At 36.0% G+C, this 115,343-nt stretch carries 120 protein-coding genes, 2 tRNA genes and 1 pseudogene (2 of these 123 cut by a window edge); 49 read left to right on the forward strand and 74 right to left on the reverse strand.

Annotated features, from left to right (window positions below; genetic code table 11):
• Window positions 1-1,262, reverse strand: partial view of a TonB-dependent receptor gene (locus tag A1704_RS09390; protein WP_062672750.1) — the beginning only. The gene continues 1,450 nt to the left of window position 1, outside the view; only the first 1,262 of its 2,712 coding nucleotides appear in the window; its start codon is at window positions 1,260-1,262; its stop codon lies beyond the left edge, outside the window.
• A gap of 448 nt (window positions 1,263-1,710) precedes the next feature.
• Here A1704_RS09390 and A1704_RS09395 point away from each other — a divergent pair, with 448 nt between their 5' ends.
• Entirely contained in the window at window positions 1,711-2,592 is an 882-nt protein-coding gene (locus tag A1704_RS09395) for a cupin-like domain-containing protein (protein WP_062672752.1), read from the forward strand.
• Window positions 2,593-2,639: 47 nt separating this feature from the next.
• On the opposite strand, the gene A1704_RS09400 is transcribed toward A1704_RS09395, so the two are convergent.
• The 18 genes and pseudogenes from A1704_RS09400 to A1704_RS09485 all read right to left on the reverse strand — a co-directional run bounded on the left by A1704_RS09400 (window position 2,640) and on the right by A1704_RS09485 (window position 16,500).
• Entirely contained in the window at window positions 2,640-3,428 is a 789-nt protein-coding gene (locus tag A1704_RS09400) for a T9SS-dependent choice-of-anchor J family protein (RefSeq protein ID WP_082798752.1), read from the reverse strand.
• 101 nt (window positions 3,429-3,529) lie between these two features.
• Window positions 3,530-5,254 carry a M14 family metallopeptidase gene (locus tag A1704_RS09405; protein WP_062672756.1) on the reverse strand — a complete coding sequence of 575 codons (1,725 nt, stop codon included), beginning with the start codon at window positions 5,252-5,254 and terminating at the stop codon, window positions 3,530-3,532.
• Between the two features lie 155 nt (window positions 5,255-5,409).
• Window positions 5,410-6,138 (reverse strand): annotated as a pseudogene (locus A1704_RS09410) (metallophosphoesterase family protein).
• Window position 6,139: 1 nt separating this feature from the next.
• The gene (locus A1704_RS09415) at window positions 6,140-6,682 is read right to left on the reverse strand and encodes an RNA 2'-phosphotransferase (RefSeq protein ID WP_062672758.1); all 543 of its coding nucleotides are present in this window, start codon (window positions 6,680-6,682) and stop codon (window positions 6,140-6,142) included.
• Between the two features lie 10 nt (window positions 6,683-6,692).
• Window positions 6,693-7,658 (reverse strand): ADP-ribosylglycohydrolase family protein, encoded by a 966-nt coding sequence (locus A1704_RS09420; protein ID WP_062672760.1) that lies wholly within the window; start codon window positions 7,656-7,658, stop codon window positions 6,693-6,695.
• Window positions 7,658-8,344, reverse strand: a complete 687-nt coding sequence (locus A1704_RS09425; RefSeq protein ID WP_062672763.1) for an SIR2 family NAD-dependent protein deacylase — start codon at window positions 8,342-8,344, stop codon at window positions 7,658-7,660. The genes A1704_RS09420 and A1704_RS09425 overlap by 1 nt, the downstream gene beginning before the upstream one ends.
• Window positions 8,341-8,925, reverse strand: a complete 585-nt coding sequence (locus A1704_RS09430; RefSeq protein WP_062672765.1) for a hypothetical protein — start codon at window positions 8,923-8,925, stop codon at window positions 8,341-8,343. Before A1704_RS09430 ends, A1704_RS09425 begins: the two co-directional genes overlap by 4 nt.
• On the reverse strand, window positions 8,922-9,431 hold the full coding sequence (locus tag A1704_RS09435) for an O-acetyl-ADP-ribose deacetylase (RefSeq protein WP_062672767.1): 510 nt from the start codon (window positions 9,429-9,431) through the stop codon (window positions 8,922-8,924). Before A1704_RS09435 ends, A1704_RS09430 begins: the two co-directional genes overlap by 4 nt.
• On the reverse strand, window positions 9,428-10,660 hold the full coding sequence (locus A1704_RS09440) for a TIGR02452 family protein (RefSeq protein ID WP_238590595.1): 1,233 nt from the start codon (window positions 10,658-10,660) through the stop codon (window positions 9,428-9,430). The genes A1704_RS09435 and A1704_RS09440 overlap by 4 nt, the downstream gene beginning before the upstream one ends.
• Window positions 10,661-10,677: 17 nt before the next feature.
• A complete protein-coding gene (locus A1704_RS09450; RefSeq protein WP_062672769.1) occupies window positions 10,678-11,271 on the reverse strand; it encodes a DUF4291 domain-containing protein in 594 nt (197 codons plus the stop codon).
• A 14-nt stretch (window positions 11,272-11,285) separates the two neighbouring features.
• Window positions 11,286-11,759, reverse strand: a complete 474-nt coding sequence (locus A1704_RS09455; protein ID WP_062672771.1) for a macro domain-containing protein — start codon at window positions 11,757-11,759, stop codon at window positions 11,286-11,288.
• A 68-nt stretch (window positions 11,760-11,827) separates the two neighbouring features.
• The gene (locus A1704_RS09460) at window positions 11,828-12,898 is read right to left on the reverse strand and encodes an adenylosuccinate synthetase (RefSeq protein WP_062672773.1); all 1,071 of its coding nucleotides are present in this window, start codon (window positions 12,896-12,898) and stop codon (window positions 11,828-11,830) included.
• A gap of 63 nt (window positions 12,899-12,961) precedes the next feature.
• Window positions 12,962-13,816 carry a hypothetical protein gene (locus A1704_RS09465; protein ID WP_062672775.1) on the reverse strand — a complete coding sequence of 285 codons (855 nt, stop codon included), beginning with the start codon at window positions 13,814-13,816 and terminating at the stop codon, window positions 12,962-12,964.
• Between the two features lie 2 nt (window positions 13,817-13,818).
• Window positions 13,819-14,154, reverse strand: a complete 336-nt coding sequence (locus A1704_RS09470) for a hypothetical protein (protein ID WP_062672777.1) — start codon at window positions 14,152-14,154, stop codon at window positions 13,819-13,821.
• A gap of 77 nt (window positions 14,155-14,231) precedes the next feature.
• A complete protein-coding gene (locus tag A1704_RS24895; RefSeq protein ID WP_238590596.1) occupies window positions 14,232-14,510 on the reverse strand; it encodes a 2OG-Fe(II) oxygenase in 279 nt (92 codons plus the stop codon).
• Between the two features lie 50 nt (window positions 14,511-14,560).
• Complete coding sequence (locus A1704_RS24900; RefSeq protein ID WP_238590597.1) at window positions 14,561-14,779, reverse strand: hypothetical protein; 219 nt, start codon at window positions 14,777-14,779, stop codon at window positions 14,561-14,563.
• A 28-nt stretch (window positions 14,780-14,807) separates the two neighbouring features.
• Window positions 14,808-15,353 (reverse strand): NADAR family protein, encoded by a 546-nt coding sequence (locus A1704_RS09480; RefSeq protein WP_238590598.1) that lies wholly within the window; start codon window positions 15,351-15,353, stop codon window positions 14,808-14,810.
• 451 nt (window positions 15,354-15,804) lie between these two features.
• Window positions 15,805-16,500 carry an NUDIX hydrolase gene (locus A1704_RS09485; protein WP_062672779.1) on the reverse strand — a complete coding sequence of 232 codons (696 nt, stop codon included), beginning with the start codon at window positions 16,498-16,500 and terminating at the stop codon, window positions 15,805-15,807.
• Window positions 16,501-16,623: 123 nt separating this feature from the next.
• Here A1704_RS09485 and A1704_RS09490 point away from each other — a divergent pair, with 123 nt between their 5' ends.
• Entirely contained in the window at window positions 16,624-17,265 is a 642-nt protein-coding gene (locus tag A1704_RS09490; RefSeq protein WP_062672781.1) for a DUF1579 domain-containing protein, read from the forward strand.
• A gap of 55 nt (window positions 17,266-17,320) precedes the next feature.
• Here A1704_RS09490 and lepA read toward each other — a convergent pair whose 3' ends face one another.
• The 5 genes from lepA to A1704_RS09515 form a co-directional block, all read right to left on the reverse strand.
• On the reverse strand, window positions 17,321-19,117 hold the full coding sequence (lepA, locus tag A1704_RS09495; protein WP_062672783.1) for a translation elongation factor 4: 1,797 nt from the start codon (window positions 19,115-19,117) through the stop codon (window positions 17,321-17,323).
• A 124-nt stretch (window positions 19,118-19,241) separates the two neighbouring features.
• Window positions 19,242-20,261: a hypothetical protein gene (locus A1704_RS09500; protein WP_062672785.1), complete on the reverse strand. Its 1,020-nt coding sequence runs from the start codon at window positions 20,259-20,261 to the stop codon at window positions 19,242-19,244.
• Window positions 20,262-20,360: 99 nt separating this feature from the next.
• Window positions 20,361-20,870, reverse strand: a complete 510-nt coding sequence (locus tag A1704_RS09505) for a hypothetical protein (protein WP_062672787.1) — start codon at window positions 20,868-20,870, stop codon at window positions 20,361-20,363.
• Window positions 20,871-20,876: 6 nt separating this feature from the next.
• Window positions 20,877-21,419 (reverse strand): hypothetical protein, encoded by a 543-nt coding sequence (locus A1704_RS09510; RefSeq protein WP_062672789.1) that lies wholly within the window; start codon window positions 21,417-21,419, stop codon window positions 20,877-20,879.
• Between the two features lie 16 nt (window positions 21,420-21,435).
• Window positions 21,436-21,987 (reverse strand): RNA polymerase sigma factor, encoded by a 552-nt coding sequence (locus tag A1704_RS09515; protein WP_062672791.1) that lies wholly within the window; start codon window positions 21,985-21,987, stop codon window positions 21,436-21,438.
• A gap of 181 nt (window positions 21,988-22,168) precedes the next feature.
• On the opposite strand from A1704_RS09515, the gene A1704_RS09520 reads away from it, so the two are divergent.
• From A1704_RS09520 to porW, 4 genes are all read left to right on the forward strand, one after another.
• Window positions 22,169-22,918 carry a Rossmann-like and DUF2520 domain-containing protein gene (locus A1704_RS09520; RefSeq protein WP_062672793.1) on the forward strand — a complete coding sequence of 250 codons (750 nt, stop codon included), beginning with the start codon at window positions 22,169-22,171 and terminating at the stop codon, window positions 22,916-22,918.
• Window positions 22,908-23,426: a KdsC family phosphatase gene (locus tag A1704_RS09525; protein ID WP_062672795.1), complete on the forward strand. Its 519-nt coding sequence runs from the start codon at window positions 22,908-22,910 to the stop codon at window positions 23,424-23,426. The genes A1704_RS09520 and A1704_RS09525 overlap by 11 nt, the downstream gene beginning before the upstream one ends.
• A gap of 8 nt (window positions 23,427-23,434) precedes the next feature.
• Entirely contained in the window at window positions 23,435-23,998 is a 564-nt protein-coding gene (locus A1704_RS09530) for a Maf family protein (RefSeq protein WP_062672798.1), read from the forward strand.
• A gap of 148 nt (window positions 23,999-24,146) precedes the next feature.
• Window positions 24,147-26,705 (forward strand): type IX secretion system periplasmic lipoprotein PorW/SprE, encoded by a 2,559-nt coding sequence (gene porW, locus A1704_RS09535; protein ID WP_062672800.1) that lies wholly within the window; start codon window positions 24,147-24,149, stop codon window positions 26,703-26,705.
• A 16-nt stretch (window positions 26,706-26,721) separates the two neighbouring features.
• Here porW and tsaB read toward each other — a convergent pair whose 3' ends face one another.
• The 7 genes from tsaB to rpiB form a co-directional block, all read right to left on the reverse strand.
• On the reverse strand, window positions 26,722-27,402 hold the full coding sequence (gene tsaB / locus A1704_RS09540; protein WP_062672803.1) for a tRNA (adenosine(37)-N6)-threonylcarbamoyltransferase complex dimerization subunit type 1 TsaB: 681 nt from the start codon (window positions 27,400-27,402) through the stop codon (window positions 26,722-26,724).
• A 67-nt stretch (window positions 27,403-27,469) separates the two neighbouring features.
• Complete coding sequence (locus tag A1704_RS09545) at window positions 27,470-28,219, reverse strand: SDR family NAD(P)-dependent oxidoreductase (protein ID WP_062672804.1); 750 nt, start codon at window positions 28,217-28,219, stop codon at window positions 27,470-27,472.
• An 82-nt stretch (window positions 28,220-28,301) separates the two neighbouring features.
• Window positions 28,302-28,673: a YraN family protein gene (locus A1704_RS09550; RefSeq protein ID WP_062672806.1), complete on the reverse strand. Its 372-nt coding sequence runs from the start codon at window positions 28,671-28,673 to the stop codon at window positions 28,302-28,304.
• A 42-nt stretch (window positions 28,674-28,715) separates the two neighbouring features.
• Window positions 28,716-29,645 carry a S66 peptidase family protein gene (locus tag A1704_RS09555; protein ID WP_062672808.1) on the reverse strand — a complete coding sequence of 310 codons (930 nt, stop codon included), beginning with the start codon at window positions 29,643-29,645 and terminating at the stop codon, window positions 28,716-28,718.
• A complete protein-coding gene (locus A1704_RS09560; RefSeq protein ID WP_062672810.1) occupies window positions 29,642-30,328 on the reverse strand; it encodes a LysE family translocator in 687 nt (228 codons plus the stop codon). The genes A1704_RS09555 and A1704_RS09560 overlap by 4 nt, the downstream gene beginning before the upstream one ends.
• Before the next feature lie 254 nt (window positions 30,329-30,582).
• Window positions 30,583-32,736 (reverse strand): ribonuclease R, encoded by a 2,154-nt coding sequence (gene rnr, locus A1704_RS09565; protein WP_062672812.1) that lies wholly within the window; start codon window positions 32,734-32,736, stop codon window positions 30,583-30,585.
• 337 nt (window positions 32,737-33,073) lie between these two features.
• The gene (gene rpiB, locus A1704_RS09570) at window positions 33,074-33,508 is read right to left on the reverse strand and encodes a ribose 5-phosphate isomerase B (RefSeq protein WP_034694035.1); all 435 of its coding nucleotides are present in this window, start codon (window positions 33,506-33,508) and stop codon (window positions 33,074-33,076) included.
• Between the two features lie 644 nt (window positions 33,509-34,152).
• Here rpiB and A1704_RS09575 point away from each other — a divergent pair.
• Entirely contained in the window at window positions 34,153-35,343 is a 1,191-nt protein-coding gene (locus tag A1704_RS09575) for a phosphoglycerate kinase (protein ID WP_062672814.1), read from the forward strand.
• A gap of 1,514 nt (window positions 35,344-36,857) precedes the next feature.
• Here the strand turns inward: A1704_RS09575 and A1704_RS09580 are convergent.
• From A1704_RS09580 to A1704_RS09605, 6 genes are all read right to left on the reverse strand, one after another.
• Complete coding sequence (locus A1704_RS09580; RefSeq protein WP_062672816.1) at window positions 36,858-37,679, reverse strand: class I SAM-dependent methyltransferase; 822 nt, start codon at window positions 37,677-37,679, stop codon at window positions 36,858-36,860.
• Between the two features lie 113 nt (window positions 37,680-37,792).
• Window positions 37,793-39,655 carry a tRNA uridine-5-carboxymethylaminomethyl(34) synthesis enzyme MnmG gene (gene mnmG, locus A1704_RS09585; protein ID WP_062672818.1) on the reverse strand — a complete coding sequence of 621 codons (1,863 nt, stop codon included), beginning with the start codon at window positions 39,653-39,655 and terminating at the stop codon, window positions 37,793-37,795.
• Between the two features lie 147 nt (window positions 39,656-39,802).
• On the reverse strand, window positions 39,803-40,222 hold the full coding sequence (gene ybeY / locus A1704_RS09590) for an rRNA maturation RNase YbeY (protein WP_034694045.1): 420 nt from the start codon (window positions 40,220-40,222) through the stop codon (window positions 39,803-39,805).
• Between the two features lie 4 nt (window positions 40,223-40,226).
• Window positions 40,227-42,386, reverse strand: a complete 2,160-nt coding sequence (locus A1704_RS09595; RefSeq protein ID WP_062672820.1) for a patatin-like phospholipase family protein — start codon at window positions 42,384-42,386, stop codon at window positions 40,227-40,229.
• A gap of 2 nt (window positions 42,387-42,388) precedes the next feature.
• Window positions 42,389-44,836, reverse strand: coding sequence for a bifunctional UDP-N-acetylmuramoyl-tripeptide:D-alanyl-D-alanine ligase/alanine racemase (locus A1704_RS09600; protein ID WP_062672822.1), 2,448 nt, complete (start codon window positions 44,834-44,836; stop codon window positions 42,389-42,391).
• Between the two features lie 205 nt (window positions 44,837-45,041).
• A complete protein-coding gene (locus A1704_RS09605; RefSeq protein WP_062672824.1) occupies window positions 45,042-45,629 on the reverse strand; it encodes a thymidine kinase in 588 nt (195 codons plus the stop codon).
• A 61-nt stretch (window positions 45,630-45,690) separates the two neighbouring features.
• On the opposite strand from A1704_RS09605, the gene A1704_RS09610 reads away from it, so the two are divergent.
• The 5 genes from A1704_RS09610 (at window position 45,691) to A1704_RS09630 (ending at window position 51,609) form a co-directional block, all read left to right on the forward strand.
• On the forward strand, window positions 45,691-47,172 hold the full coding sequence (locus A1704_RS09610) for a ring-infected erythrocyte surface antigen domain-containing protein (RefSeq protein ID WP_062672826.1): 1,482 nt from the start codon (window positions 45,691-45,693) through the stop codon (window positions 47,170-47,172).
• Window positions 47,173-47,174: 2 nt separating this feature from the next.
• A complete protein-coding gene (gene rsmI / locus A1704_RS09615) occupies window positions 47,175-47,849 on the forward strand; it encodes a 16S rRNA (cytidine(1402)-2'-O)-methyltransferase (protein ID WP_062672827.1) in 675 nt (224 codons plus the stop codon).
• A gap of 6 nt (window positions 47,850-47,855) precedes the next feature.
• Complete coding sequence (locus A1704_RS09620; protein WP_131797499.1) at window positions 47,856-49,367, forward strand: WG repeat-containing protein; 1,512 nt, start codon at window positions 47,856-47,858, stop codon at window positions 49,365-49,367.
• A 175-nt stretch (window positions 49,368-49,542) separates the two neighbouring features.
• Window positions 49,543-50,286 (forward strand): 3-oxoacyl-[acyl-carrier-protein] reductase, encoded by a 744-nt coding sequence (gene fabG / locus A1704_RS09625; RefSeq protein ID WP_041461954.1) that lies wholly within the window; start codon window positions 49,543-49,545, stop codon window positions 50,284-50,286.
• Window positions 50,287-50,289: 3 nt separating this feature from the next.
• Window positions 50,290-51,609, forward strand: coding sequence for a DUF6056 family protein (locus A1704_RS09630; protein WP_131797500.1), 1,320 nt, complete (start codon window positions 50,290-50,292; stop codon window positions 51,607-51,609).
• Between the two features lie 43 nt (window positions 51,610-51,652).
• Here the strand turns inward: A1704_RS09630 and A1704_RS09635 are convergent, their stop codons facing one another.
• Window positions 51,653-52,693, reverse strand: a complete 1,041-nt coding sequence (locus A1704_RS09635; RefSeq protein ID WP_062672835.1) for a GMP reductase — start codon at window positions 52,691-52,693, stop codon at window positions 51,653-51,655.
• Between the two features lie 61 nt (window positions 52,694-52,754).
• Here A1704_RS09635 and A1704_RS09640 point away from each other — a divergent pair, with 61 nt between their 5' ends.
• Genes A1704_RS09640 through A1704_RS09650 form a run of 3 tightly spaced genes read left to right on the forward strand, consistent with a single transcriptional unit; the run spans window position 52,755 to window position 55,157 of the window.
• Complete coding sequence (locus A1704_RS09640) at window positions 52,755-53,510, forward strand: prolipoprotein diacylglyceryl transferase (RefSeq protein ID WP_062672837.1); 756 nt, start codon at window positions 52,755-52,757, stop codon at window positions 53,508-53,510.
• Window positions 53,507-53,743, forward strand: a complete 237-nt coding sequence (locus tag A1704_RS09645; protein WP_062672838.1) for a hypothetical protein — start codon at window positions 53,507-53,509, stop codon at window positions 53,741-53,743. Before A1704_RS09640 ends, A1704_RS09645 begins: the two co-directional genes overlap by 4 nt.
• A 10-nt stretch (window positions 53,744-53,753) precedes the next feature.
• Window positions 53,754-55,157, forward strand: coding sequence for a radical SAM protein (locus A1704_RS09650; protein WP_062672840.1), 1,404 nt, complete (start codon window positions 53,754-53,756; stop codon window positions 55,155-55,157).
• Between the two features lie 53 nt (window positions 55,158-55,210).
• Here A1704_RS09650 and surE read toward each other — a convergent pair whose 3' ends face one another.
• Together surE and A1704_RS24185 are read right to left on the reverse strand one after the other, a co-directional pair.
• Window positions 55,211-55,999, reverse strand: coding sequence for a 5'/3'-nucleotidase SurE (gene surE / locus A1704_RS09655; RefSeq protein ID WP_062672842.1), 789 nt, complete (start codon window positions 55,997-55,999; stop codon window positions 55,211-55,213).
• 366 nt (window positions 56,000-56,365) lie between these two features.
• The gene (locus A1704_RS24185) at window positions 56,366-56,536 is read right to left on the reverse strand and encodes a lmo0937 family membrane protein (protein WP_110008970.1); all 171 of its coding nucleotides are present in this window, start codon (window positions 56,534-56,536) and stop codon (window positions 56,366-56,368) included.
• Window positions 56,537-56,880: 344 nt separating this feature from the next.
• On the opposite strand from A1704_RS24185, the gene A1704_RS09660 reads away from it, so the two are divergent.
• Entirely contained in the window at window positions 56,881-59,010 is a 2,130-nt protein-coding gene (locus A1704_RS09660) for a carboxy terminal-processing peptidase (protein ID WP_062672844.1), read from the forward strand.
• 56 nt (window positions 59,011-59,066) lie between these two features.
• Here the strand turns inward: A1704_RS09660 and A1704_RS09665 are convergent, their stop codons facing one another.
• Window positions 59,067-59,570, reverse strand: coding sequence for a superoxide dismutase family protein (locus tag A1704_RS09665; protein ID WP_062672846.1), 504 nt, complete (start codon window positions 59,568-59,570; stop codon window positions 59,067-59,069).
• Between the two features lie 232 nt (window positions 59,571-59,802).
• Here A1704_RS09665 and A1704_RS09670 point away from each other — a divergent pair, with 232 nt between their 5' ends.
• From A1704_RS09670 to A1704_RS09715, 10 genes are all read left to right on the forward strand, one after another.
• Window positions 59,803-60,447 (forward strand): 4'-phosphopantetheinyl transferase family protein, encoded by a 645-nt coding sequence (locus A1704_RS09670; RefSeq protein ID WP_062672849.1) that lies wholly within the window; start codon window positions 59,803-59,805, stop codon window positions 60,445-60,447.
• Between the two features lie 91 nt (window positions 60,448-60,538).
• Window positions 60,539-61,441, forward strand: coding sequence for an AraC family transcriptional regulator (locus A1704_RS09675; protein WP_062672851.1), 903 nt, complete (start codon window positions 60,539-60,541; stop codon window positions 61,439-61,441).
• A gap of 93 nt (window positions 61,442-61,534) precedes the next feature.
• Window positions 61,535-63,781: a TonB-dependent receptor gene (locus tag A1704_RS09680; protein WP_062672853.1), complete on the forward strand. Its 2,247-nt coding sequence runs from the start codon at window positions 61,535-61,537 to the stop codon at window positions 63,779-63,781.
• Between the two features lie 48 nt (window positions 63,782-63,829).
• Window positions 63,830-64,489: a hypothetical protein gene (locus tag A1704_RS09685; RefSeq protein ID WP_062672855.1), complete on the forward strand. Its 660-nt coding sequence runs from the start codon at window positions 63,830-63,832 to the stop codon at window positions 64,487-64,489.
• A 139-nt stretch (window positions 64,490-64,628) separates the two neighbouring features.
• On the forward strand, window positions 64,629-65,942 hold the full coding sequence (locus A1704_RS09690; RefSeq protein WP_062672857.1) for a 2TM domain-containing protein: 1,314 nt from the start codon (window positions 64,629-64,631) through the stop codon (window positions 65,940-65,942).
• Between the two features lie 4 nt (window positions 65,943-65,946).
• Window positions 65,947-66,252, forward strand: a complete 306-nt coding sequence (locus tag A1704_RS09695; RefSeq protein WP_062672859.1) for a 2TM domain-containing protein — start codon at window positions 65,947-65,949, stop codon at window positions 66,250-66,252.
• Between the two features lie 46 nt (window positions 66,253-66,298).
• Window positions 66,299-66,868: a methyltransferase family protein gene (locus tag A1704_RS09700; protein WP_062672861.1), complete on the forward strand. Its 570-nt coding sequence runs from the start codon at window positions 66,299-66,301 to the stop codon at window positions 66,866-66,868.
• A gap of 122 nt (window positions 66,869-66,990) precedes the next feature.
• Window positions 66,991-67,287, forward strand: a complete 297-nt coding sequence (locus A1704_RS09705; protein ID WP_062672863.1) for a 2TM domain-containing protein — start codon at window positions 66,991-66,993, stop codon at window positions 67,285-67,287.
• 26 nt (window positions 67,288-67,313) lie between these two features.
• Complete coding sequence (locus A1704_RS09710; protein ID WP_062672865.1) at window positions 67,314-67,589, forward strand: 2TM domain-containing protein; 276 nt, start codon at window positions 67,314-67,316, stop codon at window positions 67,587-67,589.
• 60 nt (window positions 67,590-67,649) lie between these two features.
• Window positions 67,650-68,393, forward strand: coding sequence for a LytR/AlgR family response regulator transcription factor (locus A1704_RS09715; protein WP_082798753.1), 744 nt, complete (start codon window positions 67,650-67,652; stop codon window positions 68,391-68,393).
• A 91-nt stretch (window positions 68,394-68,484) separates the two neighbouring features.
• Here the strand turns inward: A1704_RS09715 and A1704_RS09720 are convergent, their stop codons facing one another.
• Entirely contained in the window at window positions 68,485-69,711 is a 1,227-nt protein-coding gene (locus A1704_RS09720) for a DUF6051 family protein (RefSeq protein ID WP_062672868.1), read from the reverse strand.
• A gap of 209 nt (window positions 69,712-69,920) precedes the next feature.
• Window positions 69,921-70,817, reverse strand: a complete 897-nt coding sequence (locus A1704_RS09725) for a hypothetical protein (RefSeq protein ID WP_062672870.1) — start codon at window positions 70,815-70,817, stop codon at window positions 69,921-69,923.
• A 114-nt stretch (window positions 70,818-70,931) separates the two neighbouring features.
• Here A1704_RS09725 and A1704_RS24305 point away from each other — a divergent pair, with 114 nt between their 5' ends.
• Both A1704_RS24305 and A1704_RS09735 read left to right on the forward strand, forming a co-directional pair.
• Window positions 70,932-71,669 carry a glycine-rich domain-containing protein gene (locus A1704_RS24305; RefSeq protein ID WP_062672871.1) on the forward strand — a complete coding sequence of 246 codons (738 nt, stop codon included), beginning with the start codon at window positions 70,932-70,934 and terminating at the stop codon, window positions 71,667-71,669.
• A 14-nt stretch (window positions 71,670-71,683) separates the two neighbouring features.
• Window positions 71,684-72,034, forward strand: a complete 351-nt coding sequence (locus A1704_RS09735; RefSeq protein WP_062672873.1) for a hypothetical protein — start codon at window positions 71,684-71,686, stop codon at window positions 72,032-72,034.
• A 63-nt stretch (window positions 72,035-72,097) separates the two neighbouring features.
• Here the strand turns inward: A1704_RS09735 and A1704_RS09740 are convergent, their stop codons facing one another.
• Complete coding sequence (locus A1704_RS09740) at window positions 72,098-72,307, reverse strand: hypothetical protein (protein WP_062672875.1); 210 nt, start codon at window positions 72,305-72,307, stop codon at window positions 72,098-72,100.
• A gap of 125 nt (window positions 72,308-72,432) precedes the next feature.
• Window positions 72,433-73,620, reverse strand: coding sequence for a tRNA 2-thiouridine(34) synthase MnmA (gene mnmA / locus A1704_RS09745; RefSeq protein WP_062672877.1), 1,188 nt, complete (start codon window positions 73,618-73,620; stop codon window positions 72,433-72,435).
• 189 nt (window positions 73,621-73,809) lie between these two features.
• Between mnmA and A1704_RS09750 the strand changes: the two genes are divergently transcribed.
• A complete protein-coding gene (locus A1704_RS09750) occupies window positions 73,810-74,337 on the forward strand; it encodes a hypothetical protein (protein WP_062672879.1) in 528 nt (175 codons plus the stop codon).
• A gap of 126 nt (window positions 74,338-74,463) precedes the next feature.
• Here A1704_RS09750 and A1704_RS09755 read toward each other — a convergent pair whose 3' ends face one another.
• Window positions 74,464-76,998, reverse strand: a complete 2,535-nt coding sequence (locus tag A1704_RS09755) for an ATP-dependent Clp protease ATP-binding subunit (RefSeq protein WP_062673756.1) — start codon at window positions 76,996-76,998, stop codon at window positions 74,464-74,466.
• 150 nt (window positions 76,999-77,148) lie between these two features.
• Between A1704_RS09755 and A1704_RS24905 the strand changes: the two genes are divergently transcribed.
• Genes A1704_RS24905 through A1704_RS09775 form a run of 4 tightly spaced genes read left to right on the forward strand, consistent with a single transcriptional unit; the run spans window position 77,149 to window position 79,908 of the window.
• Window positions 77,149-77,373, forward strand: coding sequence for a hypothetical protein (locus A1704_RS24905; protein WP_062672881.1), 225 nt, complete (start codon window positions 77,149-77,151; stop codon window positions 77,371-77,373).
• Window positions 77,373-78,470, forward strand: coding sequence for a glycosyltransferase (locus tag A1704_RS09765; RefSeq protein WP_062672883.1), 1,098 nt, complete (start codon window positions 77,373-77,375; stop codon window positions 78,468-78,470). The genes A1704_RS24905 and A1704_RS09765 overlap by 1 nt, the downstream gene beginning before the upstream one ends.
• Before the next feature lie 44 nt (window positions 78,471-78,514).
• On the forward strand, window positions 78,515-78,934 hold the full coding sequence (locus A1704_RS09770; protein ID WP_062672886.1) for a SufE family protein: 420 nt from the start codon (window positions 78,515-78,517) through the stop codon (window positions 78,932-78,934).
• 50 nt (window positions 78,935-78,984) lie between these two features.
• Window positions 78,985-79,908, forward strand: coding sequence for a glycosyltransferase family 9 protein (locus tag A1704_RS09775; protein ID WP_062673758.1), 924 nt, complete (start codon window positions 78,985-78,987; stop codon window positions 79,906-79,908).
• On the opposite strand, the gene A1704_RS09780 is transcribed toward A1704_RS09775, so the two are convergent.
• The 4 genes from A1704_RS09780 to A1704_RS09795 all read right to left on the reverse strand — a co-directional run bounded on the left by A1704_RS09780 (window position 79,898) and on the right by A1704_RS09795 (window position 82,603).
• The gene (locus A1704_RS09780) at window positions 79,898-81,019 is read right to left on the reverse strand and encodes a hypothetical protein (RefSeq protein ID WP_062672888.1); all 1,122 of its coding nucleotides are present in this window, start codon (window positions 81,017-81,019) and stop codon (window positions 79,898-79,900) included. The genes A1704_RS09775 and A1704_RS09780 overlap by 11 nt on opposite strands.
• Before the next feature lie 114 nt (window positions 81,020-81,133).
• Window positions 81,134-81,208 (reverse strand) — tRNA-Val (locus tag A1704_RS09785).
• A 33-nt stretch (window positions 81,209-81,241) separates the two neighbouring features.
• Window positions 81,242-81,316: transfer RNA gene (locus A1704_RS09790), tRNA-Val, on the reverse strand.
• A 42-nt stretch (window positions 81,317-81,358) separates the two neighbouring features.
• Window positions 81,359-82,603 carry a bifunctional folylpolyglutamate synthase/dihydrofolate synthase gene (locus A1704_RS09795; protein WP_062672890.1) on the reverse strand — a complete coding sequence of 415 codons (1,245 nt, stop codon included), beginning with the start codon at window positions 82,601-82,603 and terminating at the stop codon, window positions 81,359-81,361.
• Window positions 82,604-82,786: 183 nt separating this feature from the next.
• Between A1704_RS09795 and A1704_RS09800 the strand changes: the two genes are divergently transcribed.
• The 5 genes from A1704_RS09800 to A1704_RS09820 are packed head-to-tail and all read left to right on the forward strand — an operon-like array spanning window position 82,787 to window position 86,982.
• Entirely contained in the window at window positions 82,787-84,109 is a 1,323-nt protein-coding gene (locus tag A1704_RS09800) for a TolC family protein (RefSeq protein WP_062672892.1), read from the forward strand.
• A gap of 1 nt (window position 84,110) precedes the next feature.
• Window positions 84,111-84,701 carry a SprT-like domain-containing protein gene (locus tag A1704_RS09805; RefSeq protein ID WP_062672894.1) on the forward strand — a complete coding sequence of 197 codons (591 nt, stop codon included), beginning with the start codon at window positions 84,111-84,113 and terminating at the stop codon, window positions 84,699-84,701.
• A 2-nt stretch (window positions 84,702-84,703) separates the two neighbouring features.
• A complete protein-coding gene (locus A1704_RS09810; protein WP_228432360.1) occupies window positions 84,704-85,786 on the forward strand; it encodes a mannose-1-phosphate guanylyltransferase in 1,083 nt (360 codons plus the stop codon).
• 31 nt (window positions 85,787-85,817) lie between these two features.
• The gene (locus tag A1704_RS09815) at window positions 85,818-86,480 is read left to right on the forward strand and encodes a hypothetical protein (RefSeq protein ID WP_062672896.1); all 663 of its coding nucleotides are present in this window, start codon (window positions 85,818-85,820) and stop codon (window positions 86,478-86,480) included.
• On the forward strand, window positions 86,449-86,982 hold the full coding sequence (locus tag A1704_RS09820; RefSeq protein WP_062672897.1) for a GNAT family N-acetyltransferase: 534 nt from the start codon (window positions 86,449-86,451) through the stop codon (window positions 86,980-86,982). Before A1704_RS09815 ends, A1704_RS09820 begins: the two co-directional genes overlap by 32 nt.
• Before the next feature lie 90 nt (window positions 86,983-87,072).
• Here A1704_RS09820 and bcp read toward each other — a convergent pair whose 3' ends face one another.
• Window positions 87,073-87,522 carry a thioredoxin-dependent thiol peroxidase gene (gene bcp, locus A1704_RS09825; protein WP_062672898.1) on the reverse strand — a complete coding sequence of 150 codons (450 nt, stop codon included), beginning with the start codon at window positions 87,520-87,522 and terminating at the stop codon, window positions 87,073-87,075.
• Window positions 87,523-87,555: 33 nt separating this feature from the next.
• On the opposite strand from bcp, the gene nth reads away from it, so the two are divergent.
• A complete protein-coding gene (gene nth / locus A1704_RS09830; protein ID WP_062672899.1) occupies window positions 87,556-88,176 on the forward strand; it encodes an endonuclease III in 621 nt (206 codons plus the stop codon).
• A gap of 224 nt (window positions 88,177-88,400) precedes the next feature.
• Here the strand turns inward: nth and A1704_RS09835 are convergent, their stop codons facing one another.
• Genes A1704_RS09835 through A1704_RS09845 form a run of 3 tightly spaced genes read right to left on the reverse strand, consistent with a single transcriptional unit; the run spans window position 88,401 to window position 91,218 of the window.
• Window positions 88,401-88,847, reverse strand: coding sequence for a DinB family protein (locus tag A1704_RS09835; RefSeq protein ID WP_174525194.1), 447 nt, complete (start codon window positions 88,845-88,847; stop codon window positions 88,401-88,403).
• Between the two features lie 8 nt (window positions 88,848-88,855).
• Window positions 88,856-89,413: a hypothetical protein gene (locus A1704_RS09840; RefSeq protein WP_062672900.1), complete on the reverse strand. Its 558-nt coding sequence runs from the start codon at window positions 89,411-89,413 to the stop codon at window positions 88,856-88,858.
• Between the two features lie 8 nt (window positions 89,414-89,421).
• Window positions 89,422-91,218, reverse strand: a complete 1,797-nt coding sequence (locus tag A1704_RS09845; RefSeq protein WP_062672901.1) for a DUF885 domain-containing protein — start codon at window positions 91,216-91,218, stop codon at window positions 89,422-89,424.
• A 169-nt stretch (window positions 91,219-91,387) separates the two neighbouring features.
• On the opposite strand from A1704_RS09845, the gene A1704_RS09850 reads away from it, so the two are divergent.
• The 4 genes from A1704_RS09850 (at window position 91,388) to A1704_RS09865 (ending at window position 94,064) form a co-directional block, all read left to right on the forward strand.
• Window positions 91,388-91,849 carry a hypothetical protein gene (locus tag A1704_RS09850; RefSeq protein ID WP_062672903.1) on the forward strand — a complete coding sequence of 154 codons (462 nt, stop codon included), beginning with the start codon at window positions 91,388-91,390 and terminating at the stop codon, window positions 91,847-91,849.
• A gap of 173 nt (window positions 91,850-92,022) precedes the next feature.
• Entirely contained in the window at window positions 92,023-92,727 is a 705-nt protein-coding gene (locus A1704_RS09855; RefSeq protein ID WP_047426580.1) for a MotA/TolQ/ExbB proton channel family protein, read from the forward strand.
• A 12-nt stretch (window positions 92,728-92,739) separates the two neighbouring features.
• Entirely contained in the window at window positions 92,740-93,138 is a 399-nt protein-coding gene (locus tag A1704_RS09860; RefSeq protein ID WP_062672905.1) for an ExbD/TolR family protein, read from the forward strand.
• Window positions 93,139-93,173: 35 nt separating this feature from the next.
• Complete coding sequence (locus tag A1704_RS09865) at window positions 93,174-94,064, forward strand: hypothetical protein (protein ID WP_062672907.1); 891 nt, start codon at window positions 93,174-93,176, stop codon at window positions 94,062-94,064.
• 15 nt (window positions 94,065-94,079) lie between these two features.
• Here the strand turns inward: A1704_RS09865 and A1704_RS09870 are convergent, their stop codons facing one another.
• The 9 genes from A1704_RS09870 to A1704_RS09910 form a co-directional block, all read right to left on the reverse strand.
• Complete coding sequence (locus A1704_RS09870) at window positions 94,080-94,472, reverse strand: hypothetical protein (protein WP_062672909.1); 393 nt, start codon at window positions 94,470-94,472, stop codon at window positions 94,080-94,082.
• Between the two features lie 65 nt (window positions 94,473-94,537).
• Entirely contained in the window at window positions 94,538-95,941 is a 1,404-nt protein-coding gene (locus A1704_RS09875; RefSeq protein ID WP_062672911.1) for a nucleoside recognition domain-containing protein, read from the reverse strand.
• Window positions 95,942-96,250: 309 nt separating this feature from the next.
• Window positions 96,251-96,760, reverse strand: a complete 510-nt coding sequence (locus A1704_RS09880) for a DUF6973 domain-containing protein (protein WP_062672912.1) — start codon at window positions 96,758-96,760, stop codon at window positions 96,251-96,253.
• Between the two features lie 54 nt (window positions 96,761-96,814).
• Complete coding sequence (accD, locus tag A1704_RS09885; protein ID WP_002982142.1) at window positions 96,815-97,669, reverse strand: acetyl-CoA carboxylase, carboxyltransferase subunit beta; 855 nt, start codon at window positions 97,667-97,669, stop codon at window positions 96,815-96,817.
• 89 nt (window positions 97,670-97,758) lie between these two features.
• Window positions 97,759-98,829 carry a class II fructose-bisphosphate aldolase gene (gene fbaA / locus A1704_RS09890; RefSeq protein ID WP_062672913.1) on the reverse strand — a complete coding sequence of 357 codons (1,071 nt, stop codon included), beginning with the start codon at window positions 98,827-98,829 and terminating at the stop codon, window positions 97,759-97,761.
• Between the two features lie 70 nt (window positions 98,830-98,899).
• On the reverse strand, window positions 98,900-99,766 hold the full coding sequence (locus A1704_RS09895) for an NAD kinase (RefSeq protein ID WP_062672914.1): 867 nt from the start codon (window positions 99,764-99,766) through the stop codon (window positions 98,900-98,902).
• Between the two features lies 1 nt (window position 99,767).
• Window positions 99,768-100,421 (reverse strand): CBS domain-containing protein, encoded by a 654-nt coding sequence (locus tag A1704_RS09900; protein ID WP_062672917.1) that lies wholly within the window; start codon window positions 100,419-100,421, stop codon window positions 99,768-99,770.
• A 187-nt stretch (window positions 100,422-100,608) separates the two neighbouring features.
• Window positions 100,609-101,139 carry an RNA methyltransferase gene (locus A1704_RS09905; protein WP_062672919.1) on the reverse strand — a complete coding sequence of 177 codons (531 nt, stop codon included), beginning with the start codon at window positions 101,137-101,139 and terminating at the stop codon, window positions 100,609-100,611.
• A gap of 5 nt (window positions 101,140-101,144) precedes the next feature.
• On the reverse strand, window positions 101,145-101,765 hold the full coding sequence (locus tag A1704_RS09910; RefSeq protein ID WP_062672921.1) for a toxin-antitoxin system YwqK family antitoxin: 621 nt from the start codon (window positions 101,763-101,765) through the stop codon (window positions 101,145-101,147).
• A 55-nt stretch (window positions 101,766-101,820) separates the two neighbouring features.
• Between A1704_RS09910 and A1704_RS09915 the strand changes: the two genes are divergently transcribed.
• Entirely contained in the window at window positions 101,821-102,420 is a 600-nt protein-coding gene (locus tag A1704_RS09915; protein ID WP_238590600.1) for a hypothetical protein, read from the forward strand.
• Between the two features lie 12 nt (window positions 102,421-102,432).
• On the opposite strand, the gene A1704_RS09920 is transcribed toward A1704_RS09915, so the two are convergent.
• Window positions 102,433-103,311, reverse strand: coding sequence for a bestrophin family protein (locus A1704_RS09920; RefSeq protein WP_062672924.1), 879 nt, complete (start codon window positions 103,309-103,311; stop codon window positions 102,433-102,435).
• Window positions 103,312-103,575: 264 nt separating this feature from the next.
• On the opposite strand from A1704_RS09920, the gene A1704_RS09925 reads away from it, so the two are divergent.
• Window positions 103,576-104,448, forward strand: a complete 873-nt coding sequence (locus A1704_RS09925) for a cupin-like domain-containing protein (RefSeq protein WP_062672926.1) — start codon at window positions 103,576-103,578, stop codon at window positions 104,446-104,448.
• Between the two features lie 188 nt (window positions 104,449-104,636).
• Here the strand turns inward: A1704_RS09925 and A1704_RS09930 are convergent, their stop codons facing one another.
• Window positions 104,637-105,167 carry a GNAT family N-acetyltransferase gene (locus A1704_RS09930; RefSeq protein WP_062672929.1) on the reverse strand — a complete coding sequence of 177 codons (531 nt, stop codon included), beginning with the start codon at window positions 105,165-105,167 and terminating at the stop codon, window positions 104,637-104,639.
• Between the two features lie 126 nt (window positions 105,168-105,293).
• Between A1704_RS09930 and mutS the strand changes: the two genes are divergently transcribed.
• A complete protein-coding gene (gene mutS, locus A1704_RS09935; RefSeq protein ID WP_062672931.1) occupies window positions 105,294-107,885 on the forward strand; it encodes a DNA mismatch repair protein MutS in 2,592 nt (863 codons plus the stop codon).
• 29 nt (window positions 107,886-107,914) lie between these two features.
• On the opposite strand, the gene A1704_RS24455 is transcribed toward mutS, so the two are convergent.
• The 4 genes from A1704_RS24455 to A1704_RS09945 all read right to left on the reverse strand — a co-directional run bounded on the left by A1704_RS24455 (window position 107,915) and on the right by A1704_RS09945 (window position 109,553).
• Window positions 107,915-108,082: a hypothetical protein gene (locus A1704_RS24455; protein ID WP_157885766.1), complete on the reverse strand. Its 168-nt coding sequence runs from the start codon at window positions 108,080-108,082 to the stop codon at window positions 107,915-107,917.
• A gap of 157 nt (window positions 108,083-108,239) precedes the next feature.
• A complete protein-coding gene (locus tag A1704_RS24460) occupies window positions 108,240-108,395 on the reverse strand; it encodes a hypothetical protein (protein WP_156106405.1) in 156 nt (51 codons plus the stop codon).
• Between the two features lie 38 nt (window positions 108,396-108,433).
• A complete protein-coding gene (locus A1704_RS24195) occupies window positions 108,434-108,595 on the reverse strand; it encodes a bacteriocin (RefSeq protein WP_117753098.1) in 162 nt (53 codons plus the stop codon).
• Window positions 108,596-108,707: 112 nt separating this feature from the next.
• Window positions 108,708-109,553, reverse strand: a complete 846-nt coding sequence (locus A1704_RS09945; RefSeq protein ID WP_062672933.1) for a hypothetical protein — start codon at window positions 109,551-109,553, stop codon at window positions 108,708-108,710.
• Window positions 109,554-109,689: 136 nt separating this feature from the next.
• Here A1704_RS09945 and A1704_RS09950 point away from each other — a divergent pair, with 136 nt between their 5' ends.
• From A1704_RS09950 to A1704_RS09960, 3 genes are all read left to right on the forward strand, one after another.
• Window positions 109,690-110,178 (forward strand): TlpA family protein disulfide reductase, encoded by a 489-nt coding sequence (locus tag A1704_RS09950; RefSeq protein WP_062672935.1) that lies wholly within the window; start codon window positions 109,690-109,692, stop codon window positions 110,176-110,178.
• 11 nt (window positions 110,179-110,189) lie between these two features.
• A complete protein-coding gene (locus A1704_RS09955) occupies window positions 110,190-110,846 on the forward strand; it encodes a thioredoxin family protein (protein WP_062672937.1) in 657 nt (218 codons plus the stop codon).
• A gap of 75 nt (window positions 110,847-110,921) precedes the next feature.
• Window positions 110,922-111,317, forward strand: coding sequence for a ribosomal maturation YjgA family protein (locus tag A1704_RS09960; RefSeq protein ID WP_062672939.1), 396 nt, complete (start codon window positions 110,922-110,924; stop codon window positions 111,315-111,317).
• A 25-nt stretch (window positions 111,318-111,342) separates the two neighbouring features.
• On the opposite strand, the gene A1704_RS09965 is transcribed toward A1704_RS09960, so the two are convergent.
• The 5 genes in view from A1704_RS09965 to A1704_RS09985 are tightly spaced (at most 31 nt apart) and all read right to left on the reverse strand, a layout consistent with a single transcriptional unit that may run on beyond the window.
• Window positions 111,343-112,263, reverse strand: a complete 921-nt coding sequence (locus tag A1704_RS09965; RefSeq protein ID WP_062672941.1) for a YARHG domain-containing protein — start codon at window positions 112,261-112,263, stop codon at window positions 111,343-111,345.
• Window positions 112,260-112,898 (reverse strand): DUF2306 domain-containing protein, encoded by a 639-nt coding sequence (locus A1704_RS09970; RefSeq protein ID WP_062672943.1) that lies wholly within the window; start codon window positions 112,896-112,898, stop codon window positions 112,260-112,262. The genes A1704_RS09965 and A1704_RS09970 overlap by 4 nt, the downstream gene beginning before the upstream one ends.
• A gap of 1 nt (window position 112,899) precedes the next feature.
• The gene (locus A1704_RS09975; RefSeq protein ID WP_062672945.1) at window positions 112,900-113,304 is read right to left on the reverse strand and encodes an energy transducer TonB; all 405 of its coding nucleotides are present in this window, start codon (window positions 113,302-113,304) and stop codon (window positions 112,900-112,902) included.
• 19 nt (window positions 113,305-113,323) lie between these two features.
• On the reverse strand, window positions 113,324-114,622 hold the full coding sequence (locus tag A1704_RS09980; protein ID WP_062672947.1) for an alpha/beta fold hydrolase: 1,299 nt from the start codon (window positions 114,620-114,622) through the stop codon (window positions 113,324-113,326).
• A 31-nt stretch (window positions 114,623-114,653) separates the two neighbouring features.
• Window positions 114,654-115,343: the 3' portion of a BaiN/RdsA family NAD(P)/FAD-dependent oxidoreductase gene (locus tag A1704_RS09985; protein WP_062672950.1), read on the reverse strand. The gene runs 513 nt beyond the window's last position; only the last 690 of its 1,203 coding nucleotides appear in the window; its start codon lies off the right edge, out of view; its stop codon occupies window positions 114,654-114,656.

A 115,343-nucleotide genomic window follows, 5' to 3' on the forward strand; every position in this document is an offset into this window, starting at 1 on the left:
TTTCCTATCCTGTAACCCTGCTTATCATTTCTTTCTGCAAAAGCCCTATCTGCATTCCAGAATTGAGAGAATGTTGTTGTATTTTTAAAGAATCCTTTTTTTGCATTTTTTGTAAAAATCAGTTCTCCTTTTAATTTGTCTGTATAGAAATTGTTCAGGAACCTTGTTGTATATTGTGTACCCTGCTGGATATCTCTAGTAACACTATTAGACTCTCTTTCCACCGCATTATTGGTATAGTTGGCATTGGCTTTAAGCTCCCATTCTTTCTTTTTATCAATATTGGTAAGATAATTTGCTGACAGATAATGAACACTGTTCATCAAATATCTTTTTACAGGAAGATCAGGTACGGATGCATTCTCTACACTTAGCCAATTATTTTGCGAGATGTTACTTCTTCTTCCTTCCCATGAGCTTCCAAAAGCCAGAATATTTCCTTCATTTTCCACCTGCTCACCCATGTTATTGGTTTTATAATTGACAACCCATTGGCTTTTCTGCCCGAAAAACATAGGCGTCAGTTTTACATTCCAAAGCCACGGATCTCCAAATCCGGTTCCTACTTCTCCTCTTCCAGTCATGGTGACAGAGTTTTTCAGTTTGATATTGATGGCTGCCTGATCTGAAGGGACTTTATCCTGAAGGATTTTTACCGGCTGGTGGTTCTCCAGAACTTCTACTTTCTGTACAGCATCTTTAGGAAGGGAATTGTTGATGGTTCCATAACCTCCTTCCATAAGGTCTTTTCCGTTGACGTAGAATTTATTGATGGCATTTCCCTGATAAAGAATTGTTCCGTCCTTGTTTACTTCAATTCCCGGAATCTTTTTCATTACATCAGCAAGGGTTCTGTCGTTTTTACTATTGAAAGCCTTAAGATCGTAAGAGATGGTGTCGCCTCTTGCGGTGATCATTTTGGTTTTCAGCTGTACTTCTTTAATTTCTGTAGCTTCAGACTGCATTTTAAAGTTCAGAGTCTGATCGCTGTTATTAATTTGCTTCGTAAGAGGTTTCTGATTGAATGCTTTCACTTTTAAATCCACATTGGATTCAGCGGATGTAAAAGTTACTTTATATTCTCCTTTGGAATTCGTAATGGCATAAGCAAGAATAGCATCTTTACCGGGCTCTTCTATCGTTACACTGGCGCTTGGTATTGCTACCCCGTCATCATCCGTGATCTTTCCTGAGATCGTTTTCTGTGCGAAAGTAAGCACCGTAAAGAAAAGCATCAGAAATAAGGAAATATTTTTTTTCATACTTATTATTTGCTCAATTAGTTAATGGATATTGTTTTTTGTTACACTTTTTATAAAGATGAATTTTATAGATAAAAGTTAAACCATTATCACTACAAACATAGTGATAATTTTTAAGCTTTTGATTTTCTTTGAAAAAAGAAATCTTTTTAAGCAGATTCACAATCTGTTTATCCGCTTTTGCGAATATTTAATTTATCATAAAATGATGTTTGGCATAAAAAATTTGCAAAAGAAGTGGATGATTTATTTTTTGATTTATGTAACATAATCTGAATAGATTTTGTCTTATTGATTAGATAAAAGAACAATTTTAAGCAGAAGCTAAGAAATCAATAATCTTACTTATTCTAAATAGGAAAATCTGATTTGAATCATAGATTAAAAAAAAATTAAACACTGGTACATCAATATATATTTAATAATTTTGTAACATAAAATTTATAAAATGGGAATTATTTTAAAGCCTATAGATGTTGTAGATGACATTTCGAAAGAAGAATTCTACGAAAAATATCTGAAGCCAAGAAGGCCCGTTGTCATCAAAAATATGGCAAAAAAATGGCCTGCTTACCAAAAATGGACGATGGAATATATGAAGGAGGTTGTAGGAGATGTGGAGGTCCCGCTATATGACAGCTCAAAGGCAGACCCTTCTGCTCCCATCAATGCGTCAGCAGCAAAAATGAAGTTTGGAGATTACATAGATCTTATTCAGCGAGAACCTACTGATCTTAGAATTTTCCTATTCGACCCCATAAAATATGCTCCTAAACTTTTGGAAGATTATATTTCTCCTAAAGAATTAATGGGAGGCTTTCTTGATAAATATCCGAATATGTTCTTTGGAGGAAAAGGTTCTGTAACCTTCCTTCACTTCGATATCGATATGGCCCATATTTTCCATACCCATTTCAATGGAAGAAAACATATCCTTCTTTTCGATTATAAATGGAAAGAACGCCTTTATCAGATACCCTATGCTACGTATGCACTTGAGGATTATGATATCGAAAATCCGGATTTCACAAAATTCCCGGCACTGGATGGTGTAGAAGGTATTGAATGCTATCTTGAGCATGGTGATACTTTATTTATGCCTACAGGATGGTGGCACTGGATGAAATATCTGGACGGAAGTTTCTCAATTTCCTTAAGAGCATGGGACAAATCATGGGCAGTAAAAGCACATTCTCTATGGAATCTTACCGTACAGCGTAAATTTGACGACATTATGAAGTCGAACTTTAAAAAGAGCTATATGGACTGGAAAGAGAAAATGGCAATTAAAAGAGCAGAAATGGCCTTGAAGAGAGGCTTACCAAAATAAAAAAAGACGTTTCAATTGAAACGTCTTTTTTTATTTTATTATAAATGTTATTTCTTAATCATTTTATAGCCTTTTTCAGTCTCTTTATCTTTGACCTTCACTATATAATTCCCTGCTGCAAGTTCACTTACATTTACAGTTCCGTTTTCTGTATCCATCGTTTCTTTTTTCACTAGCTTTCCGTTAAGATCATAGATGCTAATTTCAGAGATCTTAGTTTTATTTTTGATGTGTAAAACATCTTGTGCCGGGTTTGGGTAGATGGATGCACGGCTCTTATCCGCTTTTGCATCAGAAACCGATAAACTGTTTGTTGAAATCTGGAAATCGTCTATCCCTATAAACCAAACATCTTCTGTAGTGGAATGAAAAGCAATATAAATTGTTTGTCCTACAAAAGGAGTCAGGTCGTACGTATACTGATTCCACGAAGTAGGAGGTTTTACTGCTGCTGCGAGCGTGTTGGTAAGGCCTGCAATAGTAGGAGTTGTGGTTGATACTTTTATATCCACCGTCTCAGCAAGTCCTGCCCCTCTGTTTCTTGCCCAGAAAGTAAGCTTATCAGATACTCCTGCAGTGACCACTATAGCAGGGCTTATGGCATAATCATCATGGGAAGTACTGCCGTATTCCAATCCAAGGAAGTGGGTCCCAGAATGAGGAGCGTTGAATGAAGAGTCATAAGAACTAAAGGTTTCCCAGGTTCCAGGATCTCCACCATTAATTATTGTCCAGTCAGCAGGCATTGTTGCCGAATCAAAACTTTGAGAATATTGCGCCAGTAAACCTATTGGTATAAAGCACAGCAATGTTACGAATTGATAAATTTGTTTCATAGTGTTTGTTTTTGATACTAATTTAATAAAAATCTAAAACATTGATTAACAAATTACTATAAAAAAACAAAAAAATCATCAGAATTTTTGTGAAAAAATATTTACAACACTCTGTAAACGGGATACTGTCTGAATGTTTTTTCTTCAAAATAAGGAGAATGTCTGTACACCCAATCTAATTGTGCATCTCCATCTTCTGACAGCTTTTTATCCGATGCTTTGGCAGCTTCAAACGCTTCTTTCAATTTTTTATCCTTTTTCAAAAGTTCAGCAGCTGTATCTTCGAAAATATAAGCGGAATAGTATTCTTTCTGTGCCAGAATTCCGTCAAAGAAATTCCAATTGAAAAATGAGTCTAATGCTTCAGGTTCAAGGGTTTCTATAATATATTTTACACCAGGCTGATTGGTTGAAACCAGATAATCTCCGGCTGTAAATACCCTATTTTTCTGTGTAGCATCAACCGTAGTTTCAAAATGCAGGTAGTGCCCTTCATAAGGATTTTTAACGGTTTTAAAATCTTTAATTTTATAGGACTCAACCGTTAAAGTACTGTCTTTCTGTATCGGTTTCATCTGAATATTATTTCTTTTAAATTCTTCAATCACCCGGTACTGCGACTGCGGAATTACATAATATTTTGGAATGGTAATATATCCCGTTGGAACAGCCGTCGTAAAGAGTTTTATATTCTTCGTAAAAGGCTTATTTCTGTCATAATACAGTCTTGGTTTGCCTGAAACTTCACTGGGCTTATATTTTCCTTCATAACCTTTAAAATCCATGGTGGAGAACTTCGTAGAATCTATTTTCCAACGGATTCCGTATTGTTTTCCAGCCTGATATTGTTTTAGATTTTCTATTCGAAGCTGCTTTATTTTATGATAATCTTTATCTAAATTCCGTAGATTCACCAGCATATATTTGTAAGTGGCATCTACCCTTTTATCATAAGGCTTCAGCATATGGGTTTCAGGAACTGTTCCCAGAGAGTTGAAAAGGGAAGTATATCCTGTAGAATATCTCGGAGAATCTTCAAATGAGGCAAATCCTACTTCCGGAACATCTCCGTGGATATTGACATAGGGAGTACTATCATACCCCAGTTTTTTCATATCCTCAATATTTTTAGCCTGATAATCATTGTAGAAATAATTTCCAAGGGTATTTCCCAAACGTTCTTTAAATGTAGAAATATAGGTGAACGTATATTGATAATCTGCTCCGTTGCTGACATGGTTATCGATAAAAATATCCGGTTTCAACCATTGATAGATTTCCTGAAAGCTTCTGGCATTTTTAGAATCTGCTTTGATAAAATCTCTGTTCAGGTCATAATTCCTTGCATTTCCTCTGAAACCGTACTGCTCCGGTCCATTCTGATTGGCTCTCGAGTAGGATCCTCTGTTCAACATTCCACTGACATTGTAAGCGGAAATCGCAGCAATAATAAAATTCTGCGGAGTTTTAATTTTTTTAGCCGCAAGATCTCTCATCAACATCATGGTAGCATCTATTCCATCCGGCTCTCCCGGGTGAATTCCATTGTTGACAAAAAGAATGGCTTTGTCTTTTCTTAATTTTTCAAGGTCTTTTTCAGGAAAGGGATTATAAACCACTACATAAATTGGCTTTCCGTTGTCATCTTCTCCTTTTTTAAGGTACTGAATAGTATTGAAATTTTTCGCCAGATCCTGATAATAGCTGTTCATTTCGTCGTAGGTAACTGTCTGATTTCCGTTCCCTTTTTCAAAAGGGGTCTGAAATGATTTTTGAGCCAAAAACAAGGTAGAACTTAAGGTGAATAAAAGATATTTCAGTTTCATTGAAGTCATATTTTCAGACTTTAAAATTAATCATCTTTTGTGAGAAACGGTGATGTGCTGGCAGTCAAAATTGCAAAAGATTGAAAAGTTAAAGTTGTTTTGCAGATAAAAACCTAACAGGTTTTGAAAACCTGTTAGGTTTGTTCTCAACAGTATTAATTTCGCCCTTTTTCTTTTGGATATAAGGAAGGAAGCGGATCACTTTGCCAGAATTGCTTGGAGTCAATATCCATGATGGATAAAGATCCGGTATAGGCTGCTCCGGTATCCATATTCCAGATATTAGCTTTATTGGCTGGTATTTTGATCCCAATATCAAGAGTAGGCGTATGTCCGATGAATATTTCTTTATACAATAGCAGTCTTTTAGGATATAATTCAGAATTTTTCGACAGTTTTTTATCCATTGCCACGGCAGTTTCCCAAAGCGTTCTGTCCCAACGGTAATTGCTTGAGTACACTTCTTTTTCAGGACCGTGCATGGAAGCGTATCCGGCATGAATAAACAACCGGTTCTGATCATCAATATGATAATTTTTCATCCTTTGAAAGAATTCGAGATGAATATCCAGATCTTCAAGAGAATAATCAGCATAACTTTCTACTGTACTTTTTCCTCCATTGAAAAGCCACAAATCAGGTTTTTGTCCTAAATTCAACCAATCTTCACATCATGCATCATGATTCCCTTTGATAAAAATACATTCCTGTATTTCAGAAAGCTCCAGTAAGAACTGTACGACTTGTGAAGATTCGCTCCAACCATCTACATAATCTCCGAGGAAAATCAGTTGATCATTTTTCATCACTCCTGCTCTTTCAAGAACTTGTTGTAAGGCTTTAAACCCTCCGTGGATATCTCCTATGACTAATGTTCTGCTCATTTTACTTCGAAATATATTTTGCATCTACGAAATCTGTTAACCAAACCCCGTTTGCAGACTGAAAGAAAGATAATCCTTCCTGATGCATTGTTCCGGTTCTGATCGTAAGAATCACAGGTTTGCCGTGTCTCATTCCGACCTTTGCAGCAGTCTCTTTATCAGCACTTAAGTGTACATGCTGACGGCTTCTTTTTTCAATTCCTTTTTCTAAAATAGAAGAAATATTGGCTTCTGCTGTTCCATGGTACAGAAATTCCGGAGGCTGTCTGGCTTCCAAAGCCAGGTCAATATCAATAGAGTGTCCCTGACTTGCTCTGATCATTGTTTTATCTTCATTAAAAGCAAAACGCTTTTTGTTGTTTGTTTCTACCACCTCATCTAATTCTTCGGGAGTAAAATATATTCTCTTTTGGGCTGATTTTGCTCTCAGCTCTTCCACATCTGCCCAACCATTTTCATCCAGGGTAAGACCTATACTATCCGGCTGATGACGTAAGATCAGGCTTAAAAATTTACTTATCTTTTTCTTTTCTATTTCGTTCATGGGTTGTGTTTTAGTTCATTAATTTTTGGTGTAATTTCTCACATAATGCTTCAATATCATCCTTTCTCACCAGCTCAGAAATCCATTCTTGTGGAATATTTTCATATCCGTAATAAATTCCGGCAATACCTCCGGTGATTGCTCCTGTAGTATCGGTATCTTCCCCCAGATTAACAGCTTTTAAAACTGCTTCAGAATAACTTTCTGAGTTGAGAAAACACCATAGTGAAGCTTCCAGGCTGTGAAGAACGTATCCTCCAGAGCTTATTTCCTTCTCCTGTAATGTATGCAAAGGAGCTAAGTCATATTCACCTACTTTTAATTCTAAAATCCGGTGAAATTTATCCATTTCATTTTGTGAACAAATAAGATTATAATCTAAAAACTCCCGAATGGTCTTCTGCATTGTTTGATATGCCTCCCATTTATCTTTTCCTTTTAGAATTTCCAAAGTAAATTCCAAATAAATAAAACAGGCCAAAACAGAACGGATATGTCTGTGTGTAATAGAGGAAACTTCTTTTACAATATCAAACCGTTTTTCAATAGTGAAATCTTTAATGTAAAATAATAATGGCATAATCCTCATTAAAGAGCCGTTTCCATTATCAAACTCAGAATTCCCTCCGCATAAAGTAGGAGAAATACCTTTTCCTATTCTATAAATAGCTTGTGAAGTCGCAATACCTATATCAAAAACTTTTCCATGAGGAGTCCATATTTCTGCATTATACCATTGTAAAAATTTCAAAGCTATATTTTCAAGATCATATCCATTGCACAAACTATCTGCAAGACACAACGTTAAAGAACCATCATCACTCCATGTCCCTGTAGGTTGACGATGGGTTCCCAAAGCACGCATTTTGGTAACAGGAGAACGTTTAAGCTCTTCCCTACTTCTGAATTCCACCGGAACTCCAAGTGCATCTCCAATACAAACACCCATAATTCCAGCTTTTACCTTATTTTCCATCAGGCTAAATTGACTAATTTATCAAATAATATTTTCATTCCCTGAGTGGCTGTTTCCTTCATTACTACAGCTCTCTGTCCGTATCCGAATCCCGTTTCATTAGGATTGATGACAATTAAAAGACAATCGTCTTTGATATCATGAATTAGTCCTGCTGCGGGATATACCTGCAGAGAAGTTCCGATAACCAGCAGAATATCCGATTCTTTTACGATTTCTCTTGCCGTTTGATACAAAGGGACATCTTCTCCAAACCAAACGATAAATGGTCTTAATTGTGCCCCATCTTCTGCTTTATCTCCAATTTTAATATCCTCTTTTTGTTCATAAATCAGGTTTTTATTGTTGCATGAGCATGATTTGAACAGTTCTCCATGAATATGAAGAATCTTTGTAGATCCTGCTCTTTCGTGAAGGTCATCAATATTCTGGGTAATAATCTGAACATCAAAATATTTTTCCAGCTCTGCCAGTAAGCGATGAGCTTCGTTGGGCTGTACTTCATGCAGCTGACGTCTTCTCTGGTTGTAAAATTCCAGAACCAAAGCTCTGTCCTTTTTCCATCCTTCCGGACTTGCCACATCCGTTACATTATGATTTTCCCAGAGACCATCTCCGTCTCTGAAGGTTTTTATTCCGCTTTCGGCACTGATTCCTGCACCGCTTAATATGGTTAGTTTTTTCATTGGTTTTTAATTTTTTCTATTAAAACCTGGCCAGCAACAATAATCAGCACGATTATAATAAAAGGAGCTAGCAGAGTCCCTAAAAGGGTATTTCCTATTCTTTTAAGTCGCTTTGGTCCAAATTTATCTTTCGTTTTATGATTGATAAAATCTACAAAATTTTCTTTATTTGTAAGCTCTTTATCATATCCTCGCCAATCAAAATTGGTGATAAAGTCTCCAAAAATATACAGATCGGGAGATTCAGGATGTGATAAATTGAAAAAATAAAAGGTTTCAAAATCCTGTCCCACCAGAGGTTCATACTCTATATTATACTGAAAACAAAAAAGACTTTCGGTGCTCAGTAAGCCTCTTTGCTTCAAAGCATCTTTCAATTGATTTTGGTATTTTTTCAGCTTTACAATATCATTTTCCACAGGGAAAACATTTGATTCTTTTCCAGCATGTTGAAGATAATAAATATAAATTTCAGGAAACTGCAGATTCAATTCTTTCTGAAGAAAAGCAATTTCTTCATTTGCCAATCCCACGTTAGGATCTTCAGGTTTATCTACGAATCTGAAATTATTTTTTTTCACAGTTGTAAAAGGTCTTTATAAATATTTTCATTTTCATCATCAAAACAGACAAAAATAACTTTCTCAATATTATATGAATGAAATTTTCTGACTTCATCTACCGCAATTTTTCCTGCCAGTTCTTTTGGAAATCTATAGACTCCTGTACTAATATTAGGAAAAGCAATCGTCTTCACACCAAGGCTTTCTGCCAAATTCAAAGAATTATGATAACAGTTTGCCAGAAGAATGGATTCCTTTTCTTCGTGACCGTTCCAAACTGGTCCTACTGTATGAATAACATATTTTGCAGGGAGATTTCCTGCATTTGTTACTACCGCTTCTCCCGTTTTGCATTTTCCTTGTCTATTTCTGATCGCAACACATTCTTCCAATATCTGAGATCCTCCCACTCTGTGAATAGCTCCATCTACACCGCCTCCCCCAAGTAAGGATGAATTGGCAGCGTTAACTATTGCATCAGCTTGGATTTTTGTGATGTCTCCTTTTATTAGTTCTATTTTCATTGTATTTCTTCAAATGGTTTCAGCATTTCTTCTTTCTTGGTAAGCACTGCGAAAACCACTCTTTTAAATTTATTTTTATATTTTCCCTGAAGATATTTCCCGAATAATCCTGCAATTTCTTTTGGATCATTTTTGAAGACACCGCATCCCCAGGCTCCTAAAATCAGAACTTCATTTCCTTGTTGTAAAGCCAGTGAAAGCATTTTATCCATTCTAAGATCCATTGCATCAAGAATTTCATGTGCTCTTTCCGGTTCCTGACGTTTTACCACCCCTGTATTGACTGCCGGAGACGTGATGAAATTACACAGAACAGGCTTAGGAAGCAACTCTCCCTTATCTTTCCTGAAAACAGGAACTTTAGGACTGTAAATCATTGTATCGGTATAAAAACAGGATTCCATTGCACGATGAATTGTGTAATAATCAAATGCCTGAAGTAAGCTTTCATACAGTCCGGAAGTTCTTGCCAGACTTTCTTCCTGTGCTTCTGCTCCATTGATAAATCCTCCACCCGGATTTTTTGCTGATGCAAAATTGAGACACATGATCTTCTCCTGATTTTCTTCTTCGGATAATTGTAAAATTGCTTTTAAAGAACTGCACTTCCAGGTTTCAATTTTTGTTTCAAAACTGATTTCCGGCAACGGAGATTCTTTCATTTCAGAAAGCTGTTCCGGAGTGAAAAGAGAGGTTTCTTTTTTACTGATTTCCAGCTCGTTTTCTATATTTATTTTTTCGTTATGTTCGTTAATATAATATTTTTTAGCTAAGATATCCAAAGTATCTTTTGCCATTCCTTTATTAGTCATTGTTAGTTTTTTTATGTTGATCATCAAATCTTCCAACTCAGCACTTGCAGCCTTCTTAAAGTCATCTCCTATAAAGACTTTGATTACTTTGATATCTCCTACAATTGCCTTATTAAAGCTGTTAAGATCCTCAGAAGGAACCCATAATTCATTGTGATTTCTAGCCCCGACATTCTGTGCAGGATATTGATCCGTCACTTTTTCCAACACCTCAAACCGGGTTACAAAACCAAGATAGTTTCCAGCTTCGTCTCTGGTGTTCCATTTTTCTGCAATCTCTGAAGCATATTCTTCATTAAGAACGGGGTAAAAAATAGGCTGCCATTCCAGTCTTGGAGGAAATTTTTTAAATCCGCTTTCCATAATCAAGATCATTTCTTTTTCTCCTACTGGTCTATATAATGTTGTTGTTTTCATGACGTTCGTTTATTTGGTTATACTGTGGCTCCAATTCTGTAAGCCAGTTCTTTTGACAGAGGATAGTTTTTTTCTACCGGCAGCAGTTTTTTTGCCTTATCAAATTCTCCCGACCTGGTAAGATTCAGAATCTTCTTAACCAAAGGAGAATAATCCTCTATTTTTACAATCCATTCTTCATTGAACTCCTCAATCAATGCGCGGCTGATTCCTACCTGAATGGAACGGTAATTCAGTTTTGCTCCTTTAATATTCCTTTCAGGATCCCACTGCACATATATTCCGGCATTTTCAAAATCTTTTTCCCATTTCCGGGGATCGGGATAGACCCTTTTTTCAGGTGAAGTAAGAATTGCTTTGCCTAAAGCTTTCTCCCAGGCTTCTCTTTTAATATGTAAGGCCAGGGTACATTCCTGATTGGATTTCTGTCCATAATTGCTGCGCTCCATCATCCAGAGAAAAGAAGGCTTTATCCAGGTCATCCTGTTGAATGAAAAAGGAGCTGTAAATTTCTGATTCTCTACGGCTGATTTTGCAATTGCTTTATTATAGGCTTGGTAGACAATCAGCGTGTCATTTTTATAATCTGCTCTTATTTCAAATTCTCTCATTGTTGGTTAATTTATTAAAAATCATACACATATACCTCCACATTCTTTACAAGCAATGTTCTTTCGATAATAGGTTCAATTTCTTCCCATTTTCCTCCTGCCAGTCCACATCCGATTCTTGGCATATGAACGCTTGCGTTCAGCAGCAAAGCTTCGTTGGAAAGTTTTTCCAGAGCTTTTTCAATGGCATCATACCGAACAGGGACACCATTACTTCCGGTTTTTATTCCTTTTTGCCCGATTATATTGGCTACAAAAATGTATTTTTCAACCTGAACCAATTGAATTTCTCCTAAAGCAAAATTATTTTTACTTCTGAAACGGTGCCAGTTTCTATATTCTTTTTCCGGCTCTTCCCATCTTTTGGAAACTGCCAGTACAAAACCTTTTCCCCAACCTCCGATATCATTGCAGATGTGGGCGATGATCTTTATTCCTTTGGCCTGTGGGACCGTAGCATCCCCTTTTAAATATTGTATAGTTTTCATGGTTATTTTCTTTTATTCTCTATCATTTCCTCCTCTCCAAATAAAATTAACATTTTTAACTGCTGAATTTAAAAAATCCGTTTAAAATCTTTAGAATAAGGAGAATAGGATCCATAGACAACATCAAATTCCTCATCAAGATTTTCTACTTTAAATTCCTCATCAATCTGATCCAGACAAGTAATGACAAGATTTTTTTTAACCGGAAATGCATAAGCTCCATCCAGTTTTAAGGCATAATTCAGCAGTTTGTAATCTATTTCTCCGGTTCTTAGCTCCTTTTGATATTCATTGAATATACAGGTTTCTTCTTCATTGTTTTTCAGATTCATTTCTTTTTCATTGCTCATCCAGCCGTTTCCATGACGGGTTGCATAACTTCTGGTCACATAATACATTTCAATATCTTCAATCTTTAAAAGCTTACAAATCTCACAGGCATTTTTTGAAGTCGTATGTGCATAAGTCACATTGGGGAAAACGCCGTGGTCCATATCGAGTAAAATACCCTGACTTCCTTCGAAAATGAGGTGATCAAACGAAGCCAGGTATTTATAATCATTTATCTTCCAATCAATAGCTTCAATAGCATTTAAGAAAGGTTCTAAAAGTTCACTGATCTCGCCTTCTTCTACAAAACCATAGTAATAGGCAATTCCTTTCAGTTTTTCTATCAGCATTTCTCTGGGTGCTATGAGGTCTATAGCAAATAGTTTATAAGGACTTTCGTTTCTTTTCATCGTGGCTCCCACTCCTTTTCCGCAGGTTCCGTGTTCCAGATTACGGGCATTTGTTCTGTTCTGCCATACATCGAAAGGAGTTGTCAGCTTTGCCAATGGATGGATATGCAGCTCAATGTTTCCGTTCTTTGCTTTTAACTCTTCTCTTTCATTCAGAAGAAAAACCGGATGAATCGTACAATGCTCGGTAAAGTAAGAAGGCAGACCACGAAGTGCACCACTGGAAAAACTGGAATGCACATGCTTTCTTTCATCCATCATTACGGTATGGGCAGCCTGCTGTCCTCCTGAAAATCTGATCACAACAGCCTCCGGATTCTGAGAAGCCAGAAAATCTGTGGTAATTCCTTTTCCTTCATCACCAAAACCAAGTCCTATTACTATTTGCGCCTTTTTCATGTCTTTTAATTTTTGAGGTTTCTAGTATTATCATTCCTATTTTATGACGACATTGACAGGTTTCTAAAGCATCTGAAACTGATCCAATCCTCCTGTTCCTGTTGTTCCCATGCTTTTGTTTTTAAACTTATCACAGATAATGTTTTTAATAATATTCGGAATGTCCCTGTGATCTGCTATGGAAATACAGTTTTGTCCTAATAATTCTTTCCAGCCTCTGTCTGCTCTCAGTGCCTGATCGGAATGTAAAACACTGATGTGGTATACTTCATATTTTTTTTTTGCTTCTTCCAGCAGTTCAAAATGAGTATAGGTTTGCTGTCCTTTTCCCATGATTTCCCTGATTGCAGATGCAGAAAGTATTTTTAAACAAGGTTCATCACCTACGGTAAACAATAATCCTTTTTGTCCTCTTTTTTCAAACGCATCTGTTCTGGTGTGAAATGCTGCAAAATACCACGCTAAAAGATAGCTTTCTCCAGCATTTCCACCACCTCCGGACTCAATATAAGTTCTTGTGAGCCACATATCCAGTTCTTCATCTCCTGATTCGAACTGTCCCACCTGAAGCGGATAACCATCACATTCATGATCTCCGATTCCAAGGAATAATAAGGCCGGATCAGGAACGCCTCCCTGGATAATTCCGCCCATGAGTTTCGGTAATCCATCTCTGATCAACTCATGAGGAATATGTCCCATACTTCCGGTAACATCCAGTCCTAAAATGATCGGAACTGAATGAGGGTGAACTTCTGAATCTCTGGATTCCCTGAAAGAAACTCCATGAGGATTCATCGATTCGTGAGCCATTCTTTTGGCATTCTGGGTGAAAATTTCTCCCGCGGATTTTGTTCCGTAACCTGCTTTTCTAGCTCTGTCATAACGAGCGTCTAAATCATATCTTGTACTTCCCATGACTACAGTATTTTTCCAAATAAATATTCAAATCTCTTTTGGGTTACTTCGAGCTGAATATTCAGATTTCTGATTGTTAATGATAATTCCATGTCTTTCTGAACGAATGCTTCAGGATTGAAATCCGCAAAAGTCAGACTGTTTCTGTCTAAAGGACTGATATCAATAAGCCCTTCCTGTTCGCGCTCGAGTCTTTTAATTTTTAATTCGATATCTTCCACTCTGCGCCTGTAAATCAGTTCGGAATCTGCTCCGATGATTTTTGCACGGTCTTCTCTGATCTGATCATTATTTCTTTGTAATGATTCGATAAATCTGGGTTTTAATTCATCTTCCATGATCAAATATTTTTATTTGTGTTAAAATTACGCTAATCAAACAAGACATAGCAATGCCTTTCTACGATCCGGTTGAATTATACTATTGAATACATTATATCTGTTCTCAAAACATATTTCAAGCCACTGATCAGTGTTTTTCCTTCGTGTCTTAAAGGGTGGTGAAAAACAAGAGCGGTTCCTTTCTTCGGAGCTACTGTAAACAGGTTTTCAAATTCTGTTTCTCCGCCTTCAAAATCATCATTCAGATAGATCATAAAAGTGTAGAAACTTTTCTCCTTTTCATTTCGGATATAACTTCCATCTCTGTGCATTTTGAACTGCTGTCCGGGAGCATATTTATAAACCCTGAGCATTTCATTAAAGTTAAAAAGTTGATATCCACCACATTCCTGAGGCAGAAACTCTACAGCCTTATTAAAAGCTCTTCAGCAATTGCAGTATCAAAAATCATCAGTCGGTCATTATTTCTGATTCCTTTATTCATCTGCTGGCGTCCGAATACATTGATTTTTGCTTCTTCAAAGACTTTTTCCTGCGAAAGACTGATATAATGATCACATTCAGTCTCAGTAAGAAAATTTTCAATCAGAAATATTTGTGGGTGTAATTCTATTTTTTCCATAATTAATATTTTGTGTCTGGTTTGTGTTTTATCTTCTTAATTCATCTCTTACTTCCATTAAGGCAAATCCTAAAAGGTTTTCTCCGTTCCATAATAAAGGGTTTTCTGCTCTGCTATCCGTTTCCAGCATCCCGATTCCCCAGATTCTATCATAAGGGCTTGCCTCCACCAAAACTTTATCTCCGGTTGACAAAAGAAAATCTTTAAATTTCTGATTTTGCGAGAATTTTAAAAGATTTCCCTGAGTTACAATCTGATATTTATGTTCATCCCAAAGCTTCGGGTCAAAGTTTTTTACTTTTCTACCCAGAGCTTTTGCCTGATTCGGAGTAGCGGCTTTTAAAATTTCCTTTTCCATTTCAGCATCATTAAATAATCTTGCTTTTGCAGCCATCATATAATGTTCTGCTGTTCTATAGGTATTTCCGTTTTCTTCAAAACTTCCTGGAAACCATTGGCTTAAACATGATTTGGTAACAATATCTTTTGCCGTGTGTCCCCAGAAAAAGAGATATTTTATCTTTTCCTTTTTTTGAAAGCGTTCTATAATATTTTGTAAGGTATATTTCATCATTGCGTTATTTTGACACAAATTTAAAAGAATATCAGTCTTTGCACCAAATTTATTTGTGTTAATTTTACGCTAATAAATATAATTGATTGATTTTCAGCAACAATAATTTAATCTTAACAAACACGAATAACACAAATTTTAATCACAAATGACACAAATTTGATAGGTTTCAGCTAAAACTGGTGGAATTTGATCTTAAAAATTGTTATTACATCAATGTCATTCTAAACACAGACTGAAGGTCTGCGAACGTAGTTCAACAGTGTAGTGAAGAATCTAACCAATTACGAGATTCTTCCTCCGTCAGAATGACTGAAGACCGATAATACAATCCGGAGTTAGATATTTCCTATTGAATGTCTTAATACTGTGTAACGTGCATTCCGAAAATGCCTGTAAATATTAATTAATATTTGTGCAAGACATTTGTGAAATCTGTGTTTAAAACAATCTATTTAATCTCAAAGTAAAAGCCCTGCTCTTCAAGCTCCCTATATTTTTCTTTATTGAAAGTAAAAAGTTTTCCGGGTCTCCCGCTGCCTTCTTTTTTAACGTTGTTGGTTTCGTTAAGCAATCCGTAACTCATGATTTTTTTGCGGAAATTTCTTCTGTCAATTTCTTGTCCGACAATAGTTTTATAAAGATTTTCAAGATCTGAAAAAGGGAATTCTTCATTGAGAAGATTGAAGCCGATTGGCTGGTATTGAATTTTTGTACGAAGTCTTTTTAGAGCAGTTTCAATAATTGTTTTATGATCAAAAGCAACTGAAGGAAGTTTATTGATACTAAACCATTGTGCATCTTCAGCATCCGAATCAGCAAACAATTCATGGTAAGACGGGTTCACTAGCCCCAGATAAGCCACAGAAACCACTCGGTTTCTTGGATCACGGCCCAGATTACCAAAAGTATACAGTTGTTCCAAAAAATCGGGCTTTATACCGGCTTCTTCATACAATTCTCTTTTTACCGCATCATCTACACTTTCATCATCAAGAACAAGCCCTCCCGGAAGTGCCCAGCCTCCTTTAAAAGGTTCAATATTTCTTTTAATCAGAAGGATCTGAAGATCTTTTTTATCAAAATATCCGAAAATAACGGCATCTACAGCCACTTTTATATCCTGTAATTTTTTTGGAGACTCCATAAATTGATTTGCGTTACGAATACACAAAGTTACAATTTATGGTTGTATTAAAAAATAATTTCCGTTATAATAAAAGTTCTTATCTTTAATTTATCTTTCTAACCATCTTAAAACTAAATCATTATGAAAAATTTATTAACAATTCTTTCCGTTGCTATTCTGTTAATAGCTTGTGAGAAAGGAAAAACGACAGCTTCCACTGGTTCTGATAAAACAGATTCAGCTTCTACATCTGAATGGAAACCTGTAGATTCCGCAACCGCCATGAAAGACTGGATGGCGTACTCAACTCCGGGAGAAATGCAAAAAATGCTTGCAAAATCTGATGGAACCTGGACAGGAGAAACGACAATGTGGATGGAAAACGGAGCCAAACCTATGATGAGTAAATCTGAAGCAACCAATAAAATGATGCTTGGCGGACGTTATCAGATCACAAATCACAAAGGAGACTTTATGGGAATGCCTTTTGAAGGAATGAGCATTGTGGGATATGATAACGCAAAGAAAAAGTTTGTCAGTACGTGGATCGATAATATGGGAACCGGAATCATGCATAGCGAAGGCGACTGGAACCCTTCCACAAAATCAGTTGAATTCAAAGGGAAAATGACAGATCCTTCAAGACCTGGAAAAGACTGTGATTTCAGAGAAGTATTCACCTTTGTGGATGATAATACTCAAAAGCTTGAAATGTATGGCCCTGATTCCAAGACCGGAAAGGAATACAAAACAATGGAAATAAAATATACGCGTAAAAAATAAATGCATTAAAAAACCGCTTCTGATGAAGCGGTTTTACTTTATAATAGATTAATAATTAATCATTTAATTTTAGTACAGCCATGAACGCTGATTGTGGTACTTCTACTCTACCAATCTGCTTCATTTTCTTCTTACCTTCTTTCTGCTTTTCCAATAACTTACGTTTTCTGGAAATATCCCCTCCGTAACATTTTGCGGTAACGTCTTTTCTCAAGGCCTTAATCGTTTCTCTTGCGATTACTTTCGTCCCTAATGCAGCCTGAACAGCAATATCAAACTGTTGTCTCGGGATCAGCTCACGAAGCTTTTCACACATTCTTTTACCGATATAATAAGCATTAGAATCGTGAATCAATGAAGATAAAGCATCTACCATGTCACCATTGATCAGGATATCCATTTTTACAAGCTTGGAAGCTCTGAATCCGATTGGATGATAATCGAATGAAGCATATCCTTTAGAGATAGATTTTAATCTGTCATAGAAGTCGAATACCACCTCAGCAAGAGGCATATTGAAAATTAACTCTACTCTTTCTGATGTCAGATAACTCTGGTTAACAATTTCTCCTCTCTTTTCAATACATAAAGTCATTACTGCTCCTACGAAATCGGATTTTGTAATGATAGACGCCTTGATGAATGGTTCTTCTACTCTGTCCATCGTTGAAGGATCCATCATTTCAGACGGGTTATTGATCAGAATGGGAACTTCAGGTTCTTTTTTAGTATATCCAAAATAAGATACGTTCGGTACCGTAGTGATCACATTCATATTGAACTCTCTGTCAAGACGTTCCTGAACAATTTCCATGTGTAGCATTCCCAAGAATCCGCAACGGAAACCAAAACCAAGAGCGGCGGAACTTTCCGGTTCGAAAACCAGAGAAGCATCATTCAGTCTTAATTTTTCAAGAGAGAATCTTAATTCTTCGAAATCCTCAGAATCAATTGGATAAATCCCGGCAAATACCATTGGCTTTACTTCCTCAAATCCATCAATCGGAGCATCCGCAGGTTTTTCAAATGAAGTGATGGTGTCTCCTACTTTTACCTCACGGGCATCTTTAATACCGGATACAAGATATCCCACGTCTCCGCAATGGATCGTTTTCTTGGGAACCTGCTTCAGTTTTAATGTACCTACCTCATCAGCTCCATATTCCTTTCCTGTAGCGAAGAATTTGATCTTTTCATTTTTAGTGATGCTTCCATTCACTACTTTAAAATAAGCTTCAATACCTCTGAACGGGTTGTATACAGAGTCAAAGATCAAAGCCTGCAATGGGCCGTCAGGATCTCCTACCGGTGCAGGAATTCTTTCAACAATCTGCTCTAAAAGGTTATGAACACCTTCTCCTGTTTTACCGGAAACTCTCAATACATCTTCATATTCGCATCCGATAAGGTTCATGATCTCATCGGTTACTTCTTCAGGATTTGCAGACGGAAGGTCAATTTTATTCAAAATCGGAATGATCGTTAAATCATTTTCCAATGCAAGATACAGGTTGCTAATAGTCTGTGCCTGAATACTTTGCGCAGCATCTACAATAAGAAGTGCACCTTCACAGGCAGCAATAGAACGGGAAACTTCATAAGAGAAGTCAACGTGTCCCGGGGTATCAATAAGGTTTAAAATATATTTTTCTCCTTTATACTCATAATCCATCTGGATAGCATGTGATTTGATTGTAATCCCACGTTCTTTCTCCAGATCCATATCATCCAGCGTCTGAGACTGTAATTCTCTTTGGGTAACGGTATTCGTGTACTCCAATAGACGGTCTGCCAGGGTACTTTTACCATGGTCGATATGAGCGATTATGCAAAAATTTCGTATGTTTTTCATTTAAGAATCTTGTAGTTTGCAAAGATAAGAAAATGCAGGAGAATTTTTCATTCTTAATTCTTTCTTTTAACTGAAACACAGATAACAATAAGAAGAGAGGTAAAATTTTCCCTCTTTTTAAATATTATTTTGTTTTGCCAAAGTCTTCCGGTAACACATAATTTCCGGTAAAAGGATCAAGATAAACTTTAGGTCCTACAGTATTCTTTCTTTTGCCTGATAAACTGACATCTATCACTGCACCAATAACGCCACCAATCAGACCTCCTGCTTCTGCACCAATTGTAACCCCGGTTGTAGCAGTTTCAGGAAATAATTCTGCTTTTGTTACCTCAATAAAAACACCCTTATCATCTTTAAAAATCTCAGTGTAACCCACAGGGATATTTTTGTAGGCAATGCCCTTATACACAAAAGCATAAAAATGTCTTATTGCCGTTTTTTCCTCTCCTTTTATGGCCTTAGTAACGACTCCTTTATCATTAGTCTGCAAAGTAAATCCGGGTTCAGGATTGTGAGTAAAAAAGCTGTAATAGTCTTTATAAACTCCTTCTTTTAATTCATCTGCTTTTAGAATACTAAGTTTTTCTTTCAATACAGAAGTATAATCAGGAAAATCATTTTCTGAAATACTAAGTTCCCAAGGTGTTGCTTTATAAGATTCTTTAAAAAGGTCAGTAAGAATTAAAGTTACTTTTCTTGCCAGACTTTGTGCCAGATAAGGAGTTGTTCGTGATGAGACTGTTGCTACAGTATCTATTCTATCAATAAAATGATATCCGTCTTCTTTCTTAATAAATGTACTTGCCTTTAATTCAAGCTTTCCGATAGAATACTTTTCCTTTTTATCTTCTGAAACATTCAAATTTTCAAGCAAAAAAATCATCTCATCATTTCCCCTTACCGTATTGTATTTATAAAACCAATCCTGTATGTCTTTGCTGGCATTATTTTCGAAAATAACTTTCACCTCATCCTTATGGTACATCACCATTCCGATTTCCTGATTACCTCTTTGATCTATCACTGTAAGACTTTTGATAGAGTTTTTGTTATCTTTAATAGATTTTGAAAGATCAATGGTTTCTGTTTTCTGACCCAATAATACTAACGAAAATAATAAAAAGAAAAGTGCTTTTTTCATAGATAGAATTTGTGGTAAAAATAATTTTTTTATTGTAAAAATTAAACGGCTCTCACAGAAAGATCTGTAAGAGCCGTCCAACATTAAAAAAATAAACTATTATGGGTTCTGTCTGGATCCAGAAGCGTCATGATTTCCGTGAGGTTTTCTTTCATCCATTTTATCTTTCATCATCTTTTCGGATTGAAACAGCTTCAGAACTTTTTGGCAGGGAATTACCTGCTGCATTTTATCTGCATATTTTTTTCTGTTATCCAATAACTTCTGTCCCACTTCAAAACTTTGCTGCAGCTTAGCTTTAGCTTCTTCATCTGATAAAGTTTCGGGATCAAAATTGGAATTAAACTGACTTTTTATCTGCTTCTGGCTATCCAGATATTCGTTATACAATTGTGTAAATTCGGCTTTATCATCCGGATCAACATTCAGATTATCCATGATCATATTGTTCCTGAATTTCTTTAGGAGGTCTTTTCTCTCTTCCGGAGAAAGATTATTGATGACTTCTTTCCTTTGTTTAGGATCCATCTTTTTCCAATCATAGTCTGTCCTTTGGGCATTTAATCCAAAGCCATAAATAATCAAAAACGTCAATAATATCTTTTTCATTTTCTTTTAATTATAAATATCCAAATAAACGTCCTGAGTCGAATTACTTGCTAACTCTGCAATTTCAGAATTAGAAAACGAGTCCAGATATTCATTCATTCGTGTTTCTTCTTTTTTCTTTACAGTTTTCACCGGTGTAGGGCTCTCTGTTGTTTTTTTTGTTTCGCTTACACTTTTAGAAGCGTAAACATTGTTATTTTTTTGATTTTCAACTGTTTGATTATTATTTTCAACAGAAGTTAAATCAGATTTTAAAGTTTCATAAGCCAGCTCGCTTTCTGTTTTGGGCTCTCCGTTATTGGCAACATAGGTTGTTTTAGAATTCAAAATTTGTTCCGTGGAATTGTTATCTGAATTAAAAACATAAGTTGCTCCAAAAATCAAAGCCAGCGATGCTGCTGCAGCATACATCCAGTTCAGCTTAAAGACAGGTGCTTTTTTACTTGCCTTTATATCATTCATAACGTTCTCCTGAATATTTTGAAACAAGTTATCAGGAACTGTGTAAATGTTTTTACGCTCTAATTTTTCTATGTCGAACTCTTTCATCTTTGTTGGTCAAAAATTATTTTTCGTAATTTTCTTTAATAAAATCTTCTATTTTCTGTTTGGCATAATGATAATTCGTTTTTAGCGTCCCTACAGACATATCTACAATTTTTGATATTTCTTCGTAAGGTAGATCATCATAATACCGCATCATAAATACCAGTTTCTGCTTTTCGGGCAGGCTCTGTATAGCGTTCTGCAGTAAAATCTGTATTTCTTCAGCATCACCTTCTGTATTATCTGCCACAAGATTCTGCATATGATACTCCGGATCCTCATCAGTTTTCTGCATTTTCTTCATTTTGTTAACCTGCTGTAACGCTTCGTTGGTAGCGATTCGGTACAACCAGGTATACAACTGGCTATCATTTTTGAACTGATGAAAATTCTGATATGCTTTAATAAAAGTTTCCTGCAAAGTATCCTGTGCAAGATCTCCGTCCACAATAATTCTTCTTATGTGCCAATACAATCTGCTTTGATAGGCGTCCATCAAGGCACGAACCCCTTTATCCTGGGTCCGTGGATTCTGCATCAACGAAATAATTTCCGCGTCCTTAATCTTCATAAGATGCCTTCATTGTTTTGGATTACAAAAATAGCTGAAAGTTAAATTAAAAATTCAATTTTCAATGTAAATATTAAAAATAATATGAGACACTTACGCAATAAACGTGCCTATATTGAAGTACAGAATTTCTGAAGTGTTCTTCTTTTCCCGGCTCAGCTTAAAATCTTATATTTGTTATATGCAAATTGTAATCATCGGTTCCGGAAATGTAGCCTATCATATGGCAAAAGCTTTCACTTTGAAAAGTATTCCTGTAGCCCAGATTTTTGGGAGGAACGAAAAAGAATTAGGTAAAATTTCTGAAGAATTAAATATTCCTTATTCCACAGATCATCTGGAAGAAGCAGATCTTTATATTCTTTGTGTAAGTGATCATTCTGTAGAAGAAGTCTCAAAAATTATTACAAGAAAAGATTGTCTGGTTGCCCATACCTCAGGATCTCTTCCAAAAGAAGTGCTGGCTGGTGTGTATAGAAAATCCAGCTTCTACCCTTTACAGACTTTTTCAAAATCCAAAGAACTTGAATATGAAAAAATTCCATTTTTTATAGAGGCGGAAAATGAAAAAGATCAAAAAATATTGTTTGATCTTGCTTCAAAGATTTCAGAAAGAGTGATGGAAAGCAATCACGAAAAAAGAAAATATATTCACCTGACTGCTGTATTTGCCTGCAATTTTGTGAATCATCTTTTTTCAAGAGCTAAAGAAATTTCAGATTCCCAGGATATTCCGTTTGATTATTTCTTACCCCTCATTGATGAAACGGTTCAGAAAATTCATGAAATTGAACCCAAACTGGCACAAACCGGTCCGGCAGTAAGAAATGATGTAAGGATTTTACAGCTGCATGAACAGTTATTAAAAGACGAGAGTCTTGAAATTTATAAAACAATGAATCATTCTATTCAGAAAATGTATGAGCTATAAAGAGAAATTAAAAGATATTAAGGCATTTGTATTTGATGTTGACGGAGTTTTCACTGACGGAAGCGTATATCTGCTTCCCGGAGGAAACATGTGCAGGGTAATGAATGTCCTTGACGGTTATGCAGTAGTAAAAGCTTTAAAAAACAATTATTTAATTGGGGTTATTACGGGAGGAAATGATGAGATGGTAAAGCACAGAATCAATTACCTGGGTATTCAGGATTACTATCCGAAGTCTCACAATAAAATGAATGATTTTGAAGATTTTAAGAAGAAATACAATCTTAAAAACGAAGAAATTCTGACCATGGGTGATGATCTTCCGGATATTCACATCATGGAAAGCTCAGCCATTGCGGCATGTCCTGAAAATGCGGTTCCTGAAGTAAAAGGAATTTCCGATTATATTTCTCCTAAAAAAGGAGGAACCGGTGCAGTTCGTGATGTCATTGAACAGGTAATGAAAGTTCAGGGGAACTGGCATGACGATAATACTCAATCTGTATAAGTATCTGTATGAAATTACTTTTAGCATCACAATCCCCAAGAAGAAAAGAACTTCTTTCTAGTTTAGGCTTTGAATTTGAAGTTGTAAAAATAGACTGTGAAGAAATTATTCCGGAAAACATCAAAATAGAAGATGCTGCGGCTTATCTTTCTGATTTAAAAGCTTCAGCCTTTAGAAAACTTGAAGCGGGCGAAGTACTTCTGACTGCTGATACGGTAGTCGCTATCGATAATCAGATCCTGGGAAAACCAAAAGATGAAGATGACGCCTTTACTATGCTTCAAAGTCTTTCGGGAAGAACGCATCAGGTCTATACGGGCATTACCATCAAAACCGTCAATACATCCATTACCGAAACAGATGTAGCCGATGTTACTCTGGACACTCTTTCTGATGAAGAAATAAACTATTATATTCAGAATTATAAGCCTTTTGATAAAGCAGGCAGTTATGGTATTCAGGAATGGCTGGGAATGGCAAAGATCACAAGCCTTACAGGAAGCTATTATACCATTATGGGACTTCCTACCCATCTTGTTTATAAAATCCTGAAAGAATCTTCTCTGATTTAAAAGATTATCAGGTTTAAAACTTCCATTAAAGAAGAAATAAAATACTTCCTGAAGAAATATAAATATTATTCATTATAAAATTTTATTATTTTTACAAAATCATCAAACTGCTGATAATAAAAAGCAGATTAGCGAGTTATATTGAATAATGAAAAAGAATATATTATTCCTTTTAGTCATATGTCTTGTTGCTTCATGTGCTACCAAAACGAAAAAGCCGGAGCAGCGATCAAGAGTATTGAAAGGATTTTCCACATATTATAACACATTATTTAATGCAAAAGATGCATTAAACAGTGAGTTTACCACCAGAGACAAAGGGCATAAGGACAACTTTTATGCTCCCTACATTCCTATTCTGACTTATGAAGAACAGCCTTTAGGAAGTGATCTTGGACAGACTGAGGCTTTTGCCGAAAATTCGATGAAGATGGCTGAAGTAGCCAACAGACCTTCTGGAAGAGGTAATTCAGGAATTCCCAATATTCCCGGCGGACCTCAGGGAAATGGCCCTTCAAGACCTGACGGGGAACAGACCAAAGGAGCCACTACTCTCGAAATTGCAGAAGCAAAGGCTTTAAAAGCAATCAATAAATACTCCGTAACCAGAAATGGTGAGGAGAAAAATAAACAGATTTTTGATGCCTACATGATCCTTGCCCAGGCAAGAATTTATCGGGGTAAATCTCTGGAAGCACTTGATGCTCTGAATTATGTTTTCACCCGTATGAAAGATGACAAAAGGATTCCACTCGCGAGAATCTATCAGGGGCTTGCTTATGATCAGATCAAAGATTATCACAGAGCGCATGAAACATTTGCCAAACTGAAAAGTGAAGATATCAGTAAAAGCTATGCAAAACTGCTGAGCATTTACTATTCCGAATCTTTGCTTGATGCCGGGAAAAAAGAAGAGGCCGCCAAAGAACTTGATAATGCTTTTGAACTGAACAGCAACAGAAAACTGAAAAGCAGAATCGCTTATCTGAGAGGTCAGGTGCTGGAAAATCTGAATCAGAATGATAAAGCAAGAGAAAGCTATGCTGCAGCGTATAAATATGCCAGTGATTTCGAATTTGAAGTAAAATCTCAGGTTGCCATCGCCAAAACTTTTAACGGTAAAGGTGATTATGCAGGAGCAAAAAATTACCTGGAAGGAATCAGTAAAAAAGGGATGTATGGCTCCAGAAAGAACGAATTTTATTATGCCTTAGGTTTAATGGCTAATAAAGCAGGCAAAAAGGATGAAGCACAGCAATTCTTCAGAAAATCACTGTTTGAAAAGGTTTCTGATCCTCAGATCCGTGGATTGGCTTATTATGAAATAGGAAAAAGCTATCTTGATAAGAATGATTATATCGGAGCCGGAAGTTATTATGATTCTGCGCTTGCCGTAATGACTTATGAACCATCAAAAATCCTGTTAAAAGATCAGTCTGAGTATATTAAAAAGATTTCCAAAAACTACTATCTGATCAAAAAGAATGACAGTATTCTTTCTCTGGCAAAAATGAATGATGCTCAGAAAACAGACTATTTCACAAAATATATTGCCAAATTAAAGATTAAAGAAGAGAAAGAGGAACAGGAAAGAAGACGTGCAGAAAGAAGTAAAGGCTTTGATACCGGGGATTACAGTGCCAATTCTATTTTTGCCAATAGTGGCAATTCTTTTGAAGACTTTGGAGTCACTACAAAAGGTTTTTATTTCAGCAATTCAGGAACGGTAAGCAAAGGAACCTCTTCATTTAAGCAGATCTGGGGAGACCGTGCCCTGGCCGATAACTGGCGTTCTTCCAAGAAAATGGCGTCTATTGAAGATATGAAAAATGAAGCGTTGGGAGTAAACTCAGCACCTAATCCAAGACGTTTTGAGCCTGCGTACTATATTGAACAGATTCCTACAGATCAGGGAAAATTATCTCAGTTAAAAAAGGACAGAGATACCGCCTCATTAGGTCTGGGAATTATGTATCAGAATTATTTTACCAATACTCCACTGGCCACGAAAACACTTTATGATCTTGTTGATGTAAAGCCGGAAGAAAAAGTGATGTTACAGGCATTGTATGAGATTTTTGCCATGAATTATGAGAAAAATCCACAGGCTTCTGAAAGAGCAAAACAAATTCTCTTAGCTGATTATCCTTATACTTCTTACGCTGAATTTGCCAGAAATCCTAAAAATAAATCATTTGTAAAATCAACTGAAGAAGTTGAAAACGAATACAAAAAGGCATATGCACTATTTGAATCAGAAAAATTTGTGGAAAGTAAAGATATTATAGATCAGACGATTCAGAAGTTTCCGAAAGATGCTCTGGTTCCTAAGCTGTATTTATTAAATGCTTTCAATGCAGGAAAATCAAGTGGAAAAGAAGTTATGATTCTGCAGCTGGAACAGATTGCCCTGAATTATTCCAAAACACCTGAAGGGATAAGAGCTAAAGAAATGCTGAATTATCTGAAAAGTGACCTCAGCTTCCAGGCAACGGACAACAAAGGAAATAATATTCCTCAACAACCATCAGGAGCACCTGTACAACCTAACACCCAAAATACGGGAGTTCCACAAATGAATAGTGGAAAAGTACAGAAGCTGGATAATATAAGTACAGCTCCACAAGCAAGCCCGGGGCAACCACAAAATCCTAAAAAACCTACTGAGACAAAATCAGGATCGAAGATCCCGCCAAGACCTCAATAAAATAAAAAGCGAAGATTTATTCTTCGCTTTTCTTTTTCTTTACTCCATGGAAATCTTTGAGATAAAAAGGCTCAAAATAAGCCATATCTTCAAATTCTTTGTTTTGTATTTTCTCCAGAGTCTTTCTGATGAGATATTGTGCAGAAGGATAAACATCTTCTTTAAAAACAGCATCAGGGAGATTCAGAATTTCTTTTGCTTTTTTAGCGCCATCCCCTATAAACAGAATTTTTTTATCTTTAAATTCTTCAAAAGATGTTTCATCCAGAATCTTGGCTTCGGTCTTGGATAACTCCTCCCCTGTTTTACCGTCATAAACGGCCGTATAAACCTCCATTCTCCTTGCATCGGTCAAAGGTATTATAAAATCGTAGTTATCGCCTAAAAAAGGCTCTATCATGCTTTCAAGAGAATTCACTGCTATCAAAGGAACTCTGAGTCCATAACAAAACCCTTTAGCTGAGGCAGCTCCGATTCTTAGGCCGGTATAAGATCCGGGACCTTTTCCTAAAGAAACGGCTTCGATATCTTTAAGCGTAATCCCCGCTCCTTCCAATGCCCACTCTACATAAGTGTGAAGACTTTCAGACTGTTTATAGTTTTCAGAAACTTCTTCACAAAGGCACAATAACTTCTCATTATCTGATATGGCTACTGAACAGTTTTTCGATGATGTTTCCAGATATAGAATTTTCATTTTTTTGTTTTAAGCTAAACAGCAAAATTGCATTTAATTTTCTGCAAATTTACTTCATTATTTTGGACTATTTTCTATAAATCGTTCTTGGCTCAGCCTGAGCACTTGGATAGATAGTCATATCTGAAATAGTAACGTGTTTCGGAGCATTTACACAGTAAGCAATGGCATCAGCAATATCTTCTGCTTTCAGGGCATCATAGCCTGCATACACCGTTGAAGCCTTTTCACTATCGCCTTTGAACCTTACCAGAGAGAAATCGGTTTCTACAGCTCCCGGCTGGATATTGGTTACTTTGATTCCAAATTCGGTAAGTTCCAGTCTCATACCTTCCGAAATAACGTCTACTGCTTTCTTTGTTGCACAGTACACTACTCCATTCGCATAGGTTTGTCTTGCTGCTACAGAACTGATATTTACAACATGACCTAAATTTTTAGTTTTCATAGTTGGAATGATCATTTTGGAAACATACAGTAATCCCTTCACATTTCCGTCAATCATAGAATCCCAGTCGTCCGTCTTACCAGCAGAGAGAGGATCTAACCCATGAGCATTGCCAGCATTATTAATCAGAACATCAATATCTTTCCAGTTCTCAGGAAGAGAATTAATAGCTGCTTCCACTTCTTCAAGATTCCTTACATCAAATATTAAACTAAATATTTCGGTGTATTGGGAAAGTTCTGTTTTTACAGACTCCAGCACCTCACTTCTCCTTCCACAAATAATAATTCTGTTTCCTTGCTTTGCAAGAAGCTCTGCAGTGGCTTTACCTATACCGGAAGTTGCACCGGTGATTAATATTGTCTTCATAAAATTGGTTGTTAAATGTCCGAATGCACTCCTCTATCAATGTCATGATTCTGTTACATTCAAACATTGTTGTATTGATTTATTAATTTGCATCAAAGGCCTGAAAAGCATCTTTGATATGGTCAATAACTAAGTTTTTGTTATCATCGGGAAGAACGGAAATAATATCAAATCTGGCTTCCTGGTCTTTATGACATTCCTCAAGATAATGATTAGCTGCAGAAATAATGGATTTTATCTTTGTTTTGGTTACAGCTTCCTGAGGGAGCATAAAGGCATCCGTGGATCTTGCTTTCACTTCCACGATAATAATCAGATTATCTTTTTCAGCAATGATATCAATTTCGTTTTGCTTAAAACGAAAGTTTCTGGCCTTAATGGTATAGCCGTTTTTCTGAAGATAATCAGCAGCGAGATTCTCTGCTATTTTTCCAAAATCATTATGATGAGCCATAGTGTATAGTTAAGAGTTTGGAGACAGGAGAGTAGTGCTACTTTAAAAATCTATTTTTACTTTAGCATCCACTTTCATTTTCACATTGGCACCAATTAAAAGTGGTCTGTTGTCTTTAATATGCCCATTCGGGAAGGCAAATACTACCGGGAAATTATACTTTGAAATTCTGTCTGAGATCAGTTTGTAAACGAACTCATCAAAGCTATCTTCATAGTTTTTATTTTCCTTTTCATCTCCCATATTGGTCATTCCACCAACAATCAATCCTTTGATTTTGTTGAAAACACCTGCCAGCTCCAGACTCATAATCATACGGTCCAGTGCATAGAAGTTTTCTCCTATATCTTCAATAAACAGAATCTTGTCTTTAAAATCGAATGAATATTTCGTTCCCAGAAGAGCGTAGATAAGGGCTAAATTCCCTCCGACCAGTTCTCCCTGAATATTCCCCTTTTTATTGAATGGGTGAGATTTTAGGACGTATTTAGGCTTTTTGCCTTTAAGGATATCAAAGATCAGATCATAGCTTTCATTTGTCACTCCAAAACTTGATGTCTTAATGGTCTGTCCATGAATGGAAACAAAACCTTTTTTTAACAGATAACTTTGTATGACTGTATTGTCTGAATATCCGATATACCATTTCGGGTTTTCTGTAAAGTTTTTCAACTTCAGGTGCTGAATAAGATGCTGGCATCCGTAACCGCCTCTTGAAGCCCATACAGCTCTTATTTCCGTATCGTTTAAGGCCCAGTTGATATCTTTTGTTCTTTCCTTTTCTGTTCCGGCGTAATTATATCCGTTTGAAAATTTAGTGTAGAGATGTTCTCCGAGAACGGGTTCAAAACCTCTGCTTTTAATCATTTCTATTCCCTTTTCCAGTTGAGTAGTATCTACTGCACCTGCAGGGGAAATAACAGCTATTTTGTCTCCTTTTTTAAGAGACTTTGGAAAGATCATTTTTTTCATTTTGCTTTTTGATATTTTACTTCTTTCTTTTCTGCTTCCTCCAGTTGTTTTTCAAATTGGTTGAACTTTTTAAAACTCTGCAGGAAAATAAAGAAACTGAATATAATAAGAATACAGCCAACAACTCTTCTGATCTGGTTGGCCAGTTTTTGTGTTAATTTATCGTGAAACTGTTTGGCAAGAAATATCTTGGCAAGATCTATAGACAGGTAAGTGGCCAGTACTATACTGATGTATAAAATAAAACTGCTGGTGTCCGGATATTGATTCCTTACGGAAATTACCGTTACCAGCCAGAAAAGGATGACTCCTACATTCAGAAGATTAAAGAAAAAACCGTTGAAAAAGGTCTTAATATAATTTTGACCAATGATCTTTTCTTCTCCGGGCAGGTGCATTTTGGTTTTGGTCACCAGCATTACAATTCCGTAGATGAAAATAAGAATAGAAGTGATCCTGTAAAAACCTGGATGTTTATCAATTAAAGAAACAATATCCGTACTGGCATAGTACGCCGCTACAATGCATAATAAATCTGCCGTAATCACACCAAGATCCAGTGACAGGGCATGTCTGGGGCCTCTGGAAAAGCTGGTTTCAATAAGCAGGAAAAAAATAGGTCCTATGAAAACCAGGCTTAGCATAAATCCTAATATGACGGCAGATAGTACAAGTTCTAGCATTAAGTAGTGTTTTAAAATGAATAAAAATTCATTTCGTTTAATACAAAGTTAGACTTTATGATTTAATTATTCAATAAAGTTATGATATATCAAGTGGATTTTAATAACACTTTAATGTAATTTTTTATTAAGGAATAGGAGAGGAGTGGAGAGTACATTTCATACTTTTTATATTTAGAAAATAAAAGGCTGACGGTTCGGTAACACATCAGCCTTTATAATTTTATCAACAGTCTTCTTAAAGACTTAATTCTTTACTTCACAATCTGGAAGTCAAGCTGCTTCTGAATCAGATTGGCTTTCACCACCTTAATCTGAACTTCATCTCCAAGCTGATATTTATTTCCATGTCTTATTCCGTATACAGCATGGGTTTTCGCATCATACATATAGGAATCATCCACAAGGTCTCTTAACTTGATCAAACCTTCAGCACCATTCTCAGGAATTTCAACCCAGAAACCAAACTCAGCTACTCCGGAAATCACTCCTCTGAATGTTTCTCCCAGATGTTTTTCCATGAATTTTACCTGCATGTACTTGATGGAATCTCTTTCCGCATCTGCTGCCAGTCTTTCCATCGCACTGCAGTGTTTTGCCTTTTCTTCAAGCTCACCTCTGTTTGGAGATTTTCCTCCATCCAGATAATGCTGAAGAAGACGGTGTGCCAGCAAATCGGGATAACGACGGATAGGAGAGGTGAAGTGGCTGTAATACTCAAAACCTAAACCATAGTGGCCGATTGGTTCCGTAGAGTATACCGCCTTACTCATACTTCTCATCGCAAGAGTTTCAATCATATTTTCTTCCCCTTTTCCTTTTACATCATGAAGAAGTTTATTCAAAGACGCAGCCACTTTTTTGGTATTGGCCAAATCCATTTTATATCCGAAAGTAGCAACGAAGTCTCTCAAAGATTCCAGTTTTGCAGGATCCGGATCATCGTGAACCCTGTAAATAAATGTATTGTTGGTGATCTCACCTTTTCTTGAAAGTGATACAAATTCTGATACTTTTTTATTGGCTAAAAGCATGAATTCCTCGATCAGGTGATTGGAGTCTTTACTGATTTTAAAGTACACACCAACCGGTTCATTATTTTCATCAAGATTGAATCTTACTTCACTTCTGTCAAAAGTAATGGCTCCTTTTCTTATACGTTCATGACGCATTATTTTCGCCAGCTTATCAAGTGTATTGATTTCTTCCGCCAGATCTCCCTGTCCGGTTTCGATACGCTCCTGAGCTTCTTCGTATGTGAATCTCCTATCTGAGTGGATTACTGTTCTTCCGAACCACTGCTTTTGAATTTCAGCATTATCATTCAGTTCAAAAACAGCTGAAAAGGTATATTTATCCTCGTGTGGACGAAGGGAGCATACATCATTACTCAAAACTTCCGGCAGCATCGGCACAACCCTGTCAACAAGATATACTGAAGTAGCTCTCTGATAGGCTTCATCATCCAGAATAGTTCCCGGAACTACGTAATGAGATACGTCTGCAATATGAACTCCGATTTCCCAGTTTCCATTTTCCAGTTTTCTAATGGATAGAGCATCGTCAAAATCCTTCGCATCCTTAGGGTCAATGGTAAACGTACAGATATTACGCATATCCCAACGTTTTGCCACCTCGTCATCTGTGATGCTTCTGTCGATTTTATCTGCATCAGCTTCTACTTCTGATGGAAATTCGTAAGGAAGACCATATTCTGCAAGAATAGAGTGGATTTCCGTTTCATGTTCTCCCGGAGCACCCAGCACCTGAATGATTTCACCTTCCGGGTTTTTGTCACCCGGTCTCCATTCCGTCATTTTTACGATCACCTTATCTCCATCTTCAGCATTGTTGAATTTTCCTTTCGGAATAAAGATATCTGTGTTGATTGTCTTTTTATCACAAACCACAAACCCAAATTCCTTATGGGCAACCTTCTGAAATGTTCCTACAAATTCCGTTCTGGTACGTTCCAAAACTTCCAAAACAGAGCCCTCTAATTTCTTTCCTTTATAATGATAAGTTATAATAAGAACCTTATCTCCCTGCAATGCATCCTTTACATTTTTGGAATGAACGAAGACATCATCTTCCAAACCTTCCACACTTACATAAGCATTTCCACTTTGGTTAAAGTCAATAGTTCCCGTAAGCGTTCCTGCGATTTTTAGGTTCACAATGTATTTTCCTTTTTCAACTTCTTTAATCTTTTCAGATCCCTGAAGTTTATGCAGCGCCTGGATCACAAGTTCTCTTTGTCTTGGATTTTTGTAATCTATCCCATCAGCGATCTGCTTATAGTTATAAATTTTGGATGAATTTGCATTCATAAAACGGAGGATCATTCTTCCGATCTCCATCATCTTTAAATCATTTTTATGACTTATATATTTTCTTTTTTTTGGCATTTTAATTTTTCTTTTAATTGTTTTGGTCTTATCTCAATTAAGACCTTTTTCTAAATCTTCCTTATTAGTTCCTTAGTATAAGGTTATTCAATTTCATCATTAGAATCTTTCCGTAAATCATCAGAAATTATCTTTCAGTTTGCTTACAACGGGAGCTTTAGTTTTGTATAAATTTAATACAATTCTGGAGAAGAAAAGAGAAAAACCTTTTATTAAATATATTTCAAATATAAGAAAGGCTTTGGAGAATAATAGAGTGTAATTTCTATTGGACACTGCAAATGTACGAATAAAAAATAAATAAGGCTTGTAAAGTGATTTACAAGCCTTATTATAATTAGCAAACTGCAATTTTGTCAACTCTGTTCTGGTGTCTTCCACCTTCAAAGTCTGTTGAAAGAAATTTATCTACAATTTCAAGTGCCAGTTCTTTAGATATAAATCTTGCCGGCATTGAAATCATGTTGGCATCATTATGCTGTCTTGCCAGTGTTGCAATCTCCGGCATCCAGCATAAAGCGCATCTTATCTTCTGATGTTTGTTAGCAGTGATCTGAACTCCGTTTCCGCTTCCACAGATCAGAATTCCCAGCTCATTTTCTCCGTTTTCCACAGAGGTTGCCGCAGGGTGTACAAAGTCTGGATAATCCACACTGTTTGTGGAAAACGTTCCAAAATCCTGAACTTCAAAACGTTCTGAAAGGTAGTTCTTAACAATCTCCTTATATTCATAGCCTGCATGGTCAGCTGCGATAGCAATTTTTCTTTTCATAATACTCTTATTAAGCTTTATTAGATTCTATTTCCTTACAAAGGTAAGAATAATAACAATTCGTGTTAGTAAACCCTGAGTTAATTGTGAAAAGGTATGTGAATAACTGTGGAAAACTTTTCTCAACTTTCTATTTTTAAAGATCAATTTATTTCGTAATAGAAAATCTTTTCTCAAACTTTTACCACAACTTTCCAGATGTTTTCTTCAGCTATCCCCAGATTTTTCCATAATAAAATAACTAATAATGGTTTCATCTCAAAGTTATCAACATTTGTTAATAAGTATGTGAAATAGCGGGTTTACAGAGATTTATATTGTGAGTTAAATATGAGTTGAGTAAAAGTTGAATGTTATCAATTTTTAGCATAAAACTTATCCCCGAAATTCACAACACTCAACAACAACTACATTATTCTTTTTTTTAAAAGAGATAAAATTGTTGATTAATGGGTGATTGGGTTCGGGGAAACTTTTTGAAAACTTTTATTTTAATCAAACTGTTGAAAAAGTTTAAAACCTTACATTTGTGAAACAAAAATTCAATGAGATTTATGAAATTGTTCTTGCGAGATTTTTCCGAAAGCTAAAACGGATTTTGAGCACGACGGTTTCATAGGGCTTAGCAAAAAATAAATCTACTTATGAAAACAATCAATGATCTTAATTTTAAAGATAAGAAGGCTCTGGTAAGAGTGGACTTTAATGTTCCACAGGACGATCAACTGAAAGTGACTGACAACACAAGAATTGTTGCTGTGAAACCAACAGTGGAAAAGATCCTTAATGATGGTGGTTCTGTCATCTTAATTACACACCTTGGAAGACCTAAGGGAGAGGTTAAAGATGAATTTTCTCTTAAACATATTGTTGGCGAAGTTTCTGCTGTTTTAGGACAAGAAGTTAAATTTGTTGATGAGTGTATTGGAGAGAAGGCAGAGCAAGCAGCTGCAGATTTAAAACCAGGAGAGATCTTACTATTGGAAAATGTACGTTTTCATAACGAGGAGGAAAAAGGAGATGCTGGATTCGCAGAGAAGCTTTCAAAGTTAGGAGACGCTTATGTAAATGATGCATTTGGTACTGCTCACAGGGCTCATGCTTCCACAGCAGTAATCGCTCAATACTTTCCGTCAACTAAATATTTCGGTTTGCTGATGGCTAAAGAGCTGCAGGCAATCGATAAAGTATTAAAAAGTGGTGAGAAACCAGTTACAGCTATTTTGGGTGGATCTAAAGTTTCAACTAAAATTACCATTATAGAGAATATCCTTCCTGCAGTAGATAATCTGATCATTGGTGGAGGTATGGCATTTACTTTTATTAAGGCTCTTGGAGGGAAAATCGGTAATTCTCTTGTAGAAGAAGATAAACTTCCTTTGGCCCTTGAGATTTTAGGAAAAGCTAAAGAGCACAAAGTAAAAGTATATCTTCCGTCTGATGCCATCATCGCTGAAAGCTTTAGTAATGATGTGGAGAGAAAAGAAGCTGATATCTATGCAATCCCTGAAGGATGGATGGGACTTGATGCGGGTCACAAATCGAGAGATCAGTTTAATGATGTATTGTTGAATTCAAGAACTATCCTTTGGAACGGTCCTATCGGAGTTTTTGAAATGTCAAACTTTGCTGGTGGCACAGTTGCTTTAGGAGAGAGTATTGCTGAAGCAACAAGACTTGGTGCTTTCTCTTTAGTTGGAGGAGGTGACAGTGTTGCTTTTGTTAAGCAATTCGGATATGCTGATCAGGTAAGCTATGTTTCTACCGGAGGTGGAGCAATGCTTGAAAGTCTTGAAGGACTTGAATTGCCAGGGGTAGCTGCAATCAATAATTAATAGAAAATAAAAGATATTTCAAAGCCTGCTAATTATATTAGCAGGCTTTTTTTATTTCCTAAACTTAAAGAAAATCCTTTATTGATCGTAGTTTTAATGCTATTTTAGATATAACTTCTAGTTATATAGAGATGGGTTGAATTATCTTTCAGAGACTTATGTTTTTAATGAAATTTATGATCAGAATATTCTTAGAAAATTTACGAGTTTATGTGATTTTATTTATGGTTTTATTCTCATTTTACTTTGATAAATGACCATTATTTTTGCAAAACAATTGATATAAAAAGCGGTATTTTTTCTGTGAATTATACTTTGTATTTCGAAAAATATAGAAGGAGTAGTTGATATGATCTTATGAAGATTAGTAGAGGATTTGAAGGAAGGTTTATGATTTTTTCTTCCCATTGAAAAGTGATTCTATTTATTTTTTTAAAATTATTCTGGAGAGATAGGTTTCACTTTATCTTTTTAGGAAATAGTATTCTAGATTGTTTTTGTATTTAAATTTCTACTAGAAAATGGAGATATAAATTTTTGAAAATTTTAAATTCAATCATTTATTTATTTCACGTTATAGTGATAGCTTTGTATATTATTGATTATTAATCATTAAACTTATTTTTTAACTATTTTTCCTTATTATTTTCATGTGATATTCTTACTAAAACAATAGAAATCCATAGGTAACTATAATAAAATGAATAAGTTAATTTTTTTTTGAATTTTTAAGATCCGTTTACTTGATAAATTTAAGTAAGTTTTAATTTTTTATTCTTTAGACTTAAAAATTTGCCATGAAGTTTTAACATTGTTTAGGTGCTTCCAAGTTTTAAATTTTTGTTCAAGTATTGATTTTTGAAACTCTCTGTATTTTTATCTTTTCCTTTTTTCGTAAAAAAAATACAACCTTTCAATTTTATTCAATTTTATTTTTTGAAGTAGGGAAAAATTATTTTTATTAAAAATGGTAGAGTGGAGTAGGGGAGCTTTTTTTTTATCGTGGAATAATTACCTTAAGAAGAAATTAGATTTTCTTTTTTTGTCGTCAGAATTATATTTACCAAATCAGCTTTAATTTTTTCTTTTAATAAAAATGTCGAAAAATGAACTTCATAAATAGCTTAAAAATCAATTTTTTCTCTTTTTTAGAGTGTTTGTATCTTATTTTATTTTGAAGCTGAATTGAAGCTATTTCTGTAATAATTTATCTTGTTGAAACTAAATTTCTTCTTTTCTTGCTGTTTTTTATGCTTTTGTTGAAAACTGAATGAGAAGGTTTAGTAAAATCTTAAGTACATAAAATGCTGTGTAGGTGATGGACATTTTTCTCAACTTTAAAAAATAGAGTAGGGTACATATTTTTATTTTTTTTGATTTGATAAAATTGAGGAAGAATTATTATTAGGACATGATATTTAAAAAGAAAACTCAGGAGAAAAATCCTGAGTTTTTATTTTTTAAGCTAAAAACGTCGAAAATCGACCTTCATAAATAGGGTAAAAATCGATTTTCTATCTTTTTTCGATAATATATATCAAACTTGAAAATTCGTTCGAAAATAATGCCTTTACGTTGGAAATTGTTCCAAAGATCACTGCTTTTAACCAAAATAGAGGTGATTTTTTGTATTTTTCGCTCAACATAGAGATGTAATACGAATCAAGAACTAAAGGTTTGATCTTTCTCATTTTCCAGTCAGGATTTTTGGAAATCAAATTTTCCATACCATTTTTTGAAAAATGATAGATATGTCTTGGAACATCATAAGCGGCCCAATATTCTTTATAATGTTTCGCATCATAGGAAGTAGGGTTGGGAACTGCAATCACAAGAATTCCTTTTTCTTTTAATTTTTCATGAAAAACAGCAAGCATTTCATCCTGATTCTCGATGTGCTCAAATACATGCCATAGTGTAATAGCATCTAAGGTATTTTCCTCAATTTTGTTAATATCATCTAAAATAGAAGCCTTGGTTATTTTTCCTTGTGCTGCTTTTCTGGCATCAGAATCCGGTTCAAATCCATAGGTTTCAAAATCATTTTCAATGTATTTTACAAATTCTCCTGCGCCGCATCCATAGTCCAAAACTTTAGAACCTTTTTTTATTCTGTCTATCAGGATATTTTTTTTGTACTGAAGATTGAATGATTGAAGAAACTTATAAAGCTTTTCTTTCAAACTTCCGGAATCCTGGTGATGAGAAATATAATCTTCACTTTCATAATATCTGGAAATATTGGATGGAATAGGAGTGGTTTTAAAAACTCCTTTTGTTTCAGTCTCTTTGATCTCAAATATTTCCTGTGAAAGAAAATGATCTTTTATTTTCATTGAAGTAAATATCTTTTATATGATAAAAAAATTAAGATATTCAGAAGTGTTTTACGCTTATAAATACCTTAATTTTTGTTTTTATTTTCTAATGTTTCACGTGAAACATTTTTTTAACGCCCTAGGTAAACCAATAAAACATTAATATCAGCAGGGGAAACTCCGCTTATTCTTCCAGCTTGTGCAATAGTCTTCGGACGTACATTAGACATCTTTTGTTTTGCTTCTGCAGATAGGCTGCTTAGCTTTGTATAATCAAAATCTTCCGGTATTTTGATATTTTCCAGACGATTCAGCTTAGCTACATTTTCCTTTTCTTTTTCAATATAACCTTTATATTTGATATTGATTTCAGCCTGCTCTCTTACTTCATCGTTATATTGGGTAGAAACTTCTTTAATAAAATCGATTTCATCCAGTTTTTCTAACGTCATATTAGGCCTGGTAAGGATTTGTGCTGCTCTGTACGCCTGATCAACAGGGCTGCTTTCAATAGACTCCAGGACAGGGTTAATAATACCTGGTTTTAAAGAAGTTTCTCGAAGGAAATCTTCAAGTGATTGACTTTCAGATATTTTTGTTTCAACGCGTCTTAATCTGTCTTCTTTTGCCAGTCCTAGCTGATATGCTTTCTCTGTTAATCTGATGTCAGCATTATCCTGTCTTAAAAGAAGTCTGTATTCTGCACGTGAAGTAAACATTCTGTAAGGTTCTTCAGTTCCTTTTGTAATTAGGTCATCAATCAATACTCCAATATAAGCTTCATCTCTGTTTAAGATAAAATCTCCCTTTTCATGAACTTTATTGTGTGCATTGATTCCGGCAATTAATCCTTGACCAGCTGCTTCTTCATATCCGGTTGTTCCATTGATCTGTCCGGCGAAATATAAATTATCAATTAATTTAGTTTCGAGGGTATGCTTTAATTGGGTAGGAGGGAAGTAGTCATATTCAATTGCATAACCCGGACGGAAAACTTTTACATTTTCAAATCCTGGTATATGTTTCATCGCTTTGATCTGTACATCTTCCGGGAGAGAAGAACTGAATCCGTTGACATAGATTTCCACAGTTTTCCATCCTTCCGGTTCTACGAAAAGCTGGTGTCTGTTTCTTTCTGCGAAACGGTTAATTTTATCTTCAATGCTTGGACAGTATCTTGGGCCTAAACTTTGAATCGTTCCATTAAACATTGGACTTCTGTCAAAGCCTTCTCTTAAAATATCGTGTACCGTTTCATTAGTATATACGATATGACAGCTTAGTTGTTTGGTGAGTTTTGGTGTATCAAGATAGCTGAACTTTTGAGGATTTTCATCTCCTTTCTGTTCTTCCATTTTTGAATAATCCAAACTTCTTCCGTCTACTCTCGGTGGAGTACCGGTTTTCATTCTTCCTGCCTCGAAACCTAAAGTGACCAGTTGTTCTGTAATTCCAAAAGCTCTCGGTTCGCCCATTCTTCCTCCTCCTAATTGTTTATCTCCAACATGGATTAATCCGTTAAGAAAAGTTCCGTTTGTAAGAACTACGGATTTTGCTTTAATCTCAATTCCTAAAGAAGTAACCACTCCGGCTACTTTATTATTTTCAACAATCAGTTGTTTCACCATATCCTGAAAGAAATCAAGATTGGGAGTATTCTCCAATGCTAAACGCCATTCTTCGGCAAAAAGCATTCTATCATTTTGGGTTCTCGGAGACCACATCGCAGGACCTTTTGAAAGATTCAGCATTTTGAATTGGATCGCAGATTTGTCTGCCACAATTCCGGAATATCCTCCCATTGCATCAATCTCTCTTACGATCTGTCCTTTTGCGATTCCGCCCATTGCCGGGTTGCAACTCATCTGTCCGATGGTCTGCATATTCATTGTAATAAGCAGTGTTTTTGAACCCAGGTTAGCTGCTGCTGCTGCTGCCTCACAACCTGCGTGTCCTGCACCTACTACTATTACATCATATATTTCTGAAATCATTTTTATATCGCTCGTTTTAAGCTTTAAACCTTATCTTTATAACCAATGTTTCACGTGAAACATTTTTGGAGAATGCACTCTAGATAAACTTATATTGTTGCTAGAATAGAGTACTTTAGATATGGGACTTTAAGTGATTCTTCAATTTTAAAACTTTAAATCCCTGTATTTATCCAGGTACAGATCTTCCATTCTCCGCATCTCTTTTTCTTCCTCTTCCGTCTTGTCTTTATAGCCTGCAAGATGTAAAATACCGTGGGCTAAAACCCTTCTTAATTCTTCTTCATAATCTCGGGAAAGGGTAGAGGCGTTATCAGAAATGCGCTGCAAAGATACGAAAATCTCAGCGCTTATTGTCTTACCTTTTACATAATCAAAAGTGATGATATCTGTATAGTAATCATGCTGCAAATAATCCTGATTGATCTTAAGAAGATATTCGTCATCACAGAAAATGTAGTTGATTTCTCCTAATTTTTTTCCTTCTGAAAGAATAAGATCTTCCAGCCATTTTTTGTAATCTGTACTTACCGATTCTGGTAAGTTTTCGTAAAAGAACTGTATCATTTTTTTAAAACCAGTGTCCTAATATAACACTGAATATACCTTTTTGGTTATTTTTTAGGGAGTGGCTGAAGTTTACTTTTATCTGCCCGAAAGGAGATTTGTAACCTGCCGTAATTCCCAGTGAGCTATAATTTACTTTAACTGCATCTTCAAACTTAATATCGTTTGATAAGTTGGCAAAGGTAAAGTTTCCGCTGATAAAATAGTTTTTATTAAACTTAAACTGAACATCATTTGATGCCAGTATGACATTGTTTGTATACAACTGGGCGAAATAGAATCCACCAAAGCTTTTAAAATTGATGATATTCTGCTCAAAAATTCCGCCTAATCTGTATTGGTAATAGCCTGGAAGGTTTTCACCGATAGTAACTCCTCCAAACAGATTGAGACGATAGCTGAATTGTTTGCTTAGCGGAATATTAAGCTTAAGGTCCGCTTTGATCTGAATGATTCTTTTATCAACTTCAGACTTTAAAAGATCTACAACCTTTCCTTCTGCTGCAAAATAAACCCCTTTTGTAGGGAATTCCTTATCATCCTGAGTGTCGGTCTTAATAAAAACATAAGGGTTCAGAAAACGGCTGTATCGCCTGTTATCTCCATTGCTGTTTTCTGCTTTAAAATAATCGTGGCTAATACCGCCGCCAATGGCAAATTTATCCTTCCAGGTCGACTGTATATAAGCTTCATTTCTGATCCATTCCCAGCGGTCTACTACATAGTTATCTACATTCTTTATATCAAAGCTCATTCCTGATGAATAGAGCCCAACTCCCGGAATATATCCGTTATCTACAAAATAATTAAGGTAATATCTGAGACGATCTCCTACAACGAGATCCACCGAAAGGTTTGAATTTTTGAATAAAAGCCTTTTTGCAGAATAATTCAAAAGAAGTCCCGTTTTAAAAACTTCGTCATAATGCAATCCGAATTTTAAAAAATGACGGGCATCATCTTCAGTGACGTAAAGCTTCAGGTAATTGGCGTCATTCTCCTGAACGATATCATAATTGATAAATTTGTAGTTGTTGGTAGCAACCAGTTTATCTATCATTTTATTAATGCTTCCATAGGTCTGCAAAGAGGGGAGGCGTAGTCCCATTTTTCCCAGCGTGTAGTTTTTACCATAAATTTTGCTTCCTTCAATAGAAATACTGTCTATTTTATAAACATTCGAATATATAGGGTTCACCTGTTGTCTGAGACGGTCAAATGATCTCTTTGGAAGTTGGTCTAATACCTGGGAATATTTCATACCTTCCACATATCCGCTGTCCAGAATTTTCTTTTTATCATCGTAGCTTGTAGCGGACATCCCTTTCAGATTGGGTTTAATATTGATATCTGTATATCTGTATTGTCTTCGGGTATCTCTTTTGATACCGAAATCTATGACCTGGTTCAGAATGGCTATAATATTGTTTAAATCTTCTCTTTTAGAAAGATCCTGATTAAGGTCCACACCTATGACGATGTCAATTCCTTTGTCCTTTAAAGGCTTTGAGGGGTAGTTTACCGTCATCGCTCCGTCAATATAAATGCTGTCCCCAATTTTTACCGGATCCATTAAAGAAGGGAACGCAGAACTCGCCATAATAGACTGTACGAGATCTCCCTTTTCAAAAATCTGCATATTGCCGCTTTCAAGATTGGTAGCGACACAAAGGAAAGGAATAGGCATTTTGGAAAAGTCCTCAATATTGGAAACGTTTTTAAAAAGTTCTTTCAGAAGATAAACATTTCTTTGTCCGGTACTGATAGAGGAAGGAAGTGTGATTTTACCGTTTTTGAGCGGAATGGATAAAAGATATTTGTCTACAGATTTATTGAAAAAGCTGGCTTCCTGCCGGGACTTTGGATCCATAATAAGAGAATAGAAATCTGTATCCATGACTATTTTTTCTATTTCTTTTCCGGAGTATCCGGCGGCATACAATCCGCCTACGATAGCTCCCATGCTTGTTCCGGAAATATAGTCTACTTTCACTCCCAAAGAATCCAGTACTTTAAGAACTCCGACATGTGAAAAACCCTTGGCACCACCACCGGCCAGAGACAGCCCTATTTTTGGATTCTTCGGAATTACCAGATTTTTTTTTACCTGAGAATGGATCAATAACAGTGGGAATATGAAAAGCAGAATCAGGAGTTTTCTCATAGTTAATCTTTTATATAAATCCGTTTCACCCGCGGGGAAATGGAGGTTAATACTTCATAGGTTATCGTTTTGCAGTATCCTGCGAATTCTTTTAAGCTTGGTTTGGCGTTGAAAACAGTTACGGTATCACCTTCTTTTACGTTGGGAATATGGTCTACATTAATCATCATCATATCCATGCAGATATTTCCGACGATAGGTGCAAGAGTTTTATTTACACCTACATTTCCTACCTGATTTCCGATCAATCTTGGAATTCCGTCTGCATATCCCACAGGAATCGTTGCAATTCTTGTAGGATGATCTGCTTTATATCTTCTGCTGTAGCCTACAGATTCACCATTTTCAACGGTTGATATCTGTGAAATTACGGTTTTAAAGCTTACCACAGATCGTAATTGTTTCTGAATTTCAGGATCTGCAGATTCTCCCAGCATACCAATACCGATTCTCACCATGTCATGCTGATGATCTTTATAGCTGGTAATTCCTGCCGAATTCAGAATATGACGGATAGGAGTGTAGCCTAGTTTTTCAATAAGGTAACCGGAATTTTTTTCGAATATCTCCAGTTGTTTCAAAGTGAATTCTTTTTCTTCAGGCATATCAGAAGATGATAAATGACTGAACATACTCTGAACCTTTACATTTTTGTGGCTTAAAGTTTCGCTTAACTGATCCAGCTCATAATCTTTAAAACCAAGACGGTGCATTCCCGTTTCCAGCTTGATATGGATCGGGTATTTTTTATCATATCCGGATTTCTGAACGGCTTCATAAAATAATTCCAAAACTCTGAAACTGTAAATTTCCGGCTCCAGGTTATATTCTATAATCGCCTGATAACTGTGCTGCTCGGGATTCATCACAATAATAGGAGTCGTGATCCCTTTTTTACGAAGCTCTACCCCTTCATCTGCATAGGCTACCCCAAGATAATCTATGTGATGGTGCTGAAGAAATTCTGATACTTCAAAGCTTCCCAGCCCGTAAGCGTTGGCTTTCACCATTGCCATCATTTTAGTTCCCGGTTTCAGCAATGATTTATGATAGTTGATATTGTGAAGAATTGCATTAAGGTTTACTTCCAATACCGTATCATGCTTTCTGAGTTCAAGAATATCTTTCAGTTTTTCGATCTCAAATTTTCTGGCTCCTTTGAGCAGAATAATCTGATTTTCTATTTCAGTAAGATGTTTGCTTTCAATGAGCTCTTTAGTATCAATAAAAGTATATGTTTTAGTTTTAAATAATTCACTAAAGTTTGATATTTCATCGCCAATTAAGAAGACAGAGTCAAAATTTTGCTCATTCACCAGTTCAGAAACTTCTTCATATAATTCTTTGGCGTTGGAGTTTACTCCTACAATATCTGTTAAGACCAGTGATTTTTTAGATTTGTTGTATTCATTCAAAAACTGCAGGGCAGTCTTCAAAGAGTCGAGGTCCAGATTAAAAGAATCGTTGATGACAATATTGCCCTTAACTCCTTCAATTGCTTCAAGCCTCATTTCAACGGCTTTTAAAAGGTTGATTTTTTCAACGATCTTTTTATTTTCGATATTCAGTTCCTTGAGTACCGAGATAAGCGCCATAGCATTGGTTAATGTCGCTTCGTCTCTCTGATGAACCGGAAAACTGATTTCTTCACCCAAATATTCAACGATGATGTTTTCATCTTTGGAAATATTGTTTTTGATGAAAACCTGATTCTCTTTTTTAAAACCGTAAGAAATTAATTTTTTATCAGAATAGGATTTTTTAATTTTTTGATCAACCAAAAAATTATCTCCATTATAAATGATCACTTCAGAATTTTTGAAAAGAATAATTTTTTCATTAATCAATTCTTCCTCGGAAGAAAAGTTGGCCGCGTGAGCAGTTCCGATATGCGTGAGCAGTCCGATCTGAGGGTGGAAAATATTTTCAAGTTTTTCCATTTCATGCGGTTTTGAAATTCCTACCTCAAAAATCCCAAGCTGATGGGAACTGTTGATCTGAAGAAGAGACAAAGGAAGACCAATCTGGGAATTAAAACTTTTAGGGCTTTTTACCGTAGGAAACTCGTTCCATAAGCACTGATATAACCATTCTTTTAAAATAGTCTTACCATTACTTCCTGTAATTCCTATCGATTGTAAATGAGAATTTTCGAAATGATACTTTGCTAATTTTTGAAGAAACTCTACGGAATTTTCAACAATGATCCAGGTTATATTGTCAAACTCCGGATAGTAATGTTCAGAAATAATGACATTGATACCCCTGTCCATTGCAGATTCAATAAATTTTTCACCGGAATTTTTGTGAGTATTGATCGCAATGAAAGCTGAATTCTTGATAGAATAAATAATCCTGCTATCGTATGCTATATTTTTGATCAATAAACTTCCGTCACCAATGACCTGTGAACTGGTGATCTCTGCAATGTGTTGTACTGTATAATTCATTGGTACCCTTTCTGCTTTTTTTTTAGCGAACCGGCAAAAAGGTAAAATAGTAAAAGGGCTGAGATTTATGACATCATCCGGTTTTTCCTTTTTAAATATTTTACAGTGTAGCTTTTTCGCTTTTCATTTTATATTATTGAATATATTTTACGGTTTATAGCAAACAGTTTTACAATTTAGTGATTTCGTCGTCTGCTTTATCCGATTATTTTCTTTTTGAAAGTACTTCGTCAATAAAAACACGGCGGCTTACTGCTTCATAACTTTCTGTTTCTCCCAGTTCCACCAGATTATCTCCCTGTGAAGTTCTCATCGAGTAGTTGGCAAGATTACCGGTTCTCTTACAAATAGCATGCACTTTTGTAACATACTCTGCAGTCGCCATCAAATTGGGCATTGGCCCGAACGGACGGCCTAAAAAGTCCATATCCAATCCTGCAATAACTACTCTGATACCACTATTGGCAAGCTGGTTGGCAACATCAACAATGCTTTCATCAAAAAACTGAGCTTCATCAATGGCTACTACATCACAATTCGAAGCCAGCAGAAGGATTTCATTAGGGTTTTCTACTGCTGTACTGCGGATTTTATTCTGATTATGAGATACTACATCCTCTTCAGAATACCGTACATCCATTTTTGGTTTAAAAATTTCCACATTCTGTCCTGCCATTTCCGCTCTTCGCAATCTGCGGATAAGTTCCTCGGTTTTACCGGAAAACATAGAGCCACAAATCACTTCCATCCAACCACTTTGTTTGGAATGATTAATTGTATTTTCTAAAAACATTTGTTAAATTAGCCGTATATTTTTAACATCAAAAGTAAGCAATTTTAATAAGAATCTTATTATGCAGAATATCCAAGATTTAAAGGAAAAGATTTTTTTTGAATCCATGAATATCATTGATAATCTGGACAAAATAAGCAATATAGACGAATTACTTTCCAAGCAAGATCTTGTAGATGAGCTTGCTAACAGGATTTCTTTTTTGAAACTGCTGGAAAAAAATATTGAATACTTCGTAACAGACAATCCGATGCAGAATCCAGACCATCAGTATGTCTCTTTTGTTTCAGGAGAAACAGATCATCATGATACCGGAAACGAAGTGACGGAGGAGGAAGCAATTTTCAATAATGAACTGAACGAAATTGATGAAAATGAAGTTTTTTCAGACGAACCTGATGAAGAAGCTGTTTTCAACAATCAGCTGAATGAAATTGTTGAAAATGAATTCCATGAAAATATTGTAAGCTTTGTAGAAGAAAACAAGGAAGAAAAATTACCGGAAAATATTCAGGAAGAGACTCCAGAATATGAACCCCTTGAAGAAGAGGCTGTTTTTAATAATCAGCTGAATGAAATTGATGAAAATGAAATTTCAGAAGAACAGAGAGCAGTTTTGAGCTTTGTAGATGAAGATAAAATTCTTGCAGATTCTACACCGGATTCGGATGAAGATCTTAACGAAGATCTGTTTTATAATGAAGTCACAGAGGAAGAAGCTGTTTTCACTAATCAGCTCAATGAAATAGAAGAACAGGAAGATGAAATTATTGTGACGAAATCTGAAAAAGAAACGGATTCTGTTGTAGTAAATGATGTAAAATCTTCTGTAACGGAAACAATTCCGAGCATTTTTGATACAGAAACGCTGGATGATGAAATACTGATTGAAGAAAACGAAGAACAATTTGTGGTTTCAAATGTTTCCATAGAGCAGGGGGAAATGGCTACAGAAACTTCCAATGTGGAAAATATTCTGAGTGAGATCAAAAATGACCACTCTGAAGAACCTGCAAAAGAAGAAAGTATTCTGGCTGAAGTATTTGACCGAAGAAAAATTGTCGAAATCGACAAGCCTGTTACTGAAAAAACAGATAAACATCGTTCCGATGAAAGCTTCGAAAATTTAGAAGAATATCATCGGGAGAAAAAAATAAAATTAGCCAATATCAAAGGAATGAAGGCTGTTCAGTCACTTTTTGATGACGACCATCTGGAGCTTCACAAAGAAGAGAAAACTTCTCCGGTTGTAACAGAAGACCAAGGAAGTATTCTGAAATCCAATATTCCGACCAATTTCATGGAAGCAGACAAGCTGAAACCTGAATTTAAACTGGATCTGAATGACAGACTTGCCTTTACAAAGATGCTTTTTGAGGGAAGCCAGGCAGATCTGAACGATACTGTTTATCAGTTGAATCAATTCAGAACACTGGAAGAAGCCAAAGAATATCTTAGTGATCTGTACTATGACAGAAAATGGAATAAGGTGGATGAATATGCACAGAGACTTTGGATATTGGTGGAAAATAAATTCTTATAATTTTGAGCGGAATCCTATATTTTGTTCCCACACCTGTTGGGAACCTGGAAGATATGACATTCAGGGCGGTAAATGTCCTGAAAGAAGTAGATTATATTTTATGTGAAGACACCAGAACTTCCGGAATACTTTTAAAACATTTTGAGATCTCCAAGCCTTTAAAGTCCTATCATTTACACAATGAGCATCAGGCAACGGAGAAAGTGATTACAGATCTTAAAAATGGTGAGAATATCGCTATTATTACCGATGCGGGAACACCTGGTATTTCAGATCCCGGATATTTGCTGGCCAAAGCAGGAGCAGATAATAATATTGACATGATTTGCCTTCCCGGAGCTACGGCGCTCATTCCGGCACTTGTGGTTTCAGGGCTTCCTAATAATGAATTTCTATTCGCAGGATTTCTGCCGCAGAAAAAAGGAAGACAAACCAAACTGAAGCAGCTTGCAGAAGAAAAAAAGACCATCGTTTTGTACGAGAGCCCTCATAAGATTAATACCACTCTGGAACAGATCAGAGAATTCTTCGGAGAAGAAACCAAGGTAAGCTTAAGCCGTGAGATTTCTAAGAAATTTGAAGAAACTAAAAGAGGGACAATCAATGAATTAATTGAATTCTCCAAGAGTAAAACTTTAAAAGGAGAGATCGTTCTTATTGTCAATAATTCTATTTAATTTTCTTTGAAAAAATTAGTTTTTGTATTGTGTTCTGTAGTCTGTACAGCACAGACTAACCAATATATGAAGGTAATCCTGTCGAAAAAAACAGGGAAGGAGATCAGTTCTTATTCGGAAGGATATGGAACATCCTATGATACTGGTTACAAGAAACAGGGAATTGTAGATTCTTTAGGAACGGTTACATTTGAATCCCCTTACAAAGGAGGAATTCTGCATGTCTTTAAAAACCGGTTTATTCTATATTCTGAGGAAGGAAATAGCAGAAAATCAGCTGTTATTGACGAAAAAGGAACAGAACTTATTCCTCTCAACGATCAGGAATTTAATACCCCTTGGTGGAGTGAAGATTGTATCATCTCATCAAAACAGAATTCAGAAGCTGTTTATGATTTTAACGGAAAGGAAATCATTCCTTATGCTGAAAAGATTCGTTTTTCAGGGAAGAACAGACTCTTGGTTTTAAAAGATAAAAAATGGTTTCTGTACGACCTTAAAGGAAAGCAACTCAGCAATCGCGAATTTAAAGAAGACTATAGCTTGTATGAGGGTAGAGCATTGATCATCAATGAAGACAATGAAAAAGAAATCATTGGAAATAACGGAGAGACTCTGCATAAATTTTCAAAACAAGTGGTAAATATCAATGCCTATCCTTATCTGGTTACCCAAAATAAGGCTACAGGAAAATATGGTTTGATTGATGCTGATGGAAAAACAATTGCTGAAGAAATCTATAATGATATCACCCCGGAATACTTTGGTAAAAAAGAGTATATCTACCTTACAAAAAACGGAAAGACAACAGTTTTCAGCAAAAAAGACAAGAAGCTGTATGTGCAGACTTTTAAATATCTAAATCCTTTATTGAATAATTATTTTGGTGTCTACAATGATAAGGTAAAGAAATCAGGAATTATAGATCTGGAAGGAAATGTTATTCTTCCACTGGAATATGATTTCATCAGAAGTTTTACCATTTCTGGGAAAGACTTTATTTACCTTAAAAAAGGAAATGAAGAGAAGTTTCTCGATAAAGATCTTAAAAATATTGTGGGTGACGGTGTCCGGATCTTAGGTTTTTATCCTGATAATCTTATTGTTGGAAAAGATAATCGTTACTACAGGTTTTCAGTGAAAGATCAGTCATTATCTGAGTTGAAAAATATCAGCCAGATAAAAAATGAAGATGTTGACTATTTTAATCCTCTCAATCAATATTCAAAACCTTTGGTCTGCAGAAACACAGACAACTTTTATGGAGTCCTGGATGGGAAGGGAACAGAAATTGTACCGTTTGTATACGAAGATATTATAACATTCGGAAATGCTGAAAACGAAATTGTCGTTAAAAAAGAAGGAAAATTTGGAGTTTCCAATTTTCAGAATGAGCCTTTGAAAGACATTATTTATGATAAATACTTTTGGCAGAAAGAGGTATTAAGACTGGATAAGAGTAAAAAAACAGACTTTATTTATTTCACCAGATTCAGAAATAATTTTGGTCAACTTTAATGAAAATCCTGATAATCATCAAAAAAATAGTAGTATTTTGACAATTTAAATGGGTTGAATAACATTTTATAATATCTTTGCAAACCGTTTAATTCCGGAAAAGAATTGTAGAAACATGAAGAGGCAGCTGTCACAAGCTGAACGAGTTATAAAAAGAAAATAATTGTCAATAGATATGAAAATATTAGAAGGAAAGGTAGCACTAATTACCGGAGCTACAAGAGGAATCGGTAAAGGTATCGCTGAAATGTTTGCTCAGCAAGGGGCAAAAGTAGCATTTACCTACGCCGGCTCTGTAGACAAAGCAAAAGAATTAGAAGCAGCTTTAAGTTCTGTAACCCAAATCAAGGGATATCAGTCTGACGCATCAGATTATGATGCAGCTCAGAAATTGGTGGAGGAAGTAATGGCAGAGTTCGGGCAGATTGATATTTTGGTAAACAATGCAGGGATTACAAAAGATAACCTGTTATTGAGAATGTCCAAAGAAGATTGGGATAAAGTAATCAAAGTAAATTTAGATTCAGTTTTCAACCTTACAAAAGCGGTAATCAAGCCGATGATGAAGGCAAGATCAGGATCTATCATCAATATGACTTCTGTCGTAGGTGTGAAGGGTAATGCCGGACAAGCCAACTATGCAGCTTCTAAAGCCGGGGTGATCGGATTTACAAAATCTGTAGCACTGGAGTTAGGATCAAGAAATATCAGATGTAATGCAATTGCACCTGGATTTATCGAAACGGAAATGACTGCTGTTCTGGATGAAAAAACAGTTCAGGGATGGAGAGAAGAAATTCCAATGAAGAGAGGAGGACAGCCTGCAGATATCGCCAATGCATGTGTATTCTTAGGCAGCGAAATGTCGGCATACATTACCGGACAGACATTAAACGTTGACGGCGGAATGTTAACATAAAAAATGAAAAGACCACAGAATATAGTATTATTCTTGTCCGTTTTACTAATCATCGGTCTGGCATACATTAGTCTCTTTAATGTATACCAGACCGATGATTATTTTTGTTCCTATGCCACCAGAAAACTTGGGCTGTTACAATGTTTTACGGATACCTATACAACATGGGGCGGAAGGTATTTTGGATATTCTATAAATATGTTTAATCCTGTCTTTTATGACAGTAAAAATATTGTTCCGAAAATCTATCCTTTTTTTTTAATGCTCTCCTTTATTGGAGTTTCCGCAGTAAACTTGAAAGAATATTTCAATTATTCTTTCAAAGAGTCTATTAAGAAAGGCTTCCTTTTGTTTTTCTTTTATACCATGCTTCTGGTAAGTCTGCCTGAGCATTATTTCTGGATTACAGGTTCCAATATCTATTTCGTTCCTGTCATTTTGGCGGGTATTTTACTCTATTTTATTAAAAAAAATAAAGATACAGGAGAGGATATCTGGTTTTCTCTTTCTCTACTACTTATTATATTGCTGATGGGTTCCAATGAAATTCTAGCATTGATTGTATGGGGAATTCTGTTGGTGACTTATTATCAGAAACGCAATAAGAAAAATCTGACGTTGATATTGACTGCAAGCGTCTTTTTATTGGTAAGTTTTCTTGCACCTGGGAACTTCAACAGAATGGGGGAAAGCGAACAAGGAATTATAAAATGGGTAAAAAGAATAGGCCTTTTTGGAGCTAATACACTCTATGTTGCTGCCAAAGTTCTATTATTACTCCCATTATTTATGATGGTTTTTGAAGAAGAACTCAAAAAGATAATGAGTCAGATAACCTTTAAAAAAGCTGTTTTATTCTGGGTGGTTTCATTGGTTCCTTTACTATTTACAGGGTATATTCTAACCTCCATTGCAAGGCAATTTGAAAGTATTATCTTCTATTTTCTAATCACTTTATCTCTGATCGTCTTTTTTAAATTTGAAAAAATTAAAAAGTTCTGGTGGGTTTCTCTTTTCATTGTTTTTCTACCTGAATTGAAAATTTTCCCCGAAAAGTATTCTTATTTTAACATGGATTTTAATGGTGGAAATATAGTTATGGAGCTTCTGACTACAGATCTTAAGGAATATGAAAGAGAGATGAATGAAAGAGTTGATATAATTAAAAACTCTTCTCAGGATTCTGTGGTGGTAGATAAAATAAAAGAAATTCCAAGAATTTTACATATGGATGAAATGGCTTCTGTAAAAGAGGAAAAAACCTATGTAAATGATCAGCTTGAAAAATATTTCAATAAAAAATACATCAGAACAAAAGAATAAATAAAGGCTTTAGATAATCAATCTAAAGCCTTTTGTTGTATTTTTAGTCCTTAAAAACCTGGTTTTCCTGTTCCTGAACCCTGATAAAAGTAGTTCTTTTGGAAAGTTCTTTAAGTTTTGAGGCACCTACGTAAGTACAAGTAGATCGTACACCTCCCAAAATATCCTTTACCGTTTCTGAAACAGGCCCCTTATAAGCCACTTTTACTGTTTTTCCTTCAGAAGCACGATATTCTGCCACACCTCCGGAATGTTTATCCATGGCTGTTTTAGAACTCATTCCATAAAAAAGGCGGTATTTTTTACCGTTTTCTTCAATCATTTCGCCACCACTTTCATCATGCCCGGCAAACATTCCGCCCAGCATTACGAAATCTGCACCGCCACCGAAAGCTTTTGCTACATCACCGGGAACTTTGCATCCGCCGTCAGCAATGATATGCCCTCCCAAACCGTGAGCAGCATCTGCACACTCAATAATCGCAGAAAGTTGAGGATATCCCACTCCTGTTTTTACTCTGGTCGTACACACAGATCCAGGTCCAATACCTACTTTTATGATATCTGCACCTACCAGAAGAAGTTCTTCTACCATTTCTCCGGTAACCACATTTCCTGCTATAATAATTTTATCCGGGAAATTGGCTCTTGCTTTCTTCACAAATTCAACGAAATGCTCAGAATAACCATTGGCTACATCTATACAGAGAAACTCAATTTTTGGGTGCTTATCGAGGATCTGTTTTATTTTCTCTTCATCAGCTTTTCCGGTTCCGGTACTCAGTGCAATATACTGATGAATACTTTCAGGCTGGCTGTTGAGAAACTTGCTCCATTCCTCAGGAGTATAATGCTTATGAACCGCGGTAATAATTTTCTCCTTGGCCAGTTCCACTGCCATTTCAAAAGTTCCTACCGTATCCATATTGGCTGCAATTACAGGGACTCCTGTCCATCTTTTCCTGGTATGTTTAAAGGTAAATTCTCTCAGTAAATCAACTTCCGAACGGGATTTCAAAGTAGAACGCTTAGGGCGGAACATTACATCCTTGAACCCCAGTTTTATGTCATATTCTATACGCATTTTGTAATTATTTGTCAGAATAAAGGTAGTGAATAATATGAAATAGTGTATTTTTGAAACAATGGATTTTCCTGTAACATTTCATATTTTCGGCAAAACAATCCTTGCGCATCCGCTTTTTGAGGCTGCCGGAATGTTTTTGGGCATGAGATATTATTTTTATCTGAAACGTAAGTCTAAGGAAAAACTTTCCTTCAATACTTCTGCGGCAGTTTTAATTGGTGCTACTGCCGGAGCTTTGATAGGTTCCAAGCTGATCGGTAATCTTGAAAATCCTTATGCATTATTTGAAAATTTTTCCTTCAGAAAGGTCTGGTCAAACAATACTATTGTAGGAGGACTGGCTTTTGGTTTATTGGGAGTAGAGCTGGCAAAAAAGATTGTACATCATAAAGAAAGTACGGGAGATCTTATTGTTTTTCCCCTGATATTGGCCATGATTATAGGCAGAATAGGATGTTTTCTTACAGGGGTTTATGAAGAAACGTATGGTATTCCTACTGATTCTGTTTTTGGAATGTATTTGGGGGACCAATATCTCAGACATCCTGTTGCCTTGTATGAAATAGCCTTTTTACTTCTTCTGTGGATGGGATTAAAGTATATTCAGAATCGTAAAAAATACCCTTCCGGTTTTATTTTTCAGCTGTTTATGCTCAGCTATTTTACATTCAGATTCCTTTTGGATTTTATAAAACCAAGAATAGAAATCATTGGAAATATAGGTACAATTCAAATGGTGTGTATCTGTGTAATTATTTACTACATTTATAAAATCAAAAATACCGGATCTTTATATTTAAAATATTCAAGATGAAAACATTAACTATTTTAGAAGGCAATCTCAATCTGGCTGGGGTAGTGATAATGATTATTGGTGCAATTATTTTGGCTGCACTGGTTTTTTCCCTCATCGTCGCTTTTATTACAAAACTTATTTATGAAAGGAAAGGAGACCAAAAGTTCACCAGAAAACAATTTATACAGACCATGCTGATCTCTCTTCTGATCTGTGGATTAATCAGCGGTTATATTTGCGGAGGACTTTAAAAAAATTGCTATGCCAGTAAGAAATTATACCTATTACGATTATACAATCAGCCTTTGCCCGGAATGTCTTAAAAGGGTAGGAGCCAAAATCATTATTGAGGACGAAACTGTTTTTATGACTAAAAGATGTCCGGATCATGGATTTTTTAAAACAAAAATAGCTTCTGACGTACAGTATTATAAAAATATAAGAAACTATAATAAAGCCTCTGAAATGCCCTTTCATTTCGGAACCGATGTGGAATATGGATGTCCTTATGATTGTGGATTATGTGTAGACCATGAACAGCACAGCTGTCTTTCTATCGTAGAAGTTACAGACCGTTGTAATCTTACCTGTCCAACCTGCTATGCAATGTCCTCACCCCACTATGGAAGTCACAGAAGCCTGGAAGAAATTGAGGCTATGTTTGATGTTATTGTAAAAAATGAAGGGGAACCGGACGTGGTGCAGATCAGTGGAGGAGAACCTACAATCCATCCGGAATTTTTCAAAATTATGGATATTGCCAAATCAAAACCGATCAAACATCTGATGCTGAACACCAACGGAATCAGAATAGCTAATGATCCGGGATTTGCTGAACAGCTGGCGACCTATGCTCCCGAGTTTGAAATTTACCTTCAGTTTGATTCATTTAAACCTGAAGTCCTGGAAGATTTCAGAGGGAAGGATCTTACCGCGGTCAGAATGAAAGCGTTGGAAAAACTCAATGAGCTTAACCTTTCTACGACACTGGTTATTGTTCTTCAAAAAGATAAAAATATTGATGAAATTGGAAAAATTATAGAATTTGCCCTAAAACAGAAGTGCGTAAGAGGAATTACCTTTCAGCCGGTTGAAATTGCCGGAAGAAACCGGGAAGATTCTGCTCATGAAAAAATTACCTTAACTGAAGTAAGACAGGAAATTATCAATCAGTTTCCGTTATTAAATTCTGATGATATTATTCCCGTTCCATGTAATCCGGATGCTCTTGCTATGGGATATATCTTGAAACTGCAGGGCGAAACAATTCCTTTAACCCGGTATATCAATCCTGCAGATCTTCTGAATAATGAGTCAAAGAATACCATTGTTTATGAACAGGATAAAGGATTGCATATGCAGCTGCTGGATATTTTCAGTACCGGAATTTCCGTAGATAAAGTTCAGCCTAAGGTCAATCAGTTACTGTGCTGCCTGCCGGATGTTTGTGCTCCGGATCTCGATTATGATAACCTTTTCAGAATAATTATCATGAACTTTATGGATGCTCATGATTTTGATGTAAGAGCGGTGAAGAAGTCGTGCGTACATATTGTCAATAAAGACCTGAAGCTAATACCTTTTGAAACCATGAACCTCTTTTACAGAGATGAAAAAAAGGCTTATCTGGAAGAACTCAGGAAAGAAGATAAAGTTTTATTTTAGCCATATAAAAAGCAAAGCGTGAAATGAAATTTCACGCTTTTATTATTTTCTTGTTATTTTACTTCTTTTACATCTTCAAAAGTCATCACTTCTTCCAATGTTTTCATGTATTCATAAGCTGTAAGGTCAAACTTTACCGGAACAATAGAAATATATCCATTGGCCAATGCTGTTTCATCAGCATCTTCAGAATCATCCATATTGTTGAAATAACCTGTCAGCCAGTAATATTTTTTACCATGAGGATTTACTCTCTCATCAAAGCTTTCTTCCCATTTGGCATTGGCCTGTTTACAGACTTTTACTCCTTTAATCTCTTCCGCCGGAAGTTTAGGAATATTTACGTTCAGTACAACTCCTTTTGGCATTGGGTTTTCCAATGTTCTTCTTACAATATTCTGAATAAATTCTTTAGCCTGAGTGAAATCTGCTTCCCAGCTGAAATCCAGTAATGAGAATCCAATGGCAGGAATTCCTTCTACACCTGCTTCTACTGCAGCCGACATGGTCCCTGAATAGATTACATTGATAGAAGAATTTGCCCCGTGATTGATTCCTGAAACCACAATATCGGGTCTTCTGGTCAGGATTTTATCAAGAGCCATTTTTACACAGTCAACAGGAGTTCCGCTACAGGAAAAATCTGTCTGCGGGCCATCCAGAGTAACTTCTTCGTAGCTTAGGGTAGAATTAATGGTAATAGCGTGGCCTTTTCCACTTTGAGGAGAATTGGGGGCAACAACCACTACTTCTCCGATTTCATTCATAAAATTTACAAGATTTCTGATACCAGGAGCTGTAATTCCGTCGTCATTAGTCACCAGAATAAGTGGTCTTTCCATAAATTATCTTTAATTTTTTATTTAAACAGAGTGAGTTTGTTCATTTTCAGAATTGAACAAATAGATTTTCAACACATCAAATGTAGGTAAAAATCAGACGCCATAAAATACCAGATTGGGATTGGCTGTTGTGAAATAGAAATAAAATCCTTCTGCTTTTGCTTCAGAGAGTGAAGATCAATGCACCGATAAAGAAAAATGCCAGAAGCAGAATATCTGACTAAAATGAAGGAATTTTAATATGAATTTTAGTTCATCAAACTCAGAATTTTACAGGTGCCTCCCATGAAAATCTCTTGTTATCCTGTGAAGAACACCTGTAAAGCCTGATAATTTTAATGTTAAGTGGTCGTACAAAATAATAAACTAGTCGAGAGGTTTTCTACCGGAAATGATATTATAAAGAATAACAATAATAGCAATAACCAGTAAAACGTGAATTAAATAACCTGTGCTCATTCCGGGAACGACTCCTAGCATTCCCAATAGCCAAACAACGATGCAGATGACTGCTACTAACCATAATAAACTTTTCATGACTTAATATTTTGAATTTGTATGGTTAATTCTCTGCATATTTTATGCCTTTATGACTAAAAATTGATTTTTGTGGTATGTGTTTTCTGTTTTTAGATTAAAAATTAAAAATTTAGGTGTGTTTGAAAAAAAGGATTGATCTGTATCACTTTATAACGAAACTGTCTGATAATAGGAAATGGCTCATACTGTCCTGATTATTTGTAAATCTCTTTAAATAAAAATGATCAAAACTGTCGATATTTGTAAATAAGGTATTAAATTTGATCATTTGTAACAGTACCAAACTTACTGCTACTAATTACTATACTTATTTTAAAAAAATTAATAAATAAAGACAGTTTATGTGGAAAAATTTCAAACTGAATAAATTTTTACTCCTTATTCCATTAACCAGTCTAATGTTTTGTTTCAACTCGCCACAGAATGACGATGAAAAGATGCAGACAATAATGGTGAGCGTAAAAAACACACTTTCTTATCTGCATTATAGCCCGAAATCTATCAATGATGCCTATTCGAAGGACGTTTATAAGCATTATTTCGAATTGGTAGATCCAGCGAAAAGATATTTTCTGCAATCTGATATGGATGAATTCAGCAAGCATGAAACAAAGCTTGATGACTATATCGGACAAGGTGATCTTACATTCTATAAGCTTACCATTGACAGACTTTACCAGAGAGTGGATGAGATTGATAAAATCACACAGGATATCTTCAGCAAGCCCATCAATCTTCAGGAAGATGAAACGCTTACTCTTGAACCCAAACTAAAAAAAGTACCTGCCAACAAACAGGAACAGTATAATGAGTGGAAAAAATTCATCAAATACAACATCCTCCAGGAAGTTGAGTCGATGAACAGCAAGGAAGAAGCTCAGAAAGAAAAGAAAGACTCTGTTCAGAAATACAAACTGAAAGATACGATCAAGTTTAAGCCACTTACTCAGGACGAGAAGATCAAAAAAGCGACTGATGAGGTAAAAGACCTTGTAAAAGATACTTTCACGAGATTCAAAAAGAGAAAGAAAATGGATTGGTTTACCGTGTATATGAATGCGTATACTGAAGTATTTGATCCGCACACCAACTATTATTCTCCAAAAGATAAAGAAGATTTTGATACCCAGTTCACCGGAAAAGTAATTGGTATCGGAGCCCTGATCCAGGAGAAAAAAGGAAACCTTTACTTAGGAGCGCTTACCATTGGTGCACCCGCATGGAAATCCAAGCAGCTTTCAGAAGGAGATAAAATCCTGAAAGTAAGATCAAAGCCGAAAGAAGATGCTGTAAATGTAGTAGGAATGCTTTCTGATGAAGCGGTAAGATTAATCAGAGGTGAAAAAGGAACTCCCGTAACCTTAACGGTTCAGAAAAAAGATGGTACCATTAAAGATGTAACCATGATCCGTGAAGAGGTTGCTATCGAAGATACATTTGCAAGAAGTATTGTAGTGAACACTCCAAATGGGAAGAAATACGGCTTTATCAACCTTCCAAGCTTTAATGCTGACTTTGAAAATGCCAAAGGAAGAAATGCTTCTGATGATATCAAAAATGAAATCATTAAGCTTAAAGAACAGAACATTCAAGGAATCATTCTTGACCTTAGAAATAATGGTGGAGGTTCTTTAACTGAAGTAGGCGATATTATGGGACTTTTCATGGAAGCTGGTCCTTATGTTCAGGTAAAAGACGGAAACGGAAAAATACAGACACTTAAGAACAAAAATGAAACTCCAATCTGGACAGGTCCGTTGGTTATCATGCAAAACGAACTTTCGGCTTCAGCTTCAGAAATTCTTGCAGGAGTAATGCAGGATTATGGAAGAGCGATGATTATCGGATCTCCACAATCTTTCGGAAAAGGAACTGTTCAAACTTTTGTGGATCTGAACAGATTCCTGAATACAGAAGATGATTTCGGATCTCTAAAACTGACAATCCAGAAATTCTACAGAATTACAGGAGAATCTACACAGAGAAAAGGAATTGTTTCTGATATCCAGATGAAAGACTTCTTTACGTATGCTGAAGTAGGAGAGCGATATGATGATTATGCATTGGCCTGGGATAAAATTCCACCTACAAAATTCCAGAAACTGAACTATTTCAATATCCAGGCGCTGGAGAAGGCAAGTGCAGACAGAATGGCTAAAAACAGCAATTACCAGTTGTTATTAGAATCTGCTCAGTGGAGAGAAAAACTGGATAAGGAAGAAAATATCACTTTGAATATTACAAAATTCAATGAGCTGATGAAGAACAGAAAATCTCAGATTGAAAAGTTCAAAGCTTTGACGAAATTTGAAAACGGTCTTCAGTTTATCATGTATCCAAGTGAAATTGAAAGAGAGAAAAAAGACGAAGCTTTCAAGAAAAAATCTGAAATGTGGATCAAGAATCTGAAAAAAGATCTTTACCTGCAGGAAGCAATGAATATTGTATCAGACATGGGAGCTAAATCCTAAACATAAAAAAACCGCTAATTATAAAGATTAGCGGTTTTTTTATTGAATAAAGTAGATTACTTAATTTCTACACATCCTACTCTTCCTCCTGCATTTCCGGTAGGCTGAGTATGGAAATCATCTGCAGCAGCGTGTACAATAAGACCTTTTCCGATAATGTTCTTAGACTCGTCTGTACAGCCCAGACACCATTTGTCTGTCTTGAAAGTCAATGTTGCCGTTCCGTTCTGATCAGCAACCAGGTTTCCTATATCTCCCATATGGAAATGTTCAGCACCCCATTTACCATGATCATTCTTCGAAGGATTCCAGTGGCCGCCAGTAGAAGTTCCGTCTGCAGCTGAGCAGTCTCCTTTTTCATGAATGTGTACGGCATGGATTCCAGGAGTAAGGTTGGTGATGTCAAGCTTCATTGTTACTTCATTTCCATTTTGAGTAAACTTCGCTGTTCCCCCTGTCTGTGTTCCGCTTTTGGCATTTACAGAATAGGTTTTTGTGGTTCCGCATGAAACGGCAAAAACTGCAAATCCCGCCAATAATGCTAATGTTTGTACTTTCATTTGTTAAATGATTTATAGTGATTTTACGATAAATTTAAAAAAGATTTTCCAAAAGGCTTTATGATCTCACTCTTTTTTGAAAAACTTAGTTTAAATGATTGCTTAATAAAGGCTGTTGTGACCTTAAATTCCGAAACATAGCTCTGAGGCTTACTGATTTAAAACGAGGTAAAAAAAAGCTTATTTTAGTAGCTGGGAAGCAGTATATAATCTGATCCTTAGAGAAAGAAAAATGATTATTCTGTATACATTCATTAGCGAAGAAAAACATCAGTCACGTTTAGACCGATACCTGCCTGCTTTTTCTCAGGAGGTTAATCAGAATATCCTGCGATACAGAAGATGGCAGGATGTGCAGCTTTCTTTACTGGGAAAGGTGCTTTTACAATATGGATTAAAGACTTATTATAACATTTCTAAGCCAGAAATAGGAACTCTTCCAAACAAAAAACCTTATTTGAAAGGATGTCAGCTTCATTTTAATATATCGCACTCTAAGGACCTTGTTGTTTGTGCTTTTGCAGAATATCCTTTGGGAATAGATGTGGAATTTAATGATCCTAAGACAAATTATCAGGATTTTGAATTTCAGATGACTGTTAATGAGTTTCAGGAAATTGAGAACTTTGGTGATAAAATGAAAGCCTTTTTTACCTTTTGGACGAGAAAAGAAGCGGTAATAAAAGCCCATGGAGCAGGAATGATGTTACCTTTGGATTCTTTTGAAATCTTGCATAATGAGTGTATTATTGAAGAGGAAAAATTTTTTACCAAAGAGATTTTTATCCATGAAGATTATCACGGTTATATCGCCTCTTCAGATCAAAAAATTAAGGATGTGAACCCTCTTATTAAATACTTTCAAGAGGAAGTTTGAACGTGAAAATAAAAGGATTTTCTGATAATAGCAATAAAAGACAACAGACTTTCATTCCGGACAAATATCTTTGTAAACTAATAATTTTGAAGTGGAAGAATATAAAAAACGGATTGTAAAAACAATTCAATATATTGATAACCATATTGATGCGGAGCTGTCTCTGGAAAAAGTTTCAGAGATATGTGCCTATTCACCTTTTCATTTTCACAGAATATTTAAGCTGGTTACAGGAGAAACCCTTCAGAATTATATTATCAGAAAGAAAATAGAGAAAAGTGCTCTTCATTTAGCAGTTCATAAAAATATGGAGATCAAGGAGATCTGTTGGGATCTTGGTTTCTCCAATCATTCTGTTTTCTGCAAAACATTCAAAAAATATTACGGTCTCGCGCCCACAAAATTTCGCAGATCAGCACCGGAAAAATTTCACAGGATTTTACAAACACAAAGCAAGAACGGACAAGTTGAGACGGTTTTCAGCCAATACATTTGCAATATTGAAAACCTGTTAAACTGGACTAGAATGAATTTAAAAATTGAAGTAAAAGAAATGCCGGAAATGAATCTGGCATCCATTATGAGCCTTGGAATGGCCAACGTAGAACCTTCTTTTAATATCCTGATAGACTGGGCAAAAAAGAAAAACCTGTTTCCGCGGGAAAATCTTAAAATGATTTCTGTATATCACGACAGCTGTAAAATAACACCTCTCGATAAAGTAAGGATTCACGCCTGTATGCTTTTGGATGAAAAACTGCAGCAACAGGAGGGAGAAGTATTTTCAGAAACGGTAGAAGGCGGAAAGTACATTGTAGGAAGCGGAGAGGTGACATTGGATGATTTTGAACAATGCTGGGTTTCTCTGTTCTTATGGATGAACGAAAACAACTACGCCATGAGAAGAACCTTTCCTTATGAAATCTATCACTCCAATTTTAAAGAACATCCGGATGGGAAGATGATCGTGGATTTTTGCATTCCGGTTCATTAATTACCATTCGGGAGCAAAAGAATGCCTTTCAGTAATAATTTTTTTACAGAAAGGTATTTCTCATGCTATTTTTGATTCCAGAAAACAATAAAAATGAAAACACAAGGACAAAACATACTGTTTCTGATTCTTCTTCTCACTTCCATTATGGGATATTCCCAGGTGAAAATATCGGGGAAAGTATCCTTTAAAAACAAAGGAGTCGCCGAAGTAAATGTAACGCTCAAAGACACCTATGATGGGGCTACAACAGATGCTCAGGGTAATTTTACCTTTGAAACTTCAGAAAAAGGAGCTCATACAATTACTTTTACCCACCCGAAATATGAAAATGTAGAAAGATCAGTTTCTATTGAAAATCAAGATATATCCTTGAATATTGATCTTAAAGAACAGATCAGTGAGATTGATGCAGTAGTAGTTTCTGCAGGATCTATTGAAGCCAGTGATAAAAAAAGAGCAACAGCATTACTCACTCCCATTGATATTTATACAACGGCAGGAGCAGACGGACAGATTTCTTCAGCATTGACTTATCTTCCGGGAGTACAGAAAGTAGGAGGAACAGAAGGTTTATTCATTCGTGGAGGTACCGGAACGGAATCTAAAATCTTTATGGACGGAAGTCTTATCAATAATTATTTTTCTAATTCTGTTCCGGGAATAGCGGGGAGAGATCAGTTCAATACTTCACTTTTTAAAGGAAATGTTTTCTCAAGTGGTGGCTATTCTGCATTGTACGGGCAGGCTCTTTCGGGAGCATTGATGCTGGAAAGTGTAGATCTTCCGGAAGAAACCTCCTATAACTTTGGGATTTCACCCATTTTTCTGAGTGCAGGATTTCAAAAGTTAGGAGATAATAAAAACTATTCCTACGGTGCTACAGCAGGATATTCTCTTTTAAGTCTGATGCAGAAAGTCTTAAATTTTAATACAGACTTTGTAGAAGCTCCCCAAGGTCTTAACGGAGATCTTAATTTCAGATTTAAAACAAAATCAGGAGGCTTTTTCAAATATTACGGAATGTTCAATTCCAATAAAATGGGTGTGAGATCAGAAAGTCTTAAACCCGGATATGATTTCAGTCTGGTAAAGCTTAACGGTAAAAATACATTTCACAACCTTTCTTTTAAACAGAAATTCGGAAAATATCTGCTTAATATGAGCGGTTCTTATTCCTACAATAGATCGGATCTTCATTTTTCAACAGAAACCAATGATATTGAATCCAACAGAAGCCAGCTTCTGACTGACGGAAACTATGTGAACTTCAAAGCAGTTCTTGAAAGAAAGATAAACAGAATCAGTGCCGTAAGAGGAGGAATTGAACTGAATAATACCGATGAAAATCTGAATTTTGAAACGGTACGGAAACATTATAAAGATTTGATCTCCTCTGCTTTTGTAGAAACTGATCTTGGCTTCAGCAATGCTTTGTCAGCGAAAATAGGGGTGAGAGCAGAACATTCTTCATTTTTGGGGAAGGATAATATTGCACCTCGTTTTGCAATTGCTTACCGCCTTGCAAAAGACTGGACCACTTCGTTAGCATACGGACTTTTTTATCAGAATCCGGAAAGTAAATATATCAATGGACCTGCCAATCTTGGCTTCCAGAAATCCCAGCATTATATTTTCCAGGTTCAGAGAGCTTCAGAAGGCAGAACTTTACGTTTTGAGGCATTTTACAAGAAATATGACCAGTTGATTAAGACGTTCAATATTACCCAGGACAAAGAGCAAAATCAGCAGATTCAAACTGCTTTAAACAATGATGGCTACGGATATGCAAAAGGACTGGAATTCTTCTGGAGAGATAATAAAAAGACATTTGAAAATATCGATTACTGGATCAGCTACTCTTATCTGGATTCAAAAAGAGATTTTCTGAATTATCCGGTAAGCCTGCAGCCGAGTTTTGCAGCAGAACATACCCTTTCAGCAGTAGCAAAAAGATTTATTCCGGAATGGAAGCTTGGGGTCAATCTATCATATACTTACGCCAAAGGACGGCCTTATTATGACATTGCCTCCACATTTAAAGATGGAAAAGCTGTAAATTTTATCCGGAATGAAGGAACACTTAAGGATTACAACGCATTGAATTTCAGTATTAATTATCTTCCGAATATCGGTAAAAAAGATGCGAAAGCCTTTCCTGTATTTGTATTGAGCATCAGCAATATTTTAGGATCAAAGAATGTATATGGCTATAATTTTTCAGCCAATGGTTCCAGAAGCTCTGCAATTGTTCCGCCTGTCAATACTTTTGTTTTCATAGGAGCATTTATAAGCTTTGGAGTAGATAAAACAGATGATGCCATCAATAATAATTTATAAAAACATATCTTAGAACACACAATAAACTAACTTTTAAAATTTAATATCATGAAAAAATACCTTTTAAGTTTTGCTTTAGCTTTGGTGAGCTTAACGGCTTTTGCACAGGCAGATTACGACAAAATAATGTCTGAAAAAATTGCGAAAATTGAAACCTGTAAAACCCCGGAAGATTTCCAGGCTCTTGCAAATGATTTCCAGAGAATAGGAAGTAAAGAAAGTACAAAATGGCTTCCGGCTTACTATGCCGCATTTTCTTATATCCAAAAAGGAAGAACCCTGATGAGAGACGGAAAAATGCAGGAATTGGATGGTATTGCAGATCAGGCAGAAAAACATCTTTCAATGGCTCAGAATCTTGCAGGAATTGATAATGCAGAAATTCACCTGTTGAGAAAAATGTCTTATTCTCTCAGAATGATGGTAAATCCTGCCCAGCGTTATATGACAGATGGGGCAAGAGCTGCTGATGAACTTAATATTGCAGAAAAATTAGACCCGGCAAACCCAAGAATTGCACTTATCAAAGCAGAAGATGTCTATTTTACTCCCGAACAGTACGGAGGAAGCAAAACCAAAGGATTGGAAATGTTTAAAGATGCTCAGGCAAAGTTTAAAGCCTACAAACCCAAAACAGCTTTGGACCCTAACTGGGGAAAAGGAGAAGCAGACTATTTCTTAAGCTTACCGGCAGAAAAAGCAAAGTAGTTTTCTCTATATTTCAAATTAATCAACCTTCATTCGTGAAGGTTTTTTTATACCATTCGGAAAGAAAAATCAGCCCTTCGGTAACAATTAATTTTTGATACCTTTAATAAAAGCTAATTTTGAGTCAAGAAAACAGATTATGAAACGGAAAAACTTTATCGTACTATTCTGGGTATCACTTGCTGTCTCCATGTTTTTCTTTTTTGTCTTTACAGAAGAGAAGAATCTTGAAAACTTTTTATATACCCTGCTTATCTCTTTTATTTATTCTTTTGTATTGGGAGGAGGAAACGGGCTATTGAACAGTTTTCTGAATAAAAAGGTCCCATGGTCTGAGGCTACAACCAAAAGAGCGGTTATCAGTATTATTTCAATTATTGTCGCCAATTTTGTACTGGTCTATTTCTGCAATTATGTCAATTTTGTACTTATTCAAAAAGCAGCTACTACAGAAGAGTTTTTCCTTGGAAAATATAATTTCCTCAATTGGTTTACCATCAATATAGCATTGTTGATATCCGCTTTCCTTCATGCCAGAAGTTTCATGGAAGAGCTGAAGAAAACTTCCCGAAAAGAAGTGGTGGAACAGAAGCTTATCGCCAAATCTGCAAATGCCCAGTTTGAAAGTTTAAAGAACCAGCTGGATCCACATTTCCTTTTCAACTCATTGAATGTTTTAAGCTCGTTGATTGATGAAAATCCTCGTCAAGCACAAAAGTTTACTGCTTCAATGTCAAAGATTTACCGATATGTACTTGAACAAAAAGATAAAGAACTGGTAACAGTAGAAGACGAGATAGAATTTGCAAAAACCTATTGTGAACTTTTGAAAACAAGATTTGAAGACAGTGTGGATTTTACCTTTGATGTTGCTAAAGAGGATTATCAGAAATATGTAGTTCCACTGGCTTTGCAGCTCTTGTTGGAAAATTGTATCAAACACAATTTTGCCACATCATCAAAACCTCTGATCATCAGAATTTTTTCAGACGGAAATACGCTCTGCATTGAAAATAATCTTCAGGTAAGAGAGCAGATCAAAGAAAGCTCAGGAATTGGTCTGGCCAATATTGTACAGCGTTATTCCCTTATTACAGAGCGAAATGTCTTCATCGAAAAATCTGAAGATCATTTTAAAGTAAAACTTCCAATGCTCGTGGCTAAACCACAAGTTTCCATATCAAAACCTGAAGATGATTCTGCAGCTTACCAACGGGCACAAAAAAGAGTAAAAGAGATTAAGAGTTTTTATATGAACCTTATTTCTTACTGTACGGTAAGTGCCTTTTTAATCTTTATTAATCTTTTTACGAGCAGCAGAAATCATTGGTTCTGGTTTCCTGTACTGGGATGGGGAATAGGCGTTGCTTCTCATGCATTTCAGGTGTTTGGAGTAGGTGAATCCTGGCAGGAAAAGAAGATTCGTGAAATTATGAACAAACAAAAAAAATAGAACCATGAGAACATTTGACGAAAACAATATTGAATATCAACAAGCAAGAAGACAGGTAGAAAGACTGCGTGGGTTTTACGGACATGTATTCGCTTATATAGCAGTAAATGCTCTGATTGTTGTCTATAATTGTATTCACCTGAAACCTGGTGAAAGTTATTTTCAGTTTAAAAACTTTTTCACGGCAACTTTTTGGGGAATAGGACTTGCAGCACATGCAGTTACCGTTTTTCTGCCCCGTGTTAATTTTATCAAGAAATGGGAAGATAAGAAGATCAAGGAACTGATGGATAAACAGAAAGAGCATTAGAGAAACTATCTTTTTAAAAATACTTTTAATCTTAATTTTATTGAAAATGAATGCTTTATCAACTTTGTTTTATATTTCAATGGCAGCCTGGTTTCTTACAGAATTCCTTTACAAAAACATGTTGAAATCCGGCAAAGAAGATCAAAAAAACAAGGATAAATCCACTCTGAATATTTTATGGATGGCCATTCCTTTTTCTATTGTTAGTGCAATATTCATGTCTTATAATTTTCATTTTCCAATGGCTGATGGCGTCTGGATACTTTATCTGGGCGAGCTTTTTATTCTTGTTGGTATCATTGTCAGATACATCATCATCAGATCTTTGGGAAAATATTTTACAGTAGATGTAACCATCAGACAAGATCATAAAATCAAAAAAGAAGGATTTTATAAATATCTGAGACATCCTTCCTATGCTTTTTCCCTGTTAACTTCTTTTGGCCTCGGTTTGTATCTCAATAACTGGCTTTCATTAGTCTTTGCTTTTGTTCCTCCGTTTTTAGCCTTTGCCTACAGGATTAAAATTGAAGAACAGGCCTTGATAGAAGAGTTTGGGTATGAGTATATTGAATACAGTAAAGGAACAAAGAAACTGATCCCTTTTATCTATTAATGGCAGGTTTTTACAATTCAGACAGCATAATCTACCATTCGGTCACATAAAATTGATTTATGGCACTTTCCTGAGCTACCTTTGATTCAAGAAAAAACAAATCAACCTTTAAACAAATCATTATGGAAATTTTACAAGACAAAGAAACAATTGCTTACAAAAAAGCTTCAAGAAGAGTGAAAGACCTGAAAGAATTTTATGGAAACCTTACCTCGTACTGTATCGTTATTCCTTTTTTAGCAATACTGAACATTGTAACTGCTCCCGGATATTTATGGTTTTTATGGCCTGCACTGGGATGGGGAGTAGGAATTGCATTTCATGCCATAAGCGTATTCGGAATTGGTAAAAGCTGGGAAGAAAGAAAAATCAGAGAACTGATGGAGAAGGATGAAAAACAGAAAATAAAAACACTTTAAACAATAACTTAAAAACTTATAATATCATGGATTACGATACTGCCCACACAAGAACCAACAATATCAGAAAATTCTATAAAAGCCTTTTTATATTTGCCTTATTTGCCGTTCTGATCATTCCTGATGATATTTTTGGCGAAAAGATGATTAGCTTTCATTGGTTTGACCGATATACCATCCTTGGAATCTGGGGATTTATAATTCTGGTAAAAGCTGCAAAACTATTTCTCTTTGATTCCGAATGGGAAAAGGACATGATTGAAAAAGAACTCAGAAAAGAGAAAAAAACGATAAATTATTAAAATCTGTCCACTTTTATATAACTTTATTTCCTAAAATCTGACAACCAAAACTTAAACTCAATGATCAAAACTGTCATTATAGAAGATGAAAAACCTGCTTCAAGGAAGTTGGAGAGAATGCTGAATAACTTTCCTGAAATAGAGATCGTTGCCAAAATAGAATCGGTGGAAGAAGGTGTTGCCTGGTTTTCTGAAAACGAACATCCGCAGCTGATCTTTTCAGATATTGTTTTGGGGGACGGACTGTCTTTTGATATCTTTGAAAAAGCACCAACCAAAGGTTTCATTATCTATACAACAGCATTTGACCAATATACCCTGAAAGCCTTTAAGCTGAACAGTATTGATTATCTTTTGAAACCTATTCTTGATGAAGATCTGGAAGGAGCAGTGGAGAAATTTAAATCTTTCATTCCTGCCAGCGATACCAATGGTTCTCAGGATATCAAACAGTTAATCCGAAAAGAAAAGTCTACGCTTTCCAGAGTTCTGGTGAAAATAGGATACAACCTTAAGATTATTCAGACTCAGGAAATAAGCTGCTTTTTCAGTGAGAATAAAATCGTTTATCTTCAGACGGAAGACCGTACCTATCCATCAGATTTTACACTTGATGAGCTGGAAGATGTACTCGATGAGAAAAAGTTTTTCCGGGTGAACAGACAGTTTATTATCAGTTCGGATTATATCAAAAACATCCATACTTCGCCTTACTATAAGGTGGACCTTGAGTTTCAGCCTGAAGAAGAAATAACGGTCAGCAGAGACCGTGTGAAAGATTTTAAAGACTGGTTGGTCAGTTGATAAAGATTAGCTTAAAAACAAACACCATGGATCTTATTCTATTTATTTTTAAACTATTTCTCTCTCTATTTTATCCCTGAAAAATTAATCATCAGGCATTATAGAAATCACTGGCAGATTGTACAAACTGGTGGAATGCGTCGGTAACTTCTTTTGAATGCTTGTGGGTAAGCGGAAATGGAACCATATGGGAATATTCAAACGGGAAATCTTTGATTTCAATATCTACATTGATGTTCCTGTAGCCACCCTGCAGCGTATTGAGTGCTTCTATCGGAGGAGCAACACTGTCTTTCTCTAATACATAAGCCTTGATCTGAGATTGGATTTCCTGAATTCTTTCTTCTCTTTCCTTCTGGAAATAATTGTAGCGGAGCATTTTTTTGAACCAGCTTTCCTGTGGATGCAATGCTTCATTCTGATAATGTTTCAGACGTGAATCTGACTTAAAATCAGAGCTCAGCAATTCCGTAAAAACAGACTGCATTTTAACTGTTGCCTGAGTATCCATGATGTATTTGGATATCGGAAACATCCTGTCGATCGTCATTCCTCCACAGAAACAAAATACTTTTGATCGGGTAAAATAATGATGAGGATCAGCCATTTTGATAATTAAAGCAAGAAATGATCCTATAGAATACCCAAATAAATCCAGATCTGCTTCTGGAGAAATACCCTTTATTTTACCCTTTTTAATATCTTTTACCACTTCTGTAATATCAGAATAGGTCTGTAGCCCGGACCAGAATATTCTTTGCGGATGCGCTTCCAGTCTGGAACTTATCGCAGCATTTACATAGGAATAATTCATGTTTTCCGGATACTTTTTTTTCCTGAAATTAACCACTTCCATCATGTGACGGCGGTCACTCCAGATAGGTTCTGCTCGATCCATATGAAACGCAATAGGGAACAGTATGATGGCCTTTTGTGTTTTTTGGGCCAATTCATACGCCCATGGCAGGTATTTATCCCATTTCTTTTCATTCAGTCCATGGAAAAAAAACAAAACTCCTTCGGCTGTTTCTATATCTGCCCGCTTCAGGATATGATATTCAAATCTTTTATTGCATTCAATATCAAAATCTTTGATGTCTACAGCAGGTTGGTTGTACAAGAGATAACCATTTTTGTTGATTGCGAGGGTTTGCTGATGTTTGTTGCACTGTTGTTTCTCTGAGCCATAAAGCAGATCACATACCTTGGATTCAAAAGGAATTGATTCAATGCTTACATTCAGTTCCTGAAGTTCTGCCCTGTCTTTTCCGGAATCAAAATGATTTTTCAAAACTTCATACAATTCATAATATTCCATAGCAAGACGATTGAAGGGTTTATATTTAGAACCATCAAGTTAGAGAATTATTGCGGTAATGAATTGATTTTTAAGGTTTAAATATATTCCAGGCATAAGAGAAATACAATAAACCCCGAAATAGTCTTATTCCGGGGCCATGATATAGAGATTGATGATGATGTTTATTGTTGAATTATTTTTTGTCCGATAATCTTTATTTTTTTTAACTATCTGTAATCTATTCTGTTAGATTCGGTGTCTTCAAGTTGTTTGACAATTGATTCAGGTATTTCGTCACTGTCAATGGGAAAACTGATGGAATCAGAAATGAAGTTTTTTCTGTCCGCTTTTCTGAAGATTTCAAATAAAGCAATCGGCTCCTGATTGAAACTAATGCAGGTGCTTATAAAGTGGATTTCGTGGAGTTTATAGTCCGGGTTCTTAAGTTTTTCTTTAATATCCTTTATCCTTGAAATGAAATGTCTCTGACGAATAAAAGTATTGCTGTTCATGATGATGAAAACATAATCAGAATAGGCGGTTACTTTTCCAAAGTATTTGTGATGATCACCACCGCTTCTTTCAATAAAATATTCTCCTGTGGTTTCCGACTTATAAATTTCCATGGCAGAACGCCATATGCGGTCTTCTTTTGCCATCAAAGGATTATCGGGCAGATTTCTGTTATAAGAATACCAGCACCCTACTAAACGGTCTAAAAGAGCGGTATTCATATTGGTATTATTAATATCAATCCTTAGATCATTAAAATTGAATGCTTCCGTATTTGAATTTATGAAATCTATGTAATTGGAATATCCCAAAACTTTGACAATTAAACTCAGTTTAGCAAGGTTGGGTCTGCTTAAAACCGCATTCTCGTTCTGTTTGAATTTTTTCAGTTTATTGATGATCAGATGCTCATACAGATAATTTGTTCCCAGAATATCAGGTTCTTTTTTGATCTCTTTTTCTGAATGATCATTGATAATCAGTTCATTTAGTTCAGCGCTTATATAAGACCATTCGGTTTTGGTCACATCTTCCCAATGGTTTTTCTTTAAAAATTGCCGGCTTAAGAAATTCATCAGTTTCTCAAGATGCAAGATATCTTCCTTTTTCATGGTGTTTATTTATAAGACTAATTTAAGATTTTTATCAAACTAAAAAAGATTTTTGAAAGACTTTTATATTGTATAATCCATTGATATTTGAGTAGAAAAACAAAAATCAAAACAATGGAAACAAAAATGCTATTACAAGATGAGTCTCTTTGGAACAGGATACAGGAATTTTCTCTGGATGCTCCGGGAGTTGATTTCCCTTTTTCAAAAAAGCTGGCCAAAGAAGAACGCTGGAGTCTTGATTTCGCAAGAAAAGCAATTGAAGAATACAAAAAGTTCGTGTATCTCTGCTGTATTCTTCCCCACGGAGCTTCTCCCAGTAACATCGTTGACAAGGTTTGGCATATGCATCTGATTTATACGCAGAATTATTGGGAGGAATTCTGTCCCCATATCTTAAAAAGACCGCTTCATCATCATCCTTCCGAAGGAGGCTCTGCGGAAAAAGAAAGACATCAGAACTGGTTTGAAGATACTTTAACAAGTTATCGGCAGATATTCCGGCAGGAAGCACCAGAAGAAATCTGGAGAGAGCGTAAGAAAAAGTCAAAAGTACAGTCTTGGCTTAGAAAAATGGCCTTCTTTGCTCCCATATTTGTGTTACTGCTTTTATTTTCGTGTACAGAAGGAGATAGCTTTTCAGGGTTAATGGTTACTGGAGTTGTATTCGGGATTATTTTCATTCTCGGAACGATCGTTTCAATCATAGGAGATCAGGAGGTTTCTGACCATAACAGAAAAGATAAGCAAAATAATGATGGAGGAAGTTGTGGTGGCTCAAGCTGCAGCGGAGGAGGTGGTTGTGGAGGAGGCTGCGGTGGTTGCGGTGGATGCGGAGGCTGTGGAGGATAATAAAACTCATCATTATGAAAAAACTCATCATTCATTCAGTTCCGGTTGTGATAGGCTTTATATGGCTTATGGCAGTCCATCAGACATTTAATCCGGTTATTCTTAAAGGACCTGACTTTTTGAAGTTCTATGTCATTCTGGTTCTAGGATTTTACGCTTCGTTTTTTTTGCTGAATTCTTTGAAAGAAACCATTTCGGGAACGGCATTTTATTTCGCAGGATTTATTTTCTTGTTGGGAATTATCAAGCTTATCAGAGGTGTCATATTGGGAAAACCTGTTGGATTTCTTGTTGTGATATTAATAGCAGAAGGTATTGTTACATTGGTTTTTATCTCAGGTTATGTAAATGAAAAGATAAAATAAAATTTATTATTAAAAACAAACCCGAAACAAAAATGTTCCGGGCTTTATTATGTGTTGTTGATATTAAATATCTTTCTTTTCTTCTTTTGCGGGCTGATAGCCATATTTTCGAACCATAACGGAAGTCAGGACTACCAAAATAAGACTGATCGCGATATTGGAGTTTTCCGGATGTACAATGGCCTGATAAAGATTATAACCGAAAATAGAGGATACAACTGCAATCAGAATATTGTTTACATAAGCATACTGGTTTTTTGTAGATGTTTTCATAGTAGTATTTTTTATTGTTATTTACTCCGTAAGTATGATAACTTAAAAAACGTTACAGAAAAATTTCAAAAAAATATTTTCTTAAAAAAACAATCTCAATCACCCGAATCCCGTACCCGAAACTCTTACGAAATCACACCACTGCCGATCAGCTCCTCATCAATATACCATGAAGCAAACTGTCCTTCAGCAATAGCAGACTGAAGTTCATCAAATTCAATATAAAAAGCATTTTCAAACTGATACAGGGTTGCTTTCTGCAAAGGCTGTCTGTATCTGAATCTGGCCATTACTTCCATAGATCCTCCGTTCTGAAGTCTCAAATCTTCACGTACCCAGTGCAGTTCAGAATTATCAATTTTCAGAGCTTTTTTATGAAGTCCCGGGAAATGGCTTCCTTCTCCTACGAAAAGAATGTTGTTTTCCATATCTCTGGAGATGATAAAACAGCTTTCTTTGTGTCCGCCTATACCAAGGCCTTTACTTTGTCCGATCGTGAAAAACTGGGCACCCTGATGTTTCCCGATTACTTTTCCGTCAGATTTTTTATAATTGATTTTTCGTGATAAAAATTCAAGTTCCTCTTCTTTGGAGGAAAATTTAGGTTTTTCTTCTGAAAATAAAGGAGAATCTTTGAAAATTTCTACAATTTCCCCTTCGTTAGGTTTTAATTGCTGTTGTAAAAACTGGGGAAGGCTTACTTTTCCGATAAAACATAATCCCTGAGAATCTTTTTTATCTGCCGTTACCAGTCCGATTTCTTTTGCAATTTCTCTTACCTGAGGCTTTGTAAGTTCTCCGATAGGGAATAATGCTTTTGAAAGCTGATCCTGGCTTAGCTGGCAAAGGAAGTAAGACTGATCCTTATTATTGTCTTTTCCTGCAAGAAGGTGGAAAATTTCTTTACCGTTTTCATCAAAAGTAGAATTTACCCTTGCATAATGTCCTGTTGCTACCTTATCGGCACCCAAAGACATTGCGGTCTTCATAAAAACATCAAATTTTACTTCTCTGTTACATAATACATCAGGGTTGGGAGTTCTGCCTTTTTCATATTCGGCAAACATATAGTCAACGATACGTTCCTTGTAAAGTTCACTCATGTCTATCACCTGGAAAGGAATTCCAAGCTTTTGTGCCACCATAAGGGCATCATTACTGTCCTCAATCCAGGGACACTCATCTTCTAATGTTACGGAAGCATCGTTCCAGTTTCTCATAAATAAAGCCACTACTTCATGGCCTTGTTGCTGCAGCAAATAAGCTGTAACACTAGAATCTACACCTCCGGAGAGGCCTACTACTACTTTCATTGTATTCAATTTTACGAAACTCTTAACGGGAGTTCTTAGTTTGATGTGGCAAAAATACAATTAAAAAATTCGTAAAAAAACCATAATTTTAAACATTGATAAAAACGATAGAGCTATATGTCATCTTTTTATCAACCTCTGCAAATGGAAACACATGAGAATATAATTGTAAGACCAAAAATATAACATATGAAAAAGTTTATTATTTCTATGATGCTGATATCTTCAGGATCAGTTTTTTCCCAAATTTCAGTAGGAGCACCCGTACAGGAAAACAGCAAGTGGACTTTTGGAGGAGGCATTGGATTAGGATTTGGAAGTAACAGCGCTTTTAATCTATCTGCATCGCCAAGAGTAGGTTACAGATTTACTAGTGATTTTGAAGGCGGTGTGGTAGGAAGTGTTTCGTGGCAGACTTCTGATTATTATAAATCTACCATGTTTGGTGTAGGTCCTTTTGTCAACTATTATTTTGCCAGATCATTTTACGTGGGAGCCAACTATCAGCATTATTTTGTTGATTACAAGGATAAATATTACGATTATAAATACAATACGGAAGAGAATGCATTATACCTTGGAGGAGGATATATGCAGCGGATCGGAAACAATTCCTTCATGCAGCTGGGTTTAATGTATAACGTGCTTTGGAAACAGAATTCCAGTGTGTTTTCCAGCGGTCTGATCCCGAACATTGGTTTTGTAGTAGGACTTTAATATTTGATTTATCAATAAGAAAGGGCTTAGCCTGTTTAATCAGAAACCAAAATAGTCAAAATCTATAAAAACAAAAAACCCTGGGAAAGTTCCCGGGGTTTTTCTATTTGAAAATTATTTATTTAATTAAGATTGAGAAGACTTTTCAGCTGATTTCTTAGCCTTCTGTGTTTTCCCGATCAGTCCGTCTTTTGCCTCGTTAAGGTCAAGAACTACGGTTTCTCCCTCGTTCAATTGCTTGTTTACCAGCATTTCTGCCAATAAGTCTTCAATATACTTCTGGATGGCACGTTTCAATGGTCTTGCTCCGAAATCTTTATCCCATCCTTTTTCAGAAATAAAGTCTTTTGCTTCTTCAGTAAGATCTACTTTATATCCTAATTTTTCAAGTCTGCCATAAAGCTTGTTCAGTTCAATATCAATGATTTTCTTGATATCATCCTGTACAAGAGAGTTGAAGATCACAATATCATCAATTCTGTTTAAGAATTCCGGTGCAAATGCTTTTTTAAGGGCATTTTCAATCGTGCTTCTTGCTCTTGAATCTGAAGTTGTTTTCTTCGCAGAAGTTCCGAATCCTACACCGTCTCCAAAGTCTTTAAGATCTCTTGTTCCGATATTTGAAGTCAGAATAATGATGGTATTTCTAAAATCAATTTTTCTTCCTAAACTGTCTGTAACGTGTCCTTCATCCAAAATCTGCAACAGAATATTGAATACATCCGGGTGAGCTTTTTCAATCTCATCCAAAAGAACTACTGCATAAGGTTTTCTTCTTACAGCTTCTGTCAGCTGACCACCTTCTTCGTATCCTACATATCCCGGAGGCGCACCTACTAGTCTTGAAACAGCGAATTTCTCCATGTATTCACTCATGTCAATTCTGATCAAAGATTCATCGGATTCGAATAGCTCTCTTGCCATTACTTTTGCCAATTCGGTTTTACCAACCCCGGTTGTTCCAAGGAAAATAAAGGTACCGATAGGGCGGTTAGGATCTTTAAGACCTGCTCTGTTTCTTTGAATAGCTTTAACAACTTTCTTCACAGCATCTTCCTGACCGATTACTTTTCCGTTCAGTTTCTCATCCATTTGGGCAAGTTTGTCAAGCTCGTTCTTACCAACTTTCGTCACAGGAACTCCGCTCATCATAGAAACCACTTCCGCTACATTTTCTTCTGTTACGGTTTCTTTTTTCTCTTTTACATCTTTATCCCATTTTTCCTGAGCCGAGTTAAGTTCCATCTGAAGACGTTCCTCCTCATCTTTCAGCTTTCTTGCTTCAAGGTAATCCTGAGCTTTTACAGCCTTCTGTTTCAGTTCTTTGATATCTTCGATTTTCTTTTCAAAATCAATGATTTCTGTAGGAACTTTCATGTTTTTGATATAAACACGGGATCCGGCTTCGTCCATTGCATCAATCGCTTTGTCCGGTAAGAAACGGTCTGTAATATATCTCGATGTCAGATTGACACAAGCCAGAATCGCTTCCGGAGTATAGATTACATTATGATGTTCCTCATATTTATCTTTGATCTGATTCAAGATCTGTACGGTTTCATCAATAGAAGTAGGTTCCACCATTACTTTCTGGAATCTTCTTTCTAAAGCTCCGTCTTTTTCAATATACTGACGGTATTCATCCAGGGTAGTTGCCCCGATGCATTGAATTTCACCTCTTGCCAAAGCCGGTTTGAACATATTGGAAGCATCTAAACTTCCTGTAGAACTTCCAGCTCCTACAATCGTATGAAGCTCATCAATAAATAGGATGACATCTCTGTTTTTCTCCAGCTCCGTCATGATGGCCTTCATTCTTTCCTCAAACTGACCACGGTATTTAGTTCCGGCAACTAAACTTGCCAGATCTAAAGTGATCACACGTTTTCCGTAAAGAACTCTCGACACTTTTTTCTGTTGAATTCTTAGTGCTAACCCTTCAGCAATGGCAGATTTACCAACTCCAGGCTCCCCGATAAGAAGAGGGTTGTTTTTCTTTCTACGTGATAAAATCTGAGAAACTCTCTCAATTTCTTTTTCACGGCCAATCACCGGGTCCAGTTTTCCATCCCTTGCCAAAGAAGTAAGGTCTCTACCAAAGTTGTCCAATGTAGGCGTTTTACTTTTTGCAGAACCTAGATTTCCTGTAGGCTTTCTCATTTGCTCAAATTCTTCTCTCTCATCATCATCATCGTAAGCACTCATCTGAGGAGACTGTCCTGAATTTTTAAGCATAGTCTGGTATTCTCTTGAAACTCCTTCGTAGTCGATGTCATAAGCTCCCAGAATATTTGAAGTAGGATCTTCATATTTATAAAGAATACCTAAAAGCAGGTGAACGGTATTAATTTCATTGCTTTTATACTGTCGGCATTCTAACTCTGCACGTTTAATAGCATGGTCTGCCATCTTAGTGAAAGAAATATTGGTAACCTCTTCAGAAATAGGATTAAGACTTGCTGTATTTAAAGTTTCAATTTTTCTTCTGATTTGTGTTAAATCCGCATTAAGGTTTTGAAGGATTTCTTTTGCAGAGTTTTCCGTTTTTATAATACCTAAAAGTAGATGTTCTGTATTAAGAAATTCACTTTTGAGCCTTTTAGCTTCGCTTTTGCTTTGTTTGAACACCTGGCTCAAACCTTGTGAAAACTTATAATCCATAATATATCTCATTAGAACAAAGGCAACATTACCTTTTATTCATTATCTAAATTACAAATATTTTACCAAAAATCAATTAATGACTTTATGGCAGAAAAAAATTTATTATCTTATTGAAAATGATTAAGTTTGTAACCTTAAATTTTCCCCATGAATTCTGAACTTACCACTTACATTGGCTATTCTGCTTCTCTTTTTATCGTATTGAGTTTCATACTGAAAGATGTAAAAAAAATCAGAGTGGTTAACATGATTGGCTGTATTTGTTTTGTCATTTATGGTATCTTTAATGGAATGCTTTGGCCGGTTATCATACCAAACGGGCTTATTTGTTTCATTCAAATCTATTATTTAATACTAGACAAGAAAGATTGATGAGGAAAAAAATTATTACTTCTGCTTTTAGTAATCTGTATACTGACCAACGGATAGAGAAGGTGTGCAAAACCCTTTTTGATAACGGGTATTCCATAGATCTGATTGGTAACGACTGGGAAGGAAATGAAAAAATGGAACGTCCTTATCCCTTTTCCAGAATAGGATTGAAGTCTAAAAGCCTGAAGACCGCTTATTTTGAATTCAACTGGAAATTATACAAAGAACTGAAGAAAAAAGCGGACAAAGATACGATTCTCCATGCCAATGACATTGATGCACTTCTGCCAAATTATCTCATTGCCAGAAAACTGAATATTCCTTTGGTGTTTGACAGCCATGAAATTTTCACGGAAATGCCATCGGTTCAAAACAGGTTTTCTCAGAAGTTCTGGAGAGTACTTGAAAGAAAGCTGGTGCCTCATATGGAGCTGATGATGACAGAAAGTGAAAGCTATGCCGAATGGTTTCATGAACAGTATAATGTCAATCCGGTAGTGGTTAGAAATATTCCGAGAAAAATTCTTTCCGCACCGGAAATTCCTGAAAATCATCCAAAGATTATTCTGTATCAGGGAGCGATTAATCAGTCGAGGGGAATTGAAAAAATGATTGTGGCCATGCATCATATTAAAGATGCTGTTCTGAAAATTGCAGGTGACGGCCCGAAGAAAAAAGAATACGAAGAACTTGTTATTCAGGAGAAACTTCAGGATAAAGTCTTTTTTCTGGGTAAGCTGAAACCGGAAAATCTCAGGGAAATAACAAAAACCGCTGATGCAGGATTCAGTCTCGAAGAAAATAATGGAGTAAGCTACTATTATTCACTTCCTAATAAGGTTTGTGACTATATCCAATCGAGAGTACCGCTTGTGATGATTAATTTTCCGGAAATGCAAAGGATAAAAAATCAATTTAATGTAGGAGAAGTTATTCCGGATCATCAGCCTGAAACCATTGAAAAAGCAATCAATCTTGTTCTTCAGAGAGGAAGACAGTATTATCAGAGCGAATTAAATAAGGCAGCAGATGTATTTTGCTGGGAGAATGAAGAGACAAAAATCCTCCAACTTTTTGAAAAAGCATCCTGTAAATAATTTTTACAAAATTGGTTATCTTTGCAAAAGAAATTTGATTTAAAATGACCATTAAAGAAAAACAGCAGGAAATAATAGATGAATTCGCTTTTCTTGAAGATTGGGAGCAAAAGTATGAGTACATCATTGATCTTGGAAAAGAACTGAAAGGCTTGGCTGAAGATAAGAAAACAGAAGAAAATCTGATTAAAGGCTGCCAGAGCAAAGTTTGGATTGATGCTGAATTTAAAGACGGGAAACTTTTCTTTAATGCAGATTCTGATGGTATTCTACCAAAAGGGATCGTTTCTCTTTTAGTAAGTATTTACAGTGGACATTCCACTCAGGAAATCCTGGATTCTGATTTTGATTTTATCGGAGAAATAGGACTACAGGAATTTCTTTCACCTTCCAGAGCTAACGGGCTTATGGCGATGACAAAGCAGATCAAGTTTTATGCAGTTGCTTACCAACTGAAATCATAACCGTGACCAGAATTTTAGCATATCGTTTTTCCGCATTCGGAGATGTTGCGATGACCGTACCTGTTTTCAGAGAATTTCTGGAGCAGAACCCCGGTGTGGAAATTATTATGGTCTCCAGGAAAAATTTTGAGGCGCTGTTTGCAGGAATTCCTAATGTAACTTTTAAGGGGATTGACCTGGATGACTACAAAGGTCTTTTTGGACTGAGAAAACTGAGTAATGAACTGATTCGTGAGTTTAATCCGGATTCTATTGCCAACCTCCATGATGTAATCCGAACCAAAGTTTTAGACAGAATATATAGAAGAAAGGGACTTAAGGTCTTTAAGATTAATAAAGGTAAAGAGGAAAAAGAACATCTTACGGATGTCTGGAATCTGGAAAAGATACAGCTGAAAAAAACAGTGGAACGTTACGCTGACGTTTTTCGTGAAATGGGATTCAAAGTTGAACTTTCTCATCAATTAAGACCGGTTTCAGAACAAAAATCTGGAATTGGATTTGCTCCTTTTGCCCAGCATAAAGGAAAAATGCTCCCTTTGGAAAAATCCTATGAGTTGGTAAGAATTTTGGCTCAGAAACATACTGTATATTTCTTTGGAGGAGGTAAAAAAGAAACGGAAACTCTTGAAAAATGGGCAGAAGAGATTCCTAATACAAAAAACCTTGCCGGAACATTAAATCTTACGGAAGAACTTAATTATATTGCCGGGCTTGAACTGATGATATCCATGGATTCTGCCAATATGCACCTCGCAAGTCTTGTAGGAACGCGATGTGTTTCTATTTGGGGAGCTACTCATCCTTATGCCGGCTTTTTAGGATTCGGGCAAAGCGAAGAAGATGTTGTTCAGGTGGAAGACCTGAGCTGCAGACCATGTTCGGTTTTTGGAGATAAGGAATGCTACAGAGGCGACTGGGCTTGCCTTGAAGAGTTTAATATTCAGAAAGTGGTGGACAGGATTAATTTTTAAAAATAATCCTAACTATCTCATTAGCTTTGGCTTTATCAGAATGGTTTTTTTCTAAGACTTCCTTTCTCTTTTCAGTATCATGATACTCTTTTTCAGCTGAGGTGACAATTTGTTGACGAATTTCATTCATATCAGATCCAAAAAGACATACACTCTTCAATAGAGGATCATCTGTAATGTTTCTGTTGATAATGACAAAACGGCTGTTGTAAAGCGTATTAAAAAGTTTCACCTTTGTTCCGGAATTCTGGTAAGAAATCAAAATATTGACATGGGCATCTTCCAGAAGGCGGTAAAGATTTTCTGTGGTTTGAATAGGAGTGAGGCTGATGTTTTCAACTGTGGAAATCTTTCTTTTAATATCCTCACTGGCACGATCTGAGGCTACAACAAGCTGATATTGTGGAAGGGTTTTAAATAAGTCAATTGTTTCATTCAATGCTCTTTTGTTATCAGCGGTAGTAAGGTCTCCATGAAAGAGAAAATACTTTCCTTTTGTATCCAATTCCTTTACCGATTCGTTACCGTGAAAGATATGAATCAGGTGTGCATTTTCCGAATAAGTTTGTACTTCATTATATTCCTTTTCAGATAAGCAGAATACAGCTTCAAATTTCTTTAAAAGTTTTTTCTGATATCCGGAATACTTCACAGATTCAATTTTGTAAATAATCTTTTTAAATGGGTTCTTCTCAGACACAGAGAGGCCTTTATAATACTCTGATTCGTTATTGTGATGACGGAGGTAGAGTTGGTGTCTGTTATCCTTCAAAAACCGTATAATATGGGTTGTTTGCAAGCCTTCGAACAAGATAGGAGCTTTGTGCTTCTCCAGATTTTTAAGTAGGGTTTCAGAATCTCTGATGGCAGCAGCGAAAGGTGTTCCGGAGAAATAGAGAAGTGGATTCTTTTTCTTTTGATAAAAAAACACATTTTCTGTCATCTCTTTGACTTCCGGATCAATCTTATGAGGGATTTGATCTACAAAACAATGTAGGTGAATTTTTATTCCCAGATCAGATAATGCTTTAACTTTATAATACACATCAATAATTCCACCATAGGAAGGAGGGTAGGGATAATTGAATGATATGAGATGGAGCTGCTTCAAGTTAGGCTATTCGATATAGGCAAAGGTAGATAAATATCAGGAAAACTGCAGGACACATTTAAATGCTTAGGGATAAAAATAAAAAAATCTCCCAGAAATCTGAGAGATTTTTTGTGGGTCCTGAGGGATTCGAACCCCCGACCCTCTGGGTGTAAACCAGATGCTCTGAACCAACTGAGCTAAGAACCCGAATTTTTTTGAAAGGTTTCGTTTCCTTTTCTGTGGGTCCTGAGGGATTCGAACCCCCGACCCTCTGGGTGTAAACCAGATGCTCTGAACCAACTGAGCTAAGAACCCTCTAGACTTATTCTCTTGTTTAGAGTGGTGCAAATATACGACTTATTCTTTAATCTCCAAATTTTTTTCCAAAAAATCTCCCACTACAAAGTTGCTTCCGCCAATAAAAATCATTTCTTCTTTTGTACATCGTTCTTTTGCAGAGAGATACGCTTCCTGCACGGAATCAAAAATTTTATAAAAAATTTTCGCCTCCTGGAGCAGATTTTCGTAATCTTCGGGATGTCTTCCCCTGTTGATGGATGGTTTTGCAAAATAGAACTCAGAATTTTCAGGAAGTAAATTCATTACATCATCTATTTTTTTGTCATTCACAAACCCCAAAATAACATGCTTGTGTCTGTTAATTGAATTTAATTGTGAAAAAACATACTCCAGACCTGCCTGATTGTGACCCGTGTCACAAATCGTAAGTGGATGTTGTGAAAACTCGAACCAACGGCCAATAAATCCTGTATTTTGGTGAACATGGAGAAGTCCTTTTTCCAATGCTTCATCAGAAATATTTACTTTAAGCTTTCTTAATTCTTCTACAGCGGCCAATACAATTCTGATATTTTTCTTCTGGTAATTCCCTTTGAGATCAGATTCAAGGTTGGTATTTATAAGAGTAGCATCTATAAACGGAGCATTTTCTTTCGTTGCTTTATCCTGAATGATATTTCTAACGGCTTCATTCTCGTCACCGGAAATAATCGGGATATATTGTTTAATAATTCCAGCCTTCTCTGATGCAATTTCTTCGATGGTATCTCCAAGAATATTCTGATGATCCAGCTGAACATTAGTAATGGCCGAAATCAACGGTTTGATAATATTTGTTGAATCCAGTCTTCCTCCCAATCCTACTTCAATAATGGCAAAATCTACCTGCTGCTGATAAAAATATTCAAAAGCCATGATGGTCGTAAACTCGAAGAAAGAGGGACGGATGTCTTCCGGAATCGTTTTCAGTTTTTGAATAAAATCAAAGACAAATTCTTTATTACAGTTTTTTCCATTCACCTTTATGCGCTCTGTGAAGTCTATAAGGTGTGGAGAATTGTATAATCCTGTTTTATAACCGGCTTCCTGAAGAACCGATGCCAGCATATTGCTTGAAGAACCTTTTCCATTGGTACCGCCAATGTGAATACATTTTATTTTATCCTGAGGATTTCCAAAGAAAGCACAAAGCTTTGTAATGTTATCAAGCCCAGGTTTATAAGCCTTCTGTCCATCTATCTGATAGTTGGGCATCTGTACGAAAAGCCAGTCGATAGCTTCCTGATATTGTTCATTTGTCATGGTGCAAAATTCCCAAAAGTTTTTTTAAAATAAAATATAATTTTTCAATCTGTAACTTTTTTATATTTAATTCGTCTAATATTGAAAAATCTTAATATGAAATCGCTGTGATTTACATGGTATAGTACTTATGAAGATAACACGATTCCATATGACCATTAAAAACAAATAAACATATACAATATGAAAAAAGTTTGGATCATCGTTTTTGGATTAGGTTATCTGGGTTTAAGCGCTCAGAAGAAATGGTCCTTAAAAGAATGTGTAAGCTATGCAGTGGAGCATAATCTTCAGGTTATCCAAAATCAGTATAACAAACAAAACCAGGAATATAATCTTAAAGCAGCCCAAAAAGAATATTTACCATCTGTATCGGGGAGTATGACGAATGGGGTAAGTTTCGGGCAAGGCTCATTAGGAGCAGGAAGCTTTAGAAACGATAGATTCAATAACAGTATTGGTCTGGGTGCTGATATTTTGCTCTATAATAATGGAAGGTTAGAGAAAAATGTAAGAAAAGCCCAGTTTGATGTAGAAGCAAGCCAATACGACATTGAAACCATTAAAAATGATATTTCCCTTCAGATCGCTCAGCAATATCTGACTACTTTGTTGAATAAAGAGATTGTTAAAATCTCTCAGAGTGCCGTGGATAATGCGCAGAAACAGTTTGACAGAGCTAAAATCACAACTCAGGTTGGAACAACAGCCCAGACGGTTCTGGCAGAGGCTGAAGCTGCATTGGCAAGAGAAAAACAAAACCTTAAAACTGCAGAAGTAAACGTTGGACGTGCTTTGTTTGCCATCGTTCAGCTTTTACAGCTTTCAGATTATAAAGGTTTTGATGTGGAAGATGTAAATATTCCTGAAAAGCTTGATTTACAACTTACTACCGCGGATGAAGTGCTTACCACTGCGTATGAGATACAGCCTCAGATAAAAGCAGCGGAAAGCCGTATAAGATCTGCCGAAGCACAAACGGAAGTAAGCAAAACAGCATACTGGCCTACATTAACAGCGAGCGCTGGTCTTAATACTTTCTATAACAGACAATTTGATCCTATGCCAGGTACTGTACAGGGAACTTTTTTTGAACAATATAAAGATCAGTTCGGACAAAACGTGGGGCTATCACTGAATATTCCTATTTTCAATAAAGGGAAAACAAAACTTCAGGTAGAACAGTCTAAAATAAATGAAAGTTTAGCCAAGAATTCCTTGGAACAACAGAAACAGACGGTAAGACAAAACGTACAGAAAGCTCAGTTTGATGCTGATGCCAATTATGAAACCTATCTGGCTGCAGTGGAAGCTGAAAAAAGCTCAAAACTGGCTCTTGATTTTGCCGATAAAAGTTATGCTGCCGGAAGAACCACTATCTACGACGTTAATGTGGCGAGAAATAATTATGCAAATGCACAAGGATCAGTAGCGCAAGCAAAATATAATTATCTTTTTAGTCTTAAACTATTGAATTTCTATGCAGGAATTCCATTAAGTTTGTAAAATGCCAATTCAATCATTAGAAAAATACTTACCTCAAAATACACTTAGATATTTAAGAGTCTGGTTTGCAGATTACTATATACATATAAAAGTAACAAGAAACAGAAATTCAAAGCTGGGAGATTATAGAAAACTTCCGGATAATTCTCATGAAATTACGGTAAATTCTACCCTTACCCCACAGCTTTTTTTCTTTGTACTCACTCATGAGCTTGCTCATCTGATTGCTTTCGAAAAATATGGGCGAAGAATCTCTCCCCACGGTAATGAATGGAAAGAAACTTTCAGAAACATGCTTCTGGAAAGCCTTGAAATTTATGATGAAGAACTCAAACCTATCATTATAAAATTTTCAAAATCGCCAAAAGCCAATTTCATGGCAAGCCCTGATCTGGTAAGGTATTTCCATACTGAAAAACAGGATGATACTCTTCTATTTATCGAGGAACTTAAAAAGGGAGAATTTTTTATCTATCGCAACGAAAAGTATTTATTAGAAGGTCTGGTTAAAAAAAACTATCTTTGTAAGAACCTGGCTACTGGAAGGAAGTATTCTTTCAAGCCTTTAGCGAGGGTAGAAAAATGTAGCTAAGAATGTTAAAATCAGATAGATACTGCGTTATAATGGCCGGGGGAATCGGGAGTCGGTTCTGGCCTATGAGTACGCAGAAATTTCCAAAACAGTTTCAGGATATTTTAGGAACCGGACGCACAATGATTCAGCAGACCTATGACCGAATCAGCAAGGTAATTCCTAAAGAGCAGATATTCGTGATTACGAATAAAGAATATGTTCCTGTTTCCCATCAGCAGCTTCCGGAAATTCCTGAAGAGAATATTGTGGGTGAGCCGTTGATGAAGAATACAGCAGCTTGTAATCTGTATATGGCTAACAAAATTGCTGAGATCAATCCGGATGCAACAATGATTGTATTGCCGGCAGATCATCTGATCCTTAAAGAGGACGTATTTCTGGAAAAAGTAGAACTGGCATTTGAGGTGGCTTCACAGCATGATTATCTGGTAACATTAGGAATAACTCCAACAAGACCCGACACCGGTTATGGCTATATTCAGTTTGTAGAGAAAAAAGGATCAGAATATTTTAAAGTAAAAACATTCACAGAAAAACCTATTCTTGAAATTGCCCAAAGCTTTTTGGAAAGTGGTGATTTCCTTTGGAATGCAGGAATTTTTGTATGGAATGTGAAAAGTATTCACCATGCTTTTGATCTCTATCTTCCTGAGATGATGCAGCATTTTATGGCTTGTGAGTATAACTCCGAAAAAGAAAACAGTTGTATTGAAACCATTTATCCGAAGGTTCAGAAAATCTCCATTGATAACGGGATTTTAGAAAAGGCAAAGAATGTTTACGTGATTCCTTCAGATTTAGGATGGAGTGATCTTGGTACATGGACTTCCGTCTATGAAAATACAGAAAAAGATAAAAACGGAAACGCTGTAAAACTGAAACATTTACTTTCTTATAATTCAAAAGGGAATATCATCCGCTTAAAGAATAATAACAAGGCAGTGATTATTGACGGCCTTGAAAACTACATTGTTGTAGATACAGATAAAGCGCTTCTTATCTGCCCAAGGGATAATGATCAGCTCATTAAAGATTATGTTCTTGACTTAAAAAACTTTAAAAAGGGCGAGAAGTTTATGTAATATTTGGTATATTTCTGCTGATTTTTAAATTATGATTAAAACTGCAACCCGATTTACAATTGTTATATTTTCACTTTTGGGAGTCTTAGGATTTGCTCAGGAGAAGAAAAAGTTTTCAAGCATTCCTGCTATTTTACAGCAGATCAACCCTGGTAATAGGGTGGATTCATGGGTGTTGGTGTACAACAGCTATGGGAAAGGTCAGGAAATAAAGATTTCGGGTAAGGTAAATTATACTCCTCAATTCTCAGGATTCAATCTTTTCCCTAGTGAAGACAGCTTTTATTATATCGCTTATTCGGAAGAAGGTAAAGTAAATTACGTTACGGATGTCGAAGGATTGAAGAAGTTTGTAGATAGAATTGATAATGCTCAGGAAGCAGCTGTTGTATTAGCCGCTGACGGATATATGATAGATGAGGAGTTTAAGGACCTTGCGGGTAATTATCATGAAGATAAGTCGAATTACTATCTGGACCTTGGAAAGCTCACCTCAAAGGAATGTCCATACCAGAAAACTCATTATACAGTAACACTCAATAAATCTACAGGTGCTGTAAACAATGTTAAAGACAATGGAACTTATATTGAGCTTTACAATAAAAAATGTGCTAATAACCCGAGACTTTTAAAAATCGAAAAAAAAGAAGAACCAAAGAAAGATGAGCCCAAAAAAACACCCAAGCGCAAATAATACCTATGAGACTGAACGATTGATCCTTCGCCCTATGTCCCGTGAAGACAAAGATTTTGTCTTTGAACTTTATAACAGGCCAAAATTCATTCAACATATTGGCAACCGCAATATAAATTCCATTGAAGATGCTGAAAATTACATCTTAAACAGATTTGCCCCACAGATTGAAAGGCTGGGATTTGGAAATTATATTTTAATAACCAAAGATGGAAATGAAAAAGTAGGTGCGGTAGGAATCTTCGAAAGGGAAGGACTTGATATTGTGGATATCGGATATTCTTTGTTGGAAGAGTTCGAAGGTAAGGGCTATGCTTTTGAGGCAGCTCAGAAGGTTAAATCGATCGGAATGGATGATTTCGGATTAACAAAAATATCAGCCATTATTTCAAAGGATAATATTTCTTCCCAAAAGCTGATTGAAAAATTAGGTTTAAGGTTTAAAAAACACGTCATACTTCCAGGCGAAACCGAAGAACTCAACTATTACGAAACAGAATAATAAATCTATAAAAAAATATTTTCACAAATAGCACAATAATGTATCTGGGTTATTTGTGAAAATATTTGTGATATCTGTGTTTTAAGAAAGTTATCCCTCCAGAATCTGTTCAGCAGCAGTCTTTGAAGTTACTTTTTCAATCACTCTTATACAAATACCATTTTCATCGAAAATAAAAGTGGTTCTTACAATTCCCATATAGGTTTTTCCAAACGTTTTTTTCTCCTGCCATACCCCGAATTTTTCAATGATATTACGGTTTTCATCTGCAATAAGATCATAAGGAAAAGCAAACTTGCTGTGGAAATTCTTTTGCTTTTTTACAGAATCACCACTTATTCCCAATAATTGAAATCCTGCTTTTTTAAGCTTAGTATAATTATCACTAAGGTTGCAGGCTTCAACTGTACAGGTTGGTGTATTCGCTTGCGGATAGAAGAAAACGACCAGTTTTTTTCCAATTAATTTTGATGAGGTTACTGTTTCTCCGTCTTGATTGAATCCTTCAAATTCAGGTAATTTATCTCCAACTTTCAGCATAATGATTTAATTTTGTTCAAATTTAAGGCATACATGACAAAAAAACAAAGAGCTGAGCTCGTTCAGATAGAACTGGAAAAATTATATCCCACTACACCTATTCCGTTAGATCACACTGATCCCTATACATTGATGGTTGCCGTAGCACTTTCTGCACAAACTACAGATAAAAAAGTAAATCAGGTTACTCCCGAACTTTTTGCGGTAGCAGGAACACCGCAAAGAATGGCTAAGCTGGAAGAATTTGAAATCAAAGAACTAATCAAAGAAATAGGATTATCCAATACGAAAGCCAAAAACCTGAAGAAAATGGCCGAACTTCTGTTAGAAAGACATAATGGTATTGTTCCCCAGACTTATGAAGAATTGGAAGCTCTTCCGGGCGTAGGGCACAAAACGGCATCAGTAGTAATGAGTCAGGGTTTCGGATTTCCTGCTTTTCCTGTGGATACCCATATTCACCGTCTGATGACGCAGTGGAAACTTACTTCCGGAAAAAATGTGGTGGAAACAGAACGTGACGCCAAAAAATTATTCCCTGAAGAAGTATGGAATAAACTTCACCTTCAGATTATTTTCTATGGAAGAGAATATTCTCCGGCAAGAGGAAAAGGAGAGAAGGATTTTATTACGAAAATGATGTTTGAAAAATAATTCAATTATTTTGCCACTATGTCCGCTAAGACTTTATAAAAACCACGCTGGGATAGCTCGTGAAGACACTTCGTTTAGCAAAAGCAATATTGCCCTGACAGAGTGAAAGATCTATGCGAACTGATAGAAAACGCAACAATTACTTTGTGGTCGCTAAATAAACCATGTCAAGGTTCTGGACCTTGACATGGTTTAAAAACATCATGTGAGATAAAGGAAATGATTTAATATTCCAACAACCTTCTGTGGTAATTAATCTGTCCCAAATGATAATCCAGATGAGCAATCAGATGAATCAGGAAGTAATCTGTAGTCATTTTGTTTTCAAAAACAACCAGTGGGTATTCTTTTTTCAGGTCGTCTTCTGATAATTGAGAAAGAGTAGAATCTATCATTGTTGTAGTTGCCTCTATTTTTTCAATAAGTTCAGCTCTTGGAACATCTTTTAATGAAAACTCCAGGTCACGCTGTCTTACATATCCTGTGTTTCCAAGGTGCGTTCCTATAAAATGGTTGAGGTTTCCAACCAGATGAAGAACCAGGTTGCCCGCAGAATTGGCTATGTTTTTATCAACTTTCCAAAGATTTTCTTCGTTTTGATAGGCTTCTAGCTCTGTTTTTAATTTATTTAAATCTCTGTTGTAAAGAGATTTGAGGCTTTCTGTGATCATATCAATTTTTATTGTATTATGGTTTTAAAATATCCTTTAAAGTGTTTATCAACCAAACTGTCAATACTGCATTTATAATCTATAAAGCCATAAATGCTATCATTTTTGGTGAATTGTTTACTATTTAGAATCAGTTTCTGACTAAAAACTTTAGATTTTATGAATTTTTCCTCACCTTTTAAGGTTTTTGGATCAATATCTTTGATGTAAAAGTGGTTTTTAAACACCTTAATCAAAATTCCGTTTCCAAAATATCCGTTATTGTTATTCAGTTTGATGGTAAGAGTATCATTCTGATACTGAGCTTTGCATTTATAATCATCGAATAAAAATGTTCCTTTACGAAAGCCATCTGAGTAACTTGCAGCCTGAACAATATGTGCTGTCCTTGTTTCACTTTCAACAATTTCACTGTTATAAAGCTTCAGTTCCGGATATTTGGAAAGAAGGAGAATAGTATCATTGCCAGGTAAGCTCTTGTCAACCGTAAAATTTTCAAAATTGTGCTTCTTTTGACAGCTCAATAACACTAATAAAATACCGGTAAAAAATAAAAATAGTCTCATAAAAGAAACTATTTTTGTTTTTTAGCCCAAAGCTCCATTTTTCTGTTCAGAACATCCAAAGGAAGACATCCCTGGCTTAATACTTCATCATGGAAGCTTGCCAGCTTGAATTTGTTCCCAAGTTCTTTCTGATACTTTTCTCTCAGCTCACGGATTCTTAAGGATCCTATTTTGTAGCCTAAAGCCTGTCCCGGCATTGCCATATATCTTTCTACTTCTGCAGTGGCAGATCCCTCGTCGTAAGAAATATTGCTTAAGAAGTATTTGATAGCCTCTTCACGTGACATTTTTCCTGTATGAAGCCCTGTATCTACTACCAGTCTTACAGCTCTCAGCATCTGATCACTCAGGTAACCCATTTTTTGATAAGGATCTGTGTATAACCCAAATTCAGGCCCTAATGTCTCACAATAATGAGCCCACCCTTCACCATAAGCTCCTAACCATCCGAATCTCATAAATTTAGGAAGCTTTGTGTTCTCCTGTTGCAAAGAAACCTGATAATGATGCCCTGGGATGGCTTCATGAAGGAAAAGAGATTCCATTCCTGAAGTAACATTGAATTTAGTAGGGTCAGGAAGCGGAACATAGAATATACCTGCTCTTTTTCCATCCGGAGTTCCCGGCATATATTCTGCGCTGGCACTTGCCTCTCTGAATTTCTCCGTCTGTCTGATTTCAAACTTCGTTTTTGGCGTTACATTAAACATTGTTTTCAGCTTCGGAGTGATTTTAGTTAAGATCCCGTTGAATGCATTTAAAACCTCTTTAGATGTTTTATAAGGCATTGCCTTTGGATCCGTTTTTACAAAAGTGATAAATTCTTCAAGAGTGCCCGTAAAACCTACCTGTTGTTTTACTTTTTCCATTTCTGCACGAAGCATAGCTACCTGCTGAAGTCCGATCTTATTAATTTCTTCAGGAGATTTCTTAGTGGTTGTCCAGCTTTTTACATAATAGTTGTAGATCTCATTTCCGTTAGGAAGACTGTTGTATCCGTCTGTATCCCTTGCTTTCGGAAGGTACTCTTTTTCTAAAAATGTTCCCATTTTAATATAAGCCGGAATGATCTTTTTGGTAATAGCATCTTTATAAAGTGCTGAAAATTTTTCTTTCTGAGCCTGAGAGAAGCTTTTCGGAAAATTTCTTATCGGACCATAGAAAATATTCTTTTCCATGTCAGAAGTGGTAATTTCCTCTGCTTTCATCTGAGGAATCATTTTGATAACCAGTTTTTTAGGTAATACTATCTTATTGTTGATTCCCTCACGGAAGTTGTCTGCCGCTGCATTCATCCACTCCGGGAATTTTTCCATTCTTTTCAGCCAGTCGCTATAGTCTTTTTCTGTTTTAAAAGGTTGATTACCCTGCCCGCTTCCATACAATGGGAACGTTAACGGAAGTCCTCCAAATTGAGTAAAAGGAATATATTCCGGATGATAGGCGTAGGCCTCAGTTTTATCTTTTAAAGTATAATCCAAAACATCATAGACCACTTTGTCTTCGTCAGAAAGGGTTTTATAATCTACATGTTCCAGTTGTTTTTGCACAGAATTGTAGAAAGCAATTTCTCCTGAGATAAAATCTTTATCAATATTGATAGGAAGCTGATCATTATATCTTGTATCTCCTTGTGCGGTAGCATCTAAAGGATATAGTTTAAGATACTGCTCATAATAGTTGGAAGCGATAGAATCCAGATTGCTGGGAGTCACTTTTGTAAGGGGAGAATCCGATTTTTTGCAGGAAGTAAGCCCAATCACCAACCCTAATCCTAGAATACTTTTTGATAAAATGTTTTTCATTTTCAGAATCTTTATGAAAACAAAAATAAGTATTATTGGGAGATTCAGACTTATTGTTTGCATTGATTTTAAAAAATTATTTTCAAAATCCTTTCAACTTTGAATCAATTTTTTATCTTTGTCTAAAACGTTTAACAATCATATTATTACAGCTCTTTTTTAAGAAAAAATGAAAGGGATTTTAAAAATTTACCATCCGGACGAAACGCTAAAATACAATATCAGAAATACTTATTGTAAGGCAGTTTACAGCAACCAGCAACATTTTTTAGAGGTTGAAGTGATTACGGATGACAGTTTGGATCACGTGGATGATGATTCATTACAGTACAACTTTCCGCAGCTTTCACTTGAAGTTTTTGATTTTCCTATTGAATCGGCGGAAATAGAAGGAAAAACCATCATCATCAATGACTCTGATGAAGAAACCTATACAGAAGTAGACCTTTTCGATGACGAAGATGCCTACATCTATGATAACGAGCTTCTTTTTGAAAAAAATGAAGAAGGGGAGCTTCAGGTCATCTGGAAAGGGACCATTGATGATTTCTATACCGGATCAGATACACCGATCCCCTTTAGATTAAAATGTGAATTTAAGCAAGATGAAATTGAGGTAGGAGAAGACTAACATAGGCTTCTATCTTTTTCGTACCAGATTTCTTTTCAAAATTATTTTTTGGAAAGAAATTTGCTATTTGTAAAATTGTAACAAAATTTAAGTTGTTTTTAAGCAATTTTTAAGAGTTCAATTCATAATATTCTCCTACATTTGTCGTTGAAATTTAATAAAATTTACATTTAATGCTGTTAACGGAACTTTCTCAGATTTTATTTGCACAAATCGCTACCCCTGCAGTTGCTGCAGACAACTTAGAGTTCTCATTCTGGAAAATTATGTTCCATGGAGGAGCTTTCGCTAAAATAGTGATGGTCACTGTATTACTATTGGGAGTGTTTTCTCTATACCTGTTTTTTGAAAGATTTTTCTTTATCAAAAGGCTTACATCAAAAACAGATTCCAACTTCATGAACAATATCGAAGACTTCATCAAGGCCGGAAAAATAGAGGCGGCAGCAGATTACTGCAAAACCCAGAACTCTCCGGAAGGAAGAATTTTAGAAAAAGGAATTTCAAGATTAGGACGTCCTGTTTCTGATATTGTAAGTGCTATGGAATCTCAGGCACAGGTAGAGGTTGCCAATATGGAAAAAAACCTGAACCTTTTGGCTGTAGTACCAAGTATTGCACCCATGTTGGGACTTTTAGGTACGGTAATCGGGATGATTATTGCTTTCTTTAATCTTTCCCACGCAACAGGATCATTCTCGCCGAAAACACTTTCAGAGGGGATCTATACCGCTTTAGGGCAGACCGCTGTAGGTTTGGCTGTAGCAATTCCTGCTAACTTCTGTTATAATATTCTATTGACAAGGATTGATAAATTTGTCCTGAAAGCTCAGAATATGTCAGGAGAATTTTTAGACCTTATCAACAAACCTTTATAAATCTTTCTTACGATGAAAATTCAAAGAAGAAATAAAGCAAATCCGGAATTCAGTTTAGCAGCGATGACAGACGTTATCCTGTTGATGCTGATTTTCTTTATGATCACTTCTTCAGCTGCCAATCAAAGCGCTATTGATGTGAATCTTCCGAAAGCCGGAGCAGTTGATGATAATATTCCCAACCCTTTAACGGTAAGCATCAAGCCGGACGGTTCATTTTTTGTAGATGATAATCCTGCCAATAAAGGAGAACTGGAGCAAATTATTGTAGATAAATTAGCCAGCCAAACCAATAAATCATTTACGATCAGAGCTGATGAAAACACATTGCATAAAGATGTTGTTTTTGTGATGGAAATTGCTGAGAAACATAAATTTAATATTGCTATTGCAACCGTTAAAGACAAATAACATATCCGGATTTCCGGAAAGAATTACGTTTTAAGATGAAAAGCTATACAGCAAACAGAAACGAAGAAAATAAAGACAGAGTAAAGAGCGCATTGCTTTCTATTCTCATCTGGGCTGCTATTCTGCTTTTTGTTTTTTTGTATAAATTAAAACCTGAACTGGATAAAGATCCTGAGGTGGTTACTACCATGCTGGTTAATTTTGGTGATAACAGAAATGGAAAGGGGATTGAAGAACCAGCTGAACAGCCTGGAAGTCTTGCCGCTGCAACGGAAGAAGTTACACCAGAGCCCGCAGAAACTCCGGTTCCGGAAACAAAAACAGTTATAAAGCCAGAACCAGTTCCTACTCCCGAACCAAAGAAAACAGAGGTTAAGGAAAAAGTTATTACAGGAAATAATTCAAAAGCTACTGTTCCTAAAAAAGAGGAATCCAAAAAAGCTGAGAAAAAAGAAGCAACCAGCACAAGTACTTCTAAAAATACTAAAAAATCTGGAGCGGCCACTGCCAATTCAAAAACAGGAAATGGTGACGGAAAAGGAACCGCAGCCATAGGCAACCTGATCAAAGGAAGAGGAACCAAAGCCGGAAGCCAGGGAACTGGTGATGGTATCGGAAATGCGGGAGATCCTTTAGGAGGAGATGGAAATGGAGACAGTAAAGTTGGAATCGACAGAAAACTGGTAGGCTATATTCCCGGAACAATGGGAAGAGGAGGAGCACAGCCTTCTCACAGCTGTACAGCAAGTGGATCAATTACTATTGCTTATACGGTAGATAAAGCAGGGAATGTAGTATCCGCAAGAAGAGCCGGCGGGATTTCAGATCCTTGTGTCTCATCCACGTCTGTGGCCTGGGTTAAGAAATATGTAAAAGCAGAAAAAGCCAATACTTCTTCCACCGGAACTTATAAAATTACATTCTAAAAATACAAAAGCACTTTATTCAAGTGCTTTTTTTAATTCATTTATTCTGTTGATAATGGGTAGTGCAAAAATACCACTGGTCTGAAGATAAAGCTCGTAGAATGTCTTGGCTTTATCCTGAAAATCTTTGTTCTGATCATGTCTGCTGTTGAAATAAAATAGATTTCCCAGCATTTCATAATAATCTTTGTGATCTCTTTCCTGTCTTTCATTCACAATCGCGATCATTTCTTCCTTGGTTTTAGAAGCAACCTCTGTGAAGCTCATCTTGAAAATGTCTCTCATCAACGTATCAAAATCCAGTTCTTTCTGCATTAAGCTTTCTTCAGGTTTGTCGAGAATCAATTTTTCTAATGCCTGAGTTAATTGGCGGATGAGTCTTAAGGTGAATTCTTTATCTGTGATCATAATGGATTTAAAGTTTTAAGTTTAATGTTTAAAGTTAATAGCATCTGCTCAACCTGCAGATTTCATTAAGCAAAGAATAAGTAAGCTAATGCAATGGCAGTGATAACGCCGACTAAATCGGCCAGAAGCATGGCAATTACCGTGTATCTTGTATTCTTAACGGCTACGGCACCAAAATATACTGCAATTACATAGAACGTCGTATCTGAGCTTCCCTGAAGTACTGCCGCTAATTTTCCCTGGAAGCTATCTGCTCCAAATGTGGCCATCGTATCCACCATCATTCCTCTGGCTCCTGAACCGGATAAAGGTTTGATCAATGCAGTTGGAAGTCCATCCACAAATCTCGGATCCATATTGGCAACGTTGGCTACCCATTTCATCCCGTCAATAATCACATCAAATACACCGGAAGTTCTTAGTAATGAAATCGCAATCAGCATTCCAACCAGATAAGGAATAATTTTAACACAGGTAGTGAAGCCTTCTTTTGCGCCTTCAATAAAGGCATCAAAAACGTTAATTTTTTTATAAACAGCTCCCAATACAATCGCAAGGAAGATAAACAGAATTAAACCATTGCTTAATACTTTACTGAAGTCATCCAGTTCATCCTTACTCAATTGTACAAGGTATACTACCAATAAAGCAATAATTGCTGAAATTCCTCCTACATAAGCTATTACCACCGGACGAAGAAGATTGATTTTCTGGTATAAAGAAACAATAATCATCGCAGCTAAAGTTGCCGCAAAAGTGGCGATCATGCAAGGAAGGAAAATATCTGTAGGGGTCTTTGATCCCATAGAGGCTCTGATGGCAATAATCGAGACCGGGATCAATGTCATTCCTCCGGCATGAAGACACAGAAACATAATCTGCGAATTGCTGGCAGTATCTTTATTGGGATTTAAAGTCTGGAGACTTTCCATCGCTTTTAATCCAAAAGGAGTGGCAGCATTATCCAATCCCAGAAGATTGGCACTGAAATTCATTAGCATATGTCCGAATGCAGGATGGTTTTTAGGAATTTCCGGAAATAATTTTGAAAAAAATGGCTGAATCAAACGGCTTAGAAGGTTAATTCCTCCTGCTTTTTCAGCAATACTCATGAATCCCATAAACAAGGTCATGATTCCGATAAGACCAAGACAGATCTTTACGGCTGTTTCTGAAGTTCCGATAACTCCATCGGCTTCCTGAACACGATAAACATTTACATTTTGTTTTAAAGAATCAGTTTTATAATGAATTCTGTTGTCTGCAAAATCATTCTTTTTCATCAGGCTGTCTCTTACAATAGGAGAGAGGCTGCTCAAAGGTTGTGATGCAATCTTCACTGTATCACCTCCTTTTCCCACCACCATATCATTGAAAATGGTTTTGTAGTTACCTGACGAAACATATTTTATACTGGCAATGGCAATGGCAATAATAATGAAAGCCGACCAAATTCTGCTGAGAACCATCTGATTGATTTAATTGTTTAAACTTATCAAAAATACTTTAAACCACAAAAATAACTAAAGTCTTTTGTTATTCCGGTGCCAAAGAGAACTGATGATGGTCTCTAATCTTAAAGCTTATTGTTAACGCATTGTTCACAAAGTTCCTAAATAATGGGGAAAATGATTTTTCTCGTTCGCAAAGGCGTTAGCACTAAGCAAAGAGAATTTAAGTTAAAGAGCATTGCTGAATGAAATGCCCTTGCGAACAAAAAATATGCATTAAGTTTTTAGATTTTCCTTACGCTCTCTAGCGTTTAAAACTAAAATGATTTACTCTTCCATATAAACAAGATATCCTTTAAAATCATCATCAAGATTCTTCAGAACTTTGGCTTCATCCATTTTTTTGATCAAAGCATTTACAAAGAAGCTTTTTTCAAAGAACTGGCGATGAATTCCGGGTAAAATTTCCATAAAATAATCCATTCCGATTTTGTTGTTATGGAGATCCATTTTGGTTTCCAAAGGCTCATTAGGGAAGAGTTCTTCATGCATATCTGTGATTCTTTTACAAAAATCCAGCGCTTTTTTAGGGGAAGAGATCTTGCAGCAGTACATCATAATGAAGCAGCACCACAGCGCGTGTCTGAAAGCATTTCCAATTCCATTGTTGGAGGCCGTTGCAGGGAATTTTTTCTGTGCAATGGTAAACGCTTTTACTGTTGCATAAAAACTCAGTAAAGCGAAAAGAGGATGAGGAAGGACAAGTGATAAAAGACGGATAATCTTTTTGAAACTCATGCTTCGGATGGTATTGAAAAATATCTTAAAAGTCCTCATAAATAAAAATCTCTCCCTAATTAGAGAGAGATTGTATTGTTTTTGTTACAGATACTATGCTTTTACAGCTAATAAATTAACTGTTTTGGCAACAGTATCCTGAATTTCAGTTCTTTTTACGATGAAATCTACAAATCCTTTTTCCTGTAAGAATTCTGATGTCTGGAATCCTTCAGGTAAGTCTCTACCGATTGTTTCACGGATTACTCTTGGTCCTGCGAAACCAATCAGTGCTCCCGGTTCTGCCATAATGATATCAGCAGTCATTGCGAAAGAAGCAGTGATTCCTCCGAATGTAGGATCACAAAGATAAGCGATGTATAAAAGTCCAGCTTCAGAAAGCTGAGCTAATTTAGCCTGAACTTTTGCCAGCTGCATCAAAGAGTAAGTAGCCTCCTGCATTCTTGCTCCTCCGGACTGACAGATAATCATATACGGAAGTTTGTGTGCAATACAGTAATCTACTGCTCTTCTGATCTTTTCTCCCATTACAGAACCCAAAGATCCACCAATGAAAGCAAAATCCATACAAGAAACTACCATTTCAGTTCCTTTTACAGTTCCTACAGCGTTTCTGATAGAATCTGTAAGCTTTGTTTTAGCTTTTACTTCTTTCAAACGGTCTTTGTAAGGCTTTGTATCTTTGAAGTTTAAGATATCAATACTTTCAACATTGGCATCCAGTTCGGTAAATTTACCACCGTCAAAAAGGATGTCAAAAAATTCTGCACTTCCTATTCTTACATGAAATCCGTCTTCAGGAGAAACATAGTTATTTCTCTTTAGTTCATCATGTTCCACTACTTTTCCGGATGGAGTCTGATGCCAAAGGCCTTTGGGAACGTCTTTTTTCTCATCAGTAGAAGTGGTAATGTTTTTTGCTTTTCTTTTAAACCAGTCGAATGCCATTTTTGCTTGTATTAATGTATAAATGTAAAATGTACCAATGTAAATGCATTCCTATGAATACTTTTTACATTGGTACAAATGTACAGTTCTTATTTTAAAGTATCTACGTTATTTAAATCTTCAAATGCTTTTACCAATCTTGCAGAGAATGTGTCTTCACCTTTTCTTACCCAAACTCTTGGGTCATAGAATTTTTTGTTAGGTTTTTCTTCTCCTTCAGGATTTCCGATCTGAGCTCTTAAATAATCAATATTGTTGATCATATAATCTCTGATGCCTTCTGTGTATGCAAACTGAAGGTCAGTATCGATGTTCATTTTGATAACTCCGTAGTCGATAGCCTCTCTGATCTCCTCTAAAGTAGATCCTGAACCTCCGTGGAATACAAAGTTGATAGGTTTTGCAGCTGTTCCGAATTTTTCCTGAACATATTTCTGAGAATTGTCAAGGATTTTCGGCGTAAGAACTACGTTACCTGGCTTGTAAACTCCGTGAACGTTACCGAAAGCAGCCGCGATTGTGAAGTTATCAGAAATAGCTTTTAATTTTTCATAAGTATAAGCTACGTCTTCAGGCTGAGTATATAATTTTGAGTTATCAACGTCTGAGTTGTCAACACCATCTTCTTCACCTCCTGTTACCCCGATTTCTACTTCAAGAGTCATCTGAAGCTTAGCCATTCTTTCGAAATATTTAGCAGAAATTTCAAGGTTTTCTTCTAAAGACTCTTCAGAAAGGTCTAACATGTGAGAAGAGTAAAGAGATTTTCCTGTCTGCTTGAAGAATTCTTCGTTAGCATCCATCAATCCGTCGATCCAAGGAAGTAATTTCTTTGCACAGTGGTCTGTGTGTAGAATTACCGTTGCTCCGTAAGCTTCTGCAAGAGTGTGAATATGTTTTGCTCCAGCAATTGCTCCTAAGATTGCAGACTTTTGTCCGTCATTGCTTAATCCTTTCCCTGCATTGAAAGCAGCTCCTCCATTTGAAAACTGAATAATTACAGGAGCGTTTAATTTCGCTGCAGTTTCCATTGTAGCGTTTACGTTGCTTGATCCAATTACGTTTACTGCAGGTAATGCAAATTTGTTTTCTTTAGCATACTGAAAGATATCAGTAACTAACTGACCTGTGGCAACTCCTGCCGGAAAAATTCTGCTCATGTTTTACTTTTTATTATAAATTTATTAGGTGTTTTAATTTCGTGTAAAGGTAATCATTTTTAAGAAATTACTAGTTTCTTTTATCTCTGCCCCAAAGGAGCTTCTGACGGATGGTTTCATAGAAACTCAAACTGTTGGGCTGCACCAGAAGAAGCTGGAATTTTGCCTTTTTAATGATGATTTCCTTGTCGGTTTCTATATGTATCAGTCGGGAATCTAAGGAAAGAGAGTATTGCGGTACGCGGCTTTCCACCCTGAATTTTATTTCTACTTTATCATTCACAACCAGCGGCCTCACATTCAGATTGTGAGGAGCAATTGGAGTAATGACAAAATTTTCGTTATTGGGAGAAATGATAGGGCCTCCGCAGCTCAGAGAGTAGGCGGTAGAACCTGTAGGTGTTGAAATGATCACGCCGTCACCCCAGAATACATTCAAAAATTCGTCATTGATATAAGAGTCAACGGTAATCATGGAGGTGGTTTCTTTTCGGGAAACGGTAACGTCGTTTAATGCGTAAGGAAAAACTCCCTCCAGTTTTGGAGAAACCACTTCAATTACAGAACGGCGGCTTGTTTTTACATTTCCTTTTAAGATGGAATCCAGTTCCTTAAAGGCTTCTTCTTTCGTGAAAAAAGCTAAAAATCCAAGCCTTCCTGTATTCACTCCAACCACCGGAATTTCAAGATCTTCAATAAATGTCAGAGAGTTGACAATGGTTCCGTCTCCACCAAACGTGAAAAACAGATCCACTTCCTTATCCAGAAGATCCTGTTTGGAATTGAAAGTTTCGAATATTTTTGAAAACTGAAGTGCTTCAGCCATTTCATCATACAGAACAGATTTTACACCTCTTGCTTCAAGTTCAGAGATAAACTTGCTTAAATATAAAAAAGTATCAAGATCTTTTTTCTGAGAATATATGGCTGCCTTCATGTTATATTTCTATGAATTTTTGTAAAAAACCATAACGGTCTTTAAACAGATCGGTTTTCTCATCAGAATAATATTTTTCAACGATTCTGTAGTCATACCGGTCAAAAGTAGCGTCTATCGAGGCCAGATTTTCATTGCTGATCTTTATGGTGACCTGAACTACCTCTTCAGACATAAAGCTTATAAATCCTCCGTAAAACTTCGAATTGTTGCTTTCGACGATGTTGGTAATTTCCGTCATTGAATATTTTCTGGCCGGAGTTTCTACGGTAAGAATAGCTCCTGTTTCTGAAAATAAAGGATAACGGGAAAGGTCCTGAAAAACATCTTCACAGGTAATATACCCCAGATATTTTTCATTTTTATTAATCACCGGAATCACATTGGAGCTGAAAGTATAAAACAGGCGGATGCTGTCCATGACATTGTTGTCCTCCAGAATTGCAAACCGTTCAATCTGGTGTTCCAGATCCTTCAGTATTCCTCCATCTTCTTCATACAGGAAGTCCATGGCAATGGCTCCGAAGAAGTGATGAGATTTTTTGATGAAAACATGAGAATATCCGAAGTCTTCCAACAGGTTTCTGGCCGACTCTATGGAGTCAGACAGGCTAAAACATGGAAAGTCTTTTGAGATATAGTCCTTGATAAACATTGTGCTAATTTATAAAAAATTAAACGAAACTTTTTCTGAAAACCTTACTTTTTTTAAGATGAAACAAAAAAAATGCCGTCAAAATTTGTTTGTAAAAAAAAATAAAGTACCTTTGTCGCCTTTCATTTTTACTTTTTATTAGATTTATTTCAAACTGCACTGTCTACTAAGGACATATGCAGTTTTTTTATTTTAATGCTTTTGCAAATTCCCACATCACAATTCCGGCGCACACACTTACATTAAGAGAATGCTTCGTTCCAAGCTGAGGAATTTCTAAAAATACGTCAATATTCGGAAGTACTTCATCACTGATTCCTTCTACTTCGTTTCCTAAAATTAAGGCATATTTTTTTGATCTGTCGATGGTGAAATCTGTAATAAGCTGACTATCGGTAGTCTGCTCGATCCCGATGATTTCGTATCCTTTGCTTTTCAGATCAGCAATCGCGTTGTTGGTATCTGCGTCATGAGACCAGTCTACACTTTCCGTTGCTCCCAATGCCGCTTTATGAATCTCTCGGTGAGGTGGCTGCGGGGTGATTCCGCAAAGGATTATTTTTTCAATTAAGAAGGCATCTGCCGTTCTGAAGGCTGCACCTACATTGTGCATACTTCTGATATTATCTAAAATGATGACCAACGGAATTTTTTCAACCTTCTTAAATGTTTCTACATCTATTCTGTTAAGTTCTTCCAGTTTTAGTTTCTGTACCAATTGTATTATTTTGTTGAGATTAATTTTCCGTCTTTATAGACCTCTGTTTTTTCTATGCTTCCGTCTTCACGGTAATGAACTCTGTTGCCGTTTCTTTTATCGTTGGCAAGTTCAGTTTCACGCTGTAATTTTCCAGATGGATAAAAGACTTTCCATTTTCCGGTAGCCAGCCCGTTGTCATACTGGCCAATATCTTTTATTGATTTTCCATCTTCATGAAAGGTCTTGCTTTCTCCCTGTAATTTATTGAATTTGTAATTGGAAATTTCAGTTATTTTACCTGCAGGAGAATAAAAAGTAGCGGTAAGGCTGTTATCATAAATATTCTTCTCTCCATTTCTGAAAACTTCCTTGGAAGTAAGAACTCCATTTTTATCAAAATACGACCATTCTTTTACTTTGTATCCTTTTTTATATTCTCCTTTCGACTGCACTTTTCCGTTATCATAATAAAAAACAGCATCGCCATCCAGTTTCCCTTTTTTCCATTCCACAGTATTTTTTACCTGGCCATTGTCATAAAATTCTTTACAGGCTCCTTCCTGTAATCCGTCTTTATATCCACAAGGTTTCTGTGCCGTGATCAGGACAGCAGTGGAAAAAAACAATAGAAACATGTACTTCATAGCTATTTTTAATTCAAAAATAGTAAAATACTTATATTTGACTCAAAAATATACTATGAAAAAATTATTCACATTATTCATATTAATATGGGGATTTATTTACCTGGAAGCACAAAATACTTATTATCCTCAAGCTTTTTTTGATAAAAAGCTCGCAAGAGACATGCTTGGATTTGGAAACTCTACCATTGAAGGAGTGGCTTCTACCAAACAAAAAAACAACTGGGGAATCAAACCGTTACTTGGAGAAAAGCATTATGCTCCCAAAGGTACGGTTGTCATGCTTTTTCCTGTTACTCCTTATTTCCAGGAATTTTATGACATGAGAAGAAAATATGAAAATAAAAAGACCACCGTATATATGTCAGAAGAGGCTTTTAAATACAGAGTGGAAGCTTTAACCGATGACCATGGGAGATTTAAATTTGAAAAACTCAAACCCGGGAAATATTATCTTGAAACCATTGTCAACTTTACTGCAACGGCAAGTTATCAGCAGCAGACAGGAACCTCAGATGCTTATAACGGCTATGGAGCTTATCTGTATTCCACTCCTATATACAGTACCTTTTTCTACGGATATTCTGCTGCCAACAGGGAAAGCAAATTTGTAGAGATAAAACAGGATGGCGAACTTAAAGAAATCAAGCTTTAAAAGCTTGATTTTTTATTTTCTGATCATAATCTGCTGTACATTTTTCTCAATGTTCTGAGCTAAGGTTTCCATAGGAATATCATTTTCATCATTATTGAACGGGTCTTCAATTTCTTCTGCAATAAGTTCAAGGCTCATCAATACATAATACACAAAAACAGTAAGCGGAATCATAAAAAGCCCTATTGTAATAACGTAAGCAATAGGAAGCGCAAAAACATACAGAATAATAAATTTCTTGATGAAAGAAGAATAGGAATAAGGAATCGGTGTGTTTTTGATTCTTTCACAACCTCCACATACATCCAGAAAGCCGGAAAGCTGGGTATCTAAATACAGCATTTCAACTTCAGAAACTTTTCCTTCTTTTTTTAATTGATTCAGTTTATGGCTTAATAGAATAACAATTTCACTTGGTCCATGGTTTTTCAACGAATTTTCAATTTCAGAATAATCTTCATCCAAAGCCAGCCTTGTAGATTCCTTGGAAAGGTGTTTGGCTAAAAAGTGCGGGAAATATTTTAAATATCTAGCAATCTGCTCAGCATCCTGGCGGTTATCGCCAAGAATCGTATTGATTTTTATGGCAAAGTTTCTGGTATCATTCACCAGTTTTCCCCAAAGTTTTCGACCTTCCCACCATCTGTCATAGGCAGTATTCGTTCTGAAAACCAGCAAAAGTGAAAGCACAAAACCCAGCAGAGAATGAATCATACCTACATTACTCACTCCTGATTTTGTGGTAAGGTGCAGATATTCAACTTCCAGATACTGAATTCCCCAGGAATATAACCCTACAAGAATCATACTCGGGAAAAGAATTTTTAAAGTATCACTTTTGTGTAAACTGAAAAGGATTTTAATGAAATGTTTGGTATTATAGACTCTCATAAACTCGCTTATTACTACAAATATAATTTTTTCATCTGAGCTCTGCTAATTAAGTAAGGAAGTCTGAAGACGGAAGTGAGAAGTTATGGAAGCCAAAGAAGAAGTTTGAGTTTTCCATAAAAAATCTTTTAAGCAATGATGTATAAAGGTTTGCAGACAAATATTAACTTCCGGCATCGATCTTCCAGCTTCCAGCCTTTTTAATCTTAATTTTCTCACGTTTCAAAAAAACACTATTTTTAGTTCGCATTAAATACAAAATACATGATCCTCGAAAACGTAGATATTGTAAATGATATCAGTAAAGAAGATTTTCAGAAAAATTATTTTAAAAAGCAAAAACCTCTTTTGATTAAGAATTTTGCCAGCCGGTGGGAGGCTTTTGACAAATGGAATCTTGCCTACATCAAAGAAAAAGCAGGAGATCAGGAAGTTCCGTTGTATGATAATAAACCCGCAGATGCTGCAAAAAGTTCTGATGCTCCGGTTACCCGTATGAAAATGAAGGACTATATTGACACCATCAAAAGCAAGCCTTCTGATCTGCGAATTTTTTTCTATATCATTACAGACAGGCTTCCTGAGCTGCTGAAAAACTTTACTTACCCTGATCTTGGAATAAAATTTTTTAAAAGACTGCCCACATTATTCTTCGGTGGAAGTGAGGCCCATGTTTTAATGCATTATGATGTGGATCTGGGTGATTTTATGCATATCCATTTCGAAGGAAAGAAAAGGATTTTATTATTTGATCAGAAGCAGTCGCCCTTTTTATATAAAGTTCCTTTATCCGTTCATACCATTTACGAGGTTGATTATGAAAATCCGGATTATGAGAAGTTTCCGGCGCTGAAATATGCCAAAGGATACGAAATCTTCATGGAGCATGGTGATGCCCTTTTTATTCCCGGGGCATTCTGGCACTTCAACAGATATCTGGAACCAGGTTTTTCTCTTTCACTGAGAGCTCTTCCCAATAAACCCAATGTCTTTGCCAGTATGCTCTATCATGTTTTCATTATGAGGTACACGGATAAACTAATGCGTAAGCTTTTCAAAGCCAAATGGGTGAATTATAAGCAGAAATGGGCCTACAAGAAAAGTTCCGAGGCTTTGGAAAAGCATCTTTCTAAATGATAAGAATTAGAGTTTAGATAATTTTAACGCATTGAACGCTAGTTTAATGCTTATCTGTTTATAAAGGTTCGCAAAGGCATTTCATTCAGCGAGAAAAGCAATTCAATTGCTAAATGAAAGCCTGTGCGAACGAAAATAAGAAGCATCAATATCAATTTTCTTTGCTTCCTAGCGTTAAATTTTTGAACTTATTTATTGATAAGCCCGAAGATGGTTGCATCTACGAATTTCCCTTTTTCAAAGAAATAATCTTTCAACGTCCCTTCTTTGCTGAAATTTAAAGAAGTCAACAGTCTTTCAGAAGAAATATTGGAAGGGTCTATGAAAGCATCTACACGGTGAAGCCTCATTGTTTCAAATCCGTAGGTTAAAATAGGAAGAATGGCTTCTTTCATATAGGATTGCTGCCAGAATTTGGGATTGAGTTCATAGCCGATTTCTGCTCTGAAATGTTCCCTGTACCAGTTGTGATAGCCGCAGGTTCCAATAACTTTTGCGGTGGATTTCAGTTCCAGAGCCCATCTGAAGCCTTTTCCCTTTTCGAATTCACTGTTAAAATGCTGGATGATGCGACGGGAGTCGTCTTCCGTCTTGAAGGTATCCAGATCATAATATTCCATAACTTCATCCAGAGAAAAGTATTCAAAAAGATCTTGGGTATCATTAAAAGTAAGCTGACGCAAAATAAGCCTTTCAGTCTCTAAAACAGGAAATTCCATGAATAATGTGATTTGATGGCTGAAAAATACGATTAATTACTGATAAAGAAAAGTATAGAAGATTAACCCCTAAACAATTCTCTTACCCTGAATTTATTTTTTTAAATTTGGGGCTCATTTTTTACTATGGCAAAAACGAAGAAGGAAACTCCATTAATGACTCAGTACAATACCATCAAGGGTAAATATCCGGATGCGCTATTGCTTTTCAGGGTAGGGGACTTTTATGAAACTTTTGGGCAGGATGCTGTGAAAACATCCCAGATCTTAGGAATTGTCCTTACCAAAAGAAATAATGGAGAAGGCAGTGTAGAACTTGCAGGATTTCCACACCATTCAATAGACTCTTATCTTCCAAAACTGGTAAGAGCGGGAATGAGAGTTGCGATCTGTGATCAGCTGGAAGATCCGAAAATGGTGAAAGGAATTGTAAAACGTGGTGTTACTGAACTGGTTACGCCTGGTGTTACTTTCAATGACCAGGTTTTGAATTCCAAAAAGAATAACTTCCTGCTTTCATTACACAAGGAAAAAGAGAAGTACGGAATTGCTTTAGTTGATATTTCCACAGGAGAGTTTCTGGTAAGCGAAGGAAACCTGGAAAAGCTTTTACACATTGTAAATACCTTTGATCCGAGTGAGATTATTTTCCAGAGAAGTACACAGATTCCAGAACAGATTAAAAATAAAAATGCCTTTAAGCTTGAAGACTGGGCCTTCCAATATAATTTTGCCTATGAAAAATTAACAAATCACTTTAAAACCAATTCTTTAAAAGGTTTTGGAGTGGAAGGTCTTCCGCTGGCCATTACAGCAGCAGGAGCTATTTTTGCTTATCTTGTAGAAGATACCCATCATAATCTGCTGGCTCATATTACGAAACTGCAGATCATTCCGCAGGAAGATTATCTGATGATGGATAATTTTACCCTGAGAAACCTTGAAATTGTTTATCCAAGCAATCCACAGGGAAAATCTCTGCTTGATATCATTGATAAAACATCTACTCCGATGGGAGGAAGATTGTTGAGAAGAAGAATTATTCTTCCTTTAAAATCTGTGGATGAGATCATGAGAAGACTATCTCTGATTGATTTCTTAAATGAAAACGATGCACTGAAATATGAAATCTGCCAGCTTCTGAAATCCATTTCTGATCTTGACCGGTTGATGGGAAAACTGGCTGCAGAAAAAATTTCACCTAAAGAACTGGGATATTTACGTCAGAGTTTAATTAATATTCATAAAATCAAAGCTTTATTGCATCCTCATGCAGCTGTTTTGGAGTGGTTAGAGCCTTTATTTGATCTGGAAGAACTGATTAAATTTTTGCAAAATCACCTTAATGAAGAACTGCCGGTAAGTATTGCGAAAGGAAATATCATTAAAGAAGGAGTTTCAGAAGAGCTTGACAGACTGAGAAATCTTCAGAGTAAAGGACGTGGTTTCCTGGATGAAATGTGTCAGAGGGAAATTGAAAGAACTGGGATTACCAGCCTTAAAATTGATTTTAACAACGTTTTCGGATATTATATTGAAGTCCGAAATACCCATAAAGATAAAGTTCCGGATGACTGGGTAAGAAAGCAAACCTTAGTGAATGCTGAAAGATACATTACCGAAGAGCTGAAAGAATACGAAAACCAAATCCTTGGCGCCGAAGAAAAAATAGGCGTTCTGGAAACATCCCTGTACAGAAATGTATGTGGGGAAACAATGGTTTATATTGATCAGATCCAGGGGAATTCCAATATCATTGCCCAACTTGATGTGGCTGCAGGATTGTCTGAACTTGCTGTATCTGAGAGTTATACAAAGCCCGTTTTGAATGACGGTTATGCTATCGATTTAAAAGAAGCAAGACACCCGATCATTGAAAATGCACTTCCGTTAGGAGAAAAATATATCCCGAATGATATCTTCCTGGATAAGGATTCGCAGCAGATTATTATGGTAACAGGGCCTAACATGGCCGGTAAATCGGCAATTCTGCGTCAGACGGCTATTGTATGTCTTTTGGCACAGATTGGAAGTTTTGTCCCTGCAAAACATGCGGAGATCGGGATGCTGGATAAAATCTTTACAAGGGTAGGAGCTACCGATAATATTTCTGCCGGAGAATCTACTTTCATGGTAGAAATGAACGAGGCAGCCAATATTCTGAACAATATTTCAGAACGAAGCCTGATCTTATTAGATGAAATCGGCCGTGGAACTTCTACTTATGACGGAGTTTCTATTGCATGGGCGATTGCAGAATATCTTCATCAGCATCCAACGCAGGCAAAAACATTATTTGCTACGCACTATCACGAATTGAACGAAATGACCGTCAATTTCGAAAGGGTGAAAAATTTCCACGTTTCTATTCAGGAAAACAAAGGAAATATCATTTTCCTGAGAAAGCTTGTTCCGGGCGGAAGCGAACACAGTTTCGGTATCCACGTTGCAAAACTGGCCGGAATGCCTGTCAAAGTGGTAAACAGGGCCAATGAAATTCTTAAAACACTTGAAGCGAGCAGAACTCAGGGAAGTGGAAGTACTTCAGAAAGCATTAAAAGAGTGACAGAAGAAAATATGCAGCTTTCTTTCTTCCAATTGGATGATCCTGTTCTTGAGAATATCCGGGAAGAACTGACGAAAATAGATATCAATACTTTAACACCTATTGAAGCTTTGATGAAGCTGAATGCGATAAAAAAAATGATTGGAGGTTAATCCAATCATTTTTTTACAGTTGTTTTGTGTTAGCAGCAGAATCCATCCTGCATCCCGGGAACACCATATCGTTCTTCTCCGGTATGAGGATCTGTACAGCTGATTACTCTTGGGCATACTGGCCTGTTTGCTCCGCCGCTGATTTCTTTCAGCTCAATTTTACTCAATTTTCTTTTCTGATTTTTTAAATTTTTCATAATAATTTTAATTTGGTAAAAGCTAATTTACAAGTTATTTTATTATGTTCAAAATATTGTGAGTCAAATTGTTAACTTTTCAAATCGAAAATCTATTTTATAAAAAAAGATTGAGGGCTGCCTCAATCCTTATTGATCTAACAAAGTGTATGTGATCCTAACAGCAATAGCCATTTTTGTCACCAGCACCTAGCTGCCATTCTTCAAATTCGCCTCTGCGGCAGAATCCATCCCAGCATACTCTGCCACTTCCTGTAATTTCTTTTAACTCACTTTTTGTCAGTTTTCTTTTTTGAATGTTTGATTTTTTCATGATGATTTGATTTTGGTTATTGTTTTTAGTGTATTGGATTAGCAGCAAAATCCGGTGCTGTCTAAAGGTCCTATGGTATATTCATCATCTGTTCCTCTTACCCTGCAAAGGCCTTCCCAGCATATCCCTGGTCCATTTCCTCCTGTAATGTTTTTCAATGCCTTTTTAGTCAGTTTTTTCTGATTGTTTGATTTTTTCATGGTATTTTTAGTTTGATTCAAATCAAATATATAAAAATCATCTATATAATTCTAATGCTTGTGAAAAAATTAACATATCTGCAAAAAAAAAGAGCCTTGTCGGCTCTCTTTATTATAAATGATTGTATTCATAGGTAATCAATTCACTATTCGTTACCCCCGCTCCTGTCTTATTATAGTATGTTTTGACATTTTTTGTTGGGTATCCGCTGTTATTATATTCGTAAGTGGATTTAAAGATTGTCCACTCAGCACTTCCTGCTCCATCGTTATAATTAAGAACATAATTATAACTTAGTATATTGTGTGCAGACCCGCTTTCATCTTCGGTATCAATAATTTTTAAAAAACCTGTTATATTCTTGAAAGGTACATTCTTGGTATCATATACAATAGGCTGTAAAGCACCTGTTCCACTATAAAAACCTCCTGTATTATTAGGTACGGATGCTGTTTCTGTCCAGCTGCTAAGCGAACCATCAGCATTTAATGTTGCGGTTTTGCTGCCTGTTCTTATAGACGAAGATCCGGTAAAGTTTGCCGTATAGGTAATTTTTACACTATTACCTGAAAGATAATTATAATTGGTTTCCACTGTAGAAACCTTTCCGGAAGAAAGGGAAGTTTCACTATATACTTTTTTGCTCAATCTGCTGCTTCCATCATAAGTATATGTCGTTTTATAGCTTGTGCTTGAACCCGTTGTTACCTGCTGGGTAATCAAATCTCCCGAATAGCTGAAAAGAGTAACTTCACCAGTGCTGATGTTTTTAATCTGGGAAATTTTTGAACCATTGTAGGTAAACGTTGATGTATCTCCGTCAGCAACCATTTTGGTTACTAAAACCGGGCTGTTATCATTATTATTACCGTTGTTGTTAGATGATGTATCATCATCGCTGCTGCTTGTACATGATGCCAAAAAGAAAACTGGCAATAGTAAATAAAATTTTTTCATGATTTTGATTTAACGATGTAAAAATATCAAAAAAATGAATTAATGGCCAAATAAATAGGATTTTTTAAAAAAAATGATCAATTGTATGAATTTTATTTTTGTATATTGTTGGATTGTAGTTGTTTGTGTCTTGATAATGAAAAATATAATAAAAATATTAACCCTGTTTTTATTCTGTACGGTTTTTAAAGCTCAGCAGACAGAGGTTTCTGTAGTAAAATATGAAGATATCGAGAAGAGAATTCAGCAGGAAAAAGATAAATTGCTTGTGGTCAACTTCTGGTCTACAACCTGTGGTCCATGCGTAAAAGAACTTCCTCATTTTATGGAGGTAAATAGTAAGTATGCAGATAATGAGAAGTATAAGATGATTCTGGTCTCGTTGGACAGACTGGCGGATCAAGAAAGAGTCTTGAAATTTATTAAAAATAAAAATCTGACTGCTGAAGTACTTTTGTTAGATGATATTAAAAGGATGAACACATGGATTCCAAGATTTGAAAAAGACTGGGATGGAAATATTCCGGTAACATTGTTCTACAAAAACGGATCAAAAATCCATTTCAATGACGGTGAGATGAGCAAAGAAGATCTGGAGAAAACAATTAAAGAAAATCTACAATAAATAATTAAATTATGAAAAATCTGAAAATTGTAATGACTGCATTCATCGTTGGGCTAGGATTACTAAGTTTTACAGCGAAAGATGATGATAAAAATATAAGACAGAAAGAGAATATTTTATTTGTAAAAGGCTATGAAGTAGGGGACGAAGCTACCGATTTTAAGCTTAAAAATATCGACGGGAAAATGGTTTCCCTAAGTGATTTTAAAAGCGCAAAGGGATTCATAGTAGTATTTACTTGTAATCACTGTCCTTATGCTAAAAAATATGAGGACAGAATCATTGAACTGGATAAAAAATATAAAACTCAAGGCTATCCGGTCATTGCCATTAATCCTAATGATCCCAACGTACAGCCCGAAGATGGCTATCAGCAGATGATCGAAAGAGCAAAGCAGAAAGGATTTACTTTTCCTTATCTTGTAGATGAAGGGCAGAAAATTTATCCTCAATACGGTGCTACAAAGACTCCGCATGTTTTTGTGCTGAAAAAAGAAAACGGAAAGAACATCGTAAAATACATTGGTGCTATCGACAACAATTATGATAATCCGAATGATGTCTCAGAATACTATGCTCAGGATGCCGTAAATGCTCTGATCAAAGGAGAACCTGTAAAAATGACTAAAACAGTAGCCATCGGATGTACAATCAAAGTAAAGAAATAATATATTTGTCTTTATAAAATGATAAGATCGGTGTTCTTAGAATGCCGATTTTTTATGCCTTAAACTCAATTTAAAATGAAATTCCAGTTCAGCCTGAAGTATCTGCTTCTCTCCGTATTTATATTTCTTGCAGAAGTGTTGATTGCCACCAAACTAAGTGATATTTTCTTTGTGAGAGCTTATCTTGGGGATGTAATTGTGGTTATGCTTCTTTACACGTTTGTAAAAAGTTTCGTAAAAGTAAATGATCAGAAACTGATTATGGGAATTCTTATTTTTTCATGGATGGTAGAATTTGCACAGTATTTCAATATTGCAGAAAAACTAGGCTTCCGTCCTGGAAGCCTGATGTATATTGTCATTGGAAATTCTTTCTCATGGATAGATAATCTTTGCTATGCTGTAGGCTGTCTGTTGCTCTATATTTTCGTAAAAATGACAAACAGTGATGGTTTAACCTCTACTCCCTAATCCCTGCCACCTAAAAACCTTTTCTCTATCTTCCAAAACTGTCATATTTATCTTCCGCATATTTGGTAAAACGGTTCAGTAAAGCCACATTTTCCTTTTCCATAGGCGAAAGATCATTATCTACATTGCTCGAAACAGGAATATACCAGTCTGTTTGCTCAAAGAAATTTCTGTAAGTTTCTTTTTTGAAGGAATAGCCATGTCTTGCAAATACTGAATTTTTGATGATCTCAAGATCCAGTTTTCTTAAGTTTTTAAGATCCTTTTCTGTCAGTTTCTGCTTGGAAGCATTCAGTTTGAAAATGGCTTCAGATGCGATACGGTTTTTAGAGGTTTTATAGCTTTCTGTTTTTCCGGTTTCTTCATCGGTGTATTTTTCAGTAAATTCTTTTGGATTTGACCAGTCTACAAGGTCAGAATCCTTATCCAGCATAAAATTCGGGTTATAGACAAACTCTTTTTTAATAAGTTTAAGCGTTTTTGAAGGTGCTTTAACCATTGTTTTATCAAAAGCATTCCACTTTCCGGTTAAGCTGTCTCCCTTTAATTTTACTTCAAATCTTCCGTCTGTTTTGTCATTGCCCGGTTCATCAAGCACAAAAGACGTTGTAGCCTCATTGAAAACACCTCTGAACGGGCGCTGATTCCCATTCACGATACTTTGTCCGTAAACACTGTCTTTGGTGATCCTGTTGATCTTTAAAGAAATTCTTTTGTAGTTACTGACATCATATTCTGAGCCATCTGTCTGATCAACCACCTTTTCCATTCCGGCAAATTCGCCGGTATAAATTCCGTAATATTCCTGGTGAACTTCAGGGACTACCGCAGAATCCTTCTTTGCAGCCAGAGAATCTTTTCCTGATTCAGTAATCTTTCCTTCTTTTTTGCAGCTTAACATAGCAACTGTAAGCAGGGAAATCAGTGTGTAATTTACAATTTTCATAGATGTTTTTTTGTGATTAAATATTCAATAATAAGGATGTTGGGAATCCAGCCCAGCCATGCAATGATCTGATAGAGATCCATAGGATTGGGATGAAATAAATATACAATAATTACCTTCCACATTCTCAGGGTAATAGCAGATAAAGTAAAAGCAAAGCTACGCCACATCCATTGTTTGTGTTCTTTAAACCTTTTCTGTCTTGCCAGCTGATAGGCTTTCAATGTTGAAAACCACCATAAAAAGCCTAAAATAATAAAGGAAATCTTTGAAAAAAGGCCTCCGTTGGCAAAAATTCCCATATAAATTCCTGAAGGCGCTGCAAAAATCAGGATGAGAAAAGTATATAGTTTTCCCATATTCCTGTGGAAATTATTGACGCCAAAATTCTTTCTGAGTAGAGCCAGAAAACCTGAAAAAAGCACAAAGATGCTCGTATAAACATGGGTATAGAAAAAATAAAGATATTCCGGTCTTTCCGATACTTCTGTCTGTTTAATCATCAGAAAGCTGACTTCAGGATTAAAAGGAATATATTCTAAGGTAATTTTCAGCATCAGCCAAAAGAAATATGCAAATCCAAGAACCAAAAGGATTTTAAAGAAAACTGCAGTATTTCTTTTGGCGAATAGCATTTTAATAATTTTTAAAAGTCATAGGAACGTTATATGTTGATTTAATGGCTTGCCCATTTTTAGTGGCGGGTTTCCATCTTTTTTTTAAAGCATTCATCACACGATCCATTTCTTTATTCAGAGCAGGGTTGTTTCCTGTTGTTGAAATAGAACTTATACTTCCATCAGGATTAACATCAAAAGATGTTAATGATTTCGATGTACCAGATGCTTTCTCCATACAGGAAAGATCAAAGATTTTACTGATATCCTGTCTTAGGGCAGTCATTCCCCCTGGATATTCAACAGGTGTAGTAACTGTGTTTTCTGTATTATTGTCTGGATTATAAGTAGTTTCTGGCTGGTTGGTTTGTGAAAATGCGAGTCCAAAACCAAGACACAAAGCGAAGGTTACTATTTTTTTCATGATTTATTTTGTATTCAGATTATTTATTTTCAAAGAAATCAATGACTAATTCATTGAATAATTCCGGTTTTTCTTCGGGAACATAATGATTGGCATTGGGGATAATGGCTAATTGTCCTTTGGGGATAGATTCTGCGATTTTTACCGTATGTTCTGTTTTTATAAGATCATTATCACCAGCAATGATTAATGATGGACACTGAATTTTATTCAGGTCTTCATATTTCCATTGAGGATACTTCAAATCCAGATTCAGAAGATCAATAAAGATGTCATTTTTATGGTCTTTGTTCTCTTTAGTAAGGCTTACAAGCATTTCTTTCATGGATTTTAAATCATGATCTTTGACTCCTTCCGGAAAAATATTGGCTCCTGAACAGGCAATTTTGTCTACCATTTCTGGATATTTCATGGCCATAGACAGTGCGAGAATTCCTCCGTCACTCCAGCCCAGAATTTTTGTTTTTTTGATGTTCAGCTTTTCTAAAAACTGCTTAATATCCTCTGTCTGAATATCGAAGGTAAGTTCCTTCGTTTTGTCATAAGTAGATCTTCCTCTTTCACGGCAATCTATAATGATCACTTTATATTTTTTAGCAAAGGTGTCTTTTTGGTTCATAAAGGCACTGATAGATTGGCCATTACCATGAAGCATAAGAACCGGCTCACCTTCTCCATAGGTTTCATAATATAATTTGATGCCGTTAACATCCATAAATTTTCCTTCCGGCATTGTTCCGATAATACCACGACCTTTGATCAACAAAGATTTGTTACCACTGAATGGTTGATAATCCGAAGTTTCAATGGTAAAATGCTTTACGTGCTTTATTTTCTGAGAATGGATTCCTTCAAACCAGCCACCTGATGTAATATCTTTCTCAAAACCTGAATTTTCCAAAGGGATTTCAATCCATTTTTTTGACTTTCCATCATTGACTTCCAGCTTAAAATCGTCAAAATAAAAATCCCCATTGTTTTGAGCAAATGCTCCGATAGTCATGGTCTTCGCAGATGGATTGATGGTTCCTTTTATTTCGTAGGTTTTCCATTCACGGGTTACCTGGATTCCATAATATTGATTTTCAAAGAAACTGGTAGACTCATCTTTATTATTTATTCTGCACCATAACCCACAATTGGAGCCATTATCCTCATTCTCTTTTCTGATTTTTGCCGTTATACGGAAGTTCCAATTCTGTTTATGCTCTATATTGACAGCTTGTGTGAATGATGTCCAGTCAGAGACGATTGTTTTTTCCTGGCTGTATCCTAAAAAGAACCAGAGTAAAAGAAAGAAACCGAAATTTTTTTTCATGTATTTAGTTTTTATTAAAAGTAATCATTTTTTACAAGCTGTTAAGATCCTGTGCAATCAGCCATCCTTCACTCCAGCATGCCTGGAAATTGAATCCTCCGGTCACGGCGTCAATATTCAGAACTTCTCCGGCAATATAGAAATTAGGAAGTAATTTGGAAGACATGTTTTTAAAGTTAATTTCCTTTAAATCAACACCTCCAGCTGTTACGAACTCATCTTTGAAAGTAGATTTTCCGGTTACCTGAAACTTTTTTCGGCAAAGGTTTTCTAGGATTTTCTGCATCTCTTTTCCGGAAATATTAGCCACCTGTTTGTTGAGATCGACCTTTGAAATTTCTAAGATTTTCTGCCAGAATCTGTTGGTAATATCAAAGATCTTTGATTGTCCGATGGTTTTTTTAGGGTTGCTTTGCTTGAAATTATGGAATACTTCCTCTGCTTCATCCATTTCTATGGAAATGAAATTCACTTCAATTTCAAAGTTGTATTTAAGTTTTGCCAGACTGATGGCTTCCCACGCAGAAATTTTGAGAACAGCAGGTCCGGAAAGTCCCCAGTGCGTAATAAGCAAAGGCCCGCTTTCTTCCGTTTTCAGTTTAGGAATTGAAATTCCGGCATTTTCAAAGCTTGTTCCAGGAAGGTCTTTCAGCAATTCATCTTTAATATTGAAGGTGAAAAGGGAAGGCACAAGGTCTACAATCTTATGCCCCAGATTTTC

This window comes from Chryseobacterium cucumeris, from assembly GCF_001593385.1.
GTDB lineage: Bacteria > Bacteroidota > Bacteroidia > Flavobacteriales > Weeksellaceae > Chryseobacterium > Chryseobacterium cucumeris.

Coding starts and splice junctions, on each gene's coding strand:
- A1704_RS09395 (WP_062672752.1), top strand. CDS start 1,711: ATGGGAATTATTTTAAAGCCTATAGATGTTGTAGATGACATTTCGAAA.
- A1704_RS09400 (WP_082798752.1), bottom strand. CDS start 3,428: ATGAAACAAATTTATCAATTCGTAACATTGCTGTGCTTTATACCAATA.
- A1704_RS09405 (WP_062672756.1), bottom strand. CDS start 5,254: ATGAAACTGAAATATCTTTTATTCACCTTAAGTTCTACCTTGTTTTTG.
- A1704_RS09415 (WP_062672758.1), bottom strand. CDS start 6,682: ATGAACGAAATAGAAAAGAAAAAGATAAGTAAATTTTTAAGCCTGATC.
- A1704_RS09420 (WP_062672760.1), bottom strand. CDS start 7,658: ATGGAAAATAAGGTAAAAGCTGGAATTATGGGTGTTTGTATTGGAGAT.
- A1704_RS09425 (WP_062672763.1), bottom strand. CDS start 8,344: ATGAAAAAACTAACCATATTAAGCGGTGCAGGAATCAGTGCCGAAAGC.
- A1704_RS09435 (WP_062672767.1), bottom strand. CDS start 9,431: ATGAAAATAGAACTAATAAAAGGAGACATCACAAAAATCCAAGCTGAT.
- A1704_RS09440 (WP_238590595.1), bottom strand. CDS start 10,660: ATGAAAACAACAACATTATATAGACCAGTAGGAGAAAAAGAAATGATC.
- A1704_RS09450 (WP_062672769.1), bottom strand. CDS start 11,271: ATGAGAGAATTTGAAATAAGAGCAGATTATAAAAATGACACGCTGATT.
- A1704_RS09455 (WP_062672771.1), bottom strand. CDS start 11,759: ATGAAAACTATACAATATTTAAAAGGGGATGCTACGGTCCCACAGGCC.
- A1704_RS09460 (WP_062672773.1), bottom strand. CDS start 12,898: ATGAAAAAGGCGCAAATAGTAATAGGACTTGGTTTTGGTGATGAAGGA.
- A1704_RS09465 (WP_062672775.1), bottom strand. CDS start 13,816: ATGGGAAGTACAAGATATGATTTAGACGCTCGTTATGACAGAGCTAGA.
- A1704_RS09470 (WP_062672777.1), bottom strand. CDS start 14,154: ATGGAAGATGAATTAAAACCCAGATTTATCGAATCATTACAAAGAAAT.
- A1704_RS24895 (WP_238590596.1), bottom strand. CDS start 14,510: ATGCTCAGGGTTTATAAATATGCTCCCGGACAGCAGTTCAAAATGCAC.
- A1704_RS24900 (WP_238590597.1), bottom strand. CDS start 14,779: ATGGAAAAAATAGAATTACACCCACAAATATTTCTGATTGAAAATTTT.
- A1704_RS09480 (WP_238590598.1), bottom strand. CDS start 15,353: ATGATGAAATATACCTTACAAAATATTATAGAACGCTTTCAAAAAAAG.
- A1704_RS09485 (WP_062672779.1), bottom strand. CDS start 16,500: ATGGAGTCTCCAAAAAAATTACAGGATATAAAAGTGGCTGTAGATGCC.
- A1704_RS09490 (WP_062672781.1), top strand. CDS start 16,624: ATGAAAAATTTATTAACAATTCTTTCCGTTGCTATTCTGTTAATAGCT.
- lepA (WP_062672783.1), bottom strand. CDS start 19,117: ATGAAAAACATACGAAATTTTTGCATAATCGCTCATATCGACCATGGT.
- A1704_RS09500 (WP_062672785.1), bottom strand. CDS start 20,261: ATGAAAAAAGCACTTTTCTTTTTATTATTTTCGTTAGTATTATTGGGT.
- A1704_RS09505 (WP_062672787.1), bottom strand. CDS start 20,870: ATGAAAAAGATATTATTGACGTTTTTGATTATTTATGGCTTTGGATTA.
- A1704_RS09510 (WP_062672789.1), bottom strand. CDS start 21,419: ATGAAAGAGTTCGACATAGAAAAATTAGAGCGTAAAAACATTTACACA.
- A1704_RS09515 (WP_062672791.1), bottom strand. CDS start 21,987: ATGAAGATTAAGGACGCGGAAATTATTTCGTTGATGCAGAATCCACGG.
- A1704_RS09520 (WP_062672793.1), top strand. CDS start 22,169: ATGCAAATTGTAATCATCGGTTCCGGAAATGTAGCCTATCATATGGCA.
- A1704_RS09525 (WP_062672795.1), top strand. CDS start 22,908: ATGAGCTATAAAGAGAAATTAAAAGATATTAAGGCATTTGTATTTGAT.
- A1704_RS09530 (WP_062672798.1), top strand. CDS start 23,435: ATGAAATTACTTTTAGCATCACAATCCCCAAGAAGAAAAGAACTTCTT.
- porW (WP_062672800.1), top strand. CDS start 24,147: ATGAAAAAGAATATATTATTCCTTTTAGTCATATGTCTTGTTGCTTCA.
- tsaB (WP_062672803.1), bottom strand. CDS start 27,402: ATGAAAATTCTATATCTGGAAACATCATCGAAAAACTGTTCAGTAGCC.
- A1704_RS09545 (WP_062672804.1), bottom strand. CDS start 28,219: ATGAAGACAATATTAATCACCGGTGCAACTTCCGGTATAGGTAAAGCC.
- A1704_RS09550 (WP_062672806.1), bottom strand. CDS start 28,673: ATGGCTCATCATAATGATTTTGGAAAAATAGCAGAGAATCTCGCTGCT.
- A1704_RS09555 (WP_062672808.1), bottom strand. CDS start 29,645: ATGAAAAAAATGATCTTTCCAAAGTCTCTTAAAAAAGGAGACAAAATA.
- A1704_RS09560 (WP_062672810.1), bottom strand. CDS start 30,328: ATGCTAGAACTTGTACTATCTGCCGTCATATTAGGATTTATGCTAAGC.
- rnr (WP_062672812.1), bottom strand. CDS start 32,736: ATGCCAAAAAAAAGAAAATATATAAGTCATAAAAATGATTTAAAGATG.
- rpiB (WP_034694035.1), bottom strand. CDS start 33,508: ATGAAAAGAAAAATTGCTATCGCAGCTGACCATGCAGGCTATGAATAT.
- A1704_RS09575 (WP_062672814.1), top strand. CDS start 34,153: ATGAAAACAATCAATGATCTTAATTTTAAAGATAAGAAGGCTCTGGTA.
- A1704_RS09580 (WP_062672816.1), bottom strand. CDS start 37,679: ATGAAAATAAAAGATCATTTTCTTTCACAGGAAATATTTGAGATCAAA.
- mnmG (WP_062672818.1), bottom strand. CDS start 39,655: ATGATTTCAGAAATATATGATGTAATAGTAGTAGGTGCAGGACACGCA.
- ybeY (WP_034694045.1), bottom strand. CDS start 40,222: ATGATACAGTTCTTTTACGAAAACTTACCAGAATCGGTAAGTACAGAT.
- A1704_RS09595 (WP_062672820.1), bottom strand. CDS start 42,386: ATGAGAAAACTCCTGATTCTGCTTTTCATATTCCCACTGTTATTGATC.
- A1704_RS09600 (WP_062672822.1), bottom strand. CDS start 44,836: ATGAATTATACAGTACAACACATTGCAGAGATCACCAGTTCACAGGTC.
- A1704_RS09605 (WP_062672824.1), bottom strand. CDS start 45,629: ATGTTTTTAGAAAATACAATTAATCATTCCAAACAAAGTGGTTGGATG.
- A1704_RS09610 (WP_062672826.1), top strand. CDS start 45,691: ATGCAGAATATCCAAGATTTAAAGGAAAAGATTTTTTTTGAATCCATG.
- fabG (WP_041461954.1), top strand. CDS start 49,543: ATGAAAATATTAGAAGGAAAGGTAGCACTAATTACCGGAGCTACAAGA.
- A1704_RS09630 (WP_131797500.1), top strand. CDS start 50,290: ATGAAAAGACCACAGAATATAGTATTATTCTTGTCCGTTTTACTAATC.
- A1704_RS09635 (WP_062672835.1), bottom strand. CDS start 52,693: ATGCGTATAGAATATGACATAAAACTGGGGTTCAAGGATGTAATGTTC.
- A1704_RS09640 (WP_062672837.1), top strand. CDS start 52,755: ATGGATTTTCCTGTAACATTTCATATTTTCGGCAAAACAATCCTTGCG.
- A1704_RS09645 (WP_062672838.1), top strand. CDS start 53,507: ATGAAAACATTAACTATTTTAGAAGGCAATCTCAATCTGGCTGGGGTA.
- A1704_RS09650 (WP_062672840.1), top strand. CDS start 53,754: ATGCCAGTAAGAAATTATACCTATTACGATTATACAATCAGCCTTTGC.
- surE (WP_062672842.1), bottom strand. CDS start 55,999: ATGGAAAGACCACTTATTCTGGTGACTAATGACGACGGAATTACAGCT.
- A1704_RS24185 (WP_110008970.1), bottom strand. CDS start 56,536: ATGAAAAGTTTATTATGGTTAGTAGCAGTCATCTGCATCGTTGTTTGG.
- A1704_RS09660 (WP_062672844.1), top strand. CDS start 56,881: ATGTGGAAAAATTTCAAACTGAATAAATTTTTACTCCTTATTCCATTA.
- A1704_RS09665 (WP_062672846.1), bottom strand. CDS start 59,570: ATGAAAGTACAAACATTAGCATTATTGGCGGGATTTGCAGTTTTTGCC.
- A1704_RS09670 (WP_062672849.1), top strand. CDS start 59,803: ATGATTATTCTGTATACATTCATTAGCGAAGAAAAACATCAGTCACGT.
- A1704_RS09680 (WP_062672853.1), top strand. CDS start 61,535: ATGAAAACACAAGGACAAAACATACTGTTTCTGATTCTTCTTCTCACT.
- A1704_RS09685 (WP_062672855.1), top strand. CDS start 63,830: ATGAAAAAATACCTTTTAAGTTTTGCTTTAGCTTTGGTGAGCTTAACG.
- A1704_RS09690 (WP_062672857.1), top strand. CDS start 64,629: ATGAAACGGAAAAACTTTATCGTACTATTCTGGGTATCACTTGCTGTC.
- A1704_RS09695 (WP_062672859.1), top strand. CDS start 65,947: ATGAGAACATTTGACGAAAACAATATTGAATATCAACAAGCAAGAAGA.
- A1704_RS09700 (WP_062672861.1), top strand. CDS start 66,299: ATGAATGCTTTATCAACTTTGTTTTATATTTCAATGGCAGCCTGGTTT.
- A1704_RS09705 (WP_062672863.1), top strand. CDS start 66,991: ATGGAAATTTTACAAGACAAAGAAACAATTGCTTACAAAAAAGCTTCA.
- A1704_RS09710 (WP_062672865.1), top strand. CDS start 67,314: ATGGATTACGATACTGCCCACACAAGAACCAACAATATCAGAAAATTC.
- A1704_RS09715 (WP_082798753.1), top strand. CDS start 67,650: ATGATCAAAACTGTCATTATAGAAGATGAAAAACCTGCTTCAAGGAAG.
- A1704_RS09720 (WP_062672868.1), bottom strand. CDS start 69,711: ATGGAATATTATGAATTGTATGAAGTTTTGAAAAATCATTTTGATTCC.
- A1704_RS09725 (WP_062672870.1), bottom strand. CDS start 70,817: ATGAAAAAGGAAGATATCTTGCATCTTGAGAAACTGATGAATTTCTTA.
- A1704_RS24305 (WP_062672871.1), top strand. CDS start 70,932: ATGGAAACAAAAATGCTATTACAAGATGAGTCTCTTTGGAACAGGATA.
- A1704_RS09735 (WP_062672873.1), top strand. CDS start 71,684: ATGAAAAAACTCATCATTCATTCAGTTCCGGTTGTGATAGGCTTTATA.
- A1704_RS09740 (WP_062672875.1), bottom strand. CDS start 72,307: ATGAAAACATCTACAAAAAACCAGTATGCTTATGTAAACAATATTCTG.
- mnmA (WP_062672877.1), bottom strand. CDS start 73,620: ATGAAAGTAGTAGTAGGCCTCTCCGGAGGTGTAGATTCTAGTGTTACA.
- A1704_RS09750 (WP_062672879.1), top strand. CDS start 73,810: ATGAAAAAGTTTATTATTTCTATGATGCTGATATCTTCAGGATCAGTT.
- A1704_RS09755 (WP_062673756.1), bottom strand. CDS start 76,998: ATGGATTATAAGTTTTCACAAGGTTTGAGCCAGGTGTTCAAACAAAGC.
- A1704_RS24905 (WP_062672881.1), top strand. CDS start 77,149: ATGAATTCTGAACTTACCACTTACATTGGCTATTCTGCTTCTCTTTTT.
- A1704_RS09765 (WP_062672883.1), top strand. CDS start 77,373: ATGAGGAAAAAAATTATTACTTCTGCTTTTAGTAATCTGTATACTGAC.
- A1704_RS09770 (WP_062672886.1), top strand. CDS start 78,515: ATGACCATTAAAGAAAAACAGCAGGAAATAATAGATGAATTCGCTTTT.
- A1704_RS09775 (WP_062673758.1), top strand. CDS start 78,985: ATGACCGTACCTGTTTTCAGAGAATTTCTGGAGCAGAACCCCGGTGTG.
- A1704_RS09795 (WP_062672890.1), bottom strand. CDS start 82,603: ATGACAAATGAACAATATCAGGAAGCTATCGACTGGCTTTTCGTACAG.
- A1704_RS09800 (WP_062672892.1), top strand. CDS start 82,787: ATGAAAAAAGTTTGGATCATCGTTTTTGGATTAGGTTATCTGGGTTTA.
- A1704_RS09805 (WP_062672894.1), top strand. CDS start 84,111: ATGCCAATTCAATCATTAGAAAAATACTTACCTCAAAATACACTTAGA.
- A1704_RS09810 (WP_228432360.1), top strand. CDS start 84,704: ATGTTAAAATCAGATAGATACTGCGTTATAATGGCCGGGGGAATCGGG.
- A1704_RS09815 (WP_062672896.1), top strand. CDS start 85,818: ATGATTAAAACTGCAACCCGATTTACAATTGTTATATTTTCACTTTTG.
- A1704_RS09820 (WP_062672897.1), top strand. CDS start 86,449: ATGAGCCCAAAAAAACACCCAAGCGCAAATAATACCTATGAGACTGAA.
- bcp (WP_062672898.1), bottom strand. CDS start 87,522: ATGCTGAAAGTTGGAGATAAATTACCTGAATTTGAAGGATTCAATCAA.
- nth (WP_062672899.1), top strand. CDS start 87,556: ATGACAAAAAAACAAAGAGCTGAGCTCGTTCAGATAGAACTGGAAAAA.
- A1704_RS09835 (WP_174525194.1), bottom strand. CDS start 88,847: ATGATCACAGAAAGCCTCAAATCTCTTTACAACAGAGATTTAAATAAA.
- A1704_RS09840 (WP_062672900.1), bottom strand. CDS start 89,413: ATGAGACTATTTTTATTTTTTACCGGTATTTTATTAGTGTTATTGAGC.
- A1704_RS09845 (WP_062672901.1), bottom strand. CDS start 91,218: ATGAAAAACATTTTATCAAAAAGTATTCTAGGATTAGGGTTGGTGATT.
- A1704_RS09850 (WP_062672903.1), top strand. CDS start 91,388: ATGAAAGGGATTTTAAAAATTTACCATCCGGACGAAACGCTAAAATAC.
- A1704_RS09855 (WP_047426580.1), top strand. CDS start 92,023: ATGCTGTTAACGGAACTTTCTCAGATTTTATTTGCACAAATCGCTACC.
- A1704_RS09860 (WP_062672905.1), top strand. CDS start 92,740: ATGAAAATTCAAAGAAGAAATAAAGCAAATCCGGAATTCAGTTTAGCA.
- A1704_RS09865 (WP_062672907.1), top strand. CDS start 93,174: ATGAAAAGCTATACAGCAAACAGAAACGAAGAAAATAAAGACAGAGTA.
- A1704_RS09870 (WP_062672909.1), bottom strand. CDS start 94,472: ATGATCACAGATAAAGAATTCACCTTAAGACTCATCCGCCAATTAACT.
- A1704_RS09875 (WP_062672911.1), bottom strand. CDS start 95,941: ATGGTTCTCAGCAGAATTTGGTCGGCTTTCATTATTATTGCCATTGCC.
- A1704_RS09880 (WP_062672912.1), bottom strand. CDS start 96,760: ATGAGGACTTTTAAGATATTTTTCAATACCATCCGAAGCATGAGTTTC.
- accD (WP_002982142.1), bottom strand. CDS start 97,669: ATGGCATTCGACTGGTTTAAAAGAAAAGCAAAAAACATTACCACTTCT.
- fbaA (WP_062672913.1), bottom strand. CDS start 98,829: ATGAGCAGAATTTTTCCGGCAGGAGTTGCCACAGGTCAGTTAGTTACT.
- A1704_RS09895 (WP_062672914.1), bottom strand. CDS start 99,766: ATGAAGGCAGCCATATATTCTCAGAAAAAAGATCTTGATACTTTTTTA.
- A1704_RS09900 (WP_062672917.1), bottom strand. CDS start 100,421: ATGTTTATCAAGGACTATATCTCAAAAGACTTTCCATGTTTTAGCCTG.
- A1704_RS09910 (WP_062672921.1), bottom strand. CDS start 101,765: ATGAAGTACATGTTTCTATTGTTTTTTTCCACTGCTGTCCTGATCACG.
- A1704_RS09915 (WP_238590600.1), top strand. CDS start 101,821: ATGAAAAAATTATTCACATTATTCATATTAATATGGGGATTTATTTAC.
- A1704_RS09920 (WP_062672924.1), bottom strand. CDS start 103,311: ATGAGAGTCTATAATACCAAACATTTCATTAAAATCCTTTTCAGTTTA.
- A1704_RS09925 (WP_062672926.1), top strand. CDS start 103,576: ATGATCCTCGAAAACGTAGATATTGTAAATGATATCAGTAAAGAAGAT.
- A1704_RS09930 (WP_062672929.1), bottom strand. CDS start 105,167: ATGGAATTTCCTGTTTTAGAGACTGAAAGGCTTATTTTGCGTCAGCTT.
- mutS (WP_062672931.1), top strand. CDS start 105,294: ATGGCAAAAACGAAGAAGGAAACTCCATTAATGACTCAGTACAATACC.
- A1704_RS24455 (WP_157885766.1), bottom strand. CDS start 108,082: ATGAAAAATTTAAAAAATCAGAAAAGAAAATTGAGTAAAATTGAGCTG.
- A1704_RS24460 (WP_156106405.1), bottom strand. CDS start 108,395: ATGAAAAAATCAAACATTCAAAAAAGAAAACTGACAAAAAGTGAGTTA.
- A1704_RS24195 (WP_117753098.1), bottom strand. CDS start 108,595: ATGAAAAAATCAAACAATCAGAAAAAACTGACTAAAAAGGCATTGAAA.
- A1704_RS09945 (WP_062672933.1), bottom strand. CDS start 109,553: ATGAAAAAATTTTATTTACTATTGCCAGTTTTCTTTTTGGCATCATGT.
- A1704_RS09950 (WP_062672935.1), top strand. CDS start 109,690: ATGAAAAATATAATAAAAATATTAACCCTGTTTTTATTCTGTACGGTT.
- A1704_RS09955 (WP_062672937.1), top strand. CDS start 110,190: ATGAAAAATCTGAAAATTGTAATGACTGCATTCATCGTTGGGCTAGGA.
- A1704_RS09960 (WP_062672939.1), top strand. CDS start 110,922: ATGAAATTCCAGTTCAGCCTGAAGTATCTGCTTCTCTCCGTATTTATA.
- A1704_RS09965 (WP_062672941.1), bottom strand. CDS start 112,263: ATGAAAATTGTAAATTACACACTGATTTCCCTGCTTACAGTTGCTATG.
- A1704_RS09970 (WP_062672943.1), bottom strand. CDS start 112,898: ATGCTATTCGCCAAAAGAAATACTGCAGTTTTCTTTAAAATCCTTTTG.
- A1704_RS09975 (WP_062672945.1), bottom strand. CDS start 113,304: ATGAAAAAAATAGTAACCTTCGCTTTGTGTCTTGGTTTTGGACTCGCA.
- A1704_RS09980 (WP_062672947.1), bottom strand. CDS start 114,622: ATGAAAAAAAATTTCGGTTTCTTTCTTTTACTCTGGTTCTTTTTAGGA.